Origin of the sequence: Microbacterium panaciterrae, assembly GCF_039541635.1 — a bacterium.
GTDB lineage: Bacteria > Actinomycetota > Actinomycetes > Actinomycetales > Microbacteriaceae > Microbacterium > Microbacterium panaciterrae.
This window is the reverse complement of sequence record NZ_BAABGP010000022.1, coordinates 172,060-278,425: the sequence shown is the minus strand read 5'-3', so window position 1 is coordinate 278,425 and position 106,366 is coordinate 172,060. Positions and strand designations below refer to the sequence as shown.

General features: G+C 69.3%; 102 protein-coding genes and 3 tRNA genes (1 of these 105 cut by a window edge). 51 read left to right on the top strand and 54 right to left on the bottom strand.

Annotated elements, in window-relative coordinates; all coding sequences use genetic code 11:
• Positions 1 to 368 precede the first annotated feature (368 nt).
• Positions 369 to 1,442 (top strand): IS110 family RNA-guided transposase, encoded by a 1,074-nt coding sequence (locus tag ABD882_RS16455; protein ID WP_425563388.1) that lies wholly within the window; start codon positions 369 to 371, stop codon positions 1,440 to 1,442.
• A gap of 295 nt (positions 1,443 to 1,737) precedes the next feature.
• Positions 1,738 to 2,490, top strand: coding sequence for a sulfite exporter TauE/SafE family protein (locus ABD882_RS16450; protein ID WP_345188470.1), 753 nt, complete (start codon positions 1,738 to 1,740; stop codon positions 2,488 to 2,490).
• 83 nt (positions 2,491 to 2,573) lie between these two features.
• On the opposite strand, the gene ABD882_RS16445 is transcribed toward ABD882_RS16450, so the two are convergent.
• The 6 genes from ABD882_RS16445 to ABD882_RS16420 all read right to left on the bottom strand — a co-directional run bounded on the left by ABD882_RS16445 (position 2,574) and on the right by ABD882_RS16420 (position 7,236).
• On the bottom strand, positions 2,574 to 3,656 hold the full coding sequence (locus ABD882_RS16445) for an RNA polymerase sigma factor (RefSeq protein WP_345188469.1): 1,083 nt from the start codon (positions 3,654 to 3,656) through the stop codon (positions 2,574 to 2,576).
• Between the two features lie 40 nt (positions 3,657 to 3,696).
• A complete protein-coding gene (locus ABD882_RS16440; RefSeq protein ID WP_345188468.1) occupies positions 3,697 to 4,083 on the bottom strand; it encodes a YciI family protein in 387 nt (128 codons plus the stop codon).
• Positions 4,084 to 4,145: 62 nt separating this feature from the next.
• Positions 4,146 to 4,904, bottom strand: a complete 759-nt coding sequence (locus ABD882_RS16435; protein ID WP_345188467.1) for an SDR family oxidoreductase — start codon at positions 4,902 to 4,904, stop codon at positions 4,146 to 4,148.
• 57 nt (positions 4,905 to 4,961) lie between these two features.
• On the bottom strand, positions 4,962 to 5,306 hold the full coding sequence (locus ABD882_RS16430) for a DUF488 domain-containing protein (RefSeq protein WP_345188466.1): 345 nt from the start codon (positions 5,304 to 5,306) through the stop codon (positions 4,962 to 4,964).
• Positions 5,307 to 5,362: 56 nt separating this feature from the next.
• A complete protein-coding gene (locus tag ABD882_RS16425; protein ID WP_345188464.1) occupies positions 5,363 to 6,172 on the bottom strand; it encodes a family 1 encapsulin nanocompartment shell protein in 810 nt (269 codons plus the stop codon).
• 26 nt (positions 6,173 to 6,198) lie between these two features.
• Positions 6,199 to 7,236, bottom strand: a complete 1,038-nt coding sequence (locus ABD882_RS16420; RefSeq protein ID WP_345188463.1) for a Dyp-type peroxidase — start codon at positions 7,234 to 7,236, stop codon at positions 6,199 to 6,201.
• Positions 7,237 to 7,375: 139 nt separating this feature from the next.
• On the opposite strand from ABD882_RS16420, the gene ABD882_RS16415 reads away from it, so the two are divergent.
• The 3 genes from ABD882_RS16415 to ABD882_RS16405 all read left to right on the top strand — a co-directional run bounded on the left by ABD882_RS16415 (position 7,376) and on the right by ABD882_RS16405 (position 8,897).
• Positions 7,376 to 8,254 carry an aldo/keto reductase gene (locus ABD882_RS16415; RefSeq protein WP_345188462.1) on the top strand — a complete coding sequence of 293 codons (879 nt, stop codon included), beginning with the start codon at positions 7,376 to 7,378 and terminating at the stop codon, positions 8,252 to 8,254.
• Between the two features lie 123 nt (positions 8,255 to 8,377).
• Positions 8,378 to 8,506 carry a hypothetical protein gene (locus ABD882_RS16410; protein ID WP_345188460.1) on the top strand — a complete coding sequence of 43 codons (129 nt, stop codon included), beginning with the start codon at positions 8,378 to 8,380 and terminating at the stop codon, positions 8,504 to 8,506.
• A 31-nt stretch (positions 8,507 to 8,537) separates the two neighbouring features.
• Positions 8,538 to 8,897 carry an MmcQ/YjbR family DNA-binding protein gene (locus ABD882_RS16405; protein WP_345188459.1) on the top strand — a complete coding sequence of 120 codons (360 nt, stop codon included), beginning with the start codon at positions 8,538 to 8,540 and terminating at the stop codon, positions 8,895 to 8,897.
• A gap of 59 nt (positions 8,898 to 8,956) precedes the next feature.
• Here ABD882_RS16405 and ABD882_RS16400 read toward each other — a convergent pair whose 3' ends face one another.
• The gene (locus tag ABD882_RS16400; RefSeq protein ID WP_345188458.1) at positions 8,957 to 10,144 is read right to left on the bottom strand and encodes an FAD-dependent oxidoreductase; all 1,188 of its coding nucleotides are present in this window, start codon (positions 10,142 to 10,144) and stop codon (positions 8,957 to 8,959) included.
• Between the two features lie 38 nt (positions 10,145 to 10,182).
• Between ABD882_RS16400 and ABD882_RS16395 the strand changes: the two genes are divergently transcribed.
• The gene (locus ABD882_RS16395) at positions 10,183 to 10,740 is read left to right on the top strand and encodes a TetR/AcrR family transcriptional regulator (RefSeq protein WP_345188457.1); all 558 of its coding nucleotides are present in this window, start codon (positions 10,183 to 10,185) and stop codon (positions 10,738 to 10,740) included.
• A 7-nt stretch (positions 10,741 to 10,747) separates the two neighbouring features.
• Here the strand turns inward: ABD882_RS16395 and dnaB are convergent, their stop codons facing one another.
• Positions 10,748 to 13,327 carry a replicative DNA helicase gene (gene dnaB, locus ABD882_RS16390; protein WP_345188456.1) on the bottom strand — a complete coding sequence of 860 codons (2,580 nt, stop codon included), beginning with the start codon at positions 13,325 to 13,327 and terminating at the stop codon, positions 10,748 to 10,750.
• Between the two features lie 523 nt (positions 13,328 to 13,850).
• On the opposite strand from dnaB, the gene ABD882_RS16385 reads away from it, so the two are divergent.
• On the top strand, positions 13,851 to 14,951 hold the full coding sequence (locus tag ABD882_RS16385) for a hypothetical protein (protein ID WP_345188454.1): 1,101 nt from the start codon (positions 13,851 to 13,853) through the stop codon (positions 14,949 to 14,951).
• An 85-nt stretch (positions 14,952 to 15,036) separates the two neighbouring features.
• Complete coding sequence (locus tag ABD882_RS16380) at positions 15,037 to 16,209, top strand: hypothetical protein (protein WP_345188453.1); 1,173 nt, start codon at positions 15,037 to 15,039, stop codon at positions 16,207 to 16,209.
• 67 nt (positions 16,210 to 16,276) lie between these two features.
• Here ABD882_RS16380 and ABD882_RS16375 read toward each other — a convergent pair whose 3' ends face one another.
• The 10 genes from ABD882_RS16375 to ABD882_RS16330 all read right to left on the bottom strand — a co-directional run bounded on the left by ABD882_RS16375 (position 16,277) and on the right by ABD882_RS16330 (position 24,757).
• Complete coding sequence (locus ABD882_RS16375) at positions 16,277 to 16,954, bottom strand: response regulator (RefSeq protein WP_345188484.1); 678 nt, start codon at positions 16,952 to 16,954, stop codon at positions 16,277 to 16,279.
• Positions 16,954 to 18,633 carry an ATP-binding protein gene (locus ABD882_RS16370; protein ID WP_345188452.1) on the bottom strand — a complete coding sequence of 560 codons (1,680 nt, stop codon included), beginning with the start codon at positions 18,631 to 18,633 and terminating at the stop codon, positions 16,954 to 16,956. Before ABD882_RS16370 ends, ABD882_RS16375 begins: the two co-directional genes overlap by 1 nt.
• Positions 18,630 to 20,234: a tripartite tricarboxylate transporter permease gene (locus ABD882_RS16365; protein WP_345188451.1), complete on the bottom strand. Its 1,605-nt coding sequence runs from the start codon at positions 20,232 to 20,234 to the stop codon at positions 18,630 to 18,632. The genes ABD882_RS16370 and ABD882_RS16365 overlap by 4 nt, the downstream gene beginning before the upstream one ends.
• On the bottom strand, positions 20,234 to 20,800 hold the full coding sequence (locus ABD882_RS16360) for a tripartite tricarboxylate transporter TctB family protein (protein ID WP_345188450.1): 567 nt from the start codon (positions 20,798 to 20,800) through the stop codon (positions 20,234 to 20,236). The genes ABD882_RS16365 and ABD882_RS16360 overlap by 1 nt, the downstream gene beginning before the upstream one ends.
• 84 nt (positions 20,801 to 20,884) lie before the next feature.
• Entirely contained in the window at positions 20,885 to 21,901 is a 1,017-nt protein-coding gene (locus tag ABD882_RS16355) for a Bug family tripartite tricarboxylate transporter substrate binding protein (RefSeq protein ID WP_345188449.1), read from the bottom strand.
• 214 nt (positions 21,902 to 22,115) lie between these two features.
• Positions 22,116 to 22,568, bottom strand: coding sequence for a 50S ribosomal protein L9 (rplI, locus tag ABD882_RS16350; protein WP_345188448.1), 453 nt, complete (start codon positions 22,566 to 22,568; stop codon positions 22,116 to 22,118).
• 11 nt (positions 22,569 to 22,579) lie between these two features.
• Complete coding sequence (rpsR, locus tag ABD882_RS16345) at positions 22,580 to 22,834, bottom strand: 30S ribosomal protein S18 (RefSeq protein ID WP_040168021.1); 255 nt, start codon at positions 22,832 to 22,834, stop codon at positions 22,580 to 22,582.
• Between the two features lie 62 nt (positions 22,835 to 22,896).
• On the bottom strand, positions 22,897 to 23,427 hold the full coding sequence (locus ABD882_RS16340; protein ID WP_345188447.1) for a single-stranded DNA-binding protein: 531 nt from the start codon (positions 23,425 to 23,427) through the stop codon (positions 22,897 to 22,899).
• Between the two features lie 5 nt (positions 23,428 to 23,432).
• Positions 23,433 to 23,798 carry a 30S ribosomal protein S6 gene (gene rpsF / locus ABD882_RS16335; protein WP_345188446.1) on the bottom strand — a complete coding sequence of 122 codons (366 nt, stop codon included), beginning with the start codon at positions 23,796 to 23,798 and terminating at the stop codon, positions 23,433 to 23,435.
• A gap of 161 nt (positions 23,799 to 23,959) precedes the next feature.
• Positions 23,960 to 24,757, bottom strand: coding sequence for a hypothetical protein (locus tag ABD882_RS16330; protein ID WP_345188445.1), 798 nt, complete (start codon positions 24,755 to 24,757; stop codon positions 23,960 to 23,962).
• Positions 24,758 to 24,976: 219 nt separating this feature from the next.
• On the opposite strand from ABD882_RS16330, the gene ABD882_RS16325 reads away from it, so the two are divergent.
• Together ABD882_RS16325 and ABD882_RS16320 are read left to right on the top strand one after the other, a co-directional pair.
• Complete coding sequence (locus tag ABD882_RS16325; protein ID WP_345188444.1) at positions 24,977 to 25,969, top strand: hypothetical protein; 993 nt, start codon at positions 24,977 to 24,979, stop codon at positions 25,967 to 25,969.
• 51 nt (positions 25,970 to 26,020) lie between these two features.
• Entirely contained in the window at positions 26,021 to 27,184 is a 1,164-nt protein-coding gene (locus ABD882_RS16320) for a hypothetical protein (RefSeq protein WP_345188443.1), read from the top strand.
• Positions 27,185 to 27,263: 79 nt separating this feature from the next.
• Here ABD882_RS16320 and ABD882_RS16315 read toward each other — a convergent pair whose 3' ends face one another.
• The 7 genes from ABD882_RS16315 to ABD882_RS16285 form a co-directional block, all read right to left on the bottom strand.
• Positions 27,264 to 29,024: a dipeptide ABC transporter ATP-binding protein gene (locus tag ABD882_RS16315; protein ID WP_345188442.1), complete on the bottom strand. Its 1,761-nt coding sequence runs from the start codon at positions 29,022 to 29,024 to the stop codon at positions 27,264 to 27,266.
• Positions 29,021 to 30,061 (bottom strand): ABC transporter permease, encoded by a 1,041-nt coding sequence (locus tag ABD882_RS16310; protein WP_345188441.1) that lies wholly within the window; start codon positions 30,059 to 30,061, stop codon positions 29,021 to 29,023. Before ABD882_RS16310 ends, ABD882_RS16315 begins: the two co-directional genes overlap by 4 nt.
• A gap of 1 nt (position 30,062) precedes the next feature.
• Positions 30,063 to 31,139 (bottom strand): ABC transporter permease, encoded by a 1,077-nt coding sequence (locus ABD882_RS16305; protein ID WP_345188440.1) that lies wholly within the window; start codon positions 31,137 to 31,139, stop codon positions 30,063 to 30,065.
• A gap of 98 nt (positions 31,140 to 31,237) precedes the next feature.
• The gene (locus ABD882_RS16300; protein ID WP_345188439.1) at positions 31,238 to 32,872 is read right to left on the bottom strand and encodes an ABC transporter substrate-binding protein; all 1,635 of its coding nucleotides are present in this window, start codon (positions 32,870 to 32,872) and stop codon (positions 31,238 to 31,240) included.
• Between the two features lie 173 nt (positions 32,873 to 33,045).
• Positions 33,046 to 33,426: a DUF779 domain-containing protein gene (locus ABD882_RS16295; RefSeq protein WP_345188438.1), complete on the bottom strand. Its 381-nt coding sequence runs from the start codon at positions 33,424 to 33,426 to the stop codon at positions 33,046 to 33,048.
• Between the two features lie 64 nt (positions 33,427 to 33,490).
• The gene (gene exaC / locus ABD882_RS16290; protein ID WP_345188437.1) at positions 33,491 to 35,041 is read right to left on the bottom strand and encodes an acetaldehyde dehydrogenase ExaC; all 1,551 of its coding nucleotides are present in this window, start codon (positions 35,039 to 35,041) and stop codon (positions 33,491 to 33,493) included.
• Between the two features lie 151 nt (positions 35,042 to 35,192).
• The gene (locus ABD882_RS16285; RefSeq protein ID WP_425563387.1) at positions 35,193 to 36,518 is read right to left on the bottom strand and encodes a GAF domain-containing protein; all 1,326 of its coding nucleotides are present in this window, start codon (positions 36,516 to 36,518) and stop codon (positions 35,193 to 35,195) included.
• A gap of 167 nt (positions 36,519 to 36,685) precedes the next feature.
• On the opposite strand from ABD882_RS16285, the gene ABD882_RS16280 reads away from it, so the two are divergent.
• From ABD882_RS16280 to ABD882_RS16270, 3 genes are read left to right on the top strand one after another with little or no spacing between them, the layout of a single operon-like run.
• Complete coding sequence (locus ABD882_RS16280; RefSeq protein WP_345188434.1) at positions 36,686 to 37,093, top strand: PadR family transcriptional regulator; 408 nt, start codon at positions 36,686 to 36,688, stop codon at positions 37,091 to 37,093.
• Positions 37,090 to 38,199, top strand: a complete 1,110-nt coding sequence (locus ABD882_RS16275; protein WP_345188433.1) for a hypothetical protein — start codon at positions 37,090 to 37,092, stop codon at positions 38,197 to 38,199. The genes ABD882_RS16280 and ABD882_RS16275 overlap by 4 nt, the downstream gene beginning before the upstream one ends.
• A gap of 3 nt (positions 38,200 to 38,202) precedes the next feature.
• Entirely contained in the window at positions 38,203 to 38,334 is a 132-nt protein-coding gene (locus ABD882_RS16270; protein WP_345188432.1) for a hypothetical protein, read from the top strand.
• A 48-nt stretch (positions 38,335 to 38,382) separates the two neighbouring features.
• On the opposite strand, the gene ABD882_RS16265 is transcribed toward ABD882_RS16270, so the two are convergent.
• Together ABD882_RS16265 and ABD882_RS16260 are read right to left on the bottom strand one after the other, a co-directional pair.
• Positions 38,383 to 39,840: a CCA tRNA nucleotidyltransferase gene (locus ABD882_RS16265; protein WP_345188430.1), complete on the bottom strand. Its 1,458-nt coding sequence runs from the start codon at positions 39,838 to 39,840 to the stop codon at positions 38,383 to 38,385.
• Positions 39,841 to 39,864: 24 nt separating this feature from the next.
• Entirely contained in the window at positions 39,865 to 40,446 is a 582-nt protein-coding gene (locus ABD882_RS16260; protein WP_345188429.1) for a TetR/AcrR family transcriptional regulator, read from the bottom strand.
• A gap of 78 nt (positions 40,447 to 40,524) precedes the next feature.
• Here ABD882_RS16260 and ABD882_RS16255 point away from each other — a divergent pair, with 78 nt between their 5' ends.
• Positions 40,525 to 41,754, top strand: a complete 1,230-nt coding sequence (locus ABD882_RS16255) for an FAD-dependent oxidoreductase (protein WP_345188428.1) — start codon at positions 40,525 to 40,527, stop codon at positions 41,752 to 41,754.
• Positions 41,755 to 41,790: 36 nt separating this feature from the next.
• Here ABD882_RS16255 and ABD882_RS16250 read toward each other — a convergent pair whose 3' ends face one another.
• Both ABD882_RS16250 and ABD882_RS16245 read right to left on the bottom strand, forming a co-directional pair.
• Positions 41,791 to 42,846, bottom strand: coding sequence for an LLM class flavin-dependent oxidoreductase (locus ABD882_RS16250; protein WP_345188427.1), 1,056 nt, complete (start codon positions 42,844 to 42,846; stop codon positions 41,791 to 41,793).
• 52 nt (positions 42,847 to 42,898) lie between these two features.
• Positions 42,899 to 44,428 (bottom strand): DUF7059 domain-containing protein, encoded by a 1,530-nt coding sequence (locus tag ABD882_RS16245; RefSeq protein ID WP_345188426.1) that lies wholly within the window; start codon positions 44,426 to 44,428, stop codon positions 42,899 to 42,901.
• A 144-nt stretch (positions 44,429 to 44,572) separates the two neighbouring features.
• On the opposite strand from ABD882_RS16245, the gene ABD882_RS16240 reads away from it, so the two are divergent.
• The 5 genes from ABD882_RS16240 (at position 44,573) to trxA (ending at position 50,510) form a co-directional block, all read left to right on the top strand.
• Positions 44,573 to 46,765 carry a DUF6049 family protein gene (locus tag ABD882_RS16240; protein WP_345188425.1) on the top strand — a complete coding sequence of 731 codons (2,193 nt, stop codon included), beginning with the start codon at positions 44,573 to 44,575 and terminating at the stop codon, positions 46,763 to 46,765.
• Entirely contained in the window at positions 46,758 to 48,374 is a 1,617-nt protein-coding gene (gene murJ / locus ABD882_RS16235) for a murein biosynthesis integral membrane protein MurJ (RefSeq protein ID WP_345188424.1), read from the top strand. The genes ABD882_RS16240 and murJ overlap by 8 nt, the downstream gene beginning before the upstream one ends.
• A gap of 17 nt (positions 48,375 to 48,391) precedes the next feature.
• On the top strand, positions 48,392 to 49,042 hold the full coding sequence (locus ABD882_RS16230; protein WP_345188423.1) for an IMPACT family protein: 651 nt from the start codon (positions 48,392 to 48,394) through the stop codon (positions 49,040 to 49,042).
• 121 nt (positions 49,043 to 49,163) lie between these two features.
• On the top strand, positions 49,164 to 50,117 hold the full coding sequence (gene trxB, locus ABD882_RS16225; protein WP_345188422.1) for a thioredoxin-disulfide reductase: 954 nt from the start codon (positions 49,164 to 49,166) through the stop codon (positions 50,115 to 50,117).
• A gap of 69 nt (positions 50,118 to 50,186) precedes the next feature.
• Complete coding sequence (trxA, locus tag ABD882_RS16220) at positions 50,187 to 50,510, top strand: thioredoxin (protein ID WP_345188420.1); 324 nt, start codon at positions 50,187 to 50,189, stop codon at positions 50,508 to 50,510.
• Positions 50,511 to 50,728: 218 nt separating this feature from the next.
• Here trxA and ABD882_RS16215 read toward each other — a convergent pair whose 3' ends face one another.
• The 9 genes from ABD882_RS16215 to rpmH all read right to left on the bottom strand — a co-directional run bounded on the left by ABD882_RS16215 (position 50,729) and on the right by rpmH (position 56,375).
• Entirely contained in the window at positions 50,729 to 51,064 is a 336-nt protein-coding gene (locus ABD882_RS16215) for a tryptophan synthase subunit alpha (protein WP_345188419.1), read from the bottom strand.
• Between the two features lie 99 nt (positions 51,065 to 51,163).
• The gene (locus ABD882_RS16210) at positions 51,164 to 52,135 is read right to left on the bottom strand and encodes a ParB/RepB/Spo0J family partition protein (protein WP_345188418.1); all 972 of its coding nucleotides are present in this window, start codon (positions 52,133 to 52,135) and stop codon (positions 51,164 to 51,166) included.
• Positions 52,135 to 53,061: a ParA family protein gene (locus ABD882_RS16205; RefSeq protein WP_345188417.1), complete on the bottom strand. Its 927-nt coding sequence runs from the start codon at positions 53,059 to 53,061 to the stop codon at positions 52,135 to 52,137. Before ABD882_RS16205 ends, ABD882_RS16210 begins: the two co-directional genes overlap by 1 nt.
• A gap of 258 nt (positions 53,062 to 53,319) precedes the next feature.
• Positions 53,320 to 53,967 (bottom strand): 16S rRNA (guanine(527)-N(7))-methyltransferase RsmG, encoded by a 648-nt coding sequence (gene rsmG, locus ABD882_RS16200; RefSeq protein ID WP_345188416.1) that lies wholly within the window; start codon positions 53,965 to 53,967, stop codon positions 53,320 to 53,322.
• Between the two features lie 15 nt (positions 53,968 to 53,982).
• Entirely contained in the window at positions 53,983 to 54,468 is a 486-nt protein-coding gene (locus ABD882_RS16195; RefSeq protein WP_345188415.1) for a Jag family protein, read from the bottom strand.
• Positions 54,465 to 55,550: a membrane protein insertase YidC gene (yidC, locus tag ABD882_RS16190; protein ID WP_425563386.1), complete on the bottom strand. Its 1,086-nt coding sequence runs from the start codon at positions 55,548 to 55,550 to the stop codon at positions 54,465 to 54,467. The genes ABD882_RS16195 and yidC overlap by 4 nt, the downstream gene beginning before the upstream one ends.
• Before the next feature lie 3 nt (positions 55,551 to 55,553).
• Positions 55,554 to 55,904 carry a membrane protein insertion efficiency factor YidD gene (gene yidD, locus ABD882_RS16185; protein WP_345188414.1) on the bottom strand — a complete coding sequence of 117 codons (351 nt, stop codon included), beginning with the start codon at positions 55,902 to 55,904 and terminating at the stop codon, positions 55,554 to 55,556.
• Positions 55,901 to 56,233 (bottom strand): ribonuclease P protein component, encoded by a 333-nt coding sequence (gene rnpA / locus ABD882_RS16180; RefSeq protein ID WP_345188413.1) that lies wholly within the window; start codon positions 56,231 to 56,233, stop codon positions 55,901 to 55,903. The genes yidD and rnpA overlap by 4 nt, the downstream gene beginning before the upstream one ends.
• Before the next feature lie 4 nt (positions 56,234 to 56,237).
• On the bottom strand, positions 56,238 to 56,375 hold the full coding sequence (gene rpmH / locus ABD882_RS16175) for a 50S ribosomal protein L34 (protein WP_157157687.1): 138 nt from the start codon (positions 56,373 to 56,375) through the stop codon (positions 56,238 to 56,240).
• A 300-nt stretch (positions 56,376 to 56,675) separates the two neighbouring features.
• On the opposite strand from rpmH, the gene dnaA reads away from it, so the two are divergent.
• The 7 genes from dnaA to ABD882_RS16140 all read left to right on the top strand — a co-directional run bounded on the left by dnaA (position 56,676) and on the right by ABD882_RS16140 (position 66,863).
• Positions 56,676 to 58,073 (top strand): chromosomal replication initiator protein DnaA, encoded by a 1,398-nt coding sequence (gene dnaA, locus ABD882_RS16170; RefSeq protein WP_345188410.1) that lies wholly within the window; start codon positions 56,676 to 56,678, stop codon positions 58,071 to 58,073.
• A 493-nt stretch (positions 58,074 to 58,566) separates the two neighbouring features.
• The gene (gene dnaN, locus ABD882_RS16165; protein WP_345188409.1) at positions 58,567 to 59,706 is read left to right on the top strand and encodes a DNA polymerase III subunit beta; all 1,140 of its coding nucleotides are present in this window, start codon (positions 58,567 to 58,569) and stop codon (positions 59,704 to 59,706) included.
• Positions 59,707 to 59,770: 64 nt separating this feature from the next.
• Positions 59,771 to 60,991, top strand: a complete 1,221-nt coding sequence (recF, locus tag ABD882_RS16160) for a DNA replication/repair protein RecF (RefSeq protein WP_345188408.1) — start codon at positions 59,771 to 59,773, stop codon at positions 60,989 to 60,991.
• Positions 60,984 to 61,466: a DciA family protein gene (locus ABD882_RS16155; RefSeq protein WP_345188406.1), complete on the top strand. Its 483-nt coding sequence runs from the start codon at positions 60,984 to 60,986 to the stop codon at positions 61,464 to 61,466. The genes recF and ABD882_RS16155 overlap by 8 nt, the downstream gene beginning before the upstream one ends.
• Before the next feature lie 118 nt (positions 61,467 to 61,584).
• Entirely contained in the window at positions 61,585 to 63,678 is a 2,094-nt protein-coding gene (gene gyrB / locus ABD882_RS16150) for a DNA topoisomerase (ATP-hydrolyzing) subunit B (RefSeq protein WP_345188405.1), read from the top strand.
• A 231-nt stretch (positions 63,679 to 63,909) separates the two neighbouring features.
• Entirely contained in the window at positions 63,910 to 66,462 is a 2,553-nt protein-coding gene (gene gyrA / locus ABD882_RS16145) for a DNA gyrase subunit A (RefSeq protein ID WP_345188404.1), read from the top strand.
• Complete coding sequence (locus tag ABD882_RS16140) at positions 66,459 to 66,863, top strand: DUF3566 domain-containing protein (RefSeq protein WP_345188403.1); 405 nt, start codon at positions 66,459 to 66,461, stop codon at positions 66,861 to 66,863. Before gyrA ends, ABD882_RS16140 begins: the two co-directional genes overlap by 4 nt.
• A gap of 21 nt (positions 66,864 to 66,884) precedes the next feature.
• Here the strand turns inward: ABD882_RS16140 and ABD882_RS16135 are convergent, their stop codons facing one another.
• Positions 66,885 to 67,598 carry a VIT1/CCC1 transporter family protein gene (locus tag ABD882_RS16135; protein WP_345188402.1) on the bottom strand — a complete coding sequence of 238 codons (714 nt, stop codon included), beginning with the start codon at positions 67,596 to 67,598 and terminating at the stop codon, positions 66,885 to 66,887.
• Between the two features lie 150 nt (positions 67,599 to 67,748).
• Here ABD882_RS16135 and ABD882_RS16130 point away from each other — a divergent pair, with 150 nt between their 5' ends.
• From ABD882_RS16130 to ABD882_RS16095, 8 genes are all read left to right on the top strand, one after another.
• A complete protein-coding gene (locus ABD882_RS16130; protein ID WP_345188401.1) occupies positions 67,749 to 69,038 on the top strand; it encodes a sensor histidine kinase in 1,290 nt (429 codons plus the stop codon).
• On the top strand, positions 69,026 to 69,775 hold the full coding sequence (locus ABD882_RS16125) for a LuxR C-terminal-related transcriptional regulator (protein WP_345188400.1): 750 nt from the start codon (positions 69,026 to 69,028) through the stop codon (positions 69,773 to 69,775). The genes ABD882_RS16130 and ABD882_RS16125 overlap by 13 nt, the downstream gene beginning before the upstream one ends.
• Positions 69,772 to 70,605: a DUF4097 family beta strand repeat-containing protein gene (locus tag ABD882_RS16120; RefSeq protein ID WP_345188398.1), complete on the top strand. Its 834-nt coding sequence runs from the start codon at positions 69,772 to 69,774 to the stop codon at positions 70,603 to 70,605. Before ABD882_RS16125 ends, ABD882_RS16120 begins: the two co-directional genes overlap by 4 nt.
• A 52-nt stretch (positions 70,606 to 70,657) precedes the next feature.
• Positions 70,658 to 70,731 (top strand) — tRNA-Ile (locus ABD882_RS16115).
• Positions 70,732 to 70,781: 50 nt separating this feature from the next.
• Positions 70,782 to 70,854, top strand: a tRNA-Ala gene (locus tag ABD882_RS16110).
• A gap of 143 nt (positions 70,855 to 70,997) precedes the next feature.
• The gene (locus tag ABD882_RS16105) at positions 70,998 to 71,213 is read left to right on the top strand and encodes a type II toxin-antitoxin system VapB family antitoxin (RefSeq protein ID WP_345188397.1); all 216 of its coding nucleotides are present in this window, start codon (positions 70,998 to 71,000) and stop codon (positions 71,211 to 71,213) included.
• The gene (locus tag ABD882_RS16100; RefSeq protein ID WP_345188396.1) at positions 71,210 to 71,620 is read left to right on the top strand and encodes a PIN domain-containing protein; all 411 of its coding nucleotides are present in this window, start codon (positions 71,210 to 71,212) and stop codon (positions 71,618 to 71,620) included. Before ABD882_RS16105 ends, ABD882_RS16100 begins: the two co-directional genes overlap by 4 nt.
• Positions 71,617 to 72,474, top strand: a complete 858-nt coding sequence (locus ABD882_RS16095; RefSeq protein ID WP_345188394.1) for an MBL fold metallo-hydrolase — start codon at positions 71,617 to 71,619, stop codon at positions 72,472 to 72,474. The genes ABD882_RS16100 and ABD882_RS16095 overlap by 4 nt, the downstream gene beginning before the upstream one ends.
• Positions 72,475 to 72,484: 10 nt before the next feature.
• On the opposite strand, the gene yczR is transcribed toward ABD882_RS16095, so the two are convergent.
• Entirely contained in the window at positions 72,485 to 73,909 is a 1,425-nt protein-coding gene (yczR, locus tag ABD882_RS16090; protein WP_345188393.1) for a MocR-like transcription factor YczR, read from the bottom strand.
• Between the two features lie 61 nt (positions 73,910 to 73,970).
• Between yczR and yczE the strand changes: the two genes are divergently transcribed.
• A complete protein-coding gene (gene yczE / locus ABD882_RS16085; RefSeq protein ID WP_345188391.1) occupies positions 73,971 to 74,591 on the top strand; it encodes a membrane protein YczE in 621 nt (206 codons plus the stop codon).
• A 58-nt stretch (positions 74,592 to 74,649) separates the two neighbouring features.
• On the opposite strand, the gene ABD882_RS16080 is transcribed toward yczE, so the two are convergent.
• Positions 74,650 to 76,320 (bottom strand): alkaline phosphatase family protein, encoded by a 1,671-nt coding sequence (locus ABD882_RS16080; protein ID WP_345188390.1) that lies wholly within the window; start codon positions 76,318 to 76,320, stop codon positions 74,650 to 74,652.
• A gap of 243 nt (positions 76,321 to 76,563) precedes the next feature.
• On the opposite strand from ABD882_RS16080, the gene ABD882_RS16075 reads away from it, so the two are divergent.
• On the top strand, positions 76,564 to 77,385 hold the full coding sequence (locus tag ABD882_RS16075) for a phosphatase PAP2 family protein (protein ID WP_345188389.1): 822 nt from the start codon (positions 76,564 to 76,566) through the stop codon (positions 77,383 to 77,385).
• Between the two features lie 314 nt (positions 77,386 to 77,699).
• A complete protein-coding gene (locus tag ABD882_RS16070) occupies positions 77,700 to 78,041 on the top strand; it encodes an avidin-fold protein (RefSeq protein WP_345188388.1) in 342 nt (113 codons plus the stop codon).
• Positions 78,042 to 78,048: 7 nt separating this feature from the next.
• On the opposite strand, the gene ABD882_RS16065 is transcribed toward ABD882_RS16070, so the two are convergent.
• Positions 78,049 to 78,624: an Lrp/AsnC family transcriptional regulator gene (locus ABD882_RS16065; protein ID WP_345188387.1), complete on the bottom strand. Its 576-nt coding sequence runs from the start codon at positions 78,622 to 78,624 to the stop codon at positions 78,049 to 78,051.
• 131 nt (positions 78,625 to 78,755) lie between these two features.
• Here ABD882_RS16065 and ABD882_RS16060 point away from each other — a divergent pair, with 131 nt between their 5' ends.
• From ABD882_RS16060 to ABD882_RS16040, 5 genes are all read left to right on the top strand, one after another.
• Positions 78,756 to 80,348, top strand: coding sequence for an ABC transporter substrate-binding protein (locus ABD882_RS16060; RefSeq protein ID WP_345188386.1), 1,593 nt, complete (start codon positions 78,756 to 78,758; stop codon positions 80,346 to 80,348).
• Positions 80,349 to 80,419: 71 nt separating this feature from the next.
• Positions 80,420 to 81,487: an ABC transporter permease gene (locus ABD882_RS16055; RefSeq protein WP_345188385.1), complete on the top strand. Its 1,068-nt coding sequence runs from the start codon at positions 80,420 to 80,422 to the stop codon at positions 81,485 to 81,487.
• Entirely contained in the window at positions 81,484 to 82,407 is a 924-nt protein-coding gene (locus ABD882_RS16050) for an ABC transporter permease (protein WP_345188384.1), read from the top strand. The genes ABD882_RS16055 and ABD882_RS16050 overlap by 4 nt, the downstream gene beginning before the upstream one ends.
• Positions 82,404 to 83,258 carry an ABC transporter ATP-binding protein gene (locus ABD882_RS16045; protein WP_345188383.1) on the top strand — a complete coding sequence of 285 codons (855 nt, stop codon included), beginning with the start codon at positions 82,404 to 82,406 and terminating at the stop codon, positions 83,256 to 83,258. The genes ABD882_RS16050 and ABD882_RS16045 overlap by 4 nt, the downstream gene beginning before the upstream one ends.
• The gene (locus tag ABD882_RS16040) at positions 83,258 to 84,112 is read left to right on the top strand and encodes an ABC transporter ATP-binding protein (RefSeq protein ID WP_345188382.1); all 855 of its coding nucleotides are present in this window, start codon (positions 83,258 to 83,260) and stop codon (positions 84,110 to 84,112) included. Before ABD882_RS16045 ends, ABD882_RS16040 begins: the two co-directional genes overlap by 1 nt.
• A 139-nt stretch (positions 84,113 to 84,251) precedes the next feature.
• On the opposite strand, the gene ABD882_RS16035 is transcribed toward ABD882_RS16040, so the two are convergent.
• Positions 84,252 to 85,370: a M24 family metallopeptidase gene (locus tag ABD882_RS16035; RefSeq protein ID WP_345188381.1), complete on the bottom strand. Its 1,119-nt coding sequence runs from the start codon at positions 85,368 to 85,370 to the stop codon at positions 84,252 to 84,254.
• A gap of 333 nt (positions 85,371 to 85,703) precedes the next feature.
• On the opposite strand from ABD882_RS16035, the gene ABD882_RS16030 reads away from it, so the two are divergent.
• Positions 85,704 to 86,525, top strand: a complete 822-nt coding sequence (locus ABD882_RS16030) for a cytochrome c oxidase assembly protein (protein WP_345188380.1) — start codon at positions 85,704 to 85,706, stop codon at positions 86,523 to 86,525.
• A 12-nt stretch (positions 86,526 to 86,537) separates the two neighbouring features.
• Here ABD882_RS16030 and ABD882_RS16025 read toward each other — a convergent pair whose 3' ends face one another.
• Positions 86,538 to 86,996 carry a hypothetical protein gene (locus ABD882_RS16025; RefSeq protein ID WP_345188379.1) on the bottom strand — a complete coding sequence of 153 codons (459 nt, stop codon included), beginning with the start codon at positions 86,994 to 86,996 and terminating at the stop codon, positions 86,538 to 86,540.
• A gap of 154 nt (positions 86,997 to 87,150) precedes the next feature.
• Here ABD882_RS16025 and ABD882_RS16020 point away from each other — a divergent pair, with 154 nt between their 5' ends.
• The gene (locus tag ABD882_RS16020; protein WP_345188378.1) at positions 87,151 to 87,579 is read left to right on the top strand and encodes an NUDIX hydrolase; all 429 of its coding nucleotides are present in this window, start codon (positions 87,151 to 87,153) and stop codon (positions 87,577 to 87,579) included.
• 42 nt (positions 87,580 to 87,621) lie between these two features.
• On the opposite strand, the gene ABD882_RS16015 is transcribed toward ABD882_RS16020, so the two are convergent.
• Both ABD882_RS16015 and ABD882_RS16010 read right to left on the bottom strand, forming a co-directional pair.
• On the bottom strand, positions 87,622 to 88,038 hold the full coding sequence (locus ABD882_RS16015; RefSeq protein WP_345188482.1) for an aminoacyl-tRNA deacylase: 417 nt from the start codon (positions 88,036 to 88,038) through the stop codon (positions 87,622 to 87,624).
• 101 nt (positions 88,039 to 88,139) lie between these two features.
• Positions 88,140 to 88,646 (bottom strand): DNA helicase, encoded by a 507-nt coding sequence (locus tag ABD882_RS16010; protein ID WP_345188377.1) that lies wholly within the window; start codon positions 88,644 to 88,646, stop codon positions 88,140 to 88,142.
• A gap of 108 nt (positions 88,647 to 88,754) precedes the next feature.
• On the opposite strand from ABD882_RS16010, the gene ABD882_RS16005 reads away from it, so the two are divergent.
• Positions 88,755 to 89,312, top strand: coding sequence for a peptidylprolyl isomerase (locus ABD882_RS16005; RefSeq protein ID WP_345188376.1), 558 nt, complete (start codon positions 88,755 to 88,757; stop codon positions 89,310 to 89,312).
• Between the two features lie 29 nt (positions 89,313 to 89,341).
• On the top strand, positions 89,342 to 90,235 hold the full coding sequence (locus tag ABD882_RS16000) for a rhomboid family intramembrane serine protease (RefSeq protein ID WP_345188375.1): 894 nt from the start codon (positions 89,342 to 89,344) through the stop codon (positions 90,233 to 90,235).
• Between the two features lie 380 nt (positions 90,236 to 90,615).
• On the opposite strand, the gene ABD882_RS15995 is transcribed toward ABD882_RS16000, so the two are convergent.
• Positions 90,616 to 90,855: a cell division protein CrgA gene (locus ABD882_RS15995; protein ID WP_345188374.1), complete on the bottom strand. Its 240-nt coding sequence runs from the start codon at positions 90,853 to 90,855 to the stop codon at positions 90,616 to 90,618.
• Positions 90,856 to 90,909: 54 nt separating this feature from the next.
• Here ABD882_RS15995 and ABD882_RS15990 point away from each other — a divergent pair, with 54 nt between their 5' ends.
• Together ABD882_RS15990 and ABD882_RS15985 are read left to right on the top strand one after the other, a co-directional pair.
• Positions 90,910 to 91,698, top strand: a complete 789-nt coding sequence (locus ABD882_RS15990; RefSeq protein WP_345188373.1) for a class E sortase — start codon at positions 90,910 to 90,912, stop codon at positions 91,696 to 91,698.
• Positions 91,698 to 91,877 carry a hypothetical protein gene (locus ABD882_RS15985; protein ID WP_345188372.1) on the top strand — a complete coding sequence of 60 codons (180 nt, stop codon included), beginning with the start codon at positions 91,698 to 91,700 and terminating at the stop codon, positions 91,875 to 91,877. Before ABD882_RS15990 ends, ABD882_RS15985 begins: the two co-directional genes overlap by 1 nt.
• A gap of 81 nt (positions 91,878 to 91,958) precedes the next feature.
• Here ABD882_RS15985 and pknB read toward each other — a convergent pair whose 3' ends face one another.
• From pknB to ABD882_RS15950, 7 genes are all read right to left on the bottom strand, one after another.
• Positions 91,959 to 93,659: a Stk1 family PASTA domain-containing Ser/Thr kinase gene (gene pknB, locus ABD882_RS15980; protein WP_345188480.1), complete on the bottom strand. Its 1,701-nt coding sequence runs from the start codon at positions 93,657 to 93,659 to the stop codon at positions 91,959 to 91,961.
• Positions 93,660 to 93,732: 73 nt separating this feature from the next.
• Positions 93,733 to 95,472, bottom strand: coding sequence for a protein kinase domain-containing protein (locus ABD882_RS15975; RefSeq protein ID WP_345188371.1), 1,740 nt, complete (start codon positions 95,470 to 95,472; stop codon positions 93,733 to 93,735).
• On the bottom strand, positions 95,469 to 96,926 hold the full coding sequence (locus tag ABD882_RS15970; protein WP_345188370.1) for a peptidoglycan D,D-transpeptidase FtsI family protein: 1,458 nt from the start codon (positions 96,924 to 96,926) through the stop codon (positions 95,469 to 95,471). Before ABD882_RS15970 ends, ABD882_RS15975 begins: the two co-directional genes overlap by 4 nt.
• Entirely contained in the window at positions 96,923 to 98,320 is a 1,398-nt protein-coding gene (locus ABD882_RS15965) for an FtsW/RodA/SpoVE family cell cycle protein (protein WP_345188369.1), read from the bottom strand. The genes ABD882_RS15970 and ABD882_RS15965 overlap by 4 nt, the downstream gene beginning before the upstream one ends.
• Positions 98,317 to 99,567, bottom strand: a complete 1,251-nt coding sequence (locus ABD882_RS15960) for a PP2C family protein-serine/threonine phosphatase (RefSeq protein WP_345188368.1) — start codon at positions 99,565 to 99,567, stop codon at positions 98,317 to 98,319. The genes ABD882_RS15965 and ABD882_RS15960 overlap by 4 nt, the downstream gene beginning before the upstream one ends.
• 9 nt (positions 99,568 to 99,576) lie before the next feature.
• Complete coding sequence (locus tag ABD882_RS15955; protein ID WP_345188367.1) at positions 99,577 to 100,104, bottom strand: FHA domain-containing protein FhaB/FipA; 528 nt, start codon at positions 100,102 to 100,104, stop codon at positions 99,577 to 99,579.
• Positions 100,097 to 100,783, bottom strand: a complete 687-nt coding sequence (locus tag ABD882_RS15950; protein WP_345188366.1) for an FHA domain-containing protein — start codon at positions 100,781 to 100,783, stop codon at positions 100,097 to 100,099. The genes ABD882_RS15955 and ABD882_RS15950 overlap by 8 nt, the downstream gene beginning before the upstream one ends.
• 280 nt (positions 100,784 to 101,063) lie before the next feature.
• On the opposite strand from ABD882_RS15950, the gene ABD882_RS15945 reads away from it, so the two are divergent.
• From ABD882_RS15945 to ABD882_RS15935, 3 genes are all read left to right on the top strand, one after another.
• A tRNA-Leu gene (locus tag ABD882_RS15945) sits at positions 101,064 to 101,147 on the top strand.
• A 117-nt stretch (positions 101,148 to 101,264) separates the two neighbouring features.
• Entirely contained in the window at positions 101,265 to 104,612 is a 3,348-nt protein-coding gene (locus tag ABD882_RS15940) for a helix-turn-helix transcriptional regulator (RefSeq protein ID WP_345188365.1), read from the top strand.
• Positions 104,613 to 104,903: 291 nt separating this feature from the next.
• A protein-coding gene (locus tag ABD882_RS15935; protein WP_345188364.1) for a lipase family protein crosses the window boundary here: on the top strand, positions 104,904 to 106,366 show its 5' portion. Its footprint extends 403 nt past the window's final position; the window shows 1,463 of its 1,866 coding nt (coding positions 1-1,463); the start codon lies at positions 104,904 to 104,906; the stop codon falls past the right edge of the window.

Genomic DNA, 106,366 nt, shown 5'->3' with positions numbered 1-106,366 from the left:
CACCACGTACGGGAATGGGCCGACGGCGGCCCCACCCACACCAGCAACGGTGTGAGCCTCTGTTGGCACCACAGAGAGCATGAGAGGGCGCCTGTTCCGGCGGCTGCCTGACTCTCGCTTCCATCGACGTCGGAGCATCGCCAGAGTGGGTGTTGCCGGTCCCGCAGCGGGCTGACTCTTGGCATCAGTGACGCTTCTCGGCTGTCTTCAAGTGGATCTGTCGACCGTTGCCGGGACCGGTGCAACCCAGTCACCGACGTGACGGCCGTGACTTGATAGGAGCTTGCTACAACAAGCCCGTCTCTGTGCTGTCCAACCGTCACGTCGGCGACTTCACCACCCATCGGATGAAGGACGGCAGGACCAGCATGACAAACCAACAACTCGAGCGCATGGTCGTCGGCGGTGTCGACACGCACAAGCTCACCCATCACGCGGCAGCACTGGACGCCGCGACAGGTCAACTCCTCGATGATCAGGAGTTCCCTGCGACCTCCGCGGGATACGCGCAGATGCTCACCTGGTTACTCACTCACGGCATGGTCCTCAAGGTCGGCATCGAAGGAACCGGGTCCTTCGGCGCGGGTCTTCACCGACACCTCCACAACAGCAACATCACGGTCACGGAAGTTCTCCGACCGAACCGACAAGACCGCAGAGCACGGGGAAAGTCCGACCCGATCGACGCGATCAACGCAGCCCGCGCCGCTCTCAGCGGCACCGCATCGACCATCCCGAAAGACCGCGAGGGCTTTGTCGAAGCAGTGCGATTGATCCGTGCAACACGACGCAGCGCCGTTCGCGCTCGACGCGTCGCGATTCAACAGATCCACGGCATCCTCTGGTCCGCGCCAGAAGAACTCCGTGAACGTCTGACCGGCTACGACCGCGCTGCGCTGGTGACACGCTGCGCGAAGCTGCGCCCACCCACTCACCTCCCCCTACATGACCCCGCGGTGACTGCGCGCCGAATGCTGCGGCGCTTGGCGCGACGAGTCCAGCAACTCGACGAGGAGATCGCCGACGCGAACACCGAACTCGAGATCATCCTGCGCCAGCACACCCCGACACTCATGAACATTTTCGGCGTCGGCGCCGAGGCAGCCGGGCAGATTCTCACCACCGCCGGCGAGAACCTCGACCGACTTCACTCCGAAGCTGCCCTCGCCCGCATCTGCGGCGTCGCCCCCATCCCCGCCAGCTCAGGCAACACCACCCGGCACCGACTCCACCGCGGCGGAGACAGGGCCGCCAACTCCGCAATCCACCTCATCGTGATCAACCGACTCCGATGGCACGCACCCACCCGGGCCTACGTCGCCAAGCGCACCGCGGAAGGCAAGACCAAAAAGGAGATCATCCGCTGCCTGAAACGAGCCGTAGTCCGCGAGCTCTACCGGGCCCTCCGAACCGACCTCAAAAACGCCCTTGACGATGCATAGGAGCATCCATCGCACCCAGGAGACATCGGGCTGGCAGATCCGCATGCGCCACGGTGTCCCCGAGATCCGCGGACCCCACTGGTGGGACCCCTACGCCCGATGGCACCGACCCCGAACCCGCCACCACACCAGAACCGCGGCCGAAACGCTCGCCGACGCCCTCACCCCACGCAGGTGCTGAGCACGCCGCGACCCGCTGCAGATGGGCGGATCCCGCCGAGTCCGCCTGATACGTTTCGACGATGCCCCCGCACCACTCAGCGATCGCATGCGCCCTCCCTCCCGGACGGCGCGCATGATCGACCTCGCTCCGTGGGCGTGGATCTTCCTGGCGATCGCGGGAACGATCGTGGGGCTGTCGAAGACCGCCCTGCCCGGGGCGAGCACGATCTCCGTCGCGATCTTCGCCGCGCTGCTGCCCGCGCGCACGTCGACGGGGGCTCTGCTGATCCTGCTCATCGTCGGCGACATGTTCGCGCTGCTCACCTGGCGCCGCCATGCGCACTGGCCGACGCTGCTGCGCCTGGCGCCCGCCGTCGCCGCGGGGATCGTGCTCGGTGCCGTGTTCCTGGCTTTCGCGAGCAACACCGTGGTGCGCCCCGTGATCGGCGCGATCCTGCTCGCGATGGTCGCCATCACGTGGTGGCGCCGGGCCCGCCCGGCGACGGCCCCGACGACCAGCGATGGAGCGTCGCATCTCGGCACCACACTCGGATACGGCGCACTCGGCGGCTTCACCACGATGGTCGCCAACGCCGGCGGCCCGGTCATGTCGATGTACTTCCTCGCGATGCGCACCCCGGTGAAGGTGTTCCTCGGCACCGCCGCCTGGTTCTTCGCGATCGTGAACATCGTCAAGGTGCCGGTGCTCGCAGGGCTCGGCCTGATCACCCTCCCCGTGCTGCTGATGGATGCCGTGCTCGTTCCCATGGTCGTCGTCGGCGCGCTGCTCGGGCGATGGCTGATCCCGCGGATCCATCAGGCGCTGTTCGACCGGATCGTGCTGGCCCTCACGATCCTCGGCGCCGCCTATCTGCTGATCCCCTGACCCCAGGGATGCCGAAGCGTCGCGGCCACGAGCGAGCGGATCCGTACCGTGCCACAGGGCTTCTCCCGACGCCCTGTTCAGTCTCAGCGATCCACCGTGCGTACTTCCTCGCCAAACGCGGCCTCCACCGCGGCCAGCGCCTCGAGCGCGCCGCGGGTCGGCGCGATCCGCGCGAGTCCGCGGTACAGACGCAGCAGAGCCGCACGATCCACCACGCCCGTGCGCGCCCGATCGCAATGCACCGACTGGATCGCGGCCTCGAGCTGGAACCGTCCGGGTTCTCGCCCCTCGGCGACACCGCCCAGCGCAGCCGCCCGATGCAGCAGCGCCTCGCCCTCCGCGATGAGCGCGCGATCCCAGAGAGCGGGATCCTGCTCGTCCAGCGGTGGCCACGGATCCCCCACCCGTGCCGGCGCCCGGGACTGGGCGAGCGTGAGCAGCGCCGCGAGCCCCCACGCCTCCGCGTCGGTGTCGAGCAACGTGGCGGTGAGCACGGCGAGCCACCGGGCCTCGTCAGCGATCGACGTGCGTATATCGTCGTGCCGGTCCAGCCAGTCCAGGGCGTAGGCGCCGTAGATCGCCTCGAGCACCGCCGCCGTGCGAACCGGCATGTCGGCGCGGGTGGGGAGCGAGAACGGGATGCCGGCGTCGCGGATCTTGCGCTTCGCCCGCACCAGGCGCTGCGCCATCGCGGCGGGCTCGACGTCGAACACCCGCGCCACCTGGGCGGCATCGAAGCCGAGGACGGTCTGCAGCATGAGAGGCGTGCGGATCCCCGCGTCGATCGCCGGATGCGCGCACGCGAACAGCAGCTCAAGCCGCCGATCCGGGATCGCGTCGCCTCGCTCCACCAGAGCGACGACGTCGACGCCGGCGTCCGCACGCCCCGCATCGTCGGCGTCGTCGAGCGGCGCCCGGGTGCGGCGCGCCGCGGATCCCCACACGTCGCGCAGTCTGTTGCGTGCCACGGTGAGCAGCCATCCTTCCGGGTTGTCCGGCACGCCCGCGTCCGGCCAGGTGCGCAGGGCGCGCTCAAGCGCATCGGCCAGGCAGTCCTCGGCGAGCGCGAGATCACCGGTGCCGCCGGCCAGGAGCGCAATGAGCCGACCGTACGAGGATCGCACCGCGCGCTCGGCGGCGGCGCGGGCCTCGTCGGCCGGGCTCATCTCGCCTCCTGACATCATCCGATATACCGGCGGCGGACCGTTACCGAACCGGGGTCTCGCCCTGCCAGGCGCCGTCGACGAAGCGCGTCGCGACCGGGCGCACCTCGACCGCGCCCCAGGCGACGGAAGGCGCCTGGGCCGCCCACGCGATGGCGGCGTCCAGGTCGTCCACCTCGATCACGAACGTGCCGCCGACCTGTTCCTTGGTGTCGGCGAACGGTCCGTCCTGGATGACCTGCCGGCCATCGCGCACGCTCACGGTCGTGGTGGCGGTGGAGGGGTGCAGCACCTCGGCGCTGCGCAGCACACCGGCCTCATCCAGTGCCTGGGCGTAGACGTCGAAGGCGCGCATGCCCTCCGCGAGGGCCTCGGGCCCGAGGTCTTCGGCACTCATCTCGGGGTACTGCAGCAGCAGCGTGTAACGCATGATCCGTCCTTTCGTGAGGATATCGACATCATGGTGACGATCGACCCGGCCGCCGATCGACATCATCCTCCGGAGGATCCGCGGTGTGCCATCCAGCTCTCGAACGTGGTCGGTCCGATCTGCGCGGCCGGCGAGGGCAGCAGCGTCGTACGGCCGATGCGGCCGCCGAAGTACAGCGCCTCATCGGCGGTGACGACGCTCCGACCGTCACCCGCTGCCGCGAGCCCGCGCGCGACGAACCCGGCGAGGGGCAGGATCTCCGGTCCGGCGATCTCCCGGGTGTCGTCCGCCGCATCGCCCAGGACGATGTCGGCCATGGCCTCGGCGACGTCGTCTGCGGCGATCGGCTGCACCAGCGTCGGGGGCAGCACGACCGTCGCGTCGATCGTGGCCGAATCGGCGATCGCCGGCGCGAACTCGAAGAACTGGGTCGCGTGCACGAGCGTGAACGGCACACCGCCCGCCCGGACGACCTGCTCGCCTGCGGCCTTCGCCCGGTAGAACGGGACCTCGGTCGCTTCCGCCGTGCCCACCGCGGCGAGCGCGACGTGGTGCCGCACTCCGGCCGCACGTTCGGCCGCCAGCATGCGCGCCATGCCGATCTCGAAGTAGGCCTCGAGCACGGTGGGGTCGTACGTGCGCGGCTTTGACACGTCGACCACCGCGTCGGCACCGCGAAGGACCGGATCCAGGCCCTCCCCGGTCATGATGTCGACACCGGTTGACGGAGATGCGGCGACAGCGTCGACGCCGCGAGCGCGGAGCAGCTCGCGCACCCGGGATCCGATCAGTCCCGTGCCTCCGAGGATGACGACCTTCATCGAACCACTCCCCTCAACCGGTCCCGCCGACGATCGAGCCGAGCCCCGCTCACCCGCTCACTCCGCTCCGCTGAGAACCGCCTGCAGCACGGTGGCCTCGCTGATGTCGGAGCGCTTCGCCGCCGTGAGCAGCGTGACCGGCCCCTGCCGCACGAGCGCGCGCAACCCGGCGAGCGCGTCCGCCTGCGCCGGCTCGGCGAGTTCGACACGGTATCGGCGCGCGAACTCCGCGAACTTCTCCGGATCGTGCGCGTACCACTGCCGCAGCTCGGTCGACGGCGCGACGTCCTTGCACCATTCGTACAGGTCGGCGCGCTCCTTGCTCACGCCGCGCGGCCACAGCCGGTCCACGAGCACCCGCGTGCCGTCGTCCGGATCCGGCGCATCGTAGATCCGCCGCACCCGGACATCGGATCCTGGCCCAGACCCCGATCCGTAAGCAGCCGCCGCGGTCATCATCACTCCCGCGATCCGAGGATGACGCTGGCCTCGGACGTGTGGGCCGAGAACGTCACCGACTCCTGCGCGTACAGCCGGATCCCGTCCGCGTCGTGCGAGAGGTAGCCGATCGCGACGTCCTGTCCGAGCGTGAGGGCGAAGTCGCCGCCGCGCAGGGTGAGCACGATCGCGCCCTCGAGCGCGGGGGCGAACACGATGGTCCCGTCGTCGCCGAGCAGCCGGCGCAGATGCTCGAGCACCGGGTAGCCGTGGTCGACCGTCTCGGTCGCCGCGGTGTACAGGTCGGTCGAGAGCAGCAGTGCATACGGACCCTGCACGCCCACGGTGCGCAGCACGGCGAGCGCCTGGGCGACGGCGGCCGGAAGCTCGCGCGGATCCGCCGGGAGCGCAATCGGCGCGTTCGAGGAGCTCGCGATGATGCCCTGCACGCCCGCGGCCTCCGAGCCGGCGAACACGAGCGTGTCCTCGGCGGTGGCCAGTGCCTCGACCGCGTCTTTGACCGGCTGCCAGTCGGAGTCCTGCGCACCGCGCTCCACGTCGTCGACGGCGGCGGTCGTCACCGTGAACGGCGCCCGCAGCTCGATGAGCGGCTGCACCTGACGCCGACGGGCCTCGACCGACGGGCCGGGGGCGGCGATCGGCTCGACATGCCCGGTGCCGACCGCCGACAGCGCGGATCCGCCCGGTTCCGGCACGTCGACGACGCGGCGCCCAGCGATGCGGGTGATGAACGTGCGGCGCGCCTCGTCGTCGATCTGATCCCACGCGGCCGACGAGATCGGTGCGAGTCTGCGGTGGAGGTTGTCCATGTCTTCGACCTTTCGCTGTCTGAACGTCACTGCGTGCCGGCGTGCCGGAGCCCGCCGATTCCGAGATCCGGTGCCGTGTCGTCGTCGGCGGGATCGTCCTCGGCGGGATCGTCCTCGTCCGCGGCTGCGGGGGACGGATCCGGTCCCGGCGGCACGTCGTCGAGGAAGTCGACCGTGGGCACGAAGAACAGCCCTCCGGTGCGGGCGGTGGAGAAGTCGAGGATGCGGTCGGTGTTGCCGGGCGGGTCGCCGAGGAACATGTTGCGCAGCATCTGCTCGATCACTCCCGGGTCCGCCGCGTAGCCGATGAAGTAGGTGCCGAACTCGGCGCTGCCGAGCTCGCCGAACGGCATGTTGCTGCGCAGGATCTGCCGCTGCGTGCCGTCCGCGTCGACGATCGTGTTGAGGTGCACGTGCGAGTTCACGGGTTTGACAGCGTCGGGCATCTCGATGTCCTCGAGCTTGCTGCGGCCGATCACGCGCTCCTGCTCGTGCACGGGAAGTTCGCCCCAGGTGGAGAGATCGTGCGTGTACTTCTGCACGATGACGTAGCTGCCGCCGGCGAAGTCCGGATCCTCGTCGCCGATGGTCACGGCCGCCGTCGCCGCGGACCCTTCCGGGTTCTCCGTGCCGTCGACGAAACCGAGCAGGTCGCGCTCGTCGAAGTACTTGAATCCGTGCGTCTCGTCGACGACCTCGGCATGCCCGCGGAGCCGGTCGACGACCTGACGGCACAGTTCGAAGCACACGTCCATGTGGTGCGCGCGCACGTGCAGGAGCAGATCGCCCGGCGTGGACGGAGCGTCGTGCCGCGGCCTGTGCAGCGCCTCGAACGGGTGCAGCCCCTTCGGCCGGGGCGCGCCGAACAGCCGGTCCCACAGCTGGGCGCCGATTCCCAGCACGCTGATCAGGTGATCGGACGGGGTGCGGAACGACACCGACCGGGTGATCCCGGACAGGTCGGCGAGCACCTCGCGGACGACCTCCTCGCTGCCCTCGGACACCGTGAGCACGAGGAACATCGCGGCGCGCGCGGGCGGCGCGACGACCTGCTGTGTGACCACCGGATCCGTCCCCTCCGCGCGCAAGCGCCCGCACCGCCAGCCTGTCACGGGGCGGCGTGGGCCTCAAGGGTCGCACGCGTTCAACGGGGTACTGGCAGTCACTGTTTTGGGCGACACCGTCGGGCATAGCGTGATCCTCATGACCACTCTCACCCTGAACAACGGCGTCGTGATGCCGGCTCTCGGCTTCGGCGTCTTCCAGACCCCGCCCGCGGAGACCGAGGAAGCCGTCGCCGCAGCCCTGGAGACCGGGTACCGGCTGATCGACACGGCCGCCGCGTATGCGAACGAGCGTGGCGTCGGCGACGCGATCCGCGAGTCCGGGCTCGCCCGCGATGAGGTCTTCATCGAGACGAAGGTGTGGATCAGCGACTACGGCTACGACCAGACCCTGCACGCGTTCGACAAGAGCGCCCGCAAGCTCGGCGTCGACCAGATCGACCTGCTCCTGCTGCACCAGGCCCTGCCCGGCGAGTTCGACAAGACCCTCGCGGCATATCGTGCGCTCGAGCAGCTGTGCCGCGACGGCAAGGTGCGCGCGATCGGGATCAGCAACTTCATGCCTACGCACCTGGACGCCCTCCTCGCCGACACAGAGATCGTCCCGGCCGTGAACCAGGTCGAGGTGCACCCGTTCTTCACCCAGCCCGACGTGCAGGCGGCGGACGCGGCGCACGGGATCATCACCCAGGCGTGGTCCCCGATCGGGGGCATCACGTCCTACCGGGGAGAAGGCGCGACGAGCACGTTCCAGGATCCGGCCATCCTGGAGGTCGCCGGGAAGTACGGGAAGAGCGCGGCGCAGGTGATGCTGCGCTGGCACCTGCAGGAGGGTCGCTCCGCGATCCCCAAGTCGGTCAAGCCCGCTCGCATCGCTGAGAACTTCGACGTGTTCGACTTCGCACTCACCGACGACGAACTGCGCCGCCTCGACGCCCTGGATCGGGGTGTGCGCGGTGGCCCGGAGCCGGAGGCGATCACACTCGAAGCGTTCGGCCGCGACATCCCCGAAGAGTGAACGCCAAGACCGAGCCCACCGCCTGACCGAGGAGAGACCGCAGATCATGATCCGGACCACCGCCACCCCGATCGCCGTGATCACCGGAGCGTCGTCCGGCATCGGTGCCGGCACAACACTGCGGTGAACGCGATGTACAGCCAGGCCGAGGTCACCGCAGACGACATCGCGGAGGTGATCGCGTTCGCGGTGACCCGTCCCCGTCATCTCGCGATCAACGAGATCCTGCTCCGTCCGGCCGGGCAGGCCTGAGCCGGGCACCCACGACCGGAGGATCGCTGAGATGGCCGTGATCGACGACGTGCGAGCACTGGGCACGGAGCTTGAGCGCTCCTACCCCGTGTACGTGCGCGGCCGGTTGAAGTTCCGCGTCGGTCAGATCGTGTACGTCGCGTTCTCCCTCGACGAGCGCGTGATGGGGTTCGGTTACCCGAAGGAGGAACGCGCGGCGCTGGTCGGGGGCGATCCGCACAAGTTCCAGATGCCCTCGGAGTCGGATCTGCGTTTCCACTGGGTGCACGCGGATCTCGCGGCGCTCGAACCCGCCGAAGCCCGCGAGCTCGTCGTCGACGCCTGGCGCATGGTCGTGCCGCAGAAGCTCTCCCGCGCGTACGATCTCGCGCATCCGGGAGGACCTGGCTGACGGGTCGTCGGATCCAGTCAGGGTCTGACGGATCCGATGCGTGGTGGGCTCCCAGCCCACTAATCGAGGTGTTCGGGACGGACGCCGAGACCGACAAAGCGGCCCGTGAGGTGCGCCAGCCGCGGGTGATCGCGCAGCATTCGCAGTGGCAAGGGCAGGGGTGTGCCGGGATCCGAGGTCCTCAGAAGCGGGCCCTGCAACGCGCGCTGCACGGCCTGCGTTACGCGCACCGGCCAGTCGCGGCGTCGCTGCACGCGCCGGAGGTCCGCCGGGCGCGGATCCCGATCGCGCAGAACAGGGGCAAGGATCCGCGCGGTGGCGACGGCGTCCTGGATCGCAAGGTTGATGCCGACTCCGCCGGCCGGTGACATCGCGTGCGCCGCGTCGCCGATGCACAGGAGTCCATCGATGTACCAGCGATGGAGGCGCTCGAGGCGCACGCGCAGCAGGTGCACGTCGTCGAGCTCGAGGAGGTCGCGTGCGGCAGAGCCGAGGCGTGGGGCGATGCGTTCGATGCGCCGCTTCATCCGCTCCAGGTCATCGACCGAGCCCGTCCAGCTGCCTGCAGGGATGACGTGCGCGACCTGGAAGAAGTCCTCACGATCGATGGTGATGATCATCCCTTCGCCCGCCTGCACGAACGGATGCGTTTCTCCGGCGTGTTTCGGCAGCCGGAACCAGAGCACGTCCATGGCCGCGGCGACGCCCGACGGCGTCAGCCCGGCAGCGGCTCGCACCGCCGAATCCCGCCCGGAAGCGTCGACGACGAGCCGGGCTCGGAGGTCGACCGCCCCGTCCGGCCCCGTCGCTGTGACCCCGACGACGCGTCCGCCCTCGCGCACGATGTCATCGACCCGGGTCGATCGCAGCAGCTGAAACCCCGGATGGAGGCCGGCGGCCTCGGCGAGAAGGTCGAGGAAGTCCCACTGCGGCATGAAGGTCATCACCGTGCGCCGGGTGGACAGGCGGCGGAAGTCGGCGAGCGTGAGCGCGGCACCGTGCCAACTGAGGGTGACGCGCGGCAGGTCGGCGTGCGGGATGTCGAGGAACTCGTCGAGGAGGCCGAGTTCGCCCAGCAGCTCCTGGGTCGAGGGGTGGATGGTGTCGCCGCGGAAGTCGCGGAGGAAGTCCGCGTGCTTCTCGACGGTGGCGACGGTGAAGCCCTGACGCGCGAGAAGCAGCCCGAGCATGAGTCCCGCCGGCCCGCCACCGACGATCGCGACATCGGTGTCGATTCGCTTGTTCATGTGGCGAGTCTGCGCCAGGTGGTGCGAGGATCTCGAGGGTGGTCAATAAAAGACGCGGCCGCCCCACGGGCGATTCGGATGTTCGTCAACGTCTGCTGGATGCCGCTCAGCAGCACTTCGCTCGCGGTGATCTTGTCTCGGTGTCGTCGCGCGCGTTGGCCGCAGAGGTCGGCGTGAGCCACACCCTGGTCAATTATCATTTCGGCTCACGGGATGCGCTCGTCGCGGCCGCGGGCAGCCTCAGGGCAGCCCCGCACGATGTGATCGCGATGTCGCGCCACGACGACGGAAGCATCGATCTCACACGGCTCGCCCACGGCATCCTCGCGGTCTGGGAGCATCCCGTGCATGGGCAGCGGCTCGCGACTCTCGCCCGGCAACTCACCTCGGGGGGCGGATCGGGCGCGTCGATCGCAGCGTACCTGCAGCACGCGGTCTTCCAGCCGCTCGTGGATGAGATCGGCCGCGATCACGCCCGGCGACTCGCCGCGGCGATCGTCGGCTTCATCTTCGGCCGCTATGTGCTCGAACTCCCCGTCTTCGCGTCACTGACACGCGAAGAGGCGGGCGCGCTGCTGCTGAGCATGCTGCGCTGACGGTCGATCAGTGGAAGTCGCCGCCGCCCTGGAAGTCGCTCGCCATGTCCATGAACCGGGAGAAGTGCCCCTGGAACGCGACCTGGATCGTCGCGGTCGGACCGTTGCGGTGCTTGGCGACGATCAGGTCGGCCTCGCCGGGACGCACGTCCTTGTCGTAGACCGATTCGCGGTGCAGCAGGATCACCATGTCGGCGTCCTGCTCGATCGAGCCCGACTCGCGGAGGTCGCTGATGGCGGGCTTCTTGTCCTGCCGCTGCTCGGGGCCACGGTTCAGCTGCGAGAGCGCGATCACGGGCACCTGCAGCTCCTTCGCGAGCAGCTTGAGCGCACGGGAGAACTCCGAGACCTCCTGCTGACGTGACTCGACGCGCTTGCCGCTCGTCATCAGCTGCAGGTAGTCGATGATCACCATTTTCAGCCCGACGCGCTGCTTGAGCCGACGGCACTTGGCCCGGATCTCGACGAGCGTCATGTTCGGGCTGTCGTCGATGTACAGCGGAGCGTCGTTGATGCGCCCTCGGGTCGAGGCGACCGTAGTCCAGTCGCGCTGATCGAGCGTGCCCTTGCGCAGGTTCTGCAGCGGCACGGCACCCTCGGCGCTGAGCAGGCGCATCGCGATCTCGCTCTTGCCCATCTCGAGCGAGAAGAAGATCGACGGCTGGTTGTGGCCGATCGATGCCGCGCGAGCGAAGTCAAGTGCCAGCGTGGAGTTGTGGGTCGGAATCATCGACGAACCGGCGAGGTACAGGTGATCCGCATTGTCGACCTGGACGCATCGCACCGGCACGCTCTCGATCCGGCGCACCGCCTTCACATAGCGGCGGCCGATGCGCACGGTGTTCGCCGGCCGCTCCTGGGCGTGCAGGATCCGCTTGCGCTCGAGGCGGAACACCTCATCGACCGTCGAAAAGTTCAGGATGTAGCACGTGGACGAGGCCTCGGTGCGCCCGTGGACGCGCTTCGTCGTGCGCCCGCACTTGTATCCGAGGCTGACGATCAACTCATACACGCTGTCGGCCAGGCGCTTGTCGGTGACAGCGAACTGGCAGGATCCGACTCCGCGAACCACTGTGCCGTCGGTATCCATCAGCCCGGCCAGCAGTGCGCGTCGCTGGGGCTCAGAGGCACGCAGGTACCGAGACGGGACGTGCTTGTTGCCCAGCACCCCGACCTTGCGCAGCAGCGCGGCGAAGCTGCCGTGGTCACGGTGGCAGTCCATGCAGCGCTGTGCTTCGCCGGAGTAGGCCGCACCGCAATCCGGGCAGGACATGCGCTCCGGGTGGGCGCCCTTGTTCTTCGGGCCGCAGGTGCGCCCGCAGGTACGCACGTTCGGGTGCCGCGCGACGAACTCGGCGCCGCACACGTCGCAGTTGCGCAGAAGCACTGGCCGCTCAGCCAGCTTCAGCGAATACAGCATCCTGCCGCGCGCCTCGGTGGGAACGCCTGCAGCCCCGATCAGCGCGGGGATCTCGTCGGTCTCACTGGTGATCCGTGCGGATGCACTGTGGCCGTCACCCAGCCAGGCACCCAGCGCGTACGGAGGGATCGGCAGATCGACATCGGCGGCGCGCAGCGGCGCGGAGTTCGGAACCGAGTGGTTCGCCCGTCCTTCCGCACCCACGGTGAGCGTCTCAAGAAGCTGCTCGGTCGTGACGACAGCGGTCCCGCCGTGCGAACGCCGCGACGCCCGCGTCTCGGTGACCCACTGGTGCTGAGCGTCGGCCACGATCGTGGAACCGTCGGAGAACTCGACCTCATAGCAGGGCCGGTCGAGCATGACCTCAGTCACGGCCACCACGCTCGTCGGGTGCCCGTCCGCTCCGTACAGGTAGTCGCCGACCTGCACATCGCCCATGGTCGTCCACCCTGTCGGCGTGGCGAGAGGCGTGTCGAGTGCGAGCGCCTTGCCCATAGCGGGCCTCGCCGCCACGACGATCATCTGACCGCCGTGCAGGCCGTTGGTCAGCTCGTCGAGCTCGCGGAACCCGGTCGGCACGCCGGTCATCGAACCGTCGCGGCCGCTCGCGGCCTCCATCTCCTCGACGGCGGCGTCGACGGCGACCGTGAGCGGCACGTAGTCCTCTGCCGTCTCGGTGCCGGTGACGGAGTAGATCTCGGCCTGGGCGCTGTTGACCAGATCGGTGGCGTCGCCCTGGCCGTCGTAACCCATCTGCACGATGCGGGTGCCTGCGTCGACGAGCTTGCGCAGGATCGCCCGCTCCGCGACGATCCCGGCGTAGAAGCCGGCGTTGGCCGCGGTCGGCACGATCGAGGTGAGCGAGTGCAGGTAGTCGGCGCCGCCCGCGCGCGACAGGTTGCCGGTCTTGATGAGCTCGTCCGTCACGGCGATGACGTCGGTCGGCTCGCCGTGCGAGTACAGGGAGAGCACGGCGTCGAAGATGAGCTCGTGCTTGGGGATGTAGAAGTCGGATCCGCGCAGCGACTCGATGACGTCGGCGACCGCGTCCTTCGACAGCAGCATGCCGCCTAGGGTGCTCTGCTCGGCCATGAGGTCGTGCGGCGGGGTCCGCTCGGGGCGGCGCTCCGCACCGAGTCGTTCTTCGGCGATGTCCGCGATCGACACTCGCGCCCCCTTCTGCTCCTCGTCGGCTGTCCGCAGCCCGACCGTTCCGGGTGGTGCGAGACGTCACTCACTCATGCACACAGCTCACCACGAGCCACCGACATTGAGGATGCTGGTCCACCGTAGAAGCGCCGCTCTCCGCATGCAAGACACCCTGTGGATAACTCTGTGGAGAGTCTGCGGGAAACGCGGGAGTGTCTGTGCAGAACGCCTGGGGATAACCATGGTGATGGTGCCGCCGAGCAACTTTGTATTTGCCTGGGATCAGGGATTCTCTGGATCCACAGGCTGTGGATGGGAATCGCTTAAACCTCCCATTGAAGGTTGGCGGCCGAAGTATGTGGATGTGTACAACCGCGACACGGACCCCATGAAGACGCGTGATTGTCAAGTAGGAATCGCCTCGGGCGCGCCGCCCGGAATATCGGCGGGTCAGACTACTGGACGGCGGATCGTGACAGAGGTACAGTCACGCGTAGCGGTGTCGTGACCGAGACGACGCCGTGCTCTGGGGGAGGTGAACGTGGGCGCGACCTCTGTTGTCGGCGGGCGACTCCGCGTCGGCCTTCTCACGGGCGCCGGCCTGGCTCTGGGATGGGCGGCGCTCTCCGTGTTCCTCGGCTCGTCGCCCGCCCACGCGGCCGACTCGCCGGGCCTGCTCGGCGGGCTCGGCGGGCTCGGCGATACCGTGACAGGGGCGACCTCCGCGGTGGTGACCACGGTCTCCGACCTCGTGCTCCCCGCCGCGGCACCGGCCGACCCCGCGGCCACTCCCGCGAGCGATCCCGTGCAGAGTGTCGTGGCCGCCGTGACTTCCCCCCTTCCCGATCTTGCCACCACCGTCTCGAATGCGGTGCAGACGTCGGTGACCGCCGCGGTCGACCACGTGGACGCGATCCCGGTCGTCGGACCGCCTGTCGCCGCCGCGACCTCCCACACGGTGAACGGCGTGACCGGCACCATCGGCGACGCGGTCGCCCCGGTGACTGCGATCCTCGGATCCGCGCCGGCCGCCGCGATCACCACCCCCGTCTCCCAGACCATCAGCGGGATCCCCGTCGTCGGCGACCTGCTCGGACGCCTGGGGATCGAACCGCTACTGGGCCACGTGAGCGGCACCGTCGACGGCGCTCTCGGATCCGTGGGCGCAGTCCTGACGGGCGCCGTGCCCCCTGGCACCGGCATCATCCCCGGTCCGGGATCCCCCGGAATCCCCGGGATCCCGGGAATCCCCCTCTTCCCCGCACCCGGCGGGAACTCCGCCGCCGCAGCGGACCTGCTCCCGCCCGCGGTGATTCCGGGCAATCCTGCTGCGGCGCGCTCGCCCTGGTCCGTCCCTGTGGGCTCTGTCGTGAACTCCGCGCGCGCGTCGGCCGCCCCTACCTCGCACCCCGCAGACGCACCGCCCGCGAATCCGTCGCGAGGGCCGGATACGACTGCCGTACCGCCTGGCTCCGCGGGCGGCTCTTCGTCCTCCGCAGGCCAAGGCGACGGCTCATCGTCCCCTGCCGCTGTGAGCGTCGACGATGCCGCCGGGAACACGCGCGGTACCGCACACGCCTCGGGCACTGATGACGCCCTCCCCTCTTCGCCGGTGTACGACACCGACGTCGCTCCCGACTGAGTCGATCCGGGCTGTCCTCCGCGACAGCAGATGACGCGCGTTCCGCGCACCCATTCCGATCCGACTCGATGTCAGGAGCTTCATCATGCGAACATTCGTGAAGCATGCCCTCTGGGGCACGCTCATCGCCGGGGGGATCACCCTCCTCGGCGCAACGGCCGCCAACGCGGCCGACACCACAACCGGCGGGGACGGTCTCTTCTCCGGCACCCAGGCGGTCACTCCGATCTCCGCCCCTCTCACGATCGTGGGCAACGCGATCTCGGTCCTCGGGCAGTCCACCGTCACGGCTCCGGCACCCGCGCCGGCGCCCGCGCCGGCACCGGCTCCCAGCGCGATCACGTCCGGACAGGACGGCGCCGGATCCGGGACTCAGGCGGTCGTCTCCGTGAACCTTCCGGTCACGGTGACGGGCAACGCCGTCGGAGTGCTCGGCGACGCCAGCACCACGACCACACCCGCAGCCGCGCCGGCAGCAGCGCCCGCGCCGGTGCCGGTCGTCAGCACCAGTGGCGCCGACGGTGTGTTGTCCGGCACGCAGGCGCTGCTCAGCATCAACGCGCCGGTCACGGTCACGGGCAACGCCGTCTCCGTGCTCGGCCACAGCAGCGTCGCCAACCCACCCGCCGCGACCACCGCGCCTGCCGCGGCTCCCGGATCCGGGGGTGCCACGACCAGCGGTGCCGACGCGATCCTCGGCGGTACGCAGATCGTCGCGCCGCTCAGCACGCCGATCACGGCCGGGGGCAATGCGATCTCCGTCCTCGGCACCAGCACCGTCACCGGCGGTAACGGGACGGGCGCACCCGGCGCCCCGGGAGCCCCGAGCGATCCGCTCGGCCCGGTCACCTCGGGACTGGGCTCGCTGCTCGGCGGAACCCAGATCGCGCTGCCGATATCCGTGCCGATCACCATCGGCGGCAACGCGATCGCCGTGCTCGGCACCAGCACCGTGACGAATCCGGGCACCCCGGGAACGCCGGGCACCCCGGGCACCCCGGGCACCCCGGGAACGCCGGGAACGCCGGGAACGCCCGGCACTCCGGGAACCCCGGGAACGCCCGGCACCCCCGGAACCCCGGGAGCCCCCGGAGGTCACGGCGCCGCGTTCGTCCCGGCGTCGAACCTGATGTCCGCACAGAGCGGCCCGGGTCTCGCCCAGACAGGCGGGGCGTCACCGGCACCGCTGATCCTGGCGGCGTTGCTGCTTCTGATGATGGGAGGCGGCATCCTCACCCGGCGCGTGTTCACCCGCTGAGCGGATCGGCGGTGCGACAGCCCACGATTGCCGGTTGTCGCGCCGCCGGGCTCCGCCCGCGGGCTGGTCAGCTCCGGATCACGCGGTAGCGGTTCTCCGGCCGCCCCACCGCGCCGTAGCGCGGGGTGACCTCCGCCCGCCCGATGGTGGCGAGATGGTCGAGATAGCGGCGCGCGCTCACTCGCGACATTCCGAGGGCGTCGGCGATCTCGGCCGAAGACATGTCTTCGTCTGCGCCGTCGAGGAACTCGGCGACCCGCCGCAGGCTCGAGGCCGAGAGGTTCTTCGGCGCGGCCGCGGCCTCATCGAATCCGCCGCCCAGCATCAGATCGACCGCGCGCTGATCCAGATCCTCGTCCCCCGCCGTCACGCTGAGAGCCCGCTGCACCTCGTTCAGCCGACGGTGCAGATCAGCCTTCGTGAAGGGCTTGACCAGGTAGTGCCGCACGCCCAGCACGCGCGCACGGCGCACCGTCTCGAGATCTCGGGCGGCGGTCACCGCGATCACCTCGACATCGGTGCGCGTGGTCCGCAGCCGGCGCAGCAGCTCCAGGCCGTTCAGGTCGGGGAGATAGACGTCGAGCAGCAGCAGATCGGGGCGATGGTGCTCGATCTCCCTGAGGCCCGCCGATGCGGTGTGCGCGACGGCGATCACCTCGAAACCAGGATGGTCGTCGACCAGCGTCGCGTTGAGCGCGGCGAGCATCCGATCGTCCTCGACGATGACGACCCGTGCGGGGTTCATCACGGAGTTCGCCCCTCGAACGACCACGGCACGTCCACCACGAAGCGCGCGCCTCCGGACGCAGAGGCTTCCGCGATCGCCGTGCCGCCCAGCCGCTGCGCCACGCGCTTGACGATCGTGAGCCCGATCCCGCGCCTCTCCTTGCGCGGCACGGATCCCTTGTCCGAGACGTCGATCTCGAAGACCGCGTCGCGCAGGTGCGCCGGGACCCCTGGGCCGTCATCGTCGACACTCACGGTGATCCGGTCCGGCGTGACGTCGTCCCTGATCCGCAGCACCACGCGCCCGCCCCGGGATTCGAGGGCCTCGATCGCATTGTCGAGCAGGTTCCCGATGATCGTCAGCAGGTCGTCGTCCTGCTCGACCTCACGCAGATGCGACTCGGGATCCACGACCAGGTCGATCCCGAGCTCCTGCGCCCGGGCGGACTTGGCCAGCACGAGCGCCGAGACCTCGATGTCGTCAATGCCGTGCAGGAGCTGCCCCGTCGGAAGGGACCCGCCTCCGCCGACGCGATGGATGAAGGAGAGCGCCGCATCCGTCTGGTCCGTCTCGAGCAGTCCGCTGAGCACCTGCAGCGTGTTGGAGAACTCGTGGGACTGCGCCCTCAGGTCATCGGCGAGACTGCGTGCGCCGCTCAGGTCGCGCAGCGTCTCCTCGAGCTCGGTCCGGTCGCGGAGCATCGCGATGTGGCCGACGTCGCGATCCTTCACCCGCGCCGCGGCGCCGTGCACCACCAGCACGCGCTCGCCCGAGAGCACGGGGGTCTCCGCGGTCTCCCCGGAGAGCAGGAACTGCGCGAGCTCCTCATCGAGCACGTCCGCCGCGTCCTTCCCGAGGATCTCGTCCGACTGCACGCCGAGAAGCCGGGCCGCCGCGTCGTTGACCACGACGAGACGCCCGTCTGCGTCCACGGCGATGAACCCCTCCTGGATGCCGTGCAGCATCGCCTCCCGAGTGTCCAGCATCGTGCGGATCTCCTCCGACTCGAGGCCGTAGATGCGCCGGCGCAGCAGCCAGCCGATCCAGACCGAGCCGACCACGCCGATCACGGCGGCGGCGATCGGCGCGATGATCAGGCCGGGGAGATCGTCGACGAACTGGGCTTGGAGATCCGTCTCGAAGATCCCGACCGAGACGATCCCGATCACCCGCTCGTCCGGTCCGTAGATGGGGACCTTCACCCGCCAGGACTCGCCCAGCGTGCCCGTCTGGGTCTCGATCTGCACCTTTCCGGAGAGCGCGACGGAGGGATCCGTCGAGACCTTCTCGCCGATGCGATCCGGATTCGGATGCGAGTAGCGGATGCCGTGGTCATCGGTCACGACGACGTAGCTGAGGCCGGCGGACTTCCGCACGGCCTCAGAGATCGGCTGTATCTGATCCTCGGGATCCTCCGCGAGCAGGGCCTCGACCACGGTCGGCAGGCCGGCGACCGACTGGGCGATGGCGACCATGCGATCCCGGTAGGCGTCCCGGTTCGCCTGGGCGGCGAGGAAGGCCGCGACCGCACCCGTCCCCGCGACGATGACCAGCACGATCGCGATCTGCAGCACCAGCAGCTGCGAGCTCAACGACATCGATCGACGCACGTGACCAGTGTCCCACGGCGCGAAGCGGCGCCCTCCGAAGACCAGAGCCTCCGTGAGGGCGCCGCTCGTGCGCTGCGTGATGCTCACCTCAGCTCGCTCTGCGTACCCGCCGCCTCCCGCTCCCGCGCCTTGTCGGCGGCCGGCTCCGGCACCTCGATCGTGGGCGTGAGCGTCGTGGGCAGCGCTCCCACCTCGACCAGCACGTCGCGCTTCGACGGGCGGTGGCGCAGGACAAACGTGAGGATGAAGACCAGGGCGAGCGTGCCGTAGATGGCCCAGGTGAACGGCGTCGAGATCAGCGTCCCAGCGTCGCCGCCCGCGATGTCCAGCGCGCGCCGGAACTGCACCTCGGCGATCGGACCGAGGATCGCCCCGACGATGAGCGGCGAGACCGGGTATCCGAACCTCCGCATGATGTATCCGAGCACTCCCAGCACGAGGAGCAGCCCCACATCGAACGTGGAACCGCCGGCGGCGAGGGCCCCCAGCACCGCGAAGGTCGCGATGCCGGCGAACATGTACGGCTTCGGGATCTTCAGCAGCTTGACCCACAGTCCCACAAGAGGGAGGTTGAGCAGGAGGAGGATCGCGTTGGCGACGACGAGGCTCGCGATGAGGCTCCACACCAGGGGTCCGTTGGTCTCCAGCAGCTGCGGACCGGTCTGGATGCCGTACTGCTGGAACGCGACGAGGATCACCGCGGCGGTCGCGGAGGTCGGGATGCCGAGCGTGAGCAGCGGAACCATGGTGCCGGCCGCGTTGGCGTTGTTCGCCGCCTCCGGCCCCGCCACGCCCTCGATGGCGCCGTGGCCGAACTCTTGCGGACGCCGGGACAGCTTGCGCTCCAGCGTGTACGACAGGAACGTGGGGATCTCGGATCCTCCGGCAGGGATGACGCCCAGGGGGAAGCCGATGGCCGTGCCGCGCAGCCAGGGCTTCCACGAGCGCCGCCAGTCCTCGCGGTTCATCCAGCGCCCCGCGAACGGCATGACCTTGAAGATCAGCGACGACTGGTGCGCGACGACGTAGAAGAGCTCGCCGATCGCGAAGAGCGCCACGATCAGCACGACGGTGTCGATGCCGTCGAGCAGCGGAAGTAGACCGAAGGTGAGCCGCTGCTGCCCGCTCTGGAAGTCGATGCCGACGAGCGAGATCGCCAGGCCCACCGCCATCGAGATGAGCCCGCGCAGCGGCGAGCTGCCAACCAGCGCGCTCACGGTGAGGAAGGCGACCACCATGAGGGCGAGATAGTCCTGCGGGCCGAGCTGCACCGCGATATCGACCATCCATGGCGCGAAGAAAGCCACCAGCATCGTCGCGATCGTGCCCGCGACGAATGATCCGATCGCGGCGGTCGCGAGGGCCGTCGCCCCCCTTCCCATGCGCGCCATCCTGTTGCCGTCGATCGCCGTGATGACCGATCCCGATTCGCCGGGGGTCTTCAGCAGGATCGCGGTCGTCGAACCGCCGTACATCGCTCCGTAGTAGATGCCGGCGAACATGATGAACGCCGCCGACGGGTCGACGGAGTAGGTGAGCGGGAGCAGCAGGGCGATCGTGAGGGCGGGGCCGATCCCCGGCAGCACGCCCACGAGCGTCCCGACGATCGTGCCGATCAGCGCGAACACCAGGTTCTGCGGCTGGAACGCCAGCTCGAACCCGTGCATGAGTCCTTCGAGGCCGGGCATCAGATCATCCCTTCCAGGATGCCCGCAGGCAGATCGATCGAGAGCAGCTTCGTGAACGAGAAGAAGATCACGCACGCGGTCGCCAGAGCGATCACGAGGGCGGACAGATACCGGCGGGATCCCATCGCAACGGAGATCAGGAAGAACATCACGGTGGTCGCGGGGATGAAGCCGAGCGACTCCACCGTGAACAGGAAGAACAGCAGGCCCGCGGCCGCGATGCCGAGCGCGATCCAGTGCGTGCGGGTGACGTCGACGTCACCCTCGGCCTGTTCCGGCTCACCGCGCCGACCTCTCGCGAGCTGGACGGCCAGCAGCACCGCGAGGACGAGCAGGAGGCTCCCCACGACGATCGGCATGAAGCCGGCGCCGATCCCGGAGGCGGAGGTCGACTGGCGCTGACCGAGACCGTCGAGGAGGACGACCCCGCCCAGCACGAACACCGCCGCGGCGACGGCCCACTCGCCGAGTCCCCTCGTCGATGTCGGCCGGGCTGCTTCCCCGAGGTCCTCAGGGTGCGGGTCCTCGTACGTGGCGGTTCCCTGATGCGAAGAGACGTCGCTCATCGGATGCTCCTTCATGCGGCTGATACGGCGCGGGCACGACGTCTCGCGGAGGAGGGCGATCCCCTCCTCCGCGAGCGTCGAGTGCTACTTCGCGAGACCGAGGTCCTTGAGGACGCTCTGCACCCGGGTGTTCTCGGTCTTCAGCCAGCCGGCGAACTCGTCACCGGCGATGTAGTTGTCGAGCCACTCGTTCTTCGTCAGCTCGGCCTTCCACGCGTCGCCGGCGTGCATCTTCTCCATCGCGGCGAGGTACTGGGTCCGCAGCTTGGCGTCGATCCCTCCCGGCGCCATGATCGAGCGCCAGTTGGCGAACTCGAGCTTCGGATCGATCTCCCCCGCCGCCTGGGCGAAGGTGAGGGAGCCGTCGTTCTTCAGCGACGACACGAGCAGTCCGGTCAACTCACCGCTCTCGATCTGCGCCGCGAACTCGCCCGTCCCGGCGATGCCCGCCTGCACCTTGCCGCCGAGCAGCGCCGTGGTGGCCTCGCCGCCGCCGGAGTACGGCACGTAGTTGACGTCGGAGGGCTTCACGCCGTAGTGCTGCGCGAGCAGGCCGATGAAGAGGTGGTCGGCGGATCCCGCGGATCCGCCCGCGATCGCGACGGACTTCGGGTTCTTCTTGATCGCCGCGAAGAGGTCATCGGCGTTCGCGAACGGCGAGCCCTTGGGCACGACGATCGCCTCGTACTCGCCCACGAGACGCGCGATCGGGGTGAGGTCGTCGAGGGACACCGAGGTGCCGTTCGTGACGACGCCGCTCATCATGGCCAGCCCGGACATGATCATCAGGTCCTTCTGAGCCTTCTTGGGCGCGACCTGGGCGAGTGCGACGGTGCCGGAAGCGCCGGGCACGTTGTTGACCGTCACGGTCTTGGCCAGCTCGTCCGTCTGCAGCGCGCCCTGGGTCGCGCGTGCGGTCTGGTCCCATCCGCTGCCCGGCGCGGCCGGCGCGATCAGCTCGAGGCGGGTGAGCGGCGCGAACGCGGTGGCGCCGGAATCGGCGGCGGCGGTCTTGTCGGTCTTCGGGGAGCTGCACGCCGTCAGAGCGAGGAGCAGAACCGTCCCCACCGCCGCGGCCCTGGCGAATGTCGAGATCTTCACGGACGATGCCTTTCACTGTCACCGGCGCCCTCGCCGGTGTGCGGAACCGGCGACAATGCCGGACCCGATGAATGTATTGAGGCGCCGGCGGAGAATCCGGTTCTGGTCATTAAGAAAAGCCGCGACCTCACGACGACTCCCCGCGAAGCGGATCCCGGACATGCGAAAGGGGCCGCCTCCCGAAGGAGACGGCCCCAGACAGGAGGTGCGCGCCTTACTTGGCGGCGACGACCTGCAGCGTGATCACGGCGGTCACGTCGTCGTGCAGACGAACCGTGGCCTCGTGGTCGCCGACGTTCTTGATCGGCGAGGTGATGTGCACCTTGCGCTTGTCGATCGCGCCGACGCCTGCAGCCTCGACGGCGGCGGCGACATCAGCGGTCTTGACCGAGCCGAACAGACGGCCCTCGGCGCCGGCCTTGACGGCCAGGCGGACCTTGGCCGACTCGATGGCGTTCTTCAGCGCCACCGCGTCGTCGCGGTCGTGGATGGCACGGGCCTGACGAGCGGAACGGATCTGCTCGACCTGCTTCTCGCCACCGCGCGACCACACGACGGCGAAACCCTGCGGGACGAGGTAGTTGCGGGCGTACCCGTTCTTGACCTCGACCACGTCACCGGCGCTACCGAGCCCGGCGACCTCATTCGTGAGAATCAGCTTTGCCATGTCGGTACCCCTTAGCGGCCAGCGCCGGCGTAGGGCAGGAGCGCCATTTCACGCGCGTTCTTGATCGCCTTGGCGATCAGACGCTGCTCCTGCACCGAGACACCGGTGATACGACGGGCGCGGATCTTTCCACGCTCCGAGATGAACTTGCGGAGGGTCGCGACGTCCTTGTAGTCGATGACACCCACGCGGATGGACTTCGCGGGAGCGGCGTTCTTCGCGCCCTTCCGCGGCTTGCGGCGGTCGCCGCTCGACTTTCCAGCCATGAGTTTTCCTTACGAGAAATTGTGTTCGGATCCGAGGATCCGGAATCTTGTGTGCGTTCGGCTCAGAACGGAGTGTCGTCGCCGAAGCTGCCGGGAGTGCTCCACGCATCGGCGCTCGATGAACCGGACGACCCGGGGGTCGACCACGGCTCTTCCGAGACCTGCTGCTGCGGACGTCCGCCGCCCTGGCCACCCTGGCCGCCCTGGAAGCTCCCGCCGCCGCCGGTCGAGGCGGCGCGGGTGACCTGAGCGGTCGCGTAGCGGAGCGAGGGGCCGATCTCGTCGACCTCCAGCTCGATCGCGGTGCGGTTCTGGCCCTCGCGGTCCTGGTAGGAGCGCTGACGCAGGCGGCCGGTCGCGATGACCCGCATGCCCTTCGTCAGCGAACCCGCCACGTGCTCGGCGAACTCACGCCACACGGACGCGCGGAGGAACAGCGCATCGCCGTCCTTCCACTCGTTCGCCTGGCGGTCGAAGGTGCGCGGCGTCGAAGCGATGGTGAAGTTCGCCACCGGCAGCCCGTTCTGCGTGTAGCGCAGCTCGGGGTCGGCGGTGAGGTTTCCCACCACGGTGATGACGGTCTCGCCGGCCATGATCCTTAGACCTTCGCGGCCTTGGGCTTGCGAGCGGCCTTCTCCTCGGCCCGCTTGGCCTCGGCGGCGACCATCGCCTGCGCCTCTTCGGCACGCAGAACCTTGGTGCGGAACACGAGCTCCGACAGGTTCAACTGACGATCGAGTTCGTTCGTGGCGTCGCTGGTCGCGGTGAAGTTCACGACGGCGTAGATGCCCTCGGTCTTCTTGTTGATCTCGTAGGCGAAACGGCGCTTGCCCCAGATGTCGACCTTGTCAATCGAGCCACCATCAGCGGTGATGACCTTCAGGAACTTGTCGAGGTTGGGGGCAACCTGGCGCTCGTCCAGCTCGGGGGTCAGAATGACCATGAGCTCGTACTGGTGCGTCACTTACCCACCTCCTTCGGACTAGAACGGCTTCCGGGACTTTCCCGGAAGCAGGAGGGTGTTGTGCACGTGTCCGGGCACAGATGTACCCAGACAACCTGAACAGCTTAGCGGATCCGCCTGCGTGCCGCGAACCGCGCGACCCTGCGCCGGGAGGATCCGGATCACGCGCAGGCGGTGACCGTCGCCGTGGGCGCCTGGATCCAGAAGTCGGATTCGACCTGACCGGGAGAGCTCGCCGTCGGCTTCGGGTCGACCATCGGCGGGAGGTTGAAGGTGTATCGAACCGTCACGGGCTGCGCGGTCGCGGCCGTGAACGAGGCGGTGCGGGTCTTGTCGCCGCCCCATTGCAGATCGGTGCTGTACCCGCTGGTCGGGACGCCGGTCTGACCCACGATCTCCCGCGCGAGCGGAACCGTGGTCGCACCTTGCAGGATATCCGCGTCGAGCCATTGCCCGTAGAGCGTGCCGTCCGTGCCGTACGCGGTCTGCGAGACGATGCGCGCGCTGAGCTCGTAGGTCGCGCCCGCGGTCGGCGTGAACGTGTAGAGCGCCACGACCGTGGTCTGCGATGTGCCGCCGTCGGAGGAGGACACGAAGCCGTCCTTCGTGGAGTCCCCCACCCACGCGCTCTGCGCGGCGCGGTTGGGTGCGTTCAGGTCGACGGAGGCGTCTGCAGGCGTCCAGCCCGTATTGCCGCGGTCCCAGGTGGACAGCGTTCCGGCCGTGAGGCTCCACGACAGGCGCGCGGTCGGTGCGACCACGCCGACCGTGCACGTCGCGCCGAGTGCAGTGGACGCCGCAGCCATCGGTGCCGCCGCGGCGGCAGCGATGACCGGCACCGACCACGCGGCCGACATCACGACCGTGCGACGGCTGAGGCCCCTCGCCACCCCGGGTTCTCCGGCTCGTTCCCGTCCTGCAGAAATGGACTCTTCATCGAACGACATGTTCTTGGGCATGCGCGTCTTCCTTCCCCTGTGAATGCCGCGGCGTCTACCCCCATAGGCGCACGGCGGCCGGGTCGCGTTCGGGTAACGCGAGGCTCCGGCTGACAAATTGAATCAGACCCTGGGACCGGTCACAGATGTATTCATGTGGATGTGACAACGATCAGTACTGACCTGGCGCACCACGCTGTCACCCCTCGACAATGCGGCGGTGCGGGGTAGCCTGACGCCATGCGCTGGGAAGACGACGTCGAGGTCGGCAGCTGGATCCGGGAGCGGCTGGATCCGCAGTTCGGCCCGAGCATGCACAGCGTGGTTCCGCGCGGGTTCGACGCGTACGCGCGGATCTTCCACCCGGCGTCGGTGCGCAGCGTCCCCGGTGGGGTCGTACCCACGAACGATGAGCTGGGCGCGCTGTCGGACGACGACTACGACCGCGTCGTCGCGTCGTTCCGGGACGAGGACATCAACTGGGCCGGCACGGCCGCCGCCTTCGGCACCGTGCTGCACCCGCTCGCGCAGTGGAATCGGATCGTGCGCACCCCGGAGGGCGAGGACTGGCGTCGCCGGCACTCCCCCGATGGGCGGGAGTTCAGCGCGCCGATCGAGGGCGATCTTCCGCACGGGATCCTGGCGCACGTCGCCGAGCACCTGGTCGCGCACACCAGGACGCCCGACGACGGATACGCGGGCGTCTGGGCGGGCTGGGGCGGGCTGCTGGGCGGCTACGGCTCGCCGAGCCACGTGTTCCTGACCGCCGCCGGCGACCCGGGCGAAGCGCACGCCGCCATGCTCGCCGAGAGCATCCACGACCCGTTCAACAACCCGTACCAGAAGGCGCTGTGGCACGACGGGATCCTGCCCCGCGAGATCTCGGAGGGGGCCCACCTCGAGCTCCCGCAGCGCGAGCACGTGCTGTTCGCGGCACCGCCGCGCGCGTTCGCGGATCCGGACTGGGTGGCGTTCGTCCCCTGGCGGGACCCTTCGACAGGCTCAGGGACCGCGCTCGGAGAACGCGGACTCCCGCCGATCGCGCAGCATCCGAGCCTGATCTGGCCGTCCGATCGGGCATGGATCCTGGTGAGCGAGATCGACTTCGACTCGACGATCGTCGCCGGATCCGCCGCCCTCATCGCCGCGCTCTGCGCCGAGGAGTGCATCGAGGCGCTGCCGATCCCCGAAGAGGCCGCCCTGCACTGGGACGCCGACCGCGTCAACCGCTGAACCTCCGCCACGGAGGCTGGCGGATCTGCGGCACCGGGCTAGCGTGGAGGCGTGACCGTCCCCATCCCGCAGCCCGCGGCCGCGTATCCGTTCGATTCCCGGCCACTGACGGATCCGGTCGATCGTGCGGCGCTGGCCGCGTACGTGCGGCAGGCGAAGGCGAGCGGGAACAGCGGCGGGCAGGCGTCCGCCGCCCGCGGCGTCGCCTTCGTCGTGATCGCGTTCGGCGTCTTCGCCGCGGTGTTCGCCGTGGTCGTGTCCACCTCCCTCCGCGGGTTCGCCACCCTCCTGTTCACGGTGCTGCCGGTGCTGGTGGTCGTCGGTGTCCTCGTCGGGGTCGTGGTGTGGTTCCGGCGCGCGCGCACCCGGGAGTACCGCCTGGCCACCTTCGCGAGCACCAACGGGATGACCTATCTCGCGGGGCTCGACGATCCGCAACTGCCGGGCATGATCTTCGACCAGGGTCACAGCCGCAAGGCACGCGACCTCGTCCGCGGCGCCACGCCCCGCTTCGTCGAGTTCGCGAACTTCCAGTACACGACCGGGTCCGGCAAGAACGCGCAGACGCACACCTGGGGCTACATCGCGATCCGGCTCGACGTGCCGCTGCCGAACATCGTGCTCGACTCGCTCGCCAACAACTCCGTCTTCGGATCCAACCTGCCCGAGCGCTACGAGAAGCACCAGCGGCTCGCGCTCGAGGGCGACTTCGACCGCTCCTTCGCGCTGTACTGCCCCACCGGTTATGAGCGCGACGCGCTGTACCTGTTCACGCCCGACATCATGGCCCGGTTCATGGACAACGCGGCGACCTTCGACGTCGAGATCGTGGACGACTGGTTGCTCCTGTACGCACAGCGGCAGGAGGTGTCGACCCTGGATCCGGCGACCTGGGCCCGCATGTTCGCCACGGTGAGCGCCGTGATCGACAAGCTCGCGCAGTGGGGTCGCTGGCGCGACGAGCGCCTCCGTGCGGCGCCGGGCGGCTTGACCGGCACGACGCCGGCGGGCGCAGGATCCGCTGCCGCGCCGATGGCCTTCGCGGGAGACGTGGCCGCCCCGACGCCCGGGGCCCCCGGGCAGACGCCGTGGTCCCCGCCGCCGGGTGTCGCAGCGCCCGGAAGACGGCTGAAGCGCACGTCGTCGTGGGTCGGCCTGGTGTTCTTCCTGATCTTCGCCGGCTTCTGGCTCATCCCGAAGTTCTTCGGGCACTGAGCGGAGCTCTCGGGCACTGAGCGCAACGACCGAGGGGTGGACCCGGATCCGGATCCACCCCTCTGTCGTACGTGAAGGCTCACGCCCGGCGGCGCACCGCCTGCCAGAGCGCGCGGCGCTCGGCCTGCTCCACCGGATCCGGCACCGGAAGGGCTGCGAGCAGCTCCCGGGTGTACGGGTTCTTCGGGTCGTTCAGCACCTGCGCCGTCGTGCCCTGCTCCTGGATCGTGCCGCGCTGCAGCACGATGATCCGGTCCGAGACGGCGTCGATCACCGCGAGGTCGTGGCTGATGAACAGCGACGCGAACCCGAGCTCCGACTGCAGCTGCACGAACAGCTCGAGCACCTTGGCCTGCACCGAGACGTCGAGCGCGCTGGTCGGCTCGTCGGCGATGAGCAGCTTCGGATCCAGCGCCAGGGCACGCGCGAGCGACGCGCGCTGACGCTGACCGCCGGACAGCTCATGCGGATAGCGGTCGCCGAAGTTCGTCGGCAGCCGCACGGCGTCGAGCAGCTCGTCCACCCGCGCGCGGGCCGCGGCGACGCTCGACGCCTTCCCGTGCACGATCAGCGGCTCGGCGATGCACTCCGCGATCGACAGCAGCGGGTTGAAGCTGGTCGCGGGGTCCTGGAACACGAATCCGATGTCGGGGCGCAGCGGCGCCAGCTGGCGCTGCTTCACACCGTTCATCTCCTGGCCGAGCACCCGCAGGGACCCGCCGACGACCGTGGTCAGGCCGACGACGGCGCGGCCGATCGTGGTCTTGCCGGATCCGGATTCGCCCACCAGCCCGACGACCTCGCCGGGGCCGACGTGGAAGTCGACGCCCTTGACGGCGATCACGCCGCCGCGTCCGAACCGGCCGGGGTAGCCGATCTCGCACGCCCGCGCCACGATGAGGCTGCCCTCCGGGGCCATGTCCGCAGCGGCGAGCGTTTCGTCTCGCTGCGCTCGCTGAACGACCGGGACGGTCGGCTCCAGCGCAGACTTGCCCTGGCCGACGTGCGGCACCGCCGCGAGCAGCTCCCGGGTGTACTCCTCGCGCGGATTGGCGAACAGCTCGTGCACCGGTGCCTGCTCGACGATGTCTCCCTGCAGCATCACCACGACCCGGTCGGCGAGATCGGCCACGACGCCCATGTTGTGCGTGATCAGCACGATCGTCGCGCCGAACTCGTCGCGGCAGGCGCGCAGCAGCTCGAGGATCTCGGCCTGCACGGTCACGTCGAGCGCGGTGGTCGGCTCGTCCGCGATGATCAGCCCGGCGTTCAGCACCAGCGCCATCGCGATCACGATGCGCTGCTTCTGCCCGCCGGAGAACTGGTGCGGGAAGTCGTCGACGCGGGTGTCCGGATCCGGGATCCCGACCTTGCGCAGGATCTCGATCGCGCGCGCCTTCGCCTCCCGCTTGGACAGCTTGCCGCCGCCGTGGTGGGCGCGCAGGCCCTCGGCGATCTGCCAGCCGACGGTGTAGACGGGGTTCAGCGCCGTGGACGGCTCCTGGAACACCATCGCCGCGTCCCGGCCGCGCATCGCGCGCAGCTTGGCCGGCGTCGCGTGCACGACGTCGGTCTCGCCGCCCTCGCGGCCGCGCACGATCACCGCGCCCGACATGGTCGCGGTCTCGGGCAGCAGGCCGAGCAGTGCGTTGGCGGTGACGGTCTTGCCGGATCCGGATTCACCCACGATCGCCAGAACCTCGCCCGCGTGCGCCTGGATGTCGATGCCCTTGACCGCGTCGACGGGATCGCCGTCGGTCGCGAACCGCACGCGCAGCCCGCGGATGTCGGCGACATCGCGGCCCGGGGTCAGGTCAGCGGATTTCAGCGTGCCGGTCATGCCGCACCTCCCGCGCGACGGCGGGTGCGCAGTCGCGGATCGCTCAGGTCGTTCAGGCTCTCGCCGACGAGCGTGATGCCGAGCACCACGAGCACGATGGCAAGGCCGGGGAAGATCGAGGTCCACCAGATGCCGCTGGTGACGTCGGCTACCGAGCGGTTCAGGTCGTAGCCCCATTCGGCGGCCGAGGTGGCCTCGATGCCGAAGCCGAGGAAGCCGAGGCCGGCGAGCGTCAGCAGCGCCTCCGAGGCGTTCAGCGTGATCACCACCGGCAGGGACCGGGTGGAGTTGCGCAGCACGTGCCGCAACAGGATCCGTCCCGTCGGCACGCCGATCACCTTGGCCGACTCGACGAACGGCTCGGCCCGCACCCGCACCACCTCGGCGCGGACCACCCGGAGGTACTGCGGCACGAACACGACCGTGATCGACAGCGCGGTCGCCATGACGCCCGACCACAGGTTCGACTGGCCGTGGCTGATCACGATCGACATCACGATCGCGAGCAGCAGCGACGGGAACGCGTAGATCGCATCGGCGATCACGACGAGGATCCGATCCAGCCAGCCGCCGAAGTAGCCGGCGACCAGCCCGAGCGCGATGCCGATGAAGATCGAGCAGGCGATCGCGGCGATGATCACGAGCAGCGCGGTCTGAGAACCCCAGACCACGCGCGAGAGCACGTCGAACCCGCTCACGGTGGTGCCGAGCAGGTTCGTGGCGCTCGGGGGCTGCTGCGTGCCGAACTTGTGGCCGTCGGCGGTCGCCTGCTGCGCCCAGGAGTACGGCGCGATCAGCGGCGCCAGGATCGCGACCAGCACGAACAGGCCGGTGATGACGAGGCCGGTGATGAGCATGCCGCGCTGCAGCCCGACGCTCTGGCGCAGCTGCGAGATCACGGGCAGGCGCTCGGTCCAGCGGCGCTTGCGCGGAGCCTGGGCGGCGAGCGCCCGCGTCTCCGGTCCCTGCGCTTCGACAGCCTCAGCAACCGGGTTCTTGGCGCGGTCGATCACGGGGTCGGTGGAGTCCGGAGCCATCTCAGTACCTCACCCTCGGGTCGATCATGGCGGCGATGATGTCGACGATGAAGTTCGTCACCGCGACGATGACGGCGATCATCACGACGATCCCCTGCACGGCCACGAAGTCGCGGGCCTTCAGGTACTCGCTCAGCATGAAGCCGATGCCCTTCCACTCGAACGTGGTCTCGGTCAGGATCGCGCCGGCGAGCAGCATCGCGATCTGCAGACCCATGACCGTGATGATCGGGATCATCGCGGGCCGGAACGCGTGCTTGGTGACGAGGCGGTATTCGCTCACGCCGCGCGAGCGGCCCGAGGTGACGTACTGCTGGCCGAGCGTGCCGATGACGTTCGTGCGGATCAGCCGCAGGAACACACCGGCGGTGAGCATGCCGAGCGCGAGCGCCGGCAGCACCGCGTGCCACAGCACGTCGGCGATCGCCGGGCCGTTGCCGAGCCGGATCGCGTCGAGCAGGTAGATGCCGGTCGGGGTGTTGATGCCGCTCATCAGCAGCTCGGTCTGGGTGTTGGCCCGGCCGGAGACCGGCAGCCACCCCAGCCACACCGAGAAGACCAGCTTGAGCAGCAGACCGACGAAGAAGATGGGGGTCGCGTACGCGAGGATCGCCATGATCCGCAGCGAGGCGTCCTGCCAGCGGTCGCGGCGGTGCGCGGCGACGAGTCCGAGCGGGATGCTGACCGCGAACGCGACGATCAGCGCGTAGATCGCGAGCTCGAGGGTGGCGGATCCGTAGGTGAGCAGCACCGTCATGACGGGCTGGTGGTCGGTGATCGTGGTGCCGAAGTCGCCGCGCAGGATGTTGCCGAGGTACTCGAGGTACTGCACCAGCAAGGGCCGGTCGTAGCCGGCTTCGTGCACGCGCTGGGCGAGCTGCGCGGCCGGCAGGCGGCCGCCGAGGGCCGCGGTGATCGGGTCTCCGGTGATCCTCATCAGGAAGAAGACCAGGGTGACCAGGATCAGGACGGTGGGGATGATCAGGGCGAGGCGGATCAGGATGTAACGCCAGAGCCCTCCGCCGGAGGATTTGGAGCGCGTCGCCACGGGGTCTGCGGCGAGGACGTCTACGGCCATGTGTGGAACCTTTGTGAGATCAAGCGGCGCGGCATTGCGCCAAGGAATGGAGACGGGGCACCGTCGCGAGTGCGACGATGCCCCGTCTCACGGGTGCATTACTTGCTGAGCGGTGCGTAGCGGAACTTGAACGACGCGTCGAGCGTGGCGCCGTTGACGCCCGATCCGACCACGGCGATCTGCTTGCCCTGCAGCAGGGGCAGCGTCGACAGGTCCTTCGCGACCATGTCCTGCACCTGAGCCAGGTCGGCCATGCGCTTGTCCTTGTCGGTCTCGGTCTGCGACTTCACGATGAGGTCGTTGACCGCGGGGTTGTCGTAGTGGTTGCCGAGGAAATTGTCCTTGACGAAGAACGGCGACAGGTAGTTGTCGGCGTCGGAGTAGTCCGGGAACCAGCCGAGCTGGTACGCGGGGTACACGTCCTTGGTGCGGTCCTTGGAGTACTGCACCCACTCCGTGCTCTGCAGGTTGACGGTGAACAGGCCGCCCTTCTCGAGCTGCGCCTTGATGGCGGCGTACTCGTCACCCGACGACGGGCCGTAGTGGTCGCCGTTGTACTGCAGGCTCAGGGTGATCGGGGTCTGCACGCCGGCGGCGGCCAGGACAGCCTTCGCCTTGTCGAGCGAGGGTCCGCCGTTTCCGTCGCCGTACATCGACTTCAGTGGCGTCGTCGCGCCGGTCAGGCCGTCGGCGACGAAGGAGTACAGCGGGCTGTAGGTGCCCTTGTAGACGTCCTTCGCGATCGCCGCGCGGTCGACGAGGTCGGCCGCGGCCTGGCGGACGGCCTGCGCCTTGGCCGGGTCGGCCTCGGGGGTCGTCGCACCGTACGGCTGCGTGTTGAAGTTGAACACGATGTAGCGGATCTCGCCACCGGGGCCCTCGACGAGCTTGACCTTCTTGTTCGTGGAGAGGTTGTCGATGTCGGTGGCGGAGAGGCTCCGGTAGGCCACGTCGATGTCGCCGTTGCCGATCGCGAGCTTCAGGTTCGAGGCGTCGGCGTAGTACTTGACGTTGACGGCCGAGTTGGCGGCCTTGCCCAGCTCGCCCTGGTAGCCGTCGTACGGCTTGTAGGCGATCAGCTGGTTCAGCTTGTAGTCGGTGATCTCGTACTGACCGGCGAACGCCTTGCCCTTGATGATCGCGTCATCGGTGGTGACCTTGTCGGCGGAGAAGACCTTCTCGTCGACGATGGGAGCCGCCGGGCTGGACAGGATCAGCGGCCAGATCTGGTCGTTGCCGTTCTTCAGCGTGAACACGACGGTGGTCGCGTCGGGCGCGGCCGTGCTGGCGAGGTTGCCGAGCAGCGAGGCCGGTCCGTTCGGGTCGTTGATCTTGACCATGCGGTCGAAGGAGAACTTGACCGAGGCCGAGGTGAGCGGGTCGCCGTTGGCGAACTTCAGATCCTTCTTCAGCTTCACCGTGTACTCGGTCGGTGAGGTGAACTCGGCCGACACCGCGATGTCGGGCGTGACCTCGGCCGTGCCGTACTTGCTGTTCATGAGGAACGGGTAGATCTGGTTCATCACCGCGAAGGATCCGTTGTCGTAGGATCCTGCGGGGTCGAGCGACGTGATCTTGTCGGTCGTGCCGACGGTGATCGTGCTGCCGGAGGATCCCCCGGTCGAGCCGCCGCCGCCCGTGCTGCTCGTCGCGCAACCGGCGAGAGCGAGCGAGGCGACGCCGATGGCGCCGATGGCGAAGCCGAGACGGCCTCGTGTGCTGTGGAATGACATATACACCTCTGTATCGGTTCCGTGGCCGCGATTCCGGCCGCAAACAACCGTGGCCGTCGGGGTTCACGGCGCACGGGACACCCGATTGTAGGCATGTCCACGCGGAACCTGTGAGTTCCGACGCTGAGACGTGACCTCGGCGGGACGCGGTGTCAGGGCGTGGGCGCGACCATTCAGGCCAGAGCGAAGTGCTCCAGCTCGGCCTGGTCGAGCATGCGCGACCGGGTCAGGAACCTCTTGCCTGTGGGCGACTCGACGCTGAAGCCGGCACCGCGCCCTGCGACCACGTCGATCGTGAGGTGGGTGTACTTCCAGTACTCGAACTGGCTTTCCGACATGTAGACCGGCACGGCATCGGCCAGGCCGACGTCGAGATGGCCGAGCAGCACGTCGCCGGGACCCGTGAGGAACATGCCCACGGGATAGCACATCGGCGCCGATCCGTCGCAGCAGCCGCCGGACTGGTGGAACATCAGGGGTCCGTGCTGCACGGTCAGCTCACGCAGCAGCGCCGCCGCCTCCGCCGAGACGTCGACGCGGTGAAACTCGGGCATGGCACGCTCCTCTCGTGGTGCCGGCGGGCGAGGACGCGCCTCGCCCGCCGGATCCTGGTTCAGCTCAGAAGAAGCCCATCGGCCCCTCGGCGTACGAGACCAGGAGGTTCTTCGTCTGCTGGTAGTGGTCGAGCATCATCTTGTGGTTCTCGCGGCCCACGCCGGACTGCTTGTACCCGCCGAACGCGGCGTGCGCCGGGTACTGGTGGTACGTGTTGGTCCAGACGCGGCCTGCCTCGATCGCACGGCCTGCCCGATACGCGGTGTCGCCGCTGCGGCTCCACACGCCGGCGCCGAGGCCGTAGAGGGTGTCGTTGGCGATCGAGATGGCGTCGTCGAAGCCGTCGAAGCTCGTCACCGACAGCACCGGTCCGAAGATCTCCTCCTGGAAGATCCGCATGTCGTTCGTGCCCTCGAACACGGTCGGCGCGACGTAGTACCCCTCGCTGAGGTCGCCGCCGAGGTCGACCCGCTCGCCGCCGGTGAGCAGGCGCGCACCGCCGGCCTTCCCGATGTCGATGTAGCTGAGGATCTTCTCGAGCTGGTCGTTCGAGGCCTGCGCGCCGATCATCGTGGTCAGATCCAGCGGGTTGCCCTGCACGACCTTCTTGACGCGCTCGAGCCCGTCGGAGAGGAAGCCGTCGTAGATCGAGCGCTGGATCAGCGCGCGCGACGGGCACGTGCACACCTCGCCCTGGTTCAGCGCGAACATCGTGAAGCCCTCGAGCGCCTTGTCGTAGTACGGGTCGCTGGTCGAGCGCGCGACGTCCTCGAAGAAGACGTTCGGGCTCTTGCCGCCGAGCTCGAGCGTGACCGGGATGAGGTTCTGCGACGCGTACTGCATGATCAGGCGGCCGGTCGTGGTCTCGCCGGTGAAGGCGACCTTGCGGATCCGCTTGTGCTGCGCCAGAGGAGCGCCGGCCTCGATCCCGAAGCCGTTGACGATGTTCACCACACCGGCCGGGAGCAGGTCGCCGATGACCTCGAACAGGAACAGCAGCGAGGCCGGGGTCTGCTCGGCCGGCTTGATGACGATGCAGTTGCCGGCGGCGAGCGCAGGGGCGAGCTTCCACACGGCCATCAGGATCGGGAAGTTCCACGGGATGATCTGCCCGACCACCCCGAGCGGCTCGTGGAAGTGGTAAGCGACGGTGTTCTCGTCGAGCTGGCTGATCCCGCCCTCCTGCGCCCGCAGCACGCCGGCGAAGTAGCGGAAGTGGTCGACGGCGAGCGGGATGTCGGCGGCGAGGGTCTCGCGCACCGGCTTGCCGTTCTCCCACGTCTCGGCGATCGCGATGACCTCGAGGTTCTGCTCGATGCGGTCGGCGATCCGGTTCAGGACGTTGGCGCGTTCGGCCGGGCTGGTCTTGCCCCAGCTCGCGAACGCCTTCCAGGCGACGTCGACGGCACGGTCGATGTCCTCACTGGTGCCGCGGCCCACCTCCGTGAACGGCTTCCCGTTGACCGGGCTGACGTTCTCGAAGTACTGCCCCTTGACGGGTGCGACGAACTCGCCGCCGATGTAGTGCCCGTAGCGCGCCCGGTAGTTCGCGAGCGCACCGGGCTGGCCCGGGGCTGCGTACGCGGTCGACACGCTCTCCTCGATGATGGTCATCACGTCTCCTTCGACGATCCGCGGCTCCGGCGCCGCACGGGTGGATTGCCTTGACGCTAGGCGTCTGCACGTTGCGCTCCGGTGCGTCACGTTGCATCGGGTTGCACTCCGGTCCCACCCCGGTCCCTGAGCCTGTCGAGGGGCCCGGCGCTCAGCCCTGCTCGAGCCGCTCGATCCGACTCACCAGGCCGGCGCGCTTCGGCGAGCGCGCGGGCAGCAGCTCGAGGCAGAGGCGCAGGATCTCGGCGTCGTCGGCCCCCTCGGGGATCTCTGCGTACGACAGCAGCACCTCCACGCTCGCCTCGGTGCGCATGGTCTCGCGCAGCGTCGAGCGCACCGTCTCGCGATACTCCTCGACGCCGGGCGCGATCGAGTCCGGCAGCACCGGGCCCCGATAGGCCGATAGCGCGACCCGATGCGCCCCTCGATCGAGCAGCGACAGCACGTCCTGTGCGTCGGTCTCCAGCGGCACGGTGATCCGATACGGGCGCGACTCCGGCACGAGCGCGGGCCAGATCCGCTCCAGCGCCTTGCGCAGCCGCACCATCTCGGGGCGCAGGGTGTCGGCCGAGGATCCCTCGCCGTAGACGAGCTCGGCGAGGCGCTCGGCGGAGAGTCCCTGCCGGTGCACCACGAGCAGCAGCAGGATCTCGGCGTGCCGGGCGCTGAGCTCGATCGACCGTTCGCCGTCGCCGCCCGCCACGTCCAGGCGCGCCCGATCGCGGCCCAGCACCCGCAACGCCGCTCGCTCCGGGGTCTGCCGCCGCTTCGGCGCGGGGGCGGGTGCCACCGGCGCCGCTCGGGCGCGCAGCCGCGCGACCAGCAGCTCCGCCTCGACCGCGCGAGCCGTGGCGTCGACGAGCATGCGGGCCTGCGGACTGGCCGCCTCGGATCCGCCGGTGACGTCGATCACCCCGAGGATCCGCCGATCCTCCGGATCGAAGACGGGAGTCGCCGTGCACGACCAGGGCTGCACGAGCCGGTTGTAGTGCTCCGCGCCGTGGATCTGCACCGATACGCCGAGTTCGAGGGCGGTGCCGGGGGCCGAGGTTCCGACGGCGCGCTCCGACCAGTTCGCGCCTTCGACGAAGCCCATCTCACCCGAGAGGATCCGCTGGTTCAGGTCGCCCTCGACCCAGAGCAGCCGCCCCGCCTGGTCGCCGACGGCGACGATGACCCCGGAGTCCTCCGCGGATCCGGGCAGGAGCAGGGAGCGGATCGTGTCCATGGCACCGGCCAGCGGGTGCGCCAGGCGATACGCATCGAGCGCCTCGGCCGTGAACTCGAGCGGGGGCAGTCCTTCGGCTCCGACCCGCTGCCGCCAGGAACGCTCCCACGACTCGCGCACGAGTGCCCGGACCTGCTGCAGCCGCCCGTCGTCGATGTTCCCCGCGACCAGCTCTTCGTGCGCCCGTTCGATGAGCAGGCGCGACGCAGCGGGCGTGGCCCCGCGAGAGGGCTGCCAGGGAGAGGGCACAGTGCCTCCGATCATCGGCGACGGAGTCCGACCAGTGTACGGCGACCAGGACGTCGGGGGCCCGAGTTCGGTGACGCGGCCGATTCGCTGCATCGCTCTCGGCACTACTGCGCACCGCGTGGTAGTGTGCGGAGCAATGCAGTGAACGACCGGAGCGAGGAGGCGACGTGGACACGACACAGTTGCTCAAGGGGGTGCTGGATCTGGCGGTGCTCGCCGTCCTGCGCGACGACGACGGGTACGGCTACGACATCGTGCGCCGCCTGCGCGACGCCGGGATCGGAGACGTCGGCGACGCGTCCGTGTACGGGACGCTCCGCCGGCTGCACTCCGGCGGAGCGCTGTCGAGCTACGTCGTCCCGTCGGACGGCGGCCCGCACCGCAAGTACTACGCGATGAACGCGCAGGGCAAGCAGATGCTCGACGAGCAGATCGGCACGTGGTCGCAGTTCGCCGTCGCGATGTCGGGCCTCCTTGCGCCGCATGTGCCCGTACCGGCGGACATCTCCGCCCCCGCTCTGTTCCGTCCCCCCGTCAATCCCACCGGAATCGTCTCCGAAGGAGCGCAGCGATGAACGACACCACTCTCCCCACCGACGAGCGGATCCACGCCTTCGCCGACGCGGTGCGCGCGGAACTCGCCGATCTTCCCGTCGAGGACATCGACGACCTCATCGAGGGCCTCGTCGGCGACCTCACCGATCAGGCTGAGGATCACGGCGGTGAGATTGAGCTGGGCGATCCTGCCGCGTACGCGCAAGAGCTGCGCACGGCCGCAGGGCTGCCCGAGCGCGGGCCGGTGACGACGACGAAGGTGCCGTGGCATGAGCGGCTCGCCGCCCAGAGCGGACGTTCAGTGGGACGGATCCGCTCCTCTGCGTTCGGGTCCTGGGTGCTGGATCTGCTGATCGCCCTGCGACCGGTGTGGTGGATCCTTCGCGGCCTCGCCCTCGCGGCGTTGATCGCCATCCCCGCAGGACTGGGGCCGCGCACGATCGCGGGATACGGAGGGTTCCCCGCGCAAGTCCTCGTCTGGGCGATCGTGCTCGCGATCGTCCTCGTCAGCGTGCAATGGGGACGCGGGCGCTGGCTGCCGCGGAACGCCCTCCGACACGTCCGCACGATCGCCAGCGTCCTGGCTCTGCTCTTCCTTCCCGCGCTCTTCGGCTACGCGACCAGCTCCATCTCGGCACAGGCGTACGGGAACCCGGGTTACCGCACGCCTCCGACTCCCGGCCTCGCACTCGACGGCAACCGCGTCGTCAACCTCTTCGTCTACGACAAGGACGGCAGCCTGATCCCCGGCGCGCAGATCTATACGAACCGAGGCACTCCGCTGAATCTGATGGGGCGCTACGGCGAGCAGTTCGACAGCGCCGCGGCGTTCTGGGGCCCGGGCGACAGCGGAACCACGACGCTGCCGTTCCGCGATGCGCAAGAGCGCCCGGTCTGGAACGTCTACCCGCTGCAGCTCGGCCGCATCGACGACGCAACGGGCCAGCTCGATCCTTCGACGACCCTCACCCCCCAACCGCCCTTCCTGCGGGCCCCCGACCGAGCGCTCACCGCGACGCCGGCGCCAACGCCCGGCTCGACGATGTCACCTGCGCCCACCCCCGCACCGACCCCCGTTCCGAGCCCGTCGCCCGTCCCGACGCCGACGTCCACCCCGGCGGGCTGAGCCATGACCGACCCGCGCATCGTCTCGATCGACCTCACGCACCTCGTCCATGCGGCGCTGCGCCGCGAGCCTGGTGTCGAACTCAGTCAGAACGACTCCTGTGAGGCGAATTCAGCCTCAGACCGACCGAATTGACTGAGTTCGACACACTCAGCCGAAGTGCACAACGCTCAGATATGACGGTCAGCCCCGCGCGGCCCACCACGCCCGAAGGCGCCGCTCGGCGGCCTCGGGGCCGATGACGCCCTCGTCCAACCGCAGTTCGAGCAGGAACCGGTAGGCCTCGCCCACCTCGCGGCCGGGGGCGATCTGCAGGATCCGCTGCACGTCGTTGCCGTCGAGTTCGGGGCGGATCGCGTCGATCTCCTCCTGCTCGCGCAGGATCGTGATCCGCTCCTCGATGTCGTCGTACGCGGCCGCGAGACGCTGGGCCTTGCGCTTGTTGCGGGTCGTGACGTCGGCGCGGGTGAGGATGTGCAGCCGTTCGAGCTGGTCGCCGGCGTCGCGCACATACCGGCGCACGGCGGAGTCGGTCCAGGCGCCCTCCGAGTATCCGAAGAAGCGCAGATGCAGCTCGATGAGCGTCGCGACCGCCTCGGTCGTGTCCTTGTCGAAGCGCAGGGCCTGCAGGCGCTTGCGGGCAAGGCGCGATCCGACCACGTCGTGGTGGTGGAACGTGACCGCTCCCCCCGGCTCGAGCTTGCGGGTGCGCGGCTTGCCGATGTCGTGCAGCAGCACCGCGAGGCGCATGACGGCGTCGGCGGGCTCGCCGGGATGCCGCGTGAGCTCCAGCGCGATCGCCTGATCCAGCGCGGTCAGGGAGTGCTCGTACACGTCCTTGTGGTGATGGTGCTCGTCGACCTCGAGCCGGAGCGCGCTCACCTCGGGCAGGAACTCGTCGATCAGCCCCGTGTCGACGAGAACGCGGATCCCGCGCACCGGGTCGTCGGACTGCAGCAGGCGTACGAGCTCGGACTGGATCCGCTCGGGGCTCACGATCCGCAGCGTCTCACGCAGCTCGGCGATCGCCGTGAGCGTGCGCTCCTCGATCGCGAAGCCGAGCTGGGCGCTGAAGCGGGCAGCGCGCAGCATGCGCAGCGGATCGTCGCCGAAGCTGATCTCGGGCGCGGTCGGCGTGCGCAGGATCCCGGCCAGCAGATCCTCGACCCCGCCGGTCGGATCGACCAGCTTCGGCATCGGTGCTGATTGCGGCCGCTGCGCTGGTGCGGAGACCAGCAGCGCCATCGCGTTGACGGTGAAGTCGCGGCGCACCAGATCGCCGTCGATGTCGTCGCCGAACGAGACGACGGGCTTGCGGGTGACGCCGTCGTAAGCGTCCGCGCGGTAGGTCGTGATCTCGACCTGCTCGCCCTGGACCTTCGCACCGATCGTGCCGAATTCGCGCCCGATGTCCCACTGCGTGGTCGAGATCGGCTTGACGATGCGCAGGATGTCGTCGGGGCGGGCGTTCGTCGTGAAGTCGAGGTCGTGCGTGGCGCGGCCGAGCAGCGCGTCGCGCACCGGGCCGCCGACGACGGCGAGGGCGAACCCGGCGTCGGCGAACGCCGTGGCCAGCGTGCGCACGACCGGGTTCTCGGCCAGCGCCCCCAGGCGCGCGAGCGATTCGGCCATATTGAGCATGGGTTCCAGGGTACCGGGGCGGGCTCAGCCGACGCCGAGCATCCGGCGCAGCAGGATCCCGGGGGCCCTCGCACCCTCTGCCGCATCGGCGTCGCCGCTCAGCGCCCACTCATCGATGCCGCGCAGCAGGCCGAACACGGCCGCGGTCTGCAGCTCGATCGGCAGGTCGGCGTGCACCGCACCCGCGGAACGCCCGGCCGCGAGCACGGCGGCGACCCAACTCCGCACCGCCCCGAGCACCTCGGTCCGCGCTGTGCCGTCCTGCGCGGGCAGATAGAAGATGCGTCCGAGCATGGCGAGTGCGGGCTCCCCCGCGAGCGCGGCGAAGCCGGCAAGGGCGGAATCGACGCGCGCCCAGAAATCCGGTGCGTCGAATCCGGCTGGATCCGGCACGACCCAGACGGCGCGCACGTCGTCGACGAGCGCACGGACGACGGCGTCGAACAGCTCCGCCTTGGATCCCGCCGCATGGTAAAAGGAGCTCTTGCTGAGGGCGGCGGCGCGGAGGATCCGATTCAGCGAAGCGCCTTCGTAGCCGGCAGCAGCGAATTCGGCGACCGTCGCCTCGATCAGCGCCGCACGATGCGGTCCAGTCAATGCGGTCATACGCCCCAGCCTACTGGACCACCTGGTCCAGTAGGGGTAGTGTGACGACTGGACCAGGTGGTCCAATCGGAGGATCCCATGCTCGAACCCGTTGCTCTCAACATCCAGCTCGCGCGTCAGACCAGCGACCGCCTGCGAGTGCTCATCGTCGGCGCCGGCATCGCGGGGCTCACCCTGGCGCAGCTGCTCCGCGCCGACGGTCTGCACCCTGTCGTCATCGACCGCATGCCCGACGCGTCCCACCCCGGCTACATGCTCGCGCTGATGCCGCTCGTGGACCGGGCGCTGGACGACCTCGGAGTGCACGAGGCGTACCGCCGGCGCAGCACCGCCCTGGACCGATTCACGTTCCACGGGCACCGTGGACCCGTGCTCCGCTCGGATCCGCTCGGTGAGGTGCTCCGCCCCTACGGCGAATACCGGGGCATCGATCGCGGGGCGCTGGTGGACGTGCTCACGGCCGACGGCTGCCCTGTCGCGTTCGGCACCACTGTCACGGCCGTCCGCCACGATGACGGCGTCTCGAGGGTGGCGTTCGCGGATCGTGACGACGCCGCGGTCGGCGAGGGGACGTTCGACCTCGTGATCGGTGCCGACGGCATGCACTCGCGCATGCGCGGGCTGCTGTCGATCGGCGACGTGCAGAAGGTCGAGACCGGGTGGAGCGGATGGATCGGGTGGGCCGATGACCGCGGTGACTCCTCCAGCGCCGAAGAGCTGTGGGGGAACGGGTTCTTCCTCGGCGTCTATCCCGTGCAGGGCCGCGTGGGTGTGATCCTGTGCCGACCGGATGCGGATGCCGAGCTCTCTGCAGTGATCGCGGGGGCACGGCGTGCCGTGCACGGGATCGGACCGCGGCTGTCCGGCGCCCTGGATGCGATGCAGCAGACGGAGGATCCGTACCTGTGGCGACTCGAGGACGCTCGTGCCGAACACTGGGTGGTCCCCGGTGCAGCCCTGTTGGGCGATGCGGCCACAGGTTTCCTGCCCACCGCGGGGATCGGAGCAGGTATGGCGATCGAGAGCGCGTGGATGCTGGCGCGAATGATGCATGGCGCGGATCCGTCCGCGCTGCAGAGCGTGCTCGCGGCCTGGGAGCGGGTCGAGCAGCCGCGCGCCGAGTCCGCGCAGGCGAATTCGCGGACCCTGGCGAAACTCATGTTCCGCCCGGGCGCGACGATCGCCTGGCTGCGCGAGACTGCGGTGCGCGCGATGAGCATCCGTGCCGCGCTCGGACCGATCCTGACGCTGGTGGCCGATCAGCCGGATCCCGACCTGCTCCTGCGCACGATGTCCGCGACCCGGTGAGCTCGTCGCGATCCACGTCCGGCGTGGATCCCCGGCTCAGACCGGGTCGCCCTGCACCGGACCCTCCGTGTTCGGCTTCCAGCCCAGCGCGGGGGCCACGTGCTCGGCGAAGGCCTGCAGCACGTGCAGGTTGTACTCGGGGCCGAGCTGGTTCGGGATCGTCAGCATCAGGGTGTCGGCCGACATGACCGCCTCGTCCTGCTTCAGCTGCGCGATCAGCACGTCGGGCTCGGCGGCGTACGTCTTGCCGAACGTCGAGCGGAACCCGTCGATCACGCCGACCTGATCGCCGCTCTCCTCGCTGCGCAGCCCGAAATACGCCCGATCCTGGTCGGTGATCAGCGGGAACACGCTGCGGCTCACGGACACCCGGGGCGCGCCGGTGTGGCCCGCCTCCTTGTACGCCGCGCGGAACAGGTCGATCTGCTCGCGCTGCAGCTCGTGGAACGGCTGGCCCGTCGCCTCGGTGACGAGCGTCGAGCTCATCATGTTGAGCCCCTTGCGTCCGGTCTCCTCGGCGGTCGCGCGGGATCCGGATCCCCACCAGATGTGATCGCGCAGGGTCGCCGAGTGCGGCTCGACCGGCAGGTAGCGTCCCGCGCCGACCATGCGCGGGTCTCCCTGCACGACGCCGGCGCCGTCGATCGCCTCGAGGAAGAGGTCGAACTTGTCGCGGGCGAGCACGCTTCCGCGCTCACGGTCCTCTTCGTCGACGTAGCCGAACGCCTCGTAGCCGCGCAGCGCGGTCTCGGGTGAGCCGCGGCTGACCCCGAGCGCGATCCGGCCGTCGGCGATGTAGTCGAGCGCTGCCGCTTCTTCGGCGAAATACAGCGGGTTCTCGTAGCGCATGTCGATCACGCCCGTGCCCACCTCGATGCGCTTCGTGGTCGCCGCCATCGCCGAGAGCAGAGGCATGGGCGACGCGGCCTGGCGCGCGAAGTGGTGCACGCGCACATACGCGCCGTTCACGCCGAGCTCATCCGCGCCCTGCGCGATCTCGATGCTCTGATGCAGCATCTCCCCCGCCGTGCGCGTCACGGAGCCGGGCACGTTGGCGTAGTGCCCGAAGGAGAGGAATCCGAAAGCCTTCATGATCTATTCGAACGTATGGATCCGGACATGCATTCCCCTTTCATCGGTGTCTTCATCGGGACGCCGGGATAAGGAACCCGTCGGTGACGAGCGTGCGGATGCGCGGCTCGAGGTCTGCCCAGAGCTCGACCAGCGGCACCTGGAACAGGTCGGCGAGCGCGGCCGCGATCTGCATCACCGTGAGGTCGCCATCGCAGGCGCCGACGAACCCCGCGAGCGCGGGATCCACCGACATCGTGCGCCCGAAACCTCCGCCCTGGCGCAGTTCGATGACGCTCGGGGCGTCCTGGCCGGGGAGGTGATGGCGGGCCTCGGTCACATCGGGGGCCACGAGGAGCACGTCCGGGATCCCCTCGGTCAGGGCATCGTGGCCCGCCAGGCCGTCGCGGAACGCGCGACCGGCGCTCGTGACCGGCTGCGCCAGCGTCTCGAAGCGACGCAGCGGGGACGATCCGCCGCTCGCGGGACGGCGGATCAGGACGTAGCCGAACCCGATCTCGGTCACGTCGCGCGCGGCGAAGTCGTCGAGCCAGGCGTTCAACAGCGGTTCGAACACGGCGTCCCGCGGTGTCGTGCCGCCGTCGCGGATCCACAGCTCGGCATAGCCCAGTGGCGACAGGGTCTCGCGCTGCACCACCCACGCGTCCAGCTCCGGGTCGATCCACGACTCCAGGCGGCGCAGGCCCCGCGCCCCGGTCCTCGAGCCCGCCGTAGGGCGTGACTCCCAGTTGCCGAGCAGCTGCGCGGATCCGCCGGGGGCGAGGTGCGCGGGCGCCTCACGTACGAAGGCCTCGACGAGCGCGTCTCCGACGAGGCCGCCGTCGCGGTACTCGTACTCCGGCACGTCGGCGCCGCGCGGCGTGATCACGAACGGCGGGTTCGACACGATGAGCCCGAAGCTCTCCCCGGCGACGGGCTCGAACATGCTGCCGTGGCGGAACTCGATGTTGCCGGCGCCCGCCAGCCGGGCGTTCAGCTCGGCGTAGGCGAGGGCGCGCTCCGAGATGTCGGTCGCGACCACGGATCCGGCGTGCCGCGCGACGAGGAGCGCCTGGATCCCGCACCCCGTGCCCAGATCCAGCGCGCGTTCGACCTCGATCGGCATGACGAGCGAGGCGAGGGTGCGCGACGCCCCGCCCACTCCGAGCACGTGGTCAGCGGGCAGTGCGCCGCCGAGCGCGAGCTCGTCGAGGTCGCTGGCGATCCACCACTCCCCGACGCCGTCGGCATCGACGAACGACTGCGGACGGATCAGCGCCGCCGGCACCACCTGCCCGTTTTCGGCATACCCGAGACCGAGCGCCTCGAGGCCGTCGATCCCGGTGCGCGCGAGGGCCGCGGCGACATCGGCCTCAGGCTGCGCCATGCCGAGCACGAACAGCCTGCCGAGGGTGACGAGAGGATCCGTCCGTCCCTCCACCGCGCGGAGCAGCGGAGAGCGGATCCCGCGGGCCAGCGCATCGTCGGCCTCTTCCCCCCAGGCGGCGCGGAGCGGCTCGGAGCGGAAGTCCGCGGCGTCCAGGTCGGCGGCGAGCGCGGCGCAGAGGAGGGCATCGGGGCGGGGGACGAGGTGACGGAGCACGGCGTCACTCTACGCGGCGACCCCGGCACGCGCTCATGCCGCCCGCCTCGTGCCGCTCGCCTCCAGGGATCGACCGGGCTCGCCGCCTAGAATCTCAGGGTCAGCACTCTCCGCGCCTGCGGGACGAGCGCGGCCGGACTCTCCATGACAACGACTTCTGCACAGCCGCGCCCCGAACCGGCGCCCGTGACCACCGTGGCGCGACCGCGTCGACGGTTGCGTCGTGCCCTCGGCGTCGCGGCCGTGGCCCTCGCCCTGCTGCTGCCGCTGTCGACGGTCTCGCCCGCGCTGGCCGCAGAGACTCCCGCACCGTCGCCCAGCCTGACCCCGGCGCACGCCGGCCTGCAGATGTCGCTGCTGCCCGACGCCAATGGCGGCTACACCTCGGGGGCGCCGCTCACCACCACCCTCGACATCCACAACGACGACACGGCGGGCCTCGGCCCTGGGTCCGTGCATCTCGAACTCGGGCGCACGGCCCTCGCCGATCGTGCCGCGGTGAGCGCATGGCTCGCCGGATCCGGTCCGGCGCCCGCCCTGTCCTCGATCGGCGACGCGCGCATCGGTGCGCTGGCTGCCGGAGACGACTATCGCACCTCGGTCGTCGTCCCCGGCGCCGACGTCGGAGCGCTCTCCCCCGGCGTCTACCCGGTGCGGGCCACCTTCGAGGCGTCCACCACGGGGGCGAGCCCGCACGCCACCAGCGTGACGTCCTCCAGCGTGGTTGTCGTCGCGCGCGGTGCCGCACCCACCGTGATCACGATCGTGCCGATCACGGCGACCCCCGCAGGCGACCTGCTCAGTCCGGCAGAGCTCACCGCGCTCACCGGCCCGACCGGCGCGCTCACTGTCCAGCTGAACGGCGCGGCGGGCACTCCCGCCGTGCTCGCGATCGACCCCGCCATCGCCGCCGCGATCCGCGTGCTCGGCGCCGGCGCCCCCGCGACCGCCACGGCCTGGCTGGCTCGGCTGGAGGCGCTGCCGAACGAGCGGTTCCTGCTGCAGTTCGGCGATGCGGACGTCGCCGCCCAGGCCGCGGCCGGGATGACCTCGCCCCTCACGGTCTCCTCTTTCGATCCGTTCACGAACCCGTCCGGCAAGCCGCCCGCCACTCCGGCGCCTTCCCCGTCGCCGTCGTCAGGATCGACAGCGCCCGGAGGCATCGACCTCGCGGGGATCGCGGGAGCGCGTGACGACATCCTCTGGCCTCGCGGGCAGGTGACGGCCGCCGAGATCGCGACGATGGCTGGGTACCAGCCTGCCGACGCGACCCGGGCGATTCCGATCCTCCCCTCCTCCACGTTCGCGTCGGGAACGGGCGGCGAGGCGGTCCCCCCGTTCGGCACGGTGGGCGGCACCGCTGTGCTCGTCACCGACGCGGCGGTCTCCGCGGCGTTGAGCAGCGCTGCGGTCGAGTCGGACGCGACACGACGCGGGGCCGCGCTCACGGAGGCGTCCGCGATGCTCTGGTTCTCTCCCCCGGGATCGACGGTGCTGGCCGGTCTCTCCCGCGCCGACGTGCGCTCGGATCAGGGGCTGACCGCCGCCGTGACGGCCTTCAGCGGCGGGCAGGACGGGCGTCTCAGCCGGGTGCTCGCGACGCCGCCGACCGACCTCGCCGTCGCGACGACCTCCGCCGCTGACCGGGCGGCCGCCGTCACGACACTCAATTCCGATGCGGGGCGTCTCGCCCAGTTCGCGACGATCCTGGACCGCCCCGACGATCTCATCGTGCGGGAGCGGATCGCGATCATGCGCCTGCTCGGCGTCGGCGTGAACCCCACGCCCGAGGACTTCGCGTCTGCGCTCAAGACCCACCGCAAGGCGACGACCACGACACTCCAGGCAGTCGGGATCCAGCCGTCCAACCCGATCCTGATCAGCGCCAAGGTCGACGTGCCGGTCTGGGTGCGCAACGACCTGCCCTACCCGGTGCACGTGCAGCTGTACGCCACGGCCGGCGATCCTCGCATCGACGTGCCCGCGATGACCGCGGTCGACGCCCAGGCCTCGAGCACGACACGGGTGAAGATCCCCGTCGAGGCGCACGTGGCGAACGCCGAGATCGGCCTGACCATGCGGCTCACCAGCCCCACCGGCGTCGCGATCGGCTCCACTCAGACCGCCCAGCTCACGATCCGGGCCGAGTGGGAGACCATCGGCCTGATCGTGTTCGGCGGCCTCGCCGTGCTGCTCATCGGCGCCGGGATCTTCCGCACGGTGCGCCGCCGCCGGGGCACGACGGTGAAACATGCCGCAGACGGCATGGAAGCAGATCAGGCCGAGGGTGAACCGGCCGACGAGGCGCCGAGCGCCGGCGGGAATCCGCATGAGTAGCCTCGGTCGCGCCAGCGCCCTGCTCGCGGCGGGCACGATGGTGTCGCGCATCACCGGCCTGCTGCGCACGATCGTGCTGGTGGGCGTGATCGGTGCGATCGGCGAAGCGACGGACGCCTTCTCTTTGGCGAATCAGCTGCCCAACGACGTCTTCTCCCTGATATCCGTGGGAGTGCTGACGGCGGTGCTGGTGCCGCAGATCGTGCAGGCTGTGGCCGGCGAGGACGGCGGCAGCGCCTTCATTTCGAAGATCTTCACAGCGGGCACCGTGGTGCTACTCGTCACGACGGCGGTGGCGATGCTCGCCGCCCCCTGGCTGATCAGCCTCATCATGAAAGCCACCACGACCCCGCCACAGCAGCACCTCGCCGTCGCGTTCGCCTACTGGTGCCTGCCGCAGATCTTCTTCTACGGGTTGTACGCGCTGATCGGGGAAACCTTGAACGCGCGCCGCATCTTCGGTCCGTTCACCTGGGCGCCGGTCGCCAACAACGTCATCTCGATCGCGGGATTCCTCCTCATCGGCGGCATGTTCGGGACACCGCTGAACACCGTCGACGACTGGACCCCGGATCGGATCGCCTGGCTCGGCGGCACAGCGACGATCGGCATCGCCCTGCAAGCGGTGATCCTGCTGGCGTTCTGGCCGCGCACACGGCTCGCTCTGCGACCCGACTTCCGCTGGCGCGGGGTGGGACTGGGCAAGGTCGGCCGACTGGCCGGGTGGACCACGCTGATGGCCGTCGCGAGCCTGGCCGCGGGCTTCTACCAGCACAGCATCGCCCTGGAGGCCTCCGGGCGCGACGCGTCGCTCACGGTGATGAACAACGCCTGGCTGATTTTCATGCTGCCGTACTCGGTCATCGTGCTCTCGATCGGAACGCCGTACTTCACGCAGCTCAGCGAACACGCCCACGCGGGACGGGACGACGAGGTGCGCACCGACATCGGACGCGCGATCCGCACCCTCGGTTTCTTCCTGATGGGTGCTCTCGCCGCGGTGCTGGCCGCTGCGATCCCCGCTTCCCGCGTTTTCACCGGATCCTCCTCCGAGGCGCAGGCAGCTGCACTCGTCCTCGTCGCATACCTCGTAGGCCTTCTACCGCTCGCCGTGCTGTTCATCGTGCAGCGCACCTTCTACGCGTACGGCGACACCCGCACACCCTTCTTCTTCACGCTGTTCCAGTGCGTGCTCATCGTCGCGACCGCCTACGGCGCAAACCTCCTGCACCAGGCCGGCGTCGTTCCTCTCTCCGCCCTCGCCGCGACCGTGGCGCTCGGCCAGTCGTTCGCGAGCATCGTGCAGACCATCGTCGCGACCGTCCTGCTGAGTCGCCGCCTCACCGGCATCGGCACACGCCGGTGGGTGCTCGCGCTGCTCCGGTTCGTCGTCGCCGCGATTCCGGCCGCCGCTGCCGGCTGGGGAGTCTTCCTGCTGCTGGGAGGCGCTCACGGGTGGACCACCGCGGATCGGATCCCGGGAGCTCTCGGCTGCGTCATCATCGCGCCGGTCGTCCTCGCCGTCTACCTCGGCGTGCTCGCCCTGCTGCGCGCACCCGAACTCGACGCGCTGAAGACTCTGGTCCGCCGCTTCGTCCCGTCGCGCTGACCCGCTGCGCACGCGTCATGCCGTCGCCCTTCCCGGACACCCTCGCGGCTCCCGTCACCCGGGAGCTGGTCGTCAAGAAGTCGCGCTTCATCGCCCATATCGCACCGGTCGGATCCGTCACCGCTGCAGAGTACGTGATCGCGGCGGTCCGCAAGCGGCACTGGGACGCCCGGCACAACTGCACGGCGATGGTCACCGGGCTCCTGGGCGATCAGGCCCGCTCCTCCGACGACGGCGAACCGTCCGGCACAGCCGGGATCCCCATGCTCGAGGTGCTGCGCCGGCGAGAGCTCACTGACGTCGTCGCCGTCGTCACCCGCTACTTCGGCGGCGTAAAGCTCGGCGCGGGCGGCCTGGTCCGGGCGTATTCGACGGCCGTGTCGGAGGCGCTCGACGAGGCCCTTCTGCTGCACCGGCGAGAGCTGCGCGAGGCGTGCGTCGAGGTCGCGCACGCCGATGCCGGCCGCATCGACAACGTACTGCGCGAGTGGGCGGGCGCGCACGGTTCCACGTTCGAGGATCCCGCCTACGGCGCTGCGGTGCTCTTCCGGCTCTGGATCCCTCCCCGCGAACAGGATCCCCTCGCCGACCACCTCGCCGCGCTCTCCGGAGGATCCCTCTCCGCCGCGTTCGGAGCGATGCGCGTCGTAGGCGTCCCCGCGGGCTGACCCCGCGCGCTCGGCGCATCCCCGTCGCCCCTGTACCTCCTCACTCACCCGCCGATCCCACAGCTGTGCGGAATGCCGCGCGACTACCATGTGTTGAAGCGTGCGAAAGCAAGGAGAGGCAATGCGACAGGTCATCATCATCGGCTCGGGTCCCGCGGGGTTCACCGCCGCGATCTATGCGGCGCGGGCGAATCTGAGCCCGGTGCTCGTGGCGAGCTCGGTCGAGGTCGGCGGTGAACTGATGAAGACCACCGAGGTGGAGAACTTCCCCGGCTTCCCCGAAGGCATCCAGGGCCCCGATCTGATGGCCAAGATGCAGGAGCAGGCCGAGCGGTTCGGCACCGAGGTGCTGTACGACGACGTCACGGAGCTCGACCTGGACGGGGAGATCAAGAAGGTCACGCTGGGCAGCGGCACCGTCCTCGAGGCCGCGACGATCATCTACGCGACCGGATCCGCCTACCGCACCCTCGGTGTCCCCGGCGAGGAGCGCCTCTCCGGACACGGCGTCTCGTGGTGCGCGACCTGCGACGGCTTCTTCTTCCGCGAGCGCACCATCGCCGTGGTCGGCGGCGGCGACTCGGCCATGGAGGAGGCCTCCTTCCTCACGAAGTTCGCCTCGAAGGTCTACGTCATCCACCGCAAGGACACGCTGCGCGCGTCCAAGATCATGCAGGACCGCGCGTTCGCGAACGACAAGATCGAGTTCGTCTGGAACAGCGCCGTCGAGGAGGTCCTCGGAGAGGACGCCACCACCGGCGTGCGGCTGCGCAACACCGTGGACGGCAGCACGAGCGAGCTGGCGCTCGACGGGCTGTTCATCGCGATCGGCAACGACCCCCGCACCCACCTCGTGCACGGCAAGGTCGATCTGACCGCCGAGGGCACGATCTGGGTCGACGGGCGCTCGTCGCGCACCTCGGTTCCGGGCGTCTTCGCGGCCGGTGACGTCCTGGATCCGACCTACCGGCAGGCGGTCACCGCCGCCGGATCCGGCACGGTGGCAGCCCTCGACGTCGAGCACTTCCTCGCGGCCCTTTCGGATGACACCTCTGCGCAGCCGGCTCTGGCCTGAGCGCGCGGGAACACTTCCCTCCCTCTCGACGTTGACGTCACTGAGCGTTTTTCACAATCAAGGAGAATCATGACTGCCAAGGCAACCAGCCAGGCGACCTGGGAGCAGGACGTGCTTCAGGCCGAAGGCCCCATTCTGGTCGACTTCTGGGCCGAGTGGTGCGGTCCGTGTCGCATGGTCGCGCCCGTGCTGGACGAGATCCAGTCGGAGAACAGCGAGAAGATCACCATCCTCAAGCTGAACGTGGATGAGAACCCCGACCTCGCGATGAAGTACCAGATCACGTCGATCCCGGCGATGAAGGTCTTCCAGGGTGGTGAGGTCAAGACGACGATCATCGGCGCCAAGCCGAAGTTCGCTCTGGAGAAGGATCTCGCCGCATTCCTCGGCTGAGTCCCCCCGAATTCACGAAGCCCGCTCTCCTCGGAGGGCGGGCTTCGTCGTTCCGTCCCGCCACACGGCGGGACCAGGAGCGACCGGCGGCACATGTTTCACGTGAAACATCACGAGAGCGCCGCACCGCGTGAGAGTGGCCGGCCGCACGAGACCGTGATTCGCTCGATGTTTCACGTGAAACATCGACACGAACCGTTCTTCGGCGGGTCGAATCGCTACCGCGCGTCGTCCGCCAGAAGATCCCAGCGGCGATATTTGGGACCATCCCCGAGAAGACCCCACACGATCGGAGTGAGCTCGGGATAGTCCAGAGCGATGCGACGGAGGACCACGAAGTTGCGTGCGTCGTCGGGCCGGATCCCTCCGCCCTCGATGATCTCGTCGGCACGCAGCAGATACACGACGAGCTCGTCGACGCTGGGAAGCTCTTCCATGAAGTCCCAGGGGTCTTCTCCCCCGAGCAGCCGCTCCTGCACGAGCACGGCCAGTTCGTCAGCGGCCTCTGCGCGCAGCACTTCGAGGCTGGCGCGCCGGGTCGGGGAATCACTCACCCGACAAGCCTACGTGCCGCCGCACGCACGAAGGCCCGGAACAGACCGCGTCATGCGGATCGGTTCCGGGCCCTCAGCGGCAGTACCGGGATGCCGGAGTCAGGACGCCCCGTAGTTCTCCTCGCCGATCTCGGTGAGGATGCGGTTGAGATCCTGAATCGACGCGAAATCGATCTTCACCTGGCCTTTTCTGGCTCCGAGGCCGATCTGCACACGGGTGTTCAGTCGATCTCCGAGCTTGCCCGCGACCTCGTCGAGATAGGCGCGCCGGGCACCTGCCTGGGGCTTCGGCGTGGACGCCGGCGATCCCGCGGAGATCGTCTTCGCAGCCTCCTCGGTGGCGCGCACCGACAGATCCTCGTTCACCACCTTGTCCGCGAGACGCTGCATGAGATCCGCGTCATCGAGGGACAGGATCGCGCGTGCGTGCCCGGCCGTGAGCACCCCGGCCGCAACGCGCTGCTGCACCGGCACCGGCAACCGGAGCAGACGAATGGTGTTGCTCACCTGCGGGCGCGAACGTCCGATGCGCGTGGCGAGCACCTCCTGGGTGATCCCGAAGTCCTCCAGGAGCTGCTGGTAGGCCGAGGCCTCTTCCAGCGGGTTCAGCTGGGAGCGGTGCAGGTTCTCCAACAGCGCGTCGCGGAGCAGATCCTCGTCCGCGGTCTCGCGAAGAATCGCGGGGATGGACGCGAGCCCCGCCTCGCGGGCAGCCCTGGTGCGCCGTTCCCCCATGATCAGTTCGTACTGGCCGTCGGAGTTCTCGCGGACCACGACCGGCTGCAGCACGCCGAACTCGCGGACGCTGTGCACCAGCTCGGCGAGGTCGTCTTCGTTGAACTGCCGACGCGGCTGGCGCGGGTTCGGCACGATGTCGTGCGGATCCACATGGATCAACCGAGCGCCGGGCACCGCGATGAGTTCCGCGGTCGCCGTCGGCGCAGGAACGGCCGCCGACGCCAGATCGACGGCCCTCGCCCCGGGGAAGAAGACGTCGACGGGCCGCTCGGTCGCGTCCGATGTCGGAATGAGCGCGCCGATTCCCCGCCCCAGTCCCGTGCGTTTCGCCATCAGTGCCCCTTTTCGTTGTCGGTCATCGCTCTACCGGCGATTTCCACTGCTGCCTCGCGATAGGCCACCGCGCCGACAGACTGCCCGTCGTACGCGATCACGGTCTGGCCGAAGCTCGGAGCCTCGGAAACCCGGACGGATCGCGGGATCACGGTGTCCAGCACCTCGTGCGGGAAGTGACCGCGCACTTCTTCAGCCACCTGCTGAGCCAGCCGCGTGCGCCCATCGAACATCGTCAGCAGGATCGTCGACATGAGCAACGACGGATTCAAGTGCTTCTGGATCATGCGGATGTTCCCGAGCAGCTGGCTCAGGCCCTCCAGCGCGTAGTACTCGCACTGGATCGGAATCATCACTTCTGTCGCCGCAGTGAACGCGTTGATCGTGAGCAGCCCGAGCGACGGCGGGCAATCGATGATCACCACATCCGTGGGATGGGTGTCGAGATAGTCGTTGAGCGCCGTGCGGAGCCGATGCTCCCGCGCAACCTGCGAGACGAGTTCGATCTCGGCCCCCGCGAGGTGGATCGTACTCGGCGCACACCGCAGATTCGGCGACTCCGGGCTGGTCTGGATCACCTCGGCAAGGGGGACATCACCGATCAAGACGTCGTAGATGCTCGGCACATCGGCGGTATGCGGCACCCCGAGTGCGGTGGAAGCGTTGCCCTGCGGATCGAGGTCGATCACGAGGACCTGACCACCCAGTTCCGCCATCGCGGAGGCGATGTTCACCGCGGTCGTGGTCTTTCCCACGCCGCCCTTCTGATTCGAGATGGTGAAGACGCGCGTCGGGCCGTCGAACCGGACACTCACACCCTCGAGTGCCCGACGGCGGGCCGTGAGATCCGCGAGTTCGCGGGCGAGGGGGGTATCCGCTCCGTATCCTGCAGTCGAGGTGTTTGGGGACTGTTTCACGTGAAACATCCGCTCCTTTCGACGATCTCCGACGGATACGACGGAACCTCTACTCTAACTTGCGGACCCGACGTTCCTGGGCTCGCGGCGTCGATCTGTGCGATGTTTCACGTGAAACATCGCAGTGGAGGAGCATCAGCACAGCGCGGTGCGGAGACCGAGGGGTGGCGTCAAAGATCAGCGACCGAAACGAAGGGCCGGCCGGCACCATGCGAGTTCGGCGGAGTTGCCATGTTTCACGTGAAACATCGACTCCGAACGCCAGGCTCAACCGCGGACGGTCGCACGCAACACCCGCGTGGTCTCCGACAGCACGCCCTCACCGAGCGTCTCGACGCGAACGTCCGTCAGGAGAAACTTCCGGATCGCCTTCTGGGCAGCAGAGATCTCGTTCTCCGCATTGAGACCCTTGAGCAGTGCGAGCTCCCCGCCGTTGCGCACAAGGGGCGCGGTCCAGGGAATCAGCGTGCGCAGCGCACTGACGGCACGCGCGGTCGCCATGTCGAAGGTGCCACTGAGCGGCACGTCCTCCGCGCGCCCGCGAACCACGGTCACGTTCGCCAGCTCCAGGTCGGCGACCTGCTCGTCCAGCCACGCCACCCGGCGCTCCATCGGCTCGATCAGCGTCCACGACACGTCCGGCCGAGCGATCGCCAGGACGAGGCCCGGCAATCCCGCACCGGAGCCCACATCGGCGACCGACCCCCGGAACAGCGGCGCAGCGATCACGCTGTTCAGAATGTGCCGGGTCCAGAGGCGCGGGAGTTCGAGCGGACCGATCAGCCCGCGCTCCTCCCCCGACCGCGCCAGAGAAGCGGTGAATCGCCGGGCACGGTCGATCCCCTCACCGAACAACGCAGCTGCGGCCGCCGGCTCCGGCTCGAGATCCACGAACGACGCGTCTGTCTCAGCCATGTTTCACGTGAAACGTCACCGGCGACGGATCACAGTGTGCCGCGTCGGACCCTCACCGTAGGACTCGGAGACGAGCCCCCGCTCCGCAGCGATGTCATGCACGAGCTTGCGCTCGTAGCTCGACATCGACGGCAGAGACGCCTGCGAGGCACCCTCATCGAGCTTGACCACGGCGGAGTCGACCAGGCGTTCGAGCTGCGTGCGACGGGCGTCTCGGGAACCCGCGACATCCAGGATCAGCCGGGAGAAGGATCCTGTGGCGTTCTGGACCGCCAGGCGCGTCAGCTCCTGCAGAGCCTGCACGGTGTCCGGCGCCGAGAGCAGACGCAGCCCGTCGCCCTCCGCCTCGACAGACACATAGGCCCGCCCCTGCTTGACGTCCAGTGTCAGGTCGCCGTCGATGTCCGCGATGTCGAGGAGACCCTCGATGAAGTCCGCGGCGACGTCGCCCTCGTTCTCGAGCTCGGAGACCGTCGGCTCCGCAACATCGTGCTCGGTCATGCTCCACTCCCGTTCTGCTGCCGCTTGGCACGCTTGGCGCTCTTCGGCTGCTGCCGCTTGGGCTGCTGCGCCTTCAGCCGCTCGGCGTCCTCGAGCATCTTCTGCTGCTCGGCCTGGTAGGCGAGCATCGGCACGACCTTGCCCTCGGAGTTGATGGCCTTGCCCTTGCGCGCCAGGCGCTCCTCGCGGGCCTTGGCCGCATCGGATCCGGGCGTGGGCATCTCCCGGAGCACCAGGAACTGCTGGCCCATCGTCCACAGGTTGCTGACGAACCAGTAGATGACGACACCGAGCGGGAAGAACAGACCCGAGAAGATGAAGCCGAGCGGAAGAATGTAGAGCATGATGCGCTGCATCTGGTACGCCTGGCCGGTCTTGGCCTCGGGTGCGAGGTTCTTCGAGATGATCTGCAGCTGCGTGAAGAACTGCGATCCGATCATCAGGATCACCAGGACGATGAGGATCGCGACCGTGGTCTCCCAGCCGCTGGGCTTGTGCTGCACCGCGTCGATGAGGCTCGTGTGCAGCGGCGCAACACCGAACAATGTGGCGTTGTAGAACTGCTTTGTGAGCTCCTTGGTGAGCAGCCACACCCCGCCGGTACCCGCCTCGGCGTGCTTCTTGACATCGCTCAGCGTGTAGAACATGCCGAGCAGGAAGGGCATCTGCACAAGCAGGGGAAGACAGCTCGACATCGGCGTCGTGCCGTGCTTCTTGTACAGCGCCATGGTCTCGCGACTCATCGCCTCGCGGCTGAGCTGATCGCGCTTGCCCTTGTACTTCTCCTGAACTTTCTTCAGTTCAGGGGCGATTTCCATCATCTTGCGCTGGCTCTTGATCTGCCGCACGAACAGCGGGAAGACCGCCGCGCGGATCACGAGAACGAGGCCGAGGATCGACAGCACCCAGGTGAGACCGGCCCCGCCGGGCATCCCGATCGAGGTGAACAGCCAGTGCCAGGCGACGAGGATCGCCTCGACCAGGGCCTTGAACGGCCACATGAGGGTTCCGAGCAGGTCGAATCCGCCACTCGACGGCGCGGGCGTCGAGGTCGACGCGGCAAACAGAAGGTCGGAACCCACTGATCAGTCCTTTCGGGAAGGTACGACGAATCCTCGGGACGTGAGGGCGTGTCGGAAGTTCTTGTGCAGCGGGACGTCGTCCACACCGCCGTGGCTCCAGGGATTGCAACGCAGGATCCGCCACGCCGAAAGGCCTGCGCCCTTCACCGCGCCGTGCTGCTGCACCGCACCTACAGCGTAAGCGGAACACGATGGGTAGTAGCTGCACACGTCTCCGTACAGTGGGGAGATCACGGTGCGGTAGGCCCAGAGGAATCCGAGCACGAGGTTTCGCGGCAGAAGCGGCATCGCCCGCAGCGCATCGTGGGCGTGCAGATGCGCATTCCCACGGGAGTAGGCCGGAAGCGCGCTCATCGCACGCCTCGGTGAATGGCTCGTTCCACGTCCGACAGCAGATCGGCGAACGGAGCGCCGGCGGCGGCCGGGAGAGCGCGGATCACGATGTCGATCCCGTCCGGCAGGGGCAGCTGACGAGCGCAGGCGTCTTTGAGACGTCGGCGCACGGTATTGCGGACGACCGCATTGCCCACCTGCTTGCTCACGATGAAGCCGAACCTCGCCGGGCGCGGATCCTTCGTCTCCAGCAGAGACAGGATCAGCAGAGACCCGCCGTATCGCCGCCCGCGCCGGACCACCATGCGGTAGTCGGACCCGCGAGTGATGCGATACGGGCGGGCGAGCACGGATTTACGCCGAGAGCTCGGTGCGGCCCTTCGTACGACGAGCCGCGAGGATCGCACGGCCGGCACGAGTACGCATGCGGGCACGGAAACCGTGCTTCTTGGCGCGGCGGCGGTTGTTGGGCTGGAAGGTGCGCTTGCTCATGATTTCTCCGGAAGGGAAGCTGTCGCCGGGATCGCTGCGGCCGGAGACGGGTGGACAAAAGGATGCCGAACGGGCATAAGTCAACCGATTAAGGCTACGACGTCAGCCCTGACATCGCAAACCGAGCGGGAGAAAAGGCCATTATCCACACCTGTGGATCGATCCGCCCACAGGGACACGCCCTCGCGCGGCACCAGTCGCGGCTTGCCCTCGACGCCCGCGCTGGTTACCGTGGCACGAGCAGTTATCCACAGGCAGCGCGAACTCGTCCGCGGCCGTGCCGAGTACGCCGGGGGAACAATGTCCGCAGCCGCAGAGTCCGAAGTTCCGATCTGGGACGATCTGCTCGCCGAGCTGGCCGGGGACGAGAGGGTCACCGCTCCCCTGCAGGGGTTCCTCAATCTCGCCGTGCCCGCCGGCGTGATGACCGCCACGCTCTACCTCGAGGTGCCGAACGACCTCACCGCCGGCCAGATCAACAAGCGTCTTCGGCTCCCGATCATGGAGGCGCTCGCGCGGATCGGCGACGAGGTCACCTCGTTCCGGGTCACGGTCAACCACGACATGGTCGAGCAGCAGTCCGCGCCGGTCCCGGTCGGCGACTTCGCCACGGCCCGCCCCGAACCTGCGCGCGTCGACTCTCCCCTCGAGCGGCCGACCCCGATCCGCCACGAATCGCGACTGAACCCGAAGTACGTGTTCGACAATTTCGTGATCGGCCAGTCGAACCGCTTCGCGCACGCCGCCGCCGTCGCCGTGGCCGAAGCCCCCGCGAAGGCCTACAACCCGCTGTTCATCTACGGCGGACCAGGCCTCGGCAAGACGCACCTCCTGCACGCGATCGGCGACTACGCCCAGTCGCTCTACGCCGGCGTCAAGGTCCGCTACGTCTCCAGCGAAGAGTTCACGAACGACTTCATCAACTCGATCGCGAACAACCGCGGGGCGGCCTTCCAGGCGCGCTATCGCGAGGTCGACATCCTGATGATCGACGACATCCAGTTCCTGCAGGGACGTGCGGAGACGCAGGAGGCGTTCTTCCACACCTTCAACCAGCTGCACGACCACAACAAGCAGGTCGTGATCACCAGCGACCTGCCGCCCAAGCACCTCACCGGTTTCGAGGAGCGCATGCGCAGCCGGTTCGAGTGGGGCCTCATCACCGACGTGCAGGCTCCGGACTTGGAGACCAGGATCGCGATCCTGCGCAAGAAGGCGCAGAGCGAGCAGCTGCATGTGCCGGACGACGTGCTCGAGTACATCGCGACGAAGGTCTCGTCCAACATCCGCGAACTAGAAGGGGCGCTCATCCGCGCCACCGCGTTCGCGAATCTGAATCGTTCGCCGCTCGACATCGCGACGGCGCAGACTGCGCTGCGCGACATCGTCGATCAGGACGAGGACAGCATCATCTCGCCGACCGACATCATCACGACGACTGCGAACTACTTCAAGCTCAGCGAAGACGACCTGTACGGCTCCAGCCGCTCGCAGCAGATCGCGACCGCGCGCCAGATCGCGATGTACCTGTGCCGCGAGCGCACCAACCTGTCGTTGCCGAAGATCGGGCAGCTCTTCGGCAACCGCGATCACACCACCGTGATGTACGCGTACAAGAAGATCAGCGAGCTTATGAAGGAGCGCCGCGCGATCTTCAATCAGGTCACCGAGATCACCGCGCAGCTCAGCCGACGCTGAGCCTGCGGCATCCGCGCCGCCGGCACTCATGGCCGTCGCGGCACCGAATCATGGCACGACTCCGCATCGGAGTCCACATGTGGATAACTTGGGGATATCTCACCCTCCAGGACCTCGGGAATCCCCACCCTCGGCCCTGATCTGTGGATAACTCCCCTGCGTCGCTCCGACCGGGACGGCCCCCGAGCCCACTGTTTCCGCAGGATCTCCACAACTGACAGGCGTGTAGTTCCCTTGTCCCGTAAAGCATCCCCAGAGTTATCCACAGTATCCACAGGCGTTAACACTGTTAAGAACCCTTCTGATAATCCCCTCCATCGATCACCATCCAGAGCGAGCCTGGGGACGGATCCGCTCGATGCGCGGACTCCCGTCGACCCCTGACACTCCGCAGCAACGGGCATGGCATTAGCATGGGAGCCCGTGGCGTTCGCCATGCAGCGGAAGGCGTGTCCGACATGACCATCCGCATCCACACGACGAAGGAGCGCCGGTGAGGTTCCAGGTCAATCGCGATGTCTTCAGCGAAGCAGTCTCGTTCGTCGTCAAGCTGCTGCCGCAGCGCAACCCCCAGCCGATCCTCGCCGGCGTGCTGATCGAGGCCGGCGACACCGGGCTGACTCTGTCGGCGTTCGACTACGAGGCGTCGGCGCGCACGACCATCGAGGCCACCGTCGACGAGCCGGGCACGATCCTCGTGCACGGCCGCCTGCTCTCCGACATCGCCAGCCGTCTGCCGAACGCCCCGATCGAGATCTCGGTGGAGGAGGATGGCGGGATCGCCGTACGGTGCGGATCCGCACGCTTCACGCTCGCCGCCATGCCGGTCGAGGAATATCCCTCGATCCCCGAGGTGTCCGGCACGTCCGGGCTCGTGCCGGCCGAGGACTTCAGCACCGCGATCGCGCAGGTCGGGTTCGCCGCCTCCCGCGACGACGTCACCCCGGTGCTCACCGGCGTGCAGCTCGAAGTCAGCGAGAACACACTCAGCCTCGTGGCGACCGACCGCTACCGGGTGTCGCTGCGCGACGTGCCCTGGGACGGCGAAGCCGCCGAGCAGACCGCACTCGTCCCGGCCCGCACCCTGCAGGAGGTCGGCAAGACGTTCGGCCACGCCGGCACGATCCAGATCTCGTTCTCCGGTGCCGGCGACCGCGAGATCATCGCCTTCACCGCGGGCAACAAGACCGTGACCTCCCTGCTGATCAAGGGCAACTTCCCGCCCGTGCGGCGGCTCTTCCCCGAGCAGACCGACCACCATGCCGTGGTCAGCACCGCGGATCTGACCGAGGCCGTGCGCCGCGTCGCACTCGTGCTCGACCGTTCGGCGCCGCTGCGGTTCACGTTCGACACCTCGGCCGTCACGATGGACGCGTCCGGCGGCGACCAGGCCCGCGCCTCCGAGTCGGTCGACGCGCACCTCAACGGCGGCGAGGTCACGCTCGGCCTGAACCCGCAGTACCTGCTCGAGGCTCTCGGCGCCGTCAAGAGCGAGTTCGTCCGGGTGACGTTCACGTCCTCCGACAACGCGAACAAGCTCAGCCCCGTGCTGATCACGAGCCAGACCTCGGTCGAGAAGGCAGGGCTGGACTCGTTCAAGTACCTGCTGCAGCCGAACCTGCTGCTGCGCTGATTCTCCGGCGTCGGCGCGGATCCGACCCCGGCCGGTGTCGGGGCCCGCGGGTAGGGTTGCTCGGGTGATTGTGGAACATCTCAGCCTCGTCGACTTCCGCAATTACGCGACCGCCGAACTCGCGCTGAACCCCGGGCCGAACGTCCTGGTCGGCCGCAACGGACAGGGCAAGACGAATCTCGCCGAAGCGATCGTCTTCCTCGCCACGCTAGGCTCGCATCGGGTCTCGTCCGACGCGCCGATGGTGCGGGACGGGCATGAGGCGGCGATCGTGCGGGCACGGCTCGCACACGGACAGCGAAAAGTCCTGATCGAGGTGCAGATCAACCGTCAGGGATCCAATAAGGCGCGGGTCAACGGCGCCCCCGGCCGCACCGCAGACCTGCCCAGATATGCGCATGTGGTGCTGTTCGCACCGGAAGATCTGCAGATCGTGCGCGGGGATCCGTCTGCGCGGCGCCGGTTCGCGGATCAGCTGCTGATCCAGCGCACCCCGCGCATGTCGGCGGTGCTCGGAGACTACGACCGGGTGCTGCGTCAGCGCACCGCGCTGCTGAAGTCGGCGCGGGCGAGGGGCATCCGAGCCGATGCCCTGACCACGCTCGACGTGTGGGACGACAAGCTCATCGCACTGGGATCCGAGATCATCGACGCGCGCACGCGCCTGGCCGCCGACCTGCAGCCGGGTGTCGCCGACGCCTACGCCGCGATCGCCGGCGCCGATCACGATCCGCGCTTGCAGTGGGCGCAGTCGATCCGCGGTGGCGACCCGGAGGAGGGATCCGCTCAGGCCGCGGGCGACGGCGCCGATCCCCCGGGGCCGGGCGATGCGGCCGCACCCGAGCGCACCGCGGACCTGTTCCGGGCGGCACTCGTCGCGCGGCGCGCGGCCGAGCTCGAACGCGGGCTCACCCTGGTCGGCCCGCACCGCGACGACCTGGTGCTCCGCGTCCGCGATCTTCCGGTGAAGGGCTACGCGTCGCACGGCGAATCCTGGTCGGTGGCGCTCGCGCTGCGGCTCGCCTCGGCCGAGCTGCTGCGGCACGAGTCCCCCGCCGGAGACCCGGTGCTGATCCTCGACGACGTGTTCGCCGAGCTCGATGCCGACCGCCGTCGACGCCTCGCCGATCTCACGGCCGGCTACGAGCAGGTCGTCGTGACTGCGGCCGTCGAGGAGGACATCCCCGAGGTGCTGCACCGCCACGTGGTGCGGATCCACGCCGGCACGATCTCGGACGAGCGCGCGGCGACCGCTGACGAGGGACCGGAGGCGGCGGATGGCTGAACCGGAGGTCCCCGAGACCGTCGCGACCTACCTGCGCCTGCGCGGCTTGAAGCCGAGCTCGAAGAACTGGAAGCGCAAGAAGCGCATCGTCGACGACGACAACGCCCCGTTCACGAAAGGCAGGGATCCGGGCACCCTCGGTGACGTGCTGGCGAAACTCACCCGGGACTCCGGCTGGGAGGCCGCTCTCAGCCGAGAGGATCTGGTGCTGCAGTGGGCGGAGCTCGCCGGTCCCGACACCGCCAAGCACTCCGAGCCGGTGTCGCTCGAGGGCGGCATGCTCACGGTCAAGTGCGACTCGACGGCATGGGCGAAGAACCTGCAGTACATGCGCGCCGTGATCATCACGGAGATCGGCCGGCGGTATCCCGAGGCCGGCGTGCAGAATCTCCGCTTCGTCGGGCCTGACGTCCCATCCTGGAAATGGGGCCCCAGAGTCGCTCCAGGGCGCGGCCCGCGCGATACCTACGGTTAGGACATGATCCATCCCGTTCCAGGGGCGTTCAGGCGCGCAGAACGGCGTACAACGCGACATTGAGAGCGGTTTCCGATAGACTGGAGGCCTAGATCTTCGATGTGGAGCCCCCTCTCAGATGACACCTGAAAACCCCTCTGACGCGAACGAATCGGCCGAGAACGAATCGACCCGAACGGGGGCTTCAGAGGCACCCGGTTCCGCGACGCGATCCTCATCCGCCACGAAGGCGACCGGAGAATACGGCGCCGACGAGATCCAGATCCTCGAGGGTCTCGAGGCCGTGCGCAAGCGTCCCGGCATGTACATCGGATCCACGGGTCCGCGCGGCCTGCACCACCTCGTCTACGAGATCGTGGACAACTCGGTGGACGAGGCGCTCGCGGGCGCCAACGACGCGATCATCGTGACGATCCTCCCCGACGGCGGAATCCGGGTGATCGACTTCGGCCGCGGCATTCCCGTCGACCCGCACTCCTCCGATCCCAACAAGTCGACGGTCGAGGTCGTGCTCACGATCCTGCACGCCGGCGGCAAGTTCGGCGGCGGCGGATACGCCGTCTCCGGCGGTCTGCACGGCGTCGGATCCTCGGTCGTGAACGCGCTCTCGACGCGTTTCGACGTCGAGATCAAGCGTCAGGGCTTCGTCTGGCGGCACAGCTTCGCGAACGGCGGCCACCCGCAGCAGCAGCTGGAGAAGGGCGAAGCCACCGACGAGACCGGCACGACCATCACGTTCTGGCCGGATCCGACGATCTTCACCGAGTCCGTCGACTTCGACTACGACACCCTGCGCACCCGCTTCCAGCAGATGGCGTTCCTGAACAAGGGGCTGCGCATCGAGCTGCACGACGAGCGACCGTCCGCCGTGATCGAGGAGGAGGTCGACGGCGCCGTCGTGACCAAGCCGCGGGAGGACACGTTCCTCTACGAGCGCGGCCTCGTCGACTACGTCGAATACCTCAACCACGCCCGCCGCGCCGAGGTCGTCAACGACGAGATCATCGCGTTCGAGTCGGAGGACACCGCGCGCAAGATCTCGCTCGAGGTCGCGATGCAGTGGACGACGGGCTACACGGAGAACGTGTTCACCTACGCGAACACGATCAACACGCACGAGGGCGGCACGCACGAGGAGGGCTTCCGTGCGGCGCTCACCTCGCTGGTGAACCGGTACGCGCGCGCGAACAACCTGCTCAAGGAGAAGGACGACAACCTCTCCGGCGACGACGTGCGCGAGGGGCTCACCGCGGTCATCTCGATCAAGCTCGGCGAGCCGCAGTTCGAGGGACAGACCAAGACCAAGCTCGGCAACACCGAGGCGAAGGCCTTCACGCAGAAGGTGGTCGGCGACCAGCTCGGCGACTGGTTCGACCGCAACCCGGCGCAGGCGAAGAACGTGATCCGCAAGGCCATCGACGCGGCGACCGCGCGGATGGCCGCGCGCAAGGCACGCGAGACCGCCCGCCGCAAGAGCGTGTTCGAGTCGGCGGCGATGCCCGACAAGCTCAAGGACTGCACCAGCAAGGATCCGTCGATCTCGGAGATCTTCCTGGTGGAGGGCGACTCGGCCGGTGGTTCGGCCGTGCAGGGTCGCGACCCGCACACGCAGGCGATCCTGGCGCTGCGCGGCAAGATCCTGAACGTCGAGCGTGCGCGCCTCGACAAGGCTCTCGCCAACAAAGAGGTCCAGGCGATGATCCAGGCCTTCGGCACGGGCATCGGCGAGGACTTCGACCTGACCAAGGCGCGGTACCACAAGATCGTGCTGATGGCCGATGCCGATGTGGACGGCCAGCACATCACGACGCTGCTGCTCACGCTGCTGTTCCGCTACATGCGCGGCCTCATCGAGGCGGGTTTCGTCTACCTCGCGATGCCCCCGCTGTACCGGCTGAAGTGGACGAACTCCCCGCACGAGTACGTCTACTCCGACGTCGAGCGCGACGCGCTGCTGAATGACGGTCTGGCCAGCGGCAAGCGGATCCCGAAGGAGAACGGCATCCAGCGGTACAAGGGCCTGGGCGAGATGAACGCCAAGGAGCTGTGGGAGACGACGATGGATCACACCACCCGGACCCTCCGCCAGGTGACCATCGACGACGCCGCGGCCGCCGACGAGATCTTCAGCGTGCTGATGGGCGAGGACGTCGAGTCCCGCCGCAGCTTCATCCAGCGCAACGCAAAAGACGTCCGCTTCCTGGACATCTGACCCACCCACACACACAAACGAAGACTCGGGCCGCGCCGCCACGCACGACGGGGGCGCAGCCTCACGGACGAAGGGCGCAGGGGATGTGACCCGGAGGAATATCGGGAGGGGCCCGCGAAGCGGGAGGGCCCCCGCTGATTCCTCCGGGTCACATCCCCGAAGCCCGGACTCGAAGCCCGGACTCTGAGCCCGGCCCACAATCTGGCACGAACGGCAACACGAAGAGAAGACATGACTGACGACAGCCGCCCTGAATCTGAGCACAACCACGGCAAGATCGACCTCGTCGACCTGCAGGCGGAGATGCAGCGGTCGTACCTCGACTACGCGATGGCCGTCATCATCGGCCGCGCGCTGCCCGACGTGCGCGACGGCCTGAAGCCCGTGCACCGCCGTGTGATCTACGGCATGTACGACGGAGGGTTCCGCCCCGACAAGTCGTTCTCGAAGTGCGCGCGCGTGGTCGGCGAGGTCATGGGTCAGTACCACCCGCACGGCGACTCGGCGATCTACGACGCTCTGGTCCGTCTCGTGCAGCCGTGGTCGCTGCGCTACCCGCTCGCGCTCGGGCAGGGCAACTTCGGCTCGCCGGGCAACATGGGTGCCGCCGCCCCTCGGTACACCGAGACGAAGATGGCCCCGCTCGCACTAGAGATGGTGCGTGATATCGAGGAGCACACGGTCGACTTCTCGCCGAACTACGACGGCGAGACCGAGGAGCCCGACGTCCTTCCGGCGCGCTTCCCGAACCTGCTCGTGAACGGGTCGATCGGCATCGCGGTCGGCATGGCGACGAACATCCCGCCGCACAACCTGCGCGAGGTGTCCGAGGCGGCGCTGTGGGCGCTGGAGAACCCGGGTCTTCCTCGCGAAGAGCTGCTCGAAGGTCTGATCCAGCGGGTCCCCGGCCCCGACTTCCCGACCGGCGCGCAGATCCTCGGCACGAAGGGGATCCAGGAGGCGTACCGGACAGGACGCGGATCCATCACGATGCGGGCCGTGGTCGGCGTCGAGGAGATCCAGGGCCGCACCTGCCTGGTGATCACCGAGCTGCCGTACCAGGTGAACCCCGACAACCTCGCGGTGAAGATCGGTGATCTCGTCCGTGACGGCAAGGTCGGCGGCATCGCCGACATCCGCGACGAGACCAGCGATCGCACGGGGCAGCGCCTCGTGGTCGTGCTCAAGCGGGACGCCGTCGCCAAGGTGGTGCTGAACAACCTCTACAAGCACACCCAGCTGCAGGACAACTTCGGCGCGAACATGCTCGCGATCGTCGACGGCGTGCCGCGCACGCTCGCCCTCGACGGCTTCATCACGAACTGGATCGCGCACCAGATCGACGTGATCGTGCGGCGCACGCAGTTCCGCCTGGCCAAGGCCGAGGCGCGCATGCACATCCTGCGCGGCTACCTGAAGGCGCTCGACGCGCTCGACGAGGTCATCGCGCTGATCCGCCGCTCCCCTTCGGCGCAGGAGGCGAACGAGGGGCTGCAGCGGCTCCTCGACATCGACGCCGACCAGGCGCTCGCGATCCTCGACATGCAGCTGCGCCGCCTCGCCGCGCTGGAGCGGCAGCGGATCATCGACGAGGCCACCGAGCTCGAGGCGCAGATCGTGGAGTACAAGGCGATCATCGCGGATCCGGCGCTGCAGCGCGGGATCATCCGCGAGGAGCTCACCGCGATCGTGGATCGCTTCGGCGACGACCGCCGCACGCACATCCTGCACGGCTTCGACGGCGACGTCTCGATGGAAGACCTCATCGCCGAGGAGGAGATGGTCGTCACGGTCACGCGGGAGGGCTACATCAAGCGCACCCGCAGCGACAACTACCGGTCGCAGCACCGCGGCGGCAAGGGCGTGAAGGGTGCGCAGCTGCGCGCCGACGACCTCGTCGAGCACTTCTTCGTGACGACCACCCACCACTGGCTGCTGTTCTTCACGGACAAGGGCCGGGTCTACCGCGCGAAGACGTACGAGATCCCGGAGGCCGGGCGCGACGCCAAGGGCCAGCATGTCGCGAACCTGCTCGCCCTGCAGCCCGAGGAGAAGATCGCCCAGATCCTCGACATCCGCGACTACCACGCGGCCGACTACCTCGTGCTCGCCACGCGCGGGGGCCTGGTGAAGAAGAGCCGCCTCGGCGACTACGACACCAACCGCCAGGGCGGGGTCATCGCGATCCGTCTCCGTGAGGAGGACGAGCTGGTCAGCGCGTTCCTCGCGGACGCCACCGACGACATCCTGCTGATCAGCCGGCACGGCATGTCGGTGCGGTTCCACGCGACCGACGAGGCGCTGCGTCCGATGGGCCGCGCGACCGAGGGGGTCAAGGGCATGAAGTTCAGCGGATCCGACAGTCTGCTGTCCGCGTCGCTGGTCACCGAAGACGGGTTCGTGTTCGTGGTCACCGACGGCGGCTACGCGAAGCGCACCTCGGTCGACGAGTACCGCGTCCAGGGCCGGGGCGGGCAGGGCATCAAGGTCGCCAAACTGAACGATGACCGGGGCATTCTCGCGGGGGGTCTGATCGTCCAGGAGGACGATGAGGTCCTTGTGGTTCTTGCCAGCGGCAAGGTGGTACGCTCTGCCGTGGCCGAGGTGCCGGCGAAGGGACGCAACACGATGGGCGTCGTCTTCACCCGGGCTGATGATGAGGATCGGATCCTCGCGATCGCCCGGAACACCGAACGCGGCCTGGCCGACGCCGACGAGTCCGAGGACTCCGCCGCGGCCCCAGAGACCCCGACCCCCGAAGCCCCTGAGGAGCGCGACGAATGAGCACGGTAGCCGACAAGCTCGCCAAGAAGTCGTCCAGGAAGACGTCCAGCAAGCAGGTGCGCCTGCGCCTGGTCTACATCGACTTCTGGTCGGCCGTGAAGCTGTCGTTCCTCGGTGCGATCGCGATCGCCATCGTGACGCTGGTCTCGTTCCTGCTCATCTACCTGGTGATGTCGGCGACCGGCCTGATCGTCAAGGCCGACGAGTTCGTCGGCGGCTTCACCGATGGCGCCTTCAAGCTGAGCTCGATCGTCGGGCTGCCGCAGGTGCTCGCCTTCGGATCCGTCGTCGCGATCCTGAACCTCATCGTGTTCACGGTGCTCGGCGCGGTCATCGCCGGCATCTACAACCTGGCCGTCAAGGTCACCGGCGGCCTGCTGGTCGGCTTCACCTCGAACTGACCGGGACCCGGCGGGCGGCCGTCAGCCCACCATGCCGGTGCTGCCGAGCAGGGTGCCGATGAGCCAGGTGGCGACGAGGGCCAGCGCACCGCCGAGCACGAGCCGAATCGACGCGCGCACCGGGTTCGATCCGCCGATCCGGGCGGAGAGGAACCCGGTCACCGCCAGCGCGACGAGAACGGCGACGAAGGTCACGGGCACGCGCCAGCCGACCGGCGGCAGCAGGATCGCGAGCAGGGGCAGCAGTGCGCCGAGCGTGAACGAGATCGCCGAAGAGATCGCCGCGTGCCACGGGTTGACGAGATCGTCCTGATCGATGCCGAGCTCGGCCTCCAGGTGCGCCGCCAGCGCGTCGTGCGCGGTGAGCTCGGTCGCCACCTGATGGGCGGTCTGCTCGGTGAGGCCGCGCTGCCGGTACAGCTCGGTGAGTTCGGCCAGCTCCTCCTCCGGCATCGTGCGCAGCTCCTCGCGCTCCTTGGCGATGAGGGCGTTCTCGCTGTCGCGCTGGCTGCTCACCGACACGTACTCGCCGAGCGCCATCGAGATCGCGCCGCCGATCAGGCCGGCAAGGCCCGCGATGAGCAGGGCGGCGTTGTCGGCGGTGGCACCGGCGACGCCGACGACGAGCGAGGCGACCGAGACGATGCCGTCGTTGGCGCCGAGCACGCCCGCCCGCAGCCAGTTCAGCCGCTGACCGAGGCCGGCGCCATGGGGTTCGTTCGAATGCAGCGTCATGTGATCACGTAAGCACGTGGGCGCGCCGGCGTCCACGAAGGCAAGGCGATGCTTCGGCGGCGGGCGAGCGGCACGGATTACGGAAAACCCGAATCGATTCCTCCGGATCCCTCCGTTCCACGACGAGGGACGCGCCCGTAGCGTGGAGGCATGCCCACAGCACCGGCCTACCTCCCACCCCCTCCTGACGCAGAACCCGCCGCACCGCCGGCGCCGCGCACGCCGCTGCGCCTGCTCCTCACCGTGCTGGAGCTCGCGGCGCTCGGCGTCGCCGGATCCACCGTGGTCGGCGTTCTCGGCGGCTTTGCCGGGATCAGCTTCGGCCTGCTCTTCGTCGGGGTCGGCGTGGTGTTCCTCGTCGGCCTCGTCTACGCCCTGTTCGGCGTCGCCTGGTTCGAGATCGCCCGCCTGAACGGTCTGTACGGGTTCGCGCTGCCCGCCCTGCGCTGGCGCCCGCGGGAGCGCGACGGCTTCGTCGGCTGGCTGCTGGCGCTCTGGCGGCAGGCGTACAACGGGCGGATGTGGCGTGCACTCGCGAACGTCGCGATCGCCTGCTTCTTCGGCGGTCTGGTGCTGCGGCTGTTCTCCTGGTTCGGCTGGTCGGCGGTGACGGCCTTCCTGCCGCTGTTCAGCACCGGCGACGCCGACACCGGCTGGGGCACGAAGTATCCGATCGCGTGGGCCCCGCTCGTCGGCGGTCTCGGGGCGCTCGTCTCAATCGCCGGCATCCTCGGCATCGCACTGCTGCACCGGGTCATCTCGCGCGGCATCGTGGTGACGCCGGATCGCACGCTCGATCTGACTGAGCAGGTGCGCACCAGCACCGCCCAGCGCGCCGGCGCGGTGCGCGCCGCCGACGTGGAGCGCATGCGCATCGAACGCGACCTGCACGACGGTGTGCAGCCGCGGCTGGTCTCGGTGGGGATGACCCTGGGCATGGCTCAGCAGAAGATCGACACGGATCCGGAGACGGCGAAGGCGCTCATCGCCGAGGCGCACACCTCGACCAAGGCCGCCATCACCGAGCTGCGGCAGCTGGCCCGCGGGATCCACGCCTCGGTCCTCGACGACCGTGGCCTCGACGCCGCGCTCTCCGCGCTGGCCGGCCGCTCCCCCGTGCCGGTCGCGCTCGACGTGCGGCTCGACGGCCGCTGCTCCCGAGATGCCGAGGCCGCCGTGTACTTCACGATCGCCGAGTCGCTCACGAACGCCGCCAAGCACTCCCGCGCCGGCGAATGCCGGGTCGTCGTGCGGGTGCGCGACGGCGGCACGCTCTGGGCGCGGGTGGAGGACAACGGCGTCGGCGGCGCGACCGTCATCGCCGGCGGCGGTCTCGACGGGATCGGCAACCGCGTGCTCGCCGCCGGCGGCACGATCCGCCTGGACAGCCCGGTGGGCGGCCCGACCAGTCTTGAGGTGAGCGTCCCATGCGCATCCTGATCGTCGAAGACTCCGTGCTGCTGCGCGAGGGCCTGGTCCGGCTTCTCGAGGACGCGGGTCACGCGGTGGTCGCCGCACTGCCGGACGCCTCAGCCCTGGACGAGACGGTCGACGCCACCGACCCTGAGCTGTGCATCCTCGACGTGCGCCTGCCGCCGACGTTCGTGGACGAGGGGATCCGCGCCGCGCTGTCGCTGCGCAAGCGGATCCCGCAGCTCCCCCTGCTCGTGCTCTCCCAGTACGTCGAGGAGCGCTACGCGAGCGACCTGATCATCGCGCAGGGGGTCACAGCGCAGGGATCCGCCGGCCCGCTGGGCTACCTGCTCAAGGATCGCGTCGCCGACGTCGCCGAGTTCATCGACTCGGTCGAGCGGATCGCCGCGGGCGCGACCGTCCTGGATCCCGAGGTCGTCGCGCAGCTGCTCACCCGGCGCAACCAGGACGACCGCATGCGCACTCTCACCGATCGTGAGCGCACCGTGCTCGCGATGATCGCAGAAGGCCGGTCGAACCAGGCGATCGCCGCCACGCTGTTCCTCTCCGAGGCCAGCGTCGAGAAGCACATCACCGCCATCTTCCAGAAGCTCGGGTTCGAACCCGACGAATCCGGCAATCGCCGCGTGCTCGCGGCCATCGCCCACCTCGAGAACGCCGGGCTGAACGGCCCTCAGCCCGGGCACGCTCCGCAGCCCGGACCGGCACAGACCGGACCAGCACAGACGGGAATGAACCGATGACGAACCTCACTCCACCCCGGCCGCCGCAGAGGGGCGCGGTGACGGCGATCACGGTCGTCGCGATCGTCGTCGGCGCGCTGTCGCTCGCCGTCGCGGGCGGTACGGCCGCCGTCGCCGCGACCACGCAGGCGGTGACCGGATCCGGGACGACCGCCTCCGGGATCACGGCCGACGTGCAGGGCGTCCGGTCTCTGAACCTCGACGCGAGCGCCGGATCCGTCTCCATCCGCTTCGGCGACGTGACCCAGGCGACGCTGCGCAGCGAGGGGCAGGGGAACACGAACTGGAAGATGCAGCGCGTCGGCGACACGCTGCAGGTGCGGAACCCGCAGGCGCCGTTCGGCTGGTGGTTCAACACCTGGTTCCAGGACGGTCCGACGATGACGCTGACCCTCCCGAAGGACCTCGAGGGCACCCTGAACGCGGACCTGACGCTCGACGCGGGGGCGCTGGACGCGGCCGGCGACTTCGATGTCGTCACCGCGCGAGTGAGTGCGGGCCAGCTGACCGTGGACGGAGCTGCGCGCACCTTCACGGCCCGAGTCGATGCGGGTGCGGCGCACCTGCGTCTGCGCGACGTCGGGACGGCCGATCTGACGATGTCGGCCGGGCAGCTGGACGCCGCGTTCACGGGATCCGCGCCCGACGACATGAAGCTCGACGTGAGCGCCGGATCCATGGATGTCACGGTCCCGTCGGGGACCTACGCGCTCTCGAAGGACGTCTCCGCGGGGACGCTGGACGCGCGGATCCCGACCGATCCTTCGGCCGCTCACCGCATCCAGGTGAACCTGTCCGCGGGGGGTGTCACGCTGCACAGCGGCAGCTGAGCCACGATTTCGTGATTGCCCTACGGTCCGGTAAAGTCTTGGAGGTTGATACGGGGCTATAGCTCAGGTGGTTAGAGCGCTTCACTGATAATGAAGAGGTCCCAGGTTCAAGTCCTGGTAGCCCCACCGACACCTGAGCGGATCCGAGCAATCGGATCCGCTCACTGGTCGAATCAGGGGCCTTAGCTCAGTTGGTAGAGCGCCTGCTTTGCAAGCAGGATGTCAGGAGTTCGAATCTCCTAGGCTCCACAGACACCAGAGGCCCGAGCCATCGCTCGGGCCTCTCTCTTTCCGCCGCGAGCAAGCGCTCTGGGCCCCGGGGCTCGTGCGCGCCGCCGACCGGGCTCCTTAAGCTTATATACTCCTATATATAAGTTCGCGAAGGAGGAACCATGGCCGTCACATCCATCGACATCGACCCCGACGAGCTGCGGCACGCCAAAGAGCTCGCCGGGACGTCGTCCAACCGCGAGACCGTCGATCTTGCTCTCCGCACGCTCATCGCCGTACGTCGCCAGCCGGCGGCCGTCGAGCGCATCATCGGCCGCAGATTCAGTCCCGACCAGATCGACGCGCCCACCATCGCGCCGTCGACGGCGCACGCGTGACGACGTACCTCGTCGACAACAGCATCTGGCAGAAGGCCGCAACGAGTGCCGCGATCGCCGACAGGCTCAGAGCTCTGTCGCCGAACCACCTGATCATCACGTGCCCACCCCAGGTGCTCGAGTATTGTCACTCGGCGCGCGATCCTCGCGAGTATGCCGAACTGCGCGAGGACATGGATGAGCTGCTCCCGGCATGGGAGCATCCGGATGAGCAGGAAGCTCTCGACATTCAGCAAGCGCTCTGGGACACCGGGCTCGTGCGCGCCGCCGCCGCTTTCGATTGCCTCATCGCCGCGTACGCCGTCGTCAACGATGCGGTGATCCTGAACTCCGACCGCGACTTCGGGCACATCGAACTCGCCACCGATGGCCGGGTCCGGCAGGAGTACGTCGGCACGGACCGATGACGGACGAGTGGATCGAGGTCGCGCGGGGCGTGTTCCAGCGGCGCTACGAGCCGATGGACGTCTCGGTCGGTGTGATCGCCGGCCGCACGGGCGTCACCGTCGTGGATACCCGCAACAACCCCGCGGAGGCGGCGGAGATCGTCCGCGACGTCGAGGAGCGCTTCGCGCTGCCGATCCTGCCCGTCGTGAACACCCACGCGCACTACGACCACACCTTCGGAAACCAGATCTTCGCCGAGCGCGACATCCCCATCTACGGGCATCGCCTGATCCCTGAGCACTTCGCCCAGTACGAGAGGCCGAGGCTGCAGAAGGTGCAGGAGCACCCGGAGTCCGAGCCGGACGAGGCGTGGGCGCAGGTGCGGCTCACCCCACCCACAGTGCTCATCGACGCGCCGCGGCGCATCGACGTCGGCGGGCGGGTGATCGAGCTCCGGCCACTGCCGCCCGGTCACACCGACACCGACCTCGCCGTGCTCGTGCCCGATGTCCGGGCCTGGTTCCTCGGGGACGTCGTCGAGGAGTCGGGTCCGTCGATGTTCGGGTCGGGATCCTATCCGCTCGACTGGCCCGGCGCACTGGACGTGCTGCTGGAACGGATCCGTCCCGGGGATGTGCTGGTGCCCGGGCACGGCTCGGTCATCGACCGCGACTTCATCGTGCGGCAGGCGTCGCGATTGCGCGCCGTCGCGGACGGGATCCTCGCCGCGTATTCGGCGGGCGTGTCGCCCGAAGATGCTGCGCTGGATCCTGCGCTCCAGGCCTGGTGGCCGGAGAGCTTCCTTCGGTCCGCACTCAGGGCCGGGTATGTGCAGCTGGCCCGCGGTGAGCGCATGGCTGGAGGGGACGCGTAGGCGCCCTCGCTCACACGAGCGCCTCCGCCGGCGTCGGCCTCGGGCCGCGCACCTGCAGGCCGATCCCCGCCGTCACCCGGGCCCACGATGCGGCGAGGATCTCGACGGAGCGCTCGAGCTCGCGCGGTTCGGCGGTGAACGGGATCCGCAGGTGCCGCTCGTGGCCGCCCGCGACCGCGAATCGCGGCCCGGCGGAGAGATGCAGGCCGTGCCGTGTGGCGTCCATGACCAGGGCGGAGCTCAGCGGCGCGCCCAGCCCCACCCAGAGCGCGACGCCGCCATGCACGTCGGGAACCTCCCATTCGGGCAGCGTGCTGGCCAGGGCGCGGACGAGGGCGTCGCGGCCCGCCCGCAGCAGCGACGAGCGCTGCGTCAGGATCTCGTCGAGCCGTGCGATCGCCAGGGTCGCGATCGCCTGCTCGAGGTCGGGGGTGCCCAGGTCGTACGACGTGCGGGCGGCCCGCATCCGGCGGATCAGGTCGTCGGCGGCGCGGATCCACCCCACCCGCAGCCCTCCCCACACCGACTTGCCGAGCGACCCCACCCGGATCCCGGCGTCGTCCGCGAGCGGGATCGGATCCGCGGCCCCGTCGATGCGCAGATCGGCCGTGGTCTCGTCGATCAGCAGGATCGAGCCTGCATCGTGCGCCGCGCGGGCGAACACGGCGCTCTCCTCGGCGGTCATCCAGCGCCCGGTCGGGTTCTGGAACTGCGGCATCACATAGGCGAGCACCGGAGCCGTGCGGAAGAACGCCTGCGCGGCGCGATCCAGGTCCCAGCCGTGCTCGACCCCGACCGGCACGCCCACCAGGCGAGACCCCACCCGGCGGAACGTCTCGGCCGCGTGCGGATAGGTCGGGGTCTCGATGAGCACGCGATCCGCCCGGCGCAGCAGCGTGCCGGCGATCAGGTTCAGCGCGTGCTGGGCGCCGTTGGTGACCATGATCTGGTCGGGCGCCGTCCGGATCCCCTGCCGGGTGTACCTGTCGGCGATCGCGGCGCGCAGCTCGGCGTGCCCGAGGATGTCGTAGCCCGATCGGGACACGAGGGAGGTCGCCGATCCCATGACCTCGGCGATCACACCCGGCAGACCGGGCCAGGCCGGAGGGCTGGCCCGCTGCAGGTCGATCCCGCCGTGCTCGAACCAGCGTGCGGACGCCGTGCGTCCGAGCGGCCGGGTGACGCTGCCGGATCCCTGCCGGCTCACGATGTGCCCGGTGCTGCGCAGCGCCCGGTACGCGGCGGCCACCGTCGTGCGGCTCACGCTGAGCGCTGCCGCGAACTCGCGTTCGGCGGGCAGCGCGGTCTCCGGGGCGATCCGGTTGTCCAGGCAGAGCAGCCGGATCCCGTCGGCCAGGGCATCGTAGGCGGGGTCGGCGGTGCGCCACAGGCCGAGCAGCTCGACCAGGGCGCGTGCGGAGAGCCGGGAGTCCATGGGGCCAGCGTACGCGAATTGGACTGATAAGAAAGGGCCACTTCTGGTTCACAATGGACGAATGACACGTCGGGTGCTGCAACTGCTGATCGGGCTGCCGCTCTATGGGTTCGGATGCGGGCTCATGATCGACGCCGGGCTCGGCGTCGATCCGTGGACGGTGTTCGCGGAGGGCCTCGCTCTGCGCACCGGGATCGGCGTCGGCTGGATCACGAACATCGTCGGCCTGCTGGTGCTGCTGCTGTGGATCCCGCTGCGGCAGAGGCCCGGGATCGGCACCCTGCTGAACGTGCTGCTCGTCGGCACCGCGATCCAGGCCACGGTCACGGTCATCCCGCCGGTGCACGGCCTCGTTCTGCAGGTTCTCCTGCTCCTGGCCGGGGTGGTCGTCGTCGCGGTGGCCAGCGGGCTCTACATCGGCGCGCGTTTCGGTCCCGGTCCGCGCGACGGCCTGATGACCGGCATGCACGCCCGGCTCGGGTGGCCGATCTGGGTGGCACGGCTCGTCGTCGAGGTGACGGTGCTGATCACGGGCTGGCTGCTCGGCGGAACCGTCGGCATCGGCACCGTGGTCTTCGCCCTGGGCATCGGTCCGCTCGTGCACGTCGCGCTGCCCCTGTTCGACACCGCGCGGACCCGGGGTCCCGGCCGGATCCCTGCGGCGCGGGCTGAGACGGCGTAGACGGCGACCCCGTGCGCGGGTTGCGCACGGGGCCGCCTGTCGGGCCGCTCACAGGGCGTCAGCTGCGGGGAAGCACCTTCGTGCCCTCGATCTTCACGGCCTGCAGGTCGTTCACGTTCAGGCCGAGTTCGCGCAGGATCGTGGGGGCGATCTGCGTGGTCTCGACGGTCGAGGTGACGGTCTCGGCCTTGTGCTCGGTGCCCGAAGCGACCACGAGCGGGACGTGGCGGTCCTGCGCGTCCGCGCCGCCGTGCTCCGCGATCTTACTCGTGCCGCCCGTGTAGACGACGCCGTGCTGCACGATGCCGAAGATGTCGGGGATCCGCTCGTCGCTCTTCGCGGTGTGGAAGAAGTCGGCGACCTCGGATCCGGCGTAGACCGTGGCCAGGCCGGACGAGGAGACGGTGAGCCCCGCGCCGGAGATGCCGTTCCCGCTCGCCGAGTTCGCGAGCAGGTAGGTCTTCGCGAAGTCGGCGGCCTCCTGGGTGTGCACGGAGAACCACAGCTGCATGACGTCGTCGTCGGTCGAGAACGCGACCAGGTCGCCGGTGTGGCCGGCGGCGCGCCACGCGGCGTTCAGGCCGGCGATGACGGGTCCGTCGTCGACGCGCTTCAGGGCCGCCGGATCCGTCGGGGACTGTCCGTGCTTCGCGGAGAGGATGATCGTGGTCTTCTTCGCGTCGTGGCTCTGCGCGACGGCGGCGGTGATCTTGCCGACCGCCGCATCGACGCCGTCCAGCGCCCGCGACAGCAGCGGCCCGGGCGTCACGCCGTCGGCGAGGTAGCCGCCCGCGAGGCCGTCGGAGGTCGGCAGCTTCTGGGCGGTGGAGACCGCCTGGAAGTTCATGCCGAACACGGCGGGCTCGCCCGTGCTCTGCGTGCCGGAGTGGTCCTTGCCGCCGATCTCGTTGAGCACCGCCTGCACCTTGTACGAGTCGTACAGTGCGGTCGCGGCGTTGTCCTTCGTCCAGTCCCCGGTGAAGCCGGCGATCGCAGCGCTCGAGTTGATCTCGGGGGTGAAGTAGTCGTCGACGCCGGTTCCCGAGGGTCCGCTGAGGATCTGGTACGCGGGGTGCTTGTCCGACCAGGCGGTGCGCAGGCCCGTCTGCTTCGCCACTTCGAACACCGTGTTCACCTTGAGGTACTGGTTCGGGTAGACCGGCGTGCAGGTGGAGGGATCCACCGGAAGCTGCTTCGGATCCATGAGGGCCTTGGCGTCACCGCTCAGCTGCAGGATGCTGTTCGGGAGGCCGGCCAGCCCCTGGCCGGCGTCGAGCGCGTTCTGGTTCAGGTCGGCGTTCTCGGTGTACGACACCTCGGCGCCCGGAGTCGCGGAGGCGCAGTCGGTGGTTCCGGCCGGCAGCAGCGCGCGGTTCCAGGTGTCGTCGTAGTAGACGCCGGTGGTGCCGGGGTTTCCCCCGGTCACCTGCGCGACCATCCCGGGGAACGAGTCGGACGGGATCGGCGTCTGCGCGTTCGTGTAGCTCGTGCCGCGGGCGACGAGGGCAGCGAGGGCCGACTGCGGGTGCGCCTTCACGTACTGGTCGAGGTCGGACTGGTGCAAGCCGTCCACTGAGAGCAGGAGCACGTGCTTGCCGGCGTTCGCCCGTGCGGCGCTCACCGATGCGGACGCGGCGGGCGCCGCGACGACCGTCGTGGTCGCGATTCCCGTGGCGGCGAGGGTCGCACCGAAGACGGCGGCGGCGACGCGCTTCGTGGTGGTCTTCATGGTTCTCCGTTCCGGCGCCGAGGGCGCCTGCGCCGCGGCACTCGCGCGGCTCCGGGAGGAGTCTGACAAGTCGCCGGGCCGTGCGGGGGGCGGTGCACGAGAGTTCGCCGACGCTTAAGCTGCTGGTCGCCGGATTCCCGGCGCATTGAGGAACAATTCGCGGCCCATTCCTGAACTCGGCGTGTTCCCGTGTCGCGGGCGCGCATCCGGGGTGCGCACAGGCGGAGTGGGCATGATGGGAGCATGGCGGCGAGACGGAGTGTGCGGTCGTTCGCGTCAGCCGCCCTGGCGCTGACTGTCGCGTTCATTGCCACCTACCTCTTCTTCGTCCTCACCTATGTCGGGCAGGTCGTCGATGAGCGCGCGTTCGCCGGCGCCGCCGACCAGCACGACGCGGTCTACCGATTCACCGGCATGGTGCTCGGCAATGTTCCGGCCGTGGCCGTCGGCGGCGGAATCATCCTGACGATCCTGATCGGCGCCCTCACCCGTCGCCCCAAGCACCTCGTGGTCGCCCTCGGTGTCGGCGGGGTCGCGGTCGCCCTCGCCGAGCTCGCCAAGCACGTCTTCCTGGTGCGCGCCCAGACCGGCGCGACCGACCTGCTGAACAACTCCTTCCCCTCCGGGCACGCGACGGTGACGGCGGCGGCTGCATTCGCCGTCTTCCTCGTCTGCCCGCCGCGCTGGCGCCCGCTCGCCGCGGTGATCGGCGGGGCGCTCGCCGTGCTCACCGGAGTGTTCCTCGTGATCGATCAGTGGCACCGTCCCAGCGACGTGGTCGCCGGGTTCATGCTCGTGGCGGCATGTGGATGCCTCGGCGGCATCGCGCTCATCGCCTGGCGGGTGCCGCCGGCGGATCGCCCCGCGACCTCGCTGCGCGGATTGTGGTGGCTGGCCGCCGTCGCCGGGCTGATCTCGATGATCGCCTTCGTGATCGTCTACGTCACCGTCGAGCAGCACGGCAGTCATCAGCAGATCGCCTACGCGGGCGGCAGCGCGGCGATCGTCGCCGTCGGGGCGGGGCTCACCGCGGCCGGGAATGGGATCTTCCGCCGACTTTCCTGACGTCGGATCCGTGCATTCCGCGGATGTCTGGAGAAATGTCGCCGACCGGTCCCGCGGGTCGGTTCCGCTGGCGCGCCGAGGCACGGAGCGACGTGCAGAAGAATCACGGGGAAATCCTCGGTGAACGGGAGGAAACCCGGTTCTGAACGCTCTGCGCGCGCCGCACCCGCGCACGCATTTGTTATCCACCGAATAGTCCACATGTGGATGGATCTGTTAACAATTCTCCGGGTGCCGAGGAAAGGGTTCTCCCACAGAGGGACGGTGTCAGCGGGATTGCGCGGATCCCGGATCCCGGGTCCATACTCGTCGTCATGCCTTCTTCCCTCTCCCTCGACGGACTGCGCTTCGCGATGGTCTCGTCGACCGCGAGCGCGGTCGATCCCGCGGCGCCCACGACGTTCGACTACCACCAGGACGGGCGCCTGATCTGGGGCGAATACACCGGCGACACCGTCATCGAAGGCCGCTTCGTCGGCGAGGTGACCGATGCCGAGGTGCGCATCTCGTTCGCGCACGCGCTGGCCAGCGACGGCTCCGTCGTGCGCGGCGACGCGGTCAGCCGGGCCGAGCAGGCGGATGACGGCCGGATCCGTCTCGTCGAGGACTTCGCCGTCGACGGCATCGACCACGTCAGCGTGTGCGTGCAGGTCTGAGCAGGGGTCAGACGCGCGTGCTGCGGGTCTGATCGGTGCGGGTGAAGCGCATCAGGCCGCTGTCCACGCCGATCGGATCGCGGCGCGGGATGTCGCCGGGGAGCACGAACGAGCGGCGGAACACCTCGCCCATCACGATCGCGGTCTCGACCTTCATGACCTCGCCGCGAGCGGCGATCGTGCCGATCACGAGCGATTGCATGGACTCCATGTCGACGCTGCGCACGACGAGCATCACGTCGTGCTCACCGGTCATCACCCGCGCCGACTCGACGTCCGGCATCTCCCCGATCGCGTGCAGGAACGACGTCCACGACTGTGGCTGGATCGTGCAGAACACCAGGGCGCTGACCCCGAGACCGAGGCGGGTCGTGTCGACCTCGGCGGTGAATCCCGTGATGATGCCGGCCCGGGTCATCGACTCGACGCGCGAGTAGGCGCTGGCCCGCGAGATCCCGACCTCCTGCGCGAGCGCGGCGATCGAGATCCGGCCGTTGCGCCGCAGGGCCCGGAGGATGTCGTACGCGATTTCGTCGATGACGGGCGCGGATCGTCCAGACGAGGCAGATGGATCGTCAGTCATGCTGGACATATTGCCGTAGTGACGCAAGCGTGACAATGGATTGGTCGATTCTGGGGCGATCCGTCGGATATAGTGCCGGAAAACCCGATCTGGTCGTCTGACCTGTCCATCTTCAACGAGGAGGAACGCCCGTGGGCCGTTCACATCGCCACGCCGCCGCTGCGCTCATCGCCGTGGCCGCCATCGCGCTCGCCGGCTGCTCCGGAGGCAATTCCGCGAACAACTCGAACAGCTCGTCCTCCTCTGGGGGAGGCACGCTCGTCGTCGACACCGCCTTCTCGCTGGAGACCGGCGACCCCGGTCGCAACTACGTGCCGACCGGCAACATGGTGCTGCACGCGGTGTACGACACGCTGCTCACCTTCCAGGGAGCCGACTCGAGCACCCCGAAGCCGGATCTCGCGACCATGAAGCAGAACTCGGACGCGACCGAGTTCACCTTCACGATCCAGAACGGCCGGAAGTTCTCCGACGGCACCCCGGTCACGGCCGACGACGTCGTGTTCTCGCTTGACCGCGTCGCGGGGATCACCGACTCGAAGGCCAACTTCCTGATGACGGGGATCACGGTCGCCAAGGTCGATGACAAGACCGTGAAGCTGACGACGAAGACCCCGTCGCTGCAGCTGCCGGCGATCGTCACCAACCCGTCGCTCGCGATCCTGAACTCCAAGGTGGTCGAGAAGAACGGCGGCAAGACCGACACCTCCGACACCGCGAAGGCGTGGCTCGACGCGCACTCCGCCGGATCCGGCCCGTACACGCTGCAGTCGCTCGACCTCACCTCGCAGGTCGTGCTCGTGAAGAACAACAAGTACGACGGCACGGACAAGCCGGCCTACGACAAGATCGTCGTGCGCAACATCTCGCAGTCGGCGACGCAGCTCACCAACCTCAAGGGCGGCGACTCGAACGTGGCCGTCGACCTCTCCGGCGACCAGGTCAAGGGCCTCGGCTCCGGCTTCACGGTGAACTCGGCCCCGTCGGCCGAGACGCTGTTCCTGCTGATCAACCAGGACAAGACGGTCGGCGGCGTCACCGCGACCCCGAAGTTCGCCGAGGCCGTGCGCTACGCGCTCGATTACGACAAGCTGCTCGAGCTCGCCGGCGCCGGATCCGTGCAGGCCACGGGCGTCATCCCGCCGATGTTCCCCGGCGCGAACAAGACCGGCGTGAAGCAGGATCTCGCGAAGGCCAAGGACGCGCTCGCCGCCTCCGGCTACAAGGGCGAGGAGATCAAGCTCCAGTTCCCGAACGACAACCCGGTCGGCGGCGTGGAGTTCACCCCGGTCGCCGAGCGCGTGCAGGAGCAGCTGAAGGCCGCCGGCATCAACGTGACCCTCGCGCCGGCGCCGTTCGCCACCGAGGTGCAGCCCTACGTGAAGGCGCAGGAGGCGTTCTCGCTCTGGTACTGGGGCCCCGACTACGCCGACACCTCGTCGTTCCTGCCGTTCGGTCCGGGTCAGAAGGTCGGCCTGCGCGCCGGCTGGCCGGCCGACGCCGACGCGAACATCGCGGGCCTGGTCACCAAGGCGCAGAACGCGACGTCGGTCGACGAGCGCAACACCGCGTTCAACGACTACGCGAAGGCCATGCAGGAGTCGGGCCCGTTCGTGCCGCTCATCGTCCCCGGCATCAACCTCGCCAGCTCCACCAAGGTCGCCGGCCTCGAGTACAACGTCACCTGGACGCTCGACCTGCGGACCCTGCACCCCGCGAAGTGATCCCGGCGGGGGTCGGGCCTGACGCGCTCAGGCCCGGCCCCCGCTGCCACCTCTGACCCGGAAGCGCCGACGTGACGCAGACCCAAGCCATCGCCACCCGCCGGGCGCGGCAATCGCAGCACACGCTGCTGCGGTTCCTCGCCCGTCGCGCGGTGACGAGCGTGATCCTGCTCTTCGGGATCGTGCTGGTCACCTTCTCGCTCACCGTGATCGTCCCGGGAGACCCGGTGCGCGCGGCTCTCGGCGAGGGCGCGTCGTCGAACCCCGCCACGGTCGCAGCCTTCCGGGAGAAGTACGGACTGGACCAGCCCGTCTGGGTCCGGTTCTTCCGCTACGTCGGCAACCTGCTGCACGGCGACCTCGGCACCTCGATGACCACGGGACGCCCGGTCTCGGCCGATCTCGCCAAGGCGGTGCCGGCGACGGGCGAGATCGCGTTCTATGCGATCATCGTGAGCCTCGCCGTCGCGATCGTGCTGGGGACGCTGGCCGCCTACCGCCGCGGCAAGGCGACGGATCAGGTCGTGCGGGTGGTCACCCTCATCGGGCTGAGCATCCCCACGTTCTGGATGGCGATCCTCTGCTACCAGCTCTTCTTCATGCAGCTGCACTGGGTGAGCGGATCGGGGCGGATCTCGCCCACCATCACCCCGCCGCCGCGCATCACCGGCTTTTACACGATCGACTATCTGCTGAACGGCGACTCGGTCGGCTTCTTCGACGCGACCGGCCACCTCGCCCTGCCCGTGCTCGTGCTGAGCCTGTTCACGATCGCGACGCTCACCCGGTTCGTGCGCACCTCGGTGCTCGAAGTGCTCGACATGGACTACGCCAGGGCGGCGCGGGCGAAGGGCCTCTCCGGTCGGCGGGTCATCGTGGGCTACGTGCTGCGCGGGGCGGCGCTGCCGATCCTCACCCTCGTCGGCATCGCCTTCGGCAGTCTGCTCTCCGGCACCGTGCTCGTCGAGGCCGTCTTCGCCTGGCCGGGCCTGGGCACCTACGCCTACAACGCGTCGAAGAACCTCGATCTGCTCGCCGTCACCGGTGTCGGCCTCGTGGTCGGCGTCATCTATCTCGTCATCAACCTCGTCGTCGACGTGCTCTACGGCTTCCTGGATCCGCGAGTGAGGCTGTCATGAACCTCGTCATTCCCGAAAAGCTCGCGCCGAAACGTCGCACGTCGTGGCTGCCGCCCGCGTGGCGCACGCCGCTCGCGCTCGTCGGCACGATCATCGCCCTGGTCTGGATCGTCGTCGCGATTCTCGCCCCATGGATCGCGCCGCACGACCCGCTCGCGCAGAACCTGCCGCGCCTGGCCGCGCCCAGCCCCGACGCGATCATGGGCACCGACGTGAACGGCCGCGACGTGTTCTCCCGGCTGCTGCTCGGTGCGCAGACCACGATCCCGCTCGCGCTCATGCTCGTCGTCTGCGCGATGATCGTCGGCACGATCGTCGGTGCTGTCGCCGGGTACCTCGGCGGCTGGGTCGACGAGGTCCTCATGCGCATCACCGACATGGTGATGGCGTTCCCGACCGTGATCCTCGCCATGGTGATCGCCGCCTCGCTCGGCCCGTCGATCATGAACGCCGTGATCGCCGGCATCATCGTCGCCTGGCCGCCGTACGCCCGCATCACCCGGTCCCTCGTGCTGGGGCTGCGCACGCAGAACTACGTGATCGCGGGACGGCTGCTGGGATCCTCGCCGCTGCGATCACTCGCGCGCGACGTGCTGCCGAACATCGCCGGCCCCGTGCTCGTGCTCGCCTCGCTCGACATCGGCACCGCGATCCTGCTGCTCTCCGGCCTGTCGTTCCTGGGCCTCGGCGCGCAGCCGCCGACACCGGAATGGGGCACGATGATCGCCGCGGCCATGCAGAACACCTCGGCCTGGTGGCTGGGACTGTTCCCGGGACTTGCGATCCTCAGCATCGTGATGGCCTTCAACTTCATCGGCGACTCGCTGCGCGACGCGCTCGACCCGCTCGCCGCGCGTGAGCGCGAGGCCGAGGCGCCCGTGGTCTCGGCCGCTGCCGCCACCGCGGAGGTGACCTCGTGACCGCGCTGGCGATCCGCGACCTGCGCGTCGAGCTCGGGCAGTCGAAGGGCAATCGGACCGAGGTCGTCAAGGGCATCTCCCTCGACCTCGTGTCCGGGCGCGTCCAGGGTCTCGCCGGGGAGTCCGGATCCGGCAAGAGCATGACCGCGATGGCGATCCTCGGCCTGCTGCCCGCGGGCGGCACCGCGTCTGGATCCATCGTCCTGGGCGGGACCACGGAGCTCGTCGGGATGACCGGATCCGCGTATCGGAAGGTGCGCGGCAAGCGGATCGGGATGATCTTCCAGGATCCCTCCGCGAGCCTGCACCCGCAGATCACGGTCGGATCCCAGCTCGCCGACGGCATGCGCGCCCACCTCGGCCTGTCCCGCTCGGCCGCGCGAGCCCGGTCTGCCGAGCTGCTCGCGCAGGTCCGCGTGCCGAATCCGCAGGAGGCGCTGCAGAAGTACCCGCACCAGTTCTCCGGCGGGCAGCGGCAGCGCATCGCGATCGCGATAGCGCTGGCCTGCGAGCCCGAGGTGCTGCTCGCCGACGAGCCGACCACCGCGCTCGACGTCACCGTGCAGGCCGGGATCCTGCACCTGCTCCGCGATCTCGCGACCGAACGCGACCTCGCCGTGCTGCTCGTCACGCACGACCTCGGCGTGATGAGCGCCGTCGCCGACGAGGTCGCCGTCATGCGCGGAGGGCTGATCGTCGAGGCCGGATCCCGCCGACAGGTCTTCACGGATCCGCAGCACCCGTACACGCGCGAACTGCTGGACGCGATGCCCGACGCGCAGGACTCGCTCGTGGACGCTCCCGTGGATGGCGACTCCGACGCACCTGCGGCCGATCTGGGGGAGATCTGATGAGCGACAAGAAGCCCGTGCTGCACGTCGACTCCCTCGTCGTCGAATACGGCGGACGGGCCGCGTTCCGCGCCGTCGACGGGGTGTCGTTCGACATCGCCGCGGGCGAGGTGCTCGCGCTCGTCGGCGAGAGCGGCTGTGGCAAGTCGTCCACGGCGCGCGCCGTGATCGGCATGGAGAAGCCTGCGGCGGGAACGGTGCTGTACCGCGACCGGCCGGTGCAGCCGCTCGGTCTGCGCACGCGTCCGGCGGAGTTCACCGCGATCCAGATGGTGTTCCAGGATCCGAACTCGTCGCTGAACCCGCGGATCCGAGTGTCGCAGCAGATCGCGGAAGGATCCCGCGCTGCCCGCTCCCGGGGAGTCGACAGCGAGGCGCCGTCGCACTGGCTGAAGGCGGTCGGCCTCTCCCCGACGCTGGAGAACCGCTATCCGTACCAGCTGTCCGGCGGCCAGCGGCAGCGCGTCGCGATCGCCCGGGCGCTCGCCGCGAAGCCCGACCTCATCGTCGCCGACGAGCCGATCTCGGCGCTGGATGCGTCAGCCCAGGCGTCGGTCGCCGCCATGATGCGAGAACTGTGCGTCGCTTCGGGCGCGGCGATGCTGTTCATCTCGCACGACCTGTCCGTGGTGCGGCTCATGGCCGACCGGGTCGCCGTGATGTACCGCGGCCGGATCGTGGAGTCGGGCGCGACGCCGCTCGTGTGGGCGCACCCTGTGCATCCCTACACGGAGGCGCTGCTCGCGGCGATCCCGCACCCGGACGGCGAGGGCGTGCTGCCCGCCGCCCCCGCGTCGGAGGCCCCGTCATCGTGGAGCGCCGACATCCCCGAGGCCCTCGACCGCGTGCGCTGAGGCCCGCCGAGGCTGGCGAAGCGGGCGAGCCGCCCACACGACGTCCCGAGATCAGGCGAGTTGACCGAGATCAGGAGGATCCACCCAGATCCTCCTGATCTCGGTCACTCCTCCTGATCTCGGGACGGTCCCGGGCCGATCAGGCCCCGGCGGGCGTCAGACCGTGCGGCGTGGTGTTGAGGTTCACGCAGCCGTCGGCCGTCACGACGACGATGTCCTCGATCCGCGCGCCCCACGCGCCGGGGAAGTAGATGCCGGGCTCGATGCTAAACGCCATGCCCTCGCGCAGCGGCAGGGCGTTGCCGGGTGCGATGTAGGGCTCCTCGTGCGTCGAGATGCCGATGCCGTGCCCGGTGCGGTGCAGGAAGGCCTCGCCGAGCCCGGCGGCGGCGAGCACGTCGCGGGCGGCGGCGTCCACCTGCTCCGCGGTGACCCCCGGGCGCACCGCGTCGACCGCGGCCTGCTGTGCGGCCACGAGCACGGCGATCCGGCGGGCCGCCTCAGGATCCGGCTCGCCGACGACGTAGGTGCGGGTGCTGTCGGAGTTGTAGCCCGCCGGGACCGCTCCGCCGATGTCGACGACCACGATGTCGCGATCCTGGATCACCCGATCCGACACCTCGTGGTGCGGATCCGCCCCGTTCGGGCCGGAGGCGACGATGACGAACTCGACGGTGCGGTGCCCCTCCTCGAGGATCGCCGCGGCGATGTCTTCACCGACCTCGCGCTCGGTGTGGCCCGCACGCAGCAGGCCGGGCACGCGGCGGTGCACGGCGTCGATCGCCTCGCCCGCGCGACGCAGCTCGGCGATCTCCGCGTCGTCCTTGATCATGCGGATCTCCCGCAACGCCGGCGTCGCGAGGACGGGAACGCCGAGCCGATCCGCGAGCGGGATCACGTGCAGCGCGGGCAGTACGTCCGAGACCCCGAACCGGGCCGGAGCGAACCCCAGCGCGTCCTCGACCAGGGCATACGGATCCTCTCCGTCCACCCAGTCGGCGATCGCGAGTCCGAGCGATCCGACGGCGGTGTCGCGCACCTTCGCGAGCTCCATCCGCGGCACGACGACGGTCGGCTCGCCCGCCGCGGGGATCACCAGCGCGGTGAGGCGCTCGATCGTGTCCCCCTCGACGCCGACGAGATAGGCGAGGTCGGGGCCCGCCCCGACGACGATGCCGTCCAGCCCGGCGTCGGCGGTGAGAGTGCGGGCACGGGACAGGCGAGCGGCGTAGACATCGGCCGGGAACGGGGTGGTCACCCCTCCACGCTATGCCCGGTGGAGCCGACAAGGCGAGGCCTCCGATGGTCGATTCGGCAGGTCGAGACGAACCGTCACGAGCCCGCGGATCCCGCCCAGAATCGTCCGCCGGATCGGATTCGTCCGTGCGCCCCACCAGACGATCCGCACCCCCGTCTCGCGGTAGACGGGCACGGGCACGGGATCGGGACGGGCGCCGGCACGGGATCCCACCGGGCGCATAGCCGGCGGGCGTAGCGTCGACGCGGCCGCACAGCAGACAGCAAGGAGCGCCGCACGCCTCCCATCCCCGTCTTCCTGAGCACCTGGAGCCTGGATCCCACCGCGCTCGGGGTGCTCATCGTCGCGGCCGGGCTCTACCTCGGCGGAGTCTGGGTGCTGCGCCGACGCGGGCATCGCTGGCCGTTGCGGCTGACGCTGATGTACCTCCTGCTGGGCCTCGGCTCCTACGCGTGGGTGTCGTTCGGGTTCCTGGGCACGTGGAGCGTCGAGATCCGCTGGGCGTTCACGACCCGGATCGCGCTGCTGCTGTTCGTGGTGCCGGTCGCCATCACGCTGGGCCGGCCGGTGTCGCTGGCCCGCGCGGTGCTGTCGGAGCGTCCGCGCGCGCGGGTCAACGGCGCGCTGCGTTCGTGGGTGGCGCGGTTCTTCGGCAACGCGATCATGGCCCCGGTGTTCACCTGCCTGGTGTTCGCGGTGTTCTTCACGCCGTTCTCGGCGGTGCTGCGGATGAGCCCGGTCGCCGAGGGCGTGACCTCGGTCGTGGTGCCGCTGCTCGGACTGCTGATGGTGCTGCCGCTCGCCGCGCACACGGTGGCCCGCACGAGCCTGTTCATCGTGGCGGAATTCATGTTCGCGTTCGTGGAGCTCGTGCTCGACGCGATCCCCGGAATCCTGCTGCGGCTGAACGACACCGTGCTGGATCACGCGGGGCTCTGGCCCGGCGTGCTGCCGCTGTGGTTCCCGAATCCGCTGCACGACCAGCATCTGTCGGGCGACTTCCTCTGGTTCATCGCCGAGGTCGTCGACGTGCCGATCCTGGTCATCCTGATGATGCGATGGATCCGCAGCGACAAGCGCGAGTCGCGCAGCATGGACAAGCTCAGCGACGAGGAGATGGCCGAGCTCACCGCCGCGCACCTGCGCGGAGAGTAAGCCCCGGTCAGATCACTCCGCGGGCGCGGCCCGGCGGATCCGCTCGCCGAGGAAGTCCAGATCGGCGGGCGCCAGGGCGGTGACGGCGTAGGCGGTGGGCCACACGGCGCCGTCATCGAGCTGCGCCGGCCACTCGAACTCGAACGTGGCGTAGCGCACCTTGAACTTCGCCTTCGGCTTGAAGAAGCACACCACCTTGCCGGCGGCGTTCGCCCACGCGGGCATGCCGTAGTACGTGCGCGGCACGAGGTGCGGGGCGTTCTCGCCGACGAGCCGGTGCAGCGCCTCCGCGAGCGGTCCGTCCTCGCCGTCCATCTCGGCGATCTTGGCGAGCACATCGGCCTCGCCGGCGGCCCGGGCCTCGGCCGGCGAGATCTTCTTGCGGGAGGCGCGGACCCGGCTCTCGTTGGCGGCCTCCTTGACGGCGGCGCGTTCTGCGGCGGTCAGCACCGGGGCGGTGTTCTCGGTCATGGCATCCTCCAGTCGATCGCCCGGGTCGCCCGGGTCGATCTCAGCCTAGGAACTCCTCCGCGACGGCGCTTCTTCAGAACTGATCGATCCCCAGACCGTGCGGGGCGCACCCCGCCGCGGCTCCGGCGCCCGGGCGCTGACTAGTGTGGAGCGCATGGACATGCGCGTCGCGGCCTACGCGGTGATCGTCGATGACGAGCAGCGCATGCTGCTGGCCCGCTGGACCGAGGGGCGCCGCGTGTCCTGGACGCTGCCGGGCGGCGGGCTGGAGGCCGGTGAGGATCCCGAGGTCGCCGCGCGTCGCGAGGTGTACGAGGAGACCGGCTACAAGGTCGTCATCGGAGAGCTGCTCGGGATCCACTCCCGCGTGATCCCCGCACGCCGTCGGGTCACGGAAGGCGCGACCGAGCCGCTGCACACCCTGCGGATCGTGTATCGGGCGCGCATCGTCGGGGGCCGCCTGCGGTTCGAGAAGAACGGTTCGACCGACATGGCGGGCTGGTACCGCCTGGACGAGATCGGCGGGCTGCAGCGCGTGCGGTTGATCGACATCGCGCTCGGGATGGCCGGCCTGGCCGGCTGACCCGCACGGCGCTGGTCTCGGCGCCGACCCGGTGAGCGCCGGCTACTCCGGTTCCGAGATGTCGGCCACGGTCGCGTCGTAGGCGGCGATCAGCGCATCCGCGTCGACGAACAGGCTGTAGCCGTGCGCGCCCGCGCCCATCGCGATCCGCCGGCCGCGGATGGATTCGTCGGCATAGACCGGCCAGGCGGTCGTGCTGCCGATCGGGACGATCGTGCCGCGCTCGTAACCGGTCGCCGCGAGCGCCGCATCCTGATCCGGCAGCTTCAGCCGGTTCACGCCGACCAGCGCCCGCAGCTTCGGCCAGGAGATCTTGCGACCGCCGGGCACCAGCGCGAACAGGAAAGTGTCATCGGCGCGTTTGACCACGAGGGTCTTCACGATGCCGGACGGATCCAGTCCCAGCAGCGCCGCCGCCTCGTGCAGGCTGCGTGCAGCAGGCCGCTCGCGGATCTCGATCTCGAGTCCGCGCGCGGCGGCCGCGTCTCGGACCCGGGCGTGCGGATCCGACGCGGCGTCCGTCCCTTCGACAGGCTCAGGGACCGAGGGGACCGACGTGGTCACGCCTCGGGGGCGCTCAGCGGGTCATCCGCGACCCAGAGCTCGTCGTCCGCGCGCAGCGTCTGCCACGCGGCCACGAGCACGCCGATCGCCGCGCCGATGCCGAGGACGACCGCGATCACGGTGCCGACGCCGGGGCCGCTCTTGGCGGGGGCGACAGACGGTGCGGCGCCGATCGTGCGCGGGGATCCTGTGCGCTTGGCATTCGCGATGTCCCACGCGGTGAGCGCGGATCCGATCGCGCCGCCGACGGCCGGGATCACCCGGTGATCGACCACGTCGCGGGAGTACTGCACGCCGCGATCCACGACGGGGCGGACCCGGTGTTCGTACACGTCCTGCACGGTCGGCACGACCTGCTCCCGGCGGAAGTGGTCGAGCTGGCGCCCCGCCTCGCGGGCGACCTGCGCGGCGTCGCCGACCAGGACCTGCTGGGCAGCCCACAGCTTGTTGGCTTCGCCCTGAAGCTGTCGGAGTTCCTTCTTGCGCTTGCGGCTGAGGCCCACGGTGCCCTCCCAATCGAAACGGGTTCGGATTCCCCATCTTGCCAGACCTGCACTGTGTGGCGGGTGTGCGATCTGCGAACTCCCGGGAACCTCTGCGAGAATGGATCCATGCCTCACGCCACTCACGTCGCCACGCTGCACACCAACCACGGAGACATCGTCATCAACCTGTTCGGTGACCACGCTCCTCGCACCGTGAAGAACTTCGTCGAACTCTCCGACGGCACCGGCTCCTGGACGCACCCCGCCACCGGCAAGCCGGGCGAGGGACCGCTCTACCAGGACGTCATCTTCCACCGCATCATCCCGAACTTCATGATCCAGGGCGGCGACCCGCTCGGCCAGGGCGTCGGCGGTCCCGGCTACAACTTCAACGACGAGATCCACGGCGAGCTGAACTTCAACGAGCCGTACATCCTCGCCATGGCCAACGCGGGCCTGCGTCGCAACGCCATCACCGGTCAGGTCGAGGGCACGAACGGATCGCAGTTCTTCATCACCACGGATCCGACCCCGTGGCTGCAGGGCAAGCACACCATCTTCGGCGAGGTCGCCGATGACGCCTCCCGGGCCGTCGTCGATGAGATCGCCGCCGTGCGCACGGGTGCCGGCGACCGTCCCGTCGAGGACGTCGTGCTGCAGTCCGTCGACATCGTCGCGAACTGAGGCTCTGACCCGGACTCCGGAGCGCACCGATGACGTCTTCGGAGTTCCACGCGAATCCCGACAACTTCTGCTACCGGCATCCCGGCCGGCAGAGCTTCGTGCTGTGCCAGCGGTGCATGCGCACGATCTGCCCGGAATGCCAGACGCAGGCGCCCGTCGGGGTGATCTGCCCCGAGTGCATGCAGGATCAGCGTCGCAACCAGTCCCCGGCGCAGCGCAAGGCCCAGCGCCGGTGGGGATCCCGCACGATGACCGCCGCGGGGGGCCGCCCGCTGGTGACCTACTGGATCATCGGGATCACCTCGGCGGTGAGCCTGCTGCAGCTCCTTCCCGGCGTGGGTGTCCCGATCGGCCAGGCGCTGCAGTTCTGGGCCGGCTACCTGTACCCGTCGCTCTCGGGTGAGTCGTTCCAGCCCTGGCGGCTGCTGACCACGCTGCTGGTGCACGGCGGATTCATCCACCTCGGCCTGAACATGCTGGCCCTGTGGATGATCGGACAGAGCCTGGAGCCGCTGATCGGCCGGGCGAAGTTCCTCACGCTCTATCTGGTGAGCGGCCTGGCCGGATCCGTGGGCGTCGCCGTCATCGCCCCGCAGGTGTCGACAGTCGGCGCCTCGGGTGCGATCTTCGGACTCATGGCCGCGCTTCTCGTGATCGGGCGGCATCTCGGCGCCAACGTGACCGGCATCCTGGTCGTGCTGGGGATCAACCTGGCGATCGGGTTCATCCCGGGATTCAACGTCGCCTGGCAGGCGCACGTCGGAGGCGCCATCATCGGCGCCCTCATCGGCCTGGTCTATGCCCGCACGAGCGGGCGCCAGAACGCGCGCTTCTGGTGGATCGGCCTCGTCTCCGCAATCGTTCTCGTGCTCATCCTCGTCGTGGCGATCGTCCCGCCGCTCCTCATCACCGCCGGCCACTGACGCGCTGAAGCGCGTTTCGTCTCGCTGCTCCTTCGTCGCTGCTCGCTCAACGACCCCGAGAGGCGACCGGAGCGCAGCGATCGGTCCGTCGGGCGCGCAGGCATCGGGACTGGCGGGGCTCGCGCAGCGAGCCGGGACCGCGCGCCCGACGAACCGATCGCGGAGCGGGCGCAACCGCGGGCCCAACCACGAGCGAATGACACCCGTGTAATTCTCCCCAGGTGGGGATAGATCTGTGGATAACTCGGGGGAGGGCGTGTGCATATCCATCCCCAGAGTGTGGATAACTCCCCGGATCCGTGGAAAACCGGGGAGGAATTATCGGACGGAGACGAAAAAACGCCCCCGCACACGAGGCGGAGGCGTTCTCACTGAGCGCGTCAGCGCCAGCGTGTGGTCATCAGGAAGCCGATCAGGGCGATCCCGAGTCCGATCAGCAGGTTCCAGGACTGCAGGCCCGGGATCGGGTACTGCATGCCGGTGATGTAGAAGACGAGGATCCACGCGAGTCCGAGCAGCATGAAGCCGACCATCACGGGCTTGAACCATGCGGCATTGGGGGCGGCGCTGCCGTCGACCTTCTCGACGGCGGCTTCTTCGGGCTTGCGGGATCGTGCCATGCGCCCCAGTCTACCCATCAGCGTCCTGCACACCCAGGTCGGTAGGATCGCGGCATGACCGACGCCGCGGACGCAGCTGCGCGCCGCACCGCTCGCGGTCGACGGCCACGGCGCCGGGCCACGGTCGTGAGCGTGCTGGGCGAGCTGCTGCTCACCGCCGGCGTCGTGGTGCTGCTGTACGCGGCGTGGCAGATGTGGATCGGCGATCTCATCATGAGCGCGGCCGCGAATGATCACGGTCACTCGATCAGCGCGCGCTGGGCGAAGGATCCCGCACCCGCTCCGCCTCCGGTCGTGCCGCACGCCGGCGGGGCCGGGGCACCGGTCCGGTACGAGCCTCCGGTGATGACGGCCCCGCAGAACGGGGTGCCCTGGGGTGCGCAGCTGCACGTGCCGCGCTGGGGCGCCGACTACAACGTGACGATCGCCGGCGGGGTGACCCGGCCGGACACGCTCGATCACGGGTGGATCGGCGTGTACCCGGGCTCGGGCATGCCGGGCCAGGCCGGCAATGTCACGATGGCCGCGCATCGCACCACCTGGGGCAAGCCGTTCAACCAGATCGACAGGCTGCGCCTGAACGACGCGATCGTGATCGAGACGCCGCAGGGCTGGTACACGTACCGGTTCCGCACGCTCGAGTACGTGACGCCCGACAGCGTGGACGTGCTGGATCCGGTCCCCCAGGATCCCGGTGCAGCGGCCGGGGAGAAGTACATCACGCTGACCGCGTGCTCGCCGCTGTACTCCCTGGCCGAGCGGATCGTGGCGTACGGGGTGTTCGACAGCTTCCAGCCGCGGGCGCTGGGGCTCCCGGCATCCCTGAAGGAGGCGGTGAGCTGATGTACGGCGCTCTGTGGCGGATCCTGCCCGGACCCTGGTGGGTGCGGCTGATCATCCTGCTCGTGCTGGTCGCGGCGATCCTGTATGGGCTGTTCTTCTACGTGTTCCCCTGGGTGAGCCCCTTCCTCTCCCCCGGCGACGTCAGCATCCTCCCGTCTCCGTCCCCGTCTCACACCTGACCGGATCCTACGCACGCGAGCGCACCACGGAGCGGGTCCCTTCGACAGGCTCAGGGACTGGCGGGGCTCAGGGCTCGGAGACTACTTGCCGGTGCAGTAGGTGAGGTCGATCGTCGAGCCCACCGGCACGTCGCCGGGAGGCGCCGACATCGCGGCGACGGTCTTCGGGTCTGTCCCCTTGCAGTCGGGCTTCGCCACGGGGTTCGCGGTCAGGCCCGCCTGCTGCAGGGCGGCTGTCGCCTGATCCAGCGTCCAGCCGGTGAGGTCGTTCAGGGTGACCACGCCGCTCGCGACGACCAGGTCGACCGTCGTGCCCGAGGGGACCTCGGTGCCGGACGCGACGCTCGACGACAGCACGATGTCGTGCTGCGTATGCGGATCGTTCTTCTGACTGACGGATCCGAGCTGCAGCCCCGCCTTGATCAGCGCGTCCTTCGCGGCGGCCTGGGTGAGGCCGGTCAGCGGCGGCACCGTGCTCTTCGCGGCGCCGGTGGAGACGTAGAGGGTCACCGACTGACCCTTCTCGAGTTGCGTGCCGGCGGCCGGATCCGTGCTGATCACGGATCCGACGGCGATGTCGGCGTCGGCCTGATCGATGCGGATGGCACGCAGGTCCGCCTTCTTCAGCTGGACGATCGCCGAATCGTAGGTCTGCCCGACCAGGTGCGGAACGATCCGGGCAGAGCTGGGCAGGCCGCCGTCGGGGCGCATCGCCAGCACCCAGATCAACACCGAGACGAGCAGCACGGCGAGCAGTGCCACGCCCGCCCAGATCCACGCGACGGGAGGCCCGGACTGGGTGCGCGTCATCGTGGTGTCGCTGGAGAGCTGGCGGAGCGTCCGGGCAGTCTCCTGCGCGTGCCGCGGGTTCGGCCCGTACAGCTCGCTGGTGAGCGAGGAGAGCTGTTTCTTGGTCGGCACGGTTCCGGTGACGGCGTCGTCGAGCGCGGTGCGGAAGGAGACGGCGTCGGCGAAGCGCTGGAACGGATCTTTCGCCATCGCGCGCAGCACGATCGGGTCGATCGCGCGGATCCGCTCGAGCTCCTTCTCGTCGTGGTCCTCGTCGTGCAGCTCGCTCGGCGGACGCGGGGTCTCGCTGACGTGCTGATAGGCCACGGCGACCGGAGACTCGCCGCGGAACGGCTGGCGGCCCGTGAGCATCTCGTACAGCACGACGCCCGCCGAGTACAGGTCCGCACGGGCGTCGACCTGCTCGCCCTTGGCCTGCTCCGGCGAGAAGTACGCGGCGGTGCCGATGATCTGCGTGGTCTCGGCGACGGTCGACGACGAATCCGAGACGGCGCGCGCGATCCCGAAGTCCATCACCTTCACCGCACCGGACGAGGTGATCATCACGTTGCCCGGCTTGATGTCGCGGTGCACCACCCCGGCGCGGTGCGAGTACTCGAGCGCCTCGAGGATCCCGTCCGCGTATCGGACGGCGTCGACGGTGCGCAGCGCTCCGCGGGCGATGACGTCCTTCAGCAGCTCGCCGTGCACGAGTTCCATGATGATGAACGGCACCGGTTCCGCGGCAGTGCCACCGGCCTCGGCCGAGGAGTCCTCCCCGGCGTCGAACACCCGCACGATCGACGGGTGCGACATCCGCGACGCGGCCTGCGCCTCCATGCGGAACCGGGTGCGGAACGCGGTGTCCCGCGCCAGCTCACGGTCGAGGATCTTGATCGCGATGTCCCGCCCGAGGGTCAGGTCATACCCCCGGTGCACATGGGCCATGCCGCCGCGGCCGATGAGGTCGTCGACGCGGTATCGACCGGCCATGATGCGCGTTGTCGTGGACACGGAAGACCCCCCTCGTTCCTCTGGTTCTGCGGCGGCGGCTGAGCGGGTCAGCCTAGGGCGTCGGTGGCGGTGACGTCGGTGCCGTGGCCGGCAGGATCGGATCCGACATCTGCGGTGACGCCGCAGTCTCGCGCTTGCTGTCCCCGCAGAGAGCGGTGTAGGTCGCGGTGACCTGGGCGCCGGGCTGATTGGCGATCGAGATCTCCGAGCTCAGCGTGTTCGCGTCGAACGACTTCGTCGATCCGGCTCCCGGGAACGTCGCGTTGGTGAGCGTCACGTTGTACCCGACGACGTTGCCGGTGCCGCTCGGGCACACGTACCCGGCCCAGTTCAGGGTGGCGTTGGCGCCCGCCTTCGCGGTGCCGGTCAGCGTCGGCGCCGAGGTCGGCGCGCCCACGGAGACCATGTCCGCGTACACGTTGAGCTGCACCGAGGTGCCCTTCGGGACGTTGCCGCCGGTCGGGTTGGTGCTGTACACGAGTCCGACGTGCGCCTGGTCGGGGGCGTGGTCGCCCGTGGTGCAGGTGCCGTCGAGCCCGGCGCCCTTCAGCGCGGCCACGGCGTCGTCGCAGTTCTTGCCGATGAGACCGAGCGTGCCGATCGCGACGCCCGTGGCGGTCGGCGTCGGCGTCTTCGTCGGAGTGCTCGGCGGCGTGGTCGATCCGCTCGTCGTGGTCTGGACCGGTCCCGGCTTCTGGTTCGACAGCAGCGCGAACAGGGTGCCGCCGAGCACGAGCACCAGCAGCACGATCAGGGCGATCAGCGGCCAGGTCCACGCGCTGCGCTTCTTCTTCGCCGGCGCCTCCTCGACGTCGGTCGGGATCTGCGCGGTGGCCGGCATGATGGTGGTCGCGCCCTGGGTGGCGCCCAGCAGCTGCGTCATGGCGTCGTCGCCGCGGACGGCTCCGGCGGCTCCGGCGATCCCCGCGACGCCGGCCACGACGGCCGGCACGGCGATGGCGGCCGAGTTCAGATCGCCGCGACGCAGCGCCTGCGCGGCGCGCGCGACGGTGGCCGCCGACGACGGCCGGTCCGCCGGCTTCTTCGCGATCATCGCCATGACCAGGTTCTGCACCGGCTGCGGGACGGTCGGCGGCAGGGCCGGCGGGGTGTCGTTGATCTGCGCCATCGCGATCGCGACCTGCGACTCGCCCGTGAACGGGCGCTTGCCGGCCAGGCATTCGTAAGCGACGATGCCCAGCGAGTAGATGTCGGTCGCGGGTGAGGCCGCGTGGCCGGACGCCTGCTCGGGCGACAGGTACTGCACCGTGCCCATGACCTGACCGGTCGCGGTCAGCGGCACCTGGTCGGCGATGCGGGCGATGCCGAAGTCGGTGATCTTCACGCGGCCGTCCGGCGTGATCAGCAGGTTGCCCGGCTTGATGTCGCGGTGCACCAGGCCGGCGGCGTGCGCGGCCTGCAGGGCGGAGGCCGTCTGCGCGACGATGTCAAGCGTCTTGTCGGCGCTCAGGGATCCCTCGCGTTCCAGGATCGTCGAGAGCGCCTCACCGGGCACGAGCTCCATGACGAGGTAGGCGGATCCGTTCTCCTCGCCGTAGTCGAAGACGCTGGCGATCCCCTCGTGGTTCACGAGGGCGGCGTGCCGGGCCTCGGCGCGGAAGCGCTCGAGGAAGCCCGGATCCCCCATGTACTCGTCCTTGAGGATCTTGATCGCGACCGTCCGTCCGATGACGTGATCGGTCGCCTCCCACACCTCGCCCATGCCACCGATCGCGATCCGCGAAAGCAGCTCGTAGCGACCGCCGAAATGCACTCCCTGCGTCGGCCTCATTTGTTCAGCACCGCCTCCATGACCTTTTTGGCAATCGGAGACGCGATCGCGTCCCCAGAACCGGTTTGACCTTTTCCGCCACCATCTTCGATGACCACCGCGACGGCGACCTCCGGGTTGGTGGCGGGAGCGAATCCGGTGAACCACAGCGTGTACGGGTTCGTGTCACCGTTCTCCGCAGTGCCCGTCTTACCGGCCACGTCGACCCCGTCTATTCTTGCACCCTGTGCCGCGCCGGTTGAGACCGACGCCTGCATGGCGGCGGTGAGCGCCTTGGCCTGGTCGGAGGTCATCGCCTGCCCGAACACGGAGGACTCGTACTGCTTCTGCACGGACAGATCGGCGCCGAGGATCTGGTCGACCATACGCGGGTTCATCACCTGGCCGCCGTTGGCGATCCCGGCCGACACCATCGCCATCTGCAGCGGTGTCGCGATGACCTTGCCCTGGCCGAAACCGGTCAGGGCGGTCTGCGCCGCGTCGAGGCCGGTCGGGTAGCTGGAGGGCGTGGAGGCCAGGGGCGTCGCGAAGCTCTTGTTGAAGCCGTACTTCTCCGCCATCGCGTGGATCTTGTCGTCGCCGAGCTGCGCGGCGAGCTCGGCCATCGGGATGTTGCAGCTGAGCCGGATCGCATCGGCGAGGGTCACGGTGGGGCCGTCACCGCACGTGCCGCCCCAGGCGTTGTGCACGGCGGTGGTCGTGCCGGGCAGGGTGAACGCGGCCGGGTTCGGGAACGTCGACTGCATCGTGAACGTGCCGGAGTCGAGCGCCGCCGAGGCGACCACGAGCTTGAACGTGGATCCCGGGGGGTTCAGGTTGCCCGCGATGCCGCGGTTGAAGAGGGGGTTCGTCGCCTGGGCCTGTAGGGCGTCGTATGCCGCGTTGGCCTTGTCGGCGTCGTGCACGGCGACGCTGTTCGTGTCGTATCCGGGGGTGGACACCATCGCCAGGATCCGGCCCGTCTTCGGCTCGATCGCGACGACCGCGCCCTGGTAGCCCTGCAGCGCGTCATAGGCGGCCTTCTGGACCTTCGGGTCGAGACTCAGCACGACGTTCGCGCCGCGCTGCGGCTGCCCCGAGATGATCCGCTCGATCGAGGACAGGAACTGCGAGCCGCCGGTGCCGCTCAGCTCGCTGTTCATCGCCTTCTCGATGCCGGTGGCGCTGCCCAGCACGGGGTTGTAGTAGCCCGTCACCGCCGACCACATCTGCGGATCCGTGTACACCCGCTGGAACGAGTACATGTCGTTCGACGGCACGGAGGAGGCGATGGGGGCGCCGCCCGCGATGATCGAGCCGCGCTGGATCTCGTAGCTGTCCAGCCGGGTGCGGGTGTTCGCGTCGTTCTGCGAGAGCGCATCGGCCTGCGCGACCTGGATCCAGCTCACCGAGCCGAACAGGGCGAGGAACATCACCAGCACGAGGATGCTGATGCGACGGAGTTCCTTGGTCATCCGATCACCACCCGGGGTTGACGGCGCACGCCGTCGGAGATCCGCAGCAGCAGTCCGACGATGAGCCAGTTGGCGACCAGGGAGGATCCTCCCGCGGCCAGGAACGGCGTGGTGAGGCCGGTGAGGGGGATCACGCGCGTGACGCCGCCGACCATGATGAACACCTGCAGCCCGAGCGTGAACGAGACGCCGACGGCGAGCAGCTTGCCGAAGTCGTCTTGACCGGCGACCCCGATCCGCAGCCCCCGGCTGACGAACACCAGATACAGGCAGAGCAGGGCGAACAGCCCGATCAGGCCGATCTCCTCGCCGAGGCTGGTGATGATGAAGTCGCTCTCGGCGAGCGGGGTGACCTGCGGGCGGCCCTGTCCGAGGCCGGTGCCGAGCAGGCCGCCGTGGGCGAGGCCGAAGATGCCCTGCACGAGCTGGTAGCTGCCGCCTGGCGCGTTGATGAGATGCGGGTCGAAGGCGTTGATCCAGGCGTCGAAGCGGCCCTGCACGTAGGTGAGGAACTGGGAGACGATCGCGACCCCGGCCGCGACCCCGACGACGCCGATCAGCACCCAGCTGGTCTTGCCCGTCGCGACGTAGAGCATCACGATGAACATGCCGAAGATCAGCACTCCCGTGCCGAGGTCGTGCTCGGCGACGATGATGCCGAGTGAGATCAGCCAGACGACGATCACCGGCCCGAGCTCGCGCATGCGCGGCCAGGTGATGCCGAGGAACCTCTTGCCGACGGAGGACAGGCTCTCCCGCGTGCGCACCAGATAGCCGGCGAAGAAGATCGCGAGGAAGATCTTCGCGAGCTCTCCGGGCTGGAACGCGAACACCCCGCCGATCGAGACCCAGACGTCGGCGTTCGCGTTCGCGATCCGCAGGCCCGGAACGAACGGGAGCAGGAGCAGGACGATGCCGGCCAGCCCCGACAGATAGGTGTACCGGTAGAGCACGCGATAGTTGCGCAGCAGGATCACCAGGGTGATCACGCCGGCGACCGAGATGGCGGTCCACACCAGCTGCTTGGTCGAGAACGCCGCCCAGCCGGTGAAGTGCTCGGCGATGTCGAGCCGGTAGATCTCGGCGATGCCGACACCCGTCAGCAGCGTCGCGATCGGGAGGACGAACGGATCCGCATCGCTCGCGACGAAGCGCAGCACGATGTGCAGGGCGAACACGAGCACGGCGAGCCCGCCGCCGATGGCGAGGATCACCGGATCGACGGTGTGCAGGGCGCCGAGCTGGACCAGCGTCAGGGCCGAACCGGAGATGATCACGGCGAACAGCAGCAGCCAGAACTCGCGATTGCGCTGGCTCTGCGGGCCGCGGATCCGGCGCAGCGCGCGCAGGACGCTCGTGTCGGCGTTCACGTCGGGGCTGGTGGTGGCGGTCACGGTGTCTTCCCCGTCGGGATCGAGGCGCGCAGCCGGTCGACGATGCCCTGCGCGTCCCCGAGGGAGCTGGCGCTGGTGGTGTTCTGCACGGTGGACTGGTAGAACACGGGCAGGTCGGTCACCTTGATGTCGGTGTCCTGGTAGACGTGCGACATCGAGAACGGCCCGAGATCCTGCTGGATCCCCTGGAAGATCGCGACGGTGTCGGTCTTCGAGTCGATGCCGACGAAGTAGCGGGTCTGGGTCCAGGCATAGCCGCCGATCAGGGCGGCCGCCATCAGGGCGATCACGACGATCAAGCCGGCGATCCAGCCGAACCGGCGGCGCACGGCCCGACGGTGGTCCTCCTCGATCAGCTCCTCGAGGTAATCCGCCGCGGGCTCGAAGTGGGTCGGCTCGTTCGCGGCCTGACGCACCGGGTGCAGCCAGCTGGGCCGCGCGGGGCGCGCGGCCGGGACGACGATGCCCTGCGGGTTGGCGGCGGCGCCGACGATCGTGGGTGTGCCGCTCACGAGCGGGTGCTGCCCGCCGACGTCGACGATCACGATCGTGACGTTGTCGGGTGCGCCGCCGTCGAGCGCGAACCTCAGCAGTCCGTCCGCGGTGCGGCCGGGAGCCATGCCCAGGCGCAGCGTCTTCAGCATGTGGGTCTCGTCGACCACGCCGGAAAGGCCGTCGGAGCAGAGCAGCCAGCGGTCGCCGGGCAGGGTCGGCATGACGAACATGTCGAGCTCGGGATCCGCATCCATGTCGCTGAGCACGCGCATGAGCACGGAACGGCGCGGGTGATAGCGCGCCTCCTCCGGCGTGATCCGGCCGGCGTCGACCAGGCGCTGCACGAACGTGTGGTCGGTGGTGATCTGGGTGAGGGTCTCGTCGCGGTAGAGATAGATGCGCGAGTCGCCGATGTGGCCGATCACGGCGTAGTCGTCGACCATGATGATCGCGTCGAGCGTGGTGCCGAGGCCCGCGAGCTCCGGGCGATCCTTCACGGCGCGGATCATGTCGCCGGCCGCGGTGGTGGCCGCCGCCTGCAGCGACGCCTGGGCGTCCATCGTGGAGGGGTAGCCGTGGTCGAGGTTCTCCAGGCGGTGCACGGCGAGGCTCGACGCGACGTCTCCGCCGGCGTGACCGCCCATGCCGTCGGCGACGACGAAGAGGTTCGCCCCGGCATAGCCGGAATCCTGGTTGTTGGAGCGGACCTTCCCGGTGTGGGAGATCGCGGCGCTCGAGCCCTCGAAGACCATGGCCGCCGGTTACGCCCGCAGCTCGAACGTCGTGGCGCCGACCTTGACGGCCGCGCCGATCGCGACGGCGACCGGCGCGCCCACGCGCTCGCCGCCGAGGAAAGTGCCGTTCGTGGAGTCGAGATCCTGGATCATCCACTGATCGCCCCAGAGCAGCAGGCGGGCGTGGTGGCTGGAGGTGTAGTCGTCGCGGATGACGAGACCCGACTCGCTGGAGCGGCCGATCGACATCGGCTCGGTGCCGAGCGGGATCTCGAGCCCGGCCTTGGGGCCGGAGGTGATCACGAGCTTGGACACCGTGGAGGTCGTCGCAGGGCCCCCCGGTTTGCTCTTCGGCGCGGGCTTGGGCTTGGTGGCGGCCGCCGGTGCGCTCGCCGCGGCGCTCGCCGCGGGGGTGGCCGCGGCCTGCGCCTCGGGCATCTTGCGCACGCGCACGCCGAACACATCGGCGCGCAGAGAGTAGACGACGGCGAACACGAAGAACCACATCAGCACGAGGAAGCCGATGCGCAGCAGGAGCAGCGTCAGCTCACTCATGACGAAGGCTCCGCACCGGGACGATCTGGAACGTGATGTCCGTGCGGCCGATCGTGATCACCATGTCGCCGGACAGCTGCGCCTCGCGCACCCGCTGCCCGTTCAGCTTGGTGCCGTTGGTGGATCCGAGGTCGCGCAGCATGGCGTGATCGCCGTCCCAGAGCACCTCGGCGTGCTTGCGGCTGGATCCGGCGTCGTTGATCGTGATGTCGGCGTCGCTGCCGCGGCCGATCACGGTGCGCGCCTGGGTCAGCGGGTGGCGGGTGCCGCCGGTGGTGAGGACGGCCTGCCAGGTGACCTTCGCGCGATCCTGCGCCGCGGCGGACTCGACGCGCACCGTGCCGGTGGCGAGGCGGTCATCGGCCTCGAGGGCGATGTTCAGCGGGCCGGAGAAGCTGTATCCCTGGGCGCGGGCGTGATCCTTGACCAGGCCGTGCAGCTCGTCGATGAGGGCGGGGCCGAGGCCGTGCATCGCGGTCGCGTCGTCGCCGCTCAGGTGCACGACGAACGTGCTCGGGACGATGATGCGGTCGCGGCTGACCACGGCGGCCTTCGTGTCGATCTCACGACGCAGCGCCGACGCGATCTCCACGGGCTGGATCCCGCTGCGGAAGGTCTTCGCGAACGCGCTGTTCACTGCGCGCTCGAGACCCTTCTCAAAGCTGTCTAGTAGTCCCACTGGGCTCCCATGGCTCTCCGATCGGTACGGCCATCGTAGCCACAAGGCCTGAATGATCCCCCGGCGGCGCGACATCCCCCACGCCATGACATCCCCTCCTGACGGCGAGACTGCAACTGCGCGGCGAGAATGCAGCAACATGCCGCTGTCTCGCCGCCCAGTTGCAGTCTCACGGTCTGCTGTGTGGTCTTGGCGGGGTGTCGCCATCCGGGTGGCCGGCGGTTCGGAGTCGCGGCGGGAGCGTGATATTCTCGGGAGGTTGGTTCGTCAGGATCGACATGCGCGAGTGGCGGAATAGGTAGACGCGCTGGCTTCAGGTGCCAGTGCCGGCAACGGCGTGGGGGTTCAAGTCCCCCCTCGCGCACAGCAGGAAAGAACCCCTGATCCGGAGTGTGAAGCTCCGGATCAGGGGTTCTTCGTTTGTTCACGAGTGGGCGTGGTCTCAGTGCGCGCGGCATCGCAGGCGAGCAGACTGGGAGCGATGACCGGGCACAGTGCGGGTGCGGGGTTCGCGGCACGCGGATCCACAGCCCTCGCGCGCCCGGCCCTCGAGGCGATGACGACGCCGCTCCCGTCGCTACCCGCCGCAGATCGGCCCTCCGCGGTTCTCGCGGAGGCTTTCGCCGCCGGGAACGGGCTGTTCGCCGTCACGGGTCCTTCAGGGGCGGGCAAGAGCACCTGGGTGCGCCAGCTGGTCGATGAGGCCCTGCGGCCGGGCGCCGTGCGATGGCGAACCGTCGCCGTCGTCGCCGACCGGGAGCGGATCACCACCCCGTACTACGTGGCCGGCCAGCTGCTGCGCGCCGCGGGGATCCGCACCGGGGTCGATCAGGACACCGCCGCGCTGTTTGCAGAGTCCGGTTCGGCCACCCTGCTCGGCGTCGGCGGGCGGCTGCACACGGCGCTCAGCCGCGGACTCTCCTCGCGGCGACGACTGCTGCTGGTGATCGATGACGCCCAGTGGATCGATGACGACTCGGTGCGGGTGCTGCGCCTCGTCCTCGGCTCTCTCGCCCGCACTGGGGCCGTGGCCCTGCTGGTGGGGAGGGATCCGGCGACCACCGGCCTCGTCGACACCGTCGTCGCGGTCGAGCCCCGGGTGTGGCACGTGCATCGGCGCCTGCGCGTCGAGGCCCTGGATGCGGCCGGGGTGCGTCGCTACATCTCGATCGTGCACGGGCTCGAGGTCTCCCTCGATCTCGCCGAGCGGATCCGCCGGGTCTCGGGCGGTATCCCCCTGCTCACGGATCAGGTCGTCGCCGGGATCGCGCCGATTCTGGCCGCCCGCGACGGCGGGGGATCCGAGCGGCCGGCGCGCTTCGATGAGGACGTCACCGATGCCGACATCGCGCGCGGATTCACGCAGATCAATCCGTTCGGCGAGCTGGGCGTCGATCAGCCTGCGCCCGTGCGCGCGCTCGTCGAGATCGCGGCCGTGCTCGGCAGCCCGTTGCGCGAGGCCGAGCTCGAGCGTTGCGCCGCGATCCTCGGGGATGCACTCGATCTCGCCGGGGCCGTCGCGGACGGTCTTCTGAGCACCAGGGATCCGGCACCGCTCGCCGACGCCGCCGAGCGGGAGTGGATGGTGTTCCACGATCTCTACGCCGCCGATGTCGTCGCCCATCTCGACGACGAACGGCGCGCGCGGATCCTCGCCGCCGGGGCGTCGGCCGTGCCCGGTACCGATGAGAGCGGACGCCACCGGGCGCTCATGTGGCGGATGGACGCCGCGATCCTGCGGGCGGAACCGCTCCAGGGCGAGCTGCGCAGCCAGTTCGATGCCGCGGTCGAGGAGAGCACCCGCATCCGGCGCGTGGACCACGTCTTCGCGCTGGCGCGGAGGGGAATCGAGCTCGCCCGGCCCACGGATCCTGACCTGGTCGGAGAGCTGGTGGTCGGCCTGTACTGCGCCGCGCTGGCGCTGTCGGCCCTTCCGCGCATGATCGAGTGGCTGCCCGACCTCGAGAAGGCCCGCTCCGGCCTGCTCCGCGATCTCGCGTTGCTGCACGTCCGCGAGTTCCGCGGCGACTATGCCGGGGCCCGTGCCGGCGCGGACGATCTGCTGGCGCGGGTGCCGCGCTTTCCGGATGGCCTCCCGCAGACCTCGGACGATGTCGCGGAGGTCGCGGGGATGCTCGAGGAGGAGGCTCTCGGCGGGCTCATCATCCGCCTGCAGGTCCTGCTCGTGCTCGGGATCATGGCGCCGCAGGTGCAGCGGGGCGACTTCGGCATGGAGCGGTTCGCCGAGGCCCGGGCGGGGGCGGAGTGGATCATCGCGGTGCAGCACGCGGATCCGGACGCGTGGCGAGAGGCCTGGAGCCGCCTGGATCGTCGGTTCGAAGGGCTTCCCAGCGCCCATGACGTGCTGATGCGGTCGATCGGGATGCAGGTCTTCGGGCTCAGCGCGATCGGGCCCGCAGAGCGGATGCCGATCGAGATCGCCGCGCTCAGTCGAGCGATCGCGATCGCGCCGCGCCGGTCGGCGACGCTCTTCGACGCCCTGGTGATCCGGGCCGGCATTTTCTCCGCGATCGGATACATCGGGATGGCGGCGGACGATCTCGCGGTGTGCATGGACATGCTGCGCACCGGGACCGCCGGCTGGGGCACCGGCACTTCGCGCGCCCTGCACATCTACTGCCGTCATCTGCTCGGAGACATCGCCGAGGTCACGGATGCTCTCGCCGAGGCCGCGGTGACCATGCTCGACGACATGGATGCCGTGAGTCGCCCCGTCCTGTGTGCGTTGCGCGCCATCCGTTCCGCCGAGCTGGGCGACGAAGCCGCGTTGGACGCCGTGGCGCAGTTCGGCCAACGCGGGTACGACCCCGTCGGAGGCGAGTTCGAGCTCCTCGCCCACATCGCTCTGGCCCGATTCCACCGGGATCCGCAGGCACAGCTCGCGGTGTTCGATCCTGACGGCCCGCTCGCCGGCCGACTGCTGCGCGGCCAGAATCTCTACGCGTTCAAGGTCGACGCGCTGGCCGCGCTGGGCCGAGCGGAGGAGGCGGATCGCGAACTCGCGCGGCTCAAGGCCCTGCCGGCGCCCGGGTTCCAGCCGGTGTACATGTCGATCGACTGGCTGGAGGGGCGGGTCCATGAGGCGTTCGGGCTGACCGGGCCGGCCCTGCGCGCCTACCGCGCGGCGGCCGATCCGGACGGACCGGGGGAGCGCCTGCCCGGGGTGCTCGCCCAGGCCGAACTGGACGCAGGACGACTCACGCTGGCGACCGGCGGAGGGCGACAGCGGGCACGGCGCCATCTGCGTGCCGCACAGCAGGCGTTCTTGCGGATGTCGCGGCCGGTCGCGGCTGCGGAGGCGACGGCGCTCCTGGACAGCGCGCGCCCGCCGGTTTCGACCGGGAAGGCCACGGCACGCGCCCGCGAGCAACGCGCGATGACGGGCCTCGAGCCGCTCACCGCGAGGGAGCGCGAGGTCGCCGCCCTCGCGGCACGCGGGCATACGAACGCCGAGATCGCCGAGGTCCTGAGCGTCGGCGTCAAGGCGGTCGCATTCCATATGGGGAATGTGCTGCGCAAGCTCGGTCTCACCTCTCGCCGCCAGTTGCGCGCGACCCTGCCGCCTCCGGAGCGGGCACGGCGCGACGGCGACGGCGCGCAGGATCCGTGGACGTCGCTCACCCGACGCGAGCGGCAGATCGCTGAGCTCGCGGCGCGAGAGCTCACCGACGCGGAGATCGCGGATGAGCTCGGGCTCAGTCCGAGAACGGTCGGCGGCCACATGGGGCGCATCCTCGCAAAGCTCGGCGTGCGTTCGCGGCGCGAGCTCGGCGACCGAGATCGGCCCGCGGCGCACGGAAACGAGTAGTTGCTACCAGATTTCCGCGCTCGCCCTCGGCGCGGGCCTGCGCCGATCTACCGTGGACTGTCACCCTTCGATACCCGCGAACGGGTGGCACTGCATGACACGTGTGCGCTGGGGATGCGCCGCGGTGCCGAACGGCCAGAGCGTCGACAGCACCGTCAGTTCGAGGCCCGGTTCCGTCGGAACCGGGCCTCGATCGCGTTCGTCCGCGTTCGTCGTCGGCGCTCGGCCCTGGATCCGCGTGCCGCTAAGGTGGCGGCAGACGCCGCGACGGCGCGAATCGGAGGAGACGCCGTGGTTCCTGATGAGTCCGCACCCGCATCCCCGACACCGGCAGCGGGGTCCCCGGCCCGTGACCTCGCGCGTCGCGTGATCTCCCGGCAGGGCACGCCGATCCGCATCGTGCTGGGGCTCGCGATCACGGCGGTCGGCGTCGTGTTCCTCCTGGTGTCGATGACCGTGCAGACCATCGCACTCATCACCGGGATCGGGATCCTCCTGGTCGGCGCTGCGGTGCTGCTCGGCGGCGCCGGGCGGAACGAGCCGGACGGATCCCGGGCGGGTTCCGTCGCGCGGATCGTCGTACGGATCCTCGGCGTCCTCCTCGTCCTGCTCGGGGCGGGCATGGCGCTGTGGCCCGCCGCGGGGGCGCCCCTGCTCTCCCTGCTTCTCACGATCGCGCTGGTCGCATTCGCTCTGACGACCGCCGTGCGGGCCTTCCGGCCGGGCGTCGACCAGCGCATCACGGGGATCATCGCAGCGGTCGCGACGCTCGCCGTCGCTGCGATCACCGTGTTCTGGCCGGTACTGACCCTCGTGGTGTTCCGGCTCGGCGTCGGGGCGTGGTTCGTGTTCGTCGGACTGCAGCTGCTCGTGCGCGCGCTCGTGCGGCGCTCCCCCGCTCACCACTCCCCCGCCGACAGCACGCCCGGCCGGCGCTCCGGAATGCGCTGGCTGCGCACGATCGGCGCGAGCATCGCGCTCGTGCTGGCCGTCGCGCTCGCCGCGGGCAGTGGATCCCTCCTCGGCGGCGCCCCGCTGCCGCTGCCGGACGCGTTCTACACGCCGCCCGCGCAGGTGCCGTCGACGCCGGGCACGATGATCCGCTCGGAGCCGCTCACGGTCGGCGTTCCGGAAGGGGCGAAGGCGTGGCGGATCCTGTACACGACGACGAATCCGGACGGGACCCCGGCGGTCTCGAGCGGCACCGTGCTCGCGCCGGCGGATCCCGGTCCGGATCCGCTCCCGCTGCTCACCGTCGCGCATGGCACGGTCGGGGTCGTGCCGGGCTGCGCGCCGTCGCTCAGCGCCGCGCCGTTCGCCGACGGGGCGGGCACCGCGATGGCCGACATGGTGACCAAGCACGGCTGGGTCGCCGTCACCTCCGACTACATCGGGCTCGGCACCAAGGGACCGCACCCCTATCTCGTCGGCGACGCGGAGGCCCGCAACGTGTGGGACGCCTCGCGTGCCGTGCTCGCATCCGGTCCGGTCAAGGTCTCGACCGACACCGTGATCTGGGGGCATTCGCAGGGTGGTCAGGGATCGCTCTGGACCGGGCAGATCGCCGCATCGTACGCGCCCGAGTTCACTGTCAAGGGTGTCGCAGCGTTCGCGCCCGCCGCCGATCTCTACGGGCTCGCCGAGGCGATCAAGACCGAGACCGCGGGTAAGACGGTGTCGGCTTACATCGCCGCGACCTGGGACAAGGTGTTCCCCGACCTCCAGGTCGCCGCCCACCTGACACCGGGCTCGGC

Coding starts and splice junctions, on each gene's coding strand:
- ABD882_RS16365 (WP_345188451.1), bottom strand. CDS start 20,234: ATGCCCGGCCTCGAAGGACTCATGCACGGGTTCGAGCTGGCGTTCCAG.
- ABD882_RS15975 (WP_345188371.1), bottom strand. CDS start 95,472: ATGAGGCCGACGCAGGGAGTGCATTTCGGCGGTCGCTACGAGCTGCTT.
- ABD882_RS15960 (WP_345188368.1), bottom strand. CDS start 99,567: ATGGTCTTCGAGGGCTCGAGCGCCGCGATCTCCCACACCGGGAAGGTC.
- ABD882_RS16025 (WP_345188379.1), bottom strand. CDS start 86,996: ATGACCGAGAACACCGCCCCGGTGCTGACCGCCGCAGAACGCGCCGCC.
- ABD882_RS16265 (WP_345188430.1), bottom strand. CDS start 39,840: ATGCTCAATATGGCCGAATCGCTCGCGCGCCTGGGGGCGCTGGCCGAG.
- ABD882_RS16205 (WP_345188417.1), bottom strand. CDS start 53,061: ATGTTTCACGTGAAACAGTCCCCAAACACCTCGACTGCAGGATACGGA.
- ABD882_RS16080 (WP_345188390.1), bottom strand. CDS start 76,320: ATGAAGACCACCACGAAGCGCGTCGCCGCCGCCGTCTTCGGTGCGACC.
- rpsR (WP_040168021.1), bottom strand. CDS start 22,834: ATGGCTGGAAAGTCGAGCGGCGACCGCCGCAAGCCGCGGAAGGGCGCG.
- ABD882_RS16325 (WP_345188444.1), top strand. CDS start 24,977: ATGCGCTGGGAAGACGACGTCGAGGTCGGCAGCTGGATCCGGGAGCGG.
- trxA (WP_345188420.1), top strand. CDS start 50,187: ATGACTGCCAAGGCAACCAGCCAGGCGACCTGGGAGCAGGACGTGCTT.
- ABD882_RS16455 (WP_425563388.1), top strand. CDS start 369: ATGACAAACCAACAACTCGAGCGCATGGTCGTCGGCGGTGTCGACACG.
- murJ (WP_345188424.1), top strand. CDS start 46,758: ATGAGTAGCCTCGGTCGCGCCAGCGCCCTGCTCGCGGCGGGCACGATG.
- ABD882_RS16050 (WP_345188384.1), top strand. CDS start 81,484: ATGAACCTCGTCATTCCCGAAAAGCTCGCGCCGAAACGTCGCACGTCG.
- ABD882_RS15995 (WP_345188374.1), bottom strand. CDS start 90,855: ATGGCACGATCCCGCAAGCCCGAAGAAGCCGCCGTCGAGAAGGTCGAC.
- exaC (WP_345188437.1), bottom strand. CDS start 35,041: ATGACCATCATCGAGGAGAGCGTGTCGACCGCGTACGCAGCCCCGGGC.
- ABD882_RS16275 (WP_345188433.1), top strand. CDS start 37,090: ATGAACGACACCACTCTCCCCACCGACGAGCGGATCCACGCCTTCGCC.
- ABD882_RS16135 (WP_345188402.1), bottom strand. CDS start 67,598: ATGACGCTGCATTCGAACGAACCCCATGGCGCCGGCCTCGGTCAGCGG.
- ABD882_RS16240 (WP_345188425.1), top strand. CDS start 44,573: ATGACAACGACTTCTGCACAGCCGCGCCCCGAACCGGCGCCCGTGACC.
- ABD882_RS16300 (WP_345188439.1), bottom strand. CDS start 32,872: ATGTCATTCCACAGCACACGAGGCCGTCTCGGCTTCGCCATCGGCGCC.
- ABD882_RS15970 (WP_345188370.1), bottom strand. CDS start 96,926: ATGACCAAGGAACTCCGTCGCATCAGCATCCTCGTGCTGGTGATGTTC.
- ABD882_RS16020 (WP_345188378.1), top strand. CDS start 87,151: ATGGACATGCGCGTCGCGGCCTACGCGGTGATCGTCGATGACGAGCAG.
- ABD882_RS16400 (WP_345188458.1), bottom strand. CDS start 10,144: ATGAACAAGCGAATCGACACCGATGTCGCGATCGTCGGTGGCGGGCCG.
- rpmH (WP_157157687.1), bottom strand. CDS start 56,375: ATGAGCAAGCGCACCTTCCAGCCCAACAACCGCCGCCGCGCCAAGAAG.
- ABD882_RS16195 (WP_345188415.1), bottom strand. CDS start 54,468: ATGACCGAGCACGATGTTGCGGAGCCGACGGTCTCCGAGCTCGAGAAC.
- ABD882_RS16405 (WP_345188459.1), top strand. CDS start 8,538: ATGGCCGTGATCGACGACGTGCGAGCACTGGGCACGGAGCTTGAGCGC.
- ABD882_RS16250 (WP_345188427.1), bottom strand. CDS start 42,846: ATGAAGGCTTTCGGATTCCTCTCCTTCGGGCACTACGCCAACGTGCCC.
- ABD882_RS16380 (WP_345188453.1), top strand. CDS start 15,037: ATGCGAACATTCGTGAAGCATGCCCTCTGGGGCACGCTCATCGCCGGG.
- ABD882_RS16425 (WP_345188464.1), bottom strand. CDS start 6,172: ATGGACAACCTCCACCGCAGACTCGCACCGATCTCGTCGGCCGCGTGG.
- ABD882_RS16125 (WP_345188400.1), top strand. CDS start 69,026: ATGCGCATCCTGATCGTCGAAGACTCCGTGCTGCTGCGCGAGGGCCTG.
- yczR (WP_345188393.1), bottom strand. CDS start 73,909: ATGGACTCCCGGCTCTCCGCACGCGCCCTGGTCGAGCTGCTCGGCCTG.
- ABD882_RS15940 (WP_345188365.1), top strand. CDS start 101,265: ATGACCGGGCACAGTGCGGGTGCGGGGTTCGCGGCACGCGGATCCACA.
- rplI (WP_345188448.1), bottom strand. CDS start 22,568: ATGGCAAAGCTGATTCTCACGAATGAGGTCGCCGGGCTCGGTAGCGCC.
- ABD882_RS16295 (WP_345188438.1), bottom strand. CDS start 33,426: ATGCCCGAGTTTCACCGCGTCGACGTCTCGGCGGAGGCGGCGGCGCTG.
- ABD882_RS16440 (WP_345188468.1), bottom strand. CDS start 4,083: ATGCGTTACACGCTGCTGCTGCAGTACCCCGAGATGAGTGCCGAAGAC.
- ABD882_RS15985 (WP_345188372.1), top strand. CDS start 91,698: ATGTACGGCGCTCTGTGGCGGATCCTGCCCGGACCCTGGTGGGTGCGG.
- ABD882_RS16450 (WP_345188470.1), top strand. CDS start 1,738: ATGATCGACCTCGCTCCGTGGGCGTGGATCTTCCTGGCGATCGCGGGA.
- ABD882_RS16070 (WP_345188388.1), top strand. CDS start 77,700: ATGCCTTCTTCCCTCTCCCTCGACGGACTGCGCTTCGCGATGGTCTCG.
- ABD882_RS16140 (WP_345188403.1), top strand. CDS start 66,459: ATGAGCACGGTAGCCGACAAGCTCGCCAAGAAGTCGTCCAGGAAGACG.
- ABD882_RS16155 (WP_345188406.1), top strand. CDS start 60,984: ATGGCTGAACCGGAGGTCCCCGAGACCGTCGCGACCTACCTGCGCCTG.
- ABD882_RS16120 (WP_345188398.1), top strand. CDS start 69,772: ATGACGAACCTCACTCCACCCCGGCCGCCGCAGAGGGGCGCGGTGACG.
- yczE (WP_345188391.1), top strand. CDS start 73,971: ATGACACGTCGGGTGCTGCAACTGCTGATCGGGCTGCCGCTCTATGGG.
- ABD882_RS16255 (WP_345188428.1), top strand. CDS start 40,525: ATGCTCGAACCCGTTGCTCTCAACATCCAGCTCGCGCGTCAGACCAGC.
- ABD882_RS16330 (WP_345188445.1), bottom strand. CDS start 24,757: ATGCCCAAGAACATGTCGTTCGATGAAGAGTCCATTTCTGCAGGACGG.
- ABD882_RS16000 (WP_345188375.1), top strand. CDS start 89,342: ATGACGTCTTCGGAGTTCCACGCGAATCCCGACAACTTCTGCTACCGG.
- ABD882_RS15990 (WP_345188373.1), top strand. CDS start 90,910: ATGACCGACGCCGCGGACGCAGCTGCGCGCCGCACCGCTCGCGGTCGA.
- ABD882_RS16435 (WP_345188467.1), bottom strand. CDS start 4,904: ATGAAGGTCGTCATCCTCGGAGGCACGGGACTGATCGGATCCCGGGTG.
- ABD882_RS16360 (WP_345188450.1), bottom strand. CDS start 20,800: ATGAGCGACGTCTCTTCGCATCAGGGAACCGCCACGTACGAGGACCCG.
- ABD882_RS16105 (WP_345188397.1), top strand. CDS start 70,998: ATGGCCGTCACATCCATCGACATCGACCCCGACGAGCTGCGGCACGCC.
- trxB (WP_345188422.1), top strand. CDS start 49,164: ATGCGACAGGTCATCATCATCGGCTCGGGTCCCGCGGGGTTCACCGCC.
- rsmG (WP_345188416.1), bottom strand. CDS start 53,967: ATGGCTGAGACAGACGCGTCGTTCGTGGATCTCGAGCCGGAGCCGGCG.
- ABD882_RS16305 (WP_345188440.1), bottom strand. CDS start 31,139: ATGGCCGTAGACGTCCTCGCCGCAGACCCCGTGGCGACGCGCTCCAAA.
- ABD882_RS16095 (WP_345188394.1), top strand. CDS start 71,617: ATGACGGACGAGTGGATCGAGGTCGCGCGGGGCGTGTTCCAGCGGCGC.
- dnaA (WP_345188410.1), top strand. CDS start 56,676: ATGTCCGCAGCCGCAGAGTCCGAAGTTCCGATCTGGGACGATCTGCTC.
- ABD882_RS16375 (WP_345188484.1), bottom strand. CDS start 16,954: ATGAACCCCGCACGGGTCGTCATCGTCGAGGACGATCGGATGCTCGCC.
- ABD882_RS16415 (WP_345188462.1), top strand. CDS start 7,376: ATGACCACTCTCACCCTGAACAACGGCGTCGTGATGCCGGCTCTCGGC.
- ABD882_RS16340 (WP_345188447.1), bottom strand. CDS start 23,427: ATGGCCGGCGAGACCGTCATCACCGTGGTGGGAAACCTCACCGCCGAC.
- ABD882_RS16130 (WP_345188401.1), top strand. CDS start 67,749: ATGCCCACAGCACCGGCCTACCTCCCACCCCCTCCTGACGCAGAACCC.
- gyrA (WP_345188404.1), top strand. CDS start 63,910: ATGACTGACGACAGCCGCCCTGAATCTGAGCACAACCACGGCAAGATC.
- ABD882_RS16230 (WP_345188423.1), top strand. CDS start 48,392: ATGCCGTCGCCCTTCCCGGACACCCTCGCGGCTCCCGTCACCCGGGAG.
- ABD882_RS16040 (WP_345188382.1), top strand. CDS start 83,258: ATGAGCGACAAGAAGCCCGTGCTGCACGTCGACTCCCTCGTCGTCGAA.
- ABD882_RS16260 (WP_345188429.1), bottom strand. CDS start 40,446: ATGACCGCATTGACTGGACCGCATCGTGCGGCGCTGATCGAGGCGACG.
- ABD882_RS16310 (WP_345188441.1), bottom strand. CDS start 30,061: ATGGCTCCGGACTCCACCGACCCCGTGATCGACCGCGCCAAGAACCCG.
- ABD882_RS16210 (WP_345188418.1), bottom strand. CDS start 52,135: ATGGCGAAACGCACGGGACTGGGGCGGGGAATCGGCGCGCTCATTCCG.
- ABD882_RS16075 (WP_345188389.1), top strand. CDS start 76,564: ATGGCGGCGAGACGGAGTGTGCGGTCGTTCGCGTCAGCCGCCCTGGCG.
- ABD882_RS16315 (WP_345188442.1), bottom strand. CDS start 29,024: ATGACCGGCACGCTGAAATCCGCTGACCTGACCCCGGGCCGCGATGTC.
- ABD882_RS16005 (WP_345188376.1), top strand. CDS start 88,755: ATGCCTCACGCCACTCACGTCGCCACGCTGCACACCAACCACGGAGAC.
- ABD882_RS15955 (WP_345188367.1), bottom strand. CDS start 100,104: ATGAGTGAGCTGACGCTGCTCCTGCTGCGCATCGGCTTCCTCGTGCTG.
- gyrB (WP_345188405.1), top strand. CDS start 61,585: ATGACACCTGAAAACCCCTCTGACGCGAACGAATCGGCCGAGAACGAA.
- ABD882_RS16270 (WP_345188432.1), top strand. CDS start 38,203: ATGACCGACCCGCGCATCGTCTCGATCGACCTCACGCACCTCGTCCAT.
- yidD (WP_345188414.1), bottom strand. CDS start 55,904: ATGAGCGCGCTTCCGGCCTACTCCCGTGGGAATGCGCATCTGCACGCC.
- pknB (WP_345188480.1), bottom strand. CDS start 93,659: ATGGCCGGTCGATACCGCGTCGACGACCTCATCGGCCGCGGCGGCATG.
- ABD882_RS16445 (WP_345188469.1), bottom strand. CDS start 3,656: ATGAGCCCGGCCGACGAGGCCCGCGCCGCCGCCGAGCGCGCGGTGCGA.
- ABD882_RS16065 (WP_345188387.1), bottom strand. CDS start 78,624: ATGACTGACGATCCATCTGCCTCGTCTGGACGATCCGCGCCCGTCATC.